This is a genomic window from Corallococcus sp. AS-1-6 (genome assembly GCF_020037015.1).
In the GTDB taxonomy this organism is placed as follows: domain Bacteria; phylum Myxococcota; class Myxococcia; order Myxococcales; family Myxococcaceae; genus Corallococcus.
Genome location: NZ_JAIQDE010000005.1, coordinates 169128 through 284470, shown reverse-complemented (window position 1 = coordinate 284470; position 115343 = coordinate 169128). Strand labels below are relative to the sequence as shown.

General features: G+C 71.0%; 90 protein-coding genes, 1 tRNA gene and 1 pseudogene (2 of these 92 cut by a window edge). 41 read left to right on the top strand and 51 right to left on the bottom strand.

From position 1 onward, the window contains the following. The 6 genes from K8612_RS09680 to K8612_RS09655 all read right to left on the bottom strand — a co-directional run. A protein-coding gene (locus K8612_RS09680; protein WP_223762073.1) for a matrixin family metalloprotease crosses the window boundary here: on the bottom strand, nt 1–649 show its 5' portion. It extends 821 nt beyond the left edge of the window; 649 of the gene's 1470 nt are visible here — the first part of the coding sequence; the start codon lies at nt 647–649; its stop codon lies off the left edge, out of view. 167 nt (nt 650–816) lie between these two features. Beyond that, a complete protein-coding gene (locus K8612_RS09675) occupies nt 817–1941 on the bottom strand; it encodes a phospholipid carrier-dependent glycosyltransferase (RefSeq protein WP_223762072.1) in 1125 nt (374 codons plus the stop codon). Nucleotides 1942–1952: 11 nt separating this feature from the next. Then, nucleotides 1953–3425: an O-antigen ligase gene (locus tag K8612_RS09670; protein WP_223762071.1), complete on the bottom strand. Its 1473-nt coding sequence runs from the start codon at nt 3423–3425 to the stop codon at nt 1953–1955. Between the two features lie 8 nt (nt 3426–3433). Next, nucleotides 3434–4423 carry a putative DNA modification/repair radical SAM protein gene (locus tag K8612_RS09665; protein ID WP_223762070.1) on the bottom strand — a complete coding sequence of 330 codons (990 nt, stop codon included), beginning with the start codon at nt 4421–4423 and terminating at the stop codon, nt 3434–3436. Nucleotides 4424–4520: 97 nt separating this feature from the next. Beyond that, entirely contained in the window at nt 4521–5480 is a 960-nt protein-coding gene (locus K8612_RS09660) for an NmrA/HSCARG family protein (RefSeq protein ID WP_223762069.1), read from the bottom strand. A gap of 35 nt (nt 5481–5515) precedes the next feature. Next, nucleotides 5516–6802 carry an SET domain-containing histone-lysine N-methyltransferase gene (locus K8612_RS09655; protein WP_223762068.1) on the bottom strand — a complete coding sequence of 429 codons (1287 nt, stop codon included), beginning with the start codon at nt 6800–6802 and terminating at the stop codon, nt 5516–5518. Nucleotides 6803–6967: 165 nt separating this feature from the next. Between K8612_RS09655 and K8612_RS09650 the strand changes: the two genes are divergently transcribed. Beyond that, nucleotides 6968–7498 (top strand): sigma-70 family RNA polymerase sigma factor, encoded by a 531-nt coding sequence (locus K8612_RS09650; RefSeq protein ID WP_223741990.1) that lies wholly within the window; start codon nt 6968–6970, stop codon nt 7496–7498. 16 nt (nt 7499–7514) lie between these two features. Here the strand turns inward: K8612_RS09650 and K8612_RS09645 are convergent, their stop codons facing one another. Beyond that, nucleotides 7515–9230, bottom strand: coding sequence for an alpha/beta hydrolase (locus tag K8612_RS09645; protein ID WP_223762067.1), 1716 nt, complete (start codon nt 9228–9230; stop codon nt 7515–7517). A gap of 12 nt (nt 9231–9242) precedes the next feature. Then, on the bottom strand, nt 9243–9968 hold the full coding sequence (gene phbB, locus K8612_RS09640) for an acetoacetyl-CoA reductase (protein WP_223741992.1): 726 nt from the start codon (nt 9966–9968) through the stop codon (nt 9243–9245). A 220-nt stretch (nt 9969–10188) separates the two neighbouring features. On the opposite strand from phbB, the gene K8612_RS09635 reads away from it, so the two are divergent. Both K8612_RS09635 and K8612_RS09630 read left to right on the top strand, forming a co-directional pair. Next, nucleotides 10189–11331, top strand: coding sequence for a patatin-like phospholipase family protein (locus K8612_RS09635; protein ID WP_223741993.1), 1143 nt, complete (start codon nt 10189–10191; stop codon nt 11329–11331). A 36-nt stretch (nt 11332–11367) separates the two neighbouring features. After that, a complete protein-coding gene (locus tag K8612_RS09630; protein ID WP_223762066.1) occupies nt 11368–11694 on the top strand; it encodes a hypothetical protein in 327 nt (108 codons plus the stop codon). Nucleotides 11695–11768: 74 nt separating this feature from the next. On the opposite strand, the gene K8612_RS09625 is transcribed toward K8612_RS09630, so the two are convergent. After that, nucleotides 11769–13220 (bottom strand): hypothetical protein, encoded by a 1452-nt coding sequence (locus K8612_RS09625; protein ID WP_223762065.1) that lies wholly within the window; start codon nt 13218–13220, stop codon nt 11769–11771. Nucleotides 13221–13401: 181 nt separating this feature from the next. Between K8612_RS09625 and K8612_RS09620 the strand changes: the two genes are divergently transcribed. Then, on the top strand, nt 13402–13707 hold the full coding sequence (locus K8612_RS09620) for a hypothetical protein (protein ID WP_223741996.1): 306 nt from the start codon (nt 13402–13404) through the stop codon (nt 13705–13707). Between the two features lie 122 nt (nt 13708–13829). After that, nucleotides 13830–14240 carry a hypothetical protein gene (locus tag K8612_RS09615; protein ID WP_223741997.1) on the top strand — a complete coding sequence of 137 codons (411 nt, stop codon included), beginning with the start codon at nt 13830–13832 and terminating at the stop codon, nt 14238–14240. Between the two features lie 70 nt (nt 14241–14310). Here the strand turns inward: K8612_RS09615 and K8612_RS09610 are convergent, their stop codons facing one another. The 4 genes from K8612_RS09610 to K8612_RS09595 all read right to left on the bottom strand — a co-directional run bounded on the left by K8612_RS09610 (nt 14311) and on the right by K8612_RS09595 (nt 23238). Next, nucleotides 14311–14937, bottom strand: a complete 627-nt coding sequence (locus K8612_RS09610; protein ID WP_223762064.1) for a glycoside hydrolase family 19 protein — start codon at nt 14935–14937, stop codon at nt 14311–14313. A 72-nt stretch (nt 14938–15009) separates the two neighbouring features. Beyond that, nucleotides 15010–19746, bottom strand: a complete 4737-nt coding sequence (locus tag K8612_RS09605; protein WP_223762063.1) for a CHAT domain-containing protein — start codon at nt 19744–19746, stop codon at nt 15010–15012. Continuing rightward, on the bottom strand, nt 19743–20930 hold the full coding sequence (locus tag K8612_RS09600; RefSeq protein WP_223762062.1) for an ABC transporter substrate-binding protein: 1188 nt from the start codon (nt 20928–20930) through the stop codon (nt 19743–19745). The genes K8612_RS09605 and K8612_RS09600 overlap by 4 nt, the downstream gene beginning before the upstream one ends. Then, nucleotides 20923–23238 (bottom strand): MFS transporter, encoded by a 2316-nt coding sequence (locus K8612_RS09595; RefSeq protein WP_223762061.1) that lies wholly within the window; start codon nt 23236–23238, stop codon nt 20923–20925. The genes K8612_RS09600 and K8612_RS09595 overlap by 8 nt, the downstream gene beginning before the upstream one ends. Nucleotides 23239–23342: 104 nt before the next feature. On the opposite strand from K8612_RS09595, the gene K8612_RS09590 reads away from it, so the two are divergent. Genes K8612_RS09590 through K8612_RS09570 form a run of 5 tightly spaced genes read left to right on the top strand, consistent with a single transcriptional unit; the run spans nt 23343 to nt 29460 of the window. Continuing rightward, entirely contained in the window at nt 23343–24602 is a 1260-nt protein-coding gene (locus K8612_RS09590; RefSeq protein ID WP_223762060.1) for an OprO/OprP family phosphate-selective porin, read from the top strand. A 16-nt stretch (nt 24603–24618) separates the two neighbouring features. Next, on the top strand, nt 24619–25377 hold the full coding sequence (locus K8612_RS09585; RefSeq protein ID WP_223742003.1) for a hypothetical protein: 759 nt from the start codon (nt 24619–24621) through the stop codon (nt 25375–25377). After that, nucleotides 25374–27434 carry an MFS transporter gene (locus K8612_RS09580; protein WP_223742004.1) on the top strand — a complete coding sequence of 687 codons (2061 nt, stop codon included), beginning with the start codon at nt 25374–25376 and terminating at the stop codon, nt 27432–27434. Before K8612_RS09585 ends, K8612_RS09580 begins: the two co-directional genes overlap by 4 nt. Beyond that, the gene (locus tag K8612_RS09575; RefSeq protein ID WP_223742005.1) at nt 27431–28483 is read left to right on the top strand and encodes a hypothetical protein; all 1053 of its coding nucleotides are present in this window, start codon (nt 27431–27433) and stop codon (nt 28481–28483) included. The genes K8612_RS09580 and K8612_RS09575 overlap by 4 nt, the downstream gene beginning before the upstream one ends. Next, entirely contained in the window at nt 28480–29460 is a 981-nt protein-coding gene (locus K8612_RS09570; protein ID WP_223762059.1) for an ABC transporter substrate-binding protein, read from the top strand. Before K8612_RS09575 ends, K8612_RS09570 begins: the two co-directional genes overlap by 4 nt. Here the strand turns inward: K8612_RS09570 and K8612_RS09565 are convergent. The 6 genes from K8612_RS09565 to hrpA all read right to left on the bottom strand — a co-directional run bounded on the left by K8612_RS09565 (nt 29432) and on the right by hrpA (nt 37966). Continuing rightward, nucleotides 29432–30244, bottom strand: coding sequence for a hypothetical protein (locus K8612_RS09565; protein ID WP_223762058.1), 813 nt, complete (start codon nt 30242–30244; stop codon nt 29432–29434). The genes K8612_RS09570 and K8612_RS09565 overlap by 29 nt on opposite strands. A 130-nt stretch (nt 30245–30374) precedes the next feature. Beyond that, nucleotides 30375–31622, bottom strand: a complete 1248-nt coding sequence (locus K8612_RS09560) for a hypothetical protein (RefSeq protein ID WP_223742008.1) — start codon at nt 31620–31622, stop codon at nt 30375–30377. A 177-nt stretch (nt 31623–31799) separates the two neighbouring features. Further along, the gene (locus K8612_RS09555; RefSeq protein WP_223762057.1) at nt 31800–32552 is read right to left on the bottom strand and encodes a DUF5953 family protein; all 753 of its coding nucleotides are present in this window, start codon (nt 32550–32552) and stop codon (nt 31800–31802) included. Nucleotide 32553: 1 nt separating this feature from the next. Next, nucleotides 32554–33195: a DUF6310 domain-containing protein gene (locus tag K8612_RS09550; RefSeq protein ID WP_373692093.1), complete on the bottom strand. Its 642-nt coding sequence runs from the start codon at nt 33193–33195 to the stop codon at nt 32554–32556. 457 nt (nt 33196–33652) lie between these two features. Next, entirely contained in the window at nt 33653–34204 is a 552-nt protein-coding gene (locus tag K8612_RS09545) for a DUF488 family protein (protein WP_223762055.1), read from the bottom strand. A 51-nt stretch (nt 34205–34255) separates the two neighbouring features. Beyond that, complete coding sequence (hrpA, locus tag K8612_RS09540; RefSeq protein WP_223762054.1) at nt 34256–37966, bottom strand: ATP-dependent RNA helicase HrpA; 3711 nt, start codon at nt 37964–37966, stop codon at nt 34256–34258. A gap of 230 nt (nt 37967–38196) precedes the next feature. On the opposite strand from hrpA, the gene K8612_RS09535 reads away from it, so the two are divergent. Next, entirely contained in the window at nt 38197–38526 is a 330-nt protein-coding gene (locus K8612_RS09535) for a hypothetical protein (protein WP_223762053.1), read from the top strand. 70 nt (nt 38527–38596) lie between these two features. Here the strand turns inward: K8612_RS09535 and K8612_RS09530 are convergent, their stop codons facing one another. Continuing rightward, nucleotides 38597–39382, bottom strand: coding sequence for a 1-acyl-sn-glycerol-3-phosphate acyltransferase (locus K8612_RS09530; protein ID WP_223762052.1), 786 nt, complete (start codon nt 39380–39382; stop codon nt 38597–38599). A 369-nt stretch (nt 39383–39751) separates the two neighbouring features. Between K8612_RS09530 and K8612_RS09525 the strand changes: the two genes are divergently transcribed. From K8612_RS09525 to cydC, 9 genes are all read left to right on the top strand, one after another. Beyond that, nucleotides 39752–40528 carry a hypothetical protein gene (locus tag K8612_RS09525; RefSeq protein ID WP_223762051.1) on the top strand — a complete coding sequence of 259 codons (777 nt, stop codon included), beginning with the start codon at nt 39752–39754 and terminating at the stop codon, nt 40526–40528. Between the two features lie 56 nt (nt 40529–40584). Further along, nucleotides 40585–41619 (top strand): MAC/perforin domain-containing protein, encoded by a 1035-nt coding sequence (locus K8612_RS09520; RefSeq protein ID WP_223762050.1) that lies wholly within the window; start codon nt 40585–40587, stop codon nt 41617–41619. 61 nt (nt 41620–41680) lie between these two features. Further along, nucleotides 41681–42673, top strand: a complete 993-nt coding sequence (locus K8612_RS09515; protein ID WP_223762049.1) for a JmjC domain-containing protein — start codon at nt 41681–41683, stop codon at nt 42671–42673. A gap of 1 nt (nt 42674) precedes the next feature. Beyond that, nucleotides 42675–43625: a hypothetical protein gene (locus tag K8612_RS09510; RefSeq protein WP_223762048.1), complete on the top strand. Its 951-nt coding sequence runs from the start codon at nt 42675–42677 to the stop codon at nt 43623–43625. A gap of 50 nt (nt 43626–43675) precedes the next feature. After that, a complete protein-coding gene (gene hemN / locus K8612_RS09505) occupies nt 43676–45046 on the top strand; it encodes an oxygen-independent coproporphyrinogen III oxidase (RefSeq protein WP_223762047.1) in 1371 nt (456 codons plus the stop codon). Between the two features lie 157 nt (nt 45047–45203). After that, a complete protein-coding gene (locus tag K8612_RS09500) occupies nt 45204–46655 on the top strand; it encodes a cytochrome ubiquinol oxidase subunit I (RefSeq protein ID WP_223762046.1) in 1452 nt (483 codons plus the stop codon). 36 nt (nt 46656–46691) lie between these two features. Then, on the top strand, nt 46692–47699 hold the full coding sequence (cydB, locus tag K8612_RS09495; protein ID WP_223762045.1) for a cytochrome d ubiquinol oxidase subunit II: 1008 nt from the start codon (nt 46692–46694) through the stop codon (nt 47697–47699). 7 nt (nt 47700–47706) lie between these two features. Beyond that, nucleotides 47707–49392, top strand: a complete 1686-nt coding sequence (gene cydD, locus K8612_RS09490; protein WP_223762044.1) for a thiol reductant ABC exporter subunit CydD — start codon at nt 47707–47709, stop codon at nt 49390–49392. Then, the gene (gene cydC / locus K8612_RS09485) at nt 49389–51035 is read left to right on the top strand and encodes a thiol reductant ABC exporter subunit CydC (RefSeq protein WP_223762043.1); all 1647 of its coding nucleotides are present in this window, start codon (nt 49389–49391) and stop codon (nt 51033–51035) included. The genes cydD and cydC overlap by 4 nt, the downstream gene beginning before the upstream one ends. A 31-nt stretch (nt 51036–51066) precedes the next feature. Here cydC and K8612_RS09480 read toward each other — a convergent pair whose 3' ends face one another. Then, complete coding sequence (locus tag K8612_RS09480) at nt 51067–52917, bottom strand: metallophosphoesterase (protein ID WP_223762042.1); 1851 nt, start codon at nt 52915–52917, stop codon at nt 51067–51069. A gap of 187 nt (nt 52918–53104) precedes the next feature. Continuing rightward, nucleotides 53105–59197, bottom strand: a complete 6093-nt coding sequence (locus tag K8612_RS09475) for an ATP-binding protein (RefSeq protein ID WP_223762041.1) — start codon at nt 59195–59197, stop codon at nt 53105–53107. A 177-nt stretch (nt 59198–59374) separates the two neighbouring features. On the opposite strand from K8612_RS09475, the gene K8612_RS09470 reads away from it, so the two are divergent. Both K8612_RS09470 and K8612_RS09465 read left to right on the top strand, forming a co-directional pair. Next, nucleotides 59375–59740 (top strand): helix-turn-helix transcriptional regulator, encoded by a 366-nt coding sequence (locus K8612_RS09470; protein WP_223742024.1) that lies wholly within the window; start codon nt 59375–59377, stop codon nt 59738–59740. 10 nt (nt 59741–59750) lie between these two features. Next, a complete protein-coding gene (locus K8612_RS09465; protein ID WP_223762040.1) occupies nt 59751–60224 on the top strand; it encodes an SRPBCC family protein in 474 nt (157 codons plus the stop codon). A 53-nt stretch (nt 60225–60277) separates the two neighbouring features. Here the strand turns inward: K8612_RS09465 and K8612_RS09460 are convergent, their stop codons facing one another. From K8612_RS09460 to K8612_RS09440, 5 genes are all read right to left on the bottom strand, one after another. Further along, on the bottom strand, nt 60278–61675 hold the full coding sequence (locus K8612_RS09460; RefSeq protein WP_223762039.1) for a DUF1552 domain-containing protein: 1398 nt from the start codon (nt 61673–61675) through the stop codon (nt 60278–60280). Between the two features lie 5 nt (nt 61676–61680). Then, the gene (locus K8612_RS09455) at nt 61681–64008 is read right to left on the bottom strand and encodes a DUF1588 domain-containing protein (RefSeq protein ID WP_223762038.1); all 2328 of its coding nucleotides are present in this window, start codon (nt 64006–64008) and stop codon (nt 61681–61683) included. 130 nt (nt 64009–64138) lie between these two features. Further along, complete coding sequence (locus K8612_RS09450; RefSeq protein ID WP_223742037.1) at nt 64139–64510, bottom strand: YccF domain-containing protein; 372 nt, start codon at nt 64508–64510, stop codon at nt 64139–64141. Nucleotides 64511–64571: 61 nt separating this feature from the next. After that, complete coding sequence (locus tag K8612_RS09445) at nt 64572–66602, bottom strand: serine/threonine-protein kinase (RefSeq protein ID WP_223762037.1); 2031 nt, start codon at nt 66600–66602, stop codon at nt 64572–64574. A 53-nt stretch (nt 66603–66655) separates the two neighbouring features. Continuing rightward, nucleotides 66656–67996, bottom strand: coding sequence for a trypsin-like peptidase domain-containing protein (locus K8612_RS09440; protein WP_223742039.1), 1341 nt, complete (start codon nt 67994–67996; stop codon nt 66656–66658). Between the two features lie 258 nt (nt 67997–68254). Between K8612_RS09440 and K8612_RS09435 the strand changes: the two genes are divergently transcribed. Next, a complete protein-coding gene (locus tag K8612_RS09435; RefSeq protein ID WP_223762036.1) occupies nt 68255–69262 on the top strand; it encodes a hybrid sensor histidine kinase/response regulator in 1008 nt (335 codons plus the stop codon). 4 nt (nt 69263–69266) lie between these two features. Here the strand turns inward: K8612_RS09435 and K8612_RS09430 are convergent, their stop codons facing one another. Further along, nucleotides 69267–70304, bottom strand: coding sequence for an agmatinase family protein (locus K8612_RS09430; protein ID WP_223742041.1), 1038 nt, complete (start codon nt 70302–70304; stop codon nt 69267–69269). 77 nt (nt 70305–70381) lie between these two features. On the opposite strand from K8612_RS09430, the gene K8612_RS09425 reads away from it, so the two are divergent. Continuing rightward, nucleotides 70382–70807 (top strand): MmcQ/YjbR family DNA-binding protein, encoded by a 426-nt coding sequence (locus K8612_RS09425; RefSeq protein ID WP_223762035.1) that lies wholly within the window; start codon nt 70382–70384, stop codon nt 70805–70807. 4 nt (nt 70808–70811) lie between these two features. Here K8612_RS09425 and K8612_RS09420 read toward each other — a convergent pair whose 3' ends face one another. Together K8612_RS09420 and K8612_RS09415 are read right to left on the bottom strand one after the other, a co-directional pair. Then, the gene (locus K8612_RS09420; protein ID WP_223762034.1) at nt 70812–71801 is read right to left on the bottom strand and encodes an NAD(P)H-quinone oxidoreductase; all 990 of its coding nucleotides are present in this window, start codon (nt 71799–71801) and stop codon (nt 70812–70814) included. Between the two features lie 33 nt (nt 71802–71834). Then, nucleotides 71835–72836 carry a magnesium transporter gene (locus tag K8612_RS09415; RefSeq protein WP_223762033.1) on the bottom strand — a complete coding sequence of 334 codons (1002 nt, stop codon included), beginning with the start codon at nt 72834–72836 and terminating at the stop codon, nt 71835–71837. Between the two features lie 52 nt (nt 72837–72888). Between K8612_RS09415 and K8612_RS09410 the strand changes: the two genes are divergently transcribed. Both K8612_RS09410 and K8612_RS09405 read left to right on the top strand, forming a co-directional pair. Further along, a complete protein-coding gene (locus tag K8612_RS09410) occupies nt 72889–73092 on the top strand; it encodes a DNA gyrase inhibitor YacG (RefSeq protein ID WP_120556957.1) in 204 nt (67 codons plus the stop codon). 155 nt (nt 73093–73247) lie between these two features. Beyond that, nucleotides 73248–74321 (top strand): lysylphosphatidylglycerol synthase transmembrane domain-containing protein, encoded by a 1074-nt coding sequence (locus K8612_RS09405; protein WP_223742045.1) that lies wholly within the window; start codon nt 73248–73250, stop codon nt 74319–74321. 12 nt (nt 74322–74333) lie between these two features. Here the strand turns inward: K8612_RS09405 and K8612_RS09400 are convergent, their stop codons facing one another. Together K8612_RS09400 and K8612_RS09395 are read right to left on the bottom strand one after the other, a co-directional pair. Continuing rightward, complete coding sequence (locus K8612_RS09400) at nt 74334–74801, bottom strand: hypothetical protein (RefSeq protein WP_223762032.1); 468 nt, start codon at nt 74799–74801, stop codon at nt 74334–74336. A 165-nt stretch (nt 74802–74966) separates the two neighbouring features. Continuing rightward, a complete protein-coding gene (locus K8612_RS09395; protein ID WP_014396286.1) occupies nt 74967–75221 on the bottom strand; it encodes a ribbon-helix-helix domain-containing protein in 255 nt (84 codons plus the stop codon). Nucleotides 75222–75591: 370 nt separating this feature from the next. On the opposite strand from K8612_RS09395, the gene K8612_RS09390 reads away from it, so the two are divergent. After that, nucleotides 75592–76158, top strand: coding sequence for a TMEM165/GDT1 family protein (locus K8612_RS09390; RefSeq protein ID WP_223742162.1), 567 nt, complete (start codon nt 75592–75594; stop codon nt 76156–76158). Between the two features lie 64 nt (nt 76159–76222). Here the strand turns inward: K8612_RS09390 and K8612_RS09385 are convergent, their stop codons facing one another. Then, on the bottom strand, nt 76223–77266 hold the full coding sequence (locus K8612_RS09385) for an NAD(P)-dependent alcohol dehydrogenase (RefSeq protein ID WP_223762031.1): 1044 nt from the start codon (nt 77264–77266) through the stop codon (nt 76223–76225). Nucleotides 77267–77385: 119 nt separating this feature from the next. On the opposite strand from K8612_RS09385, the gene K8612_RS09380 reads away from it, so the two are divergent. Continuing rightward, entirely contained in the window at nt 77386–77898 is a 513-nt protein-coding gene (locus K8612_RS09380) for a DUF1579 domain-containing protein (RefSeq protein ID WP_223762030.1), read from the top strand. On the opposite strand, the gene K8612_RS09375 is transcribed toward K8612_RS09380, so the two are convergent. The 10 genes and pseudogenes from K8612_RS09375 to K8612_RS09335 form a co-directional block, all read right to left on the bottom strand. Beyond that, on the bottom strand, nt 77865–78425 hold the full coding sequence (locus K8612_RS09375) for a bifunctional 2-polyprenyl-6-hydroxyphenol methylase/3-demethylubiquinol 3-O-methyltransferase UbiG (RefSeq protein ID WP_223762029.1): 561 nt from the start codon (nt 78423–78425) through the stop codon (nt 77865–77867). The genes K8612_RS09380 and K8612_RS09375 overlap by 34 nt on opposite strands. A 20-nt stretch (nt 78426–78445) precedes the next feature. Further along, nucleotides 78446–79261 carry an isocitrate lyase/phosphoenolpyruvate mutase family protein gene (locus tag K8612_RS09370; protein WP_223762028.1) on the bottom strand — a complete coding sequence of 272 codons (816 nt, stop codon included), beginning with the start codon at nt 79259–79261 and terminating at the stop codon, nt 78446–78448. 25 nt (nt 79262–79286) lie between these two features. Next, nucleotides 79287–79808 carry a methylated-DNA--[protein]-cysteine S-methyltransferase gene (gene ogt / locus K8612_RS09365; protein WP_223762027.1) on the bottom strand — a complete coding sequence of 174 codons (522 nt, stop codon included), beginning with the start codon at nt 79806–79808 and terminating at the stop codon, nt 79287–79289. Then, the gene (locus K8612_RS09360) at nt 79801–81342 is read right to left on the bottom strand and encodes an AlkA N-terminal domain-containing protein (protein ID WP_223762026.1); all 1542 of its coding nucleotides are present in this window, start codon (nt 81340–81342) and stop codon (nt 79801–79803) included. The genes ogt and K8612_RS09360 overlap by 8 nt, the downstream gene beginning before the upstream one ends. Nucleotides 81343–81432: 90 nt before the next feature. Continuing rightward, nucleotides 81433–81567, bottom strand: a complete 135-nt coding sequence (locus tag K8612_RS38835) for a hypothetical protein (protein ID WP_255652015.1) — start codon at nt 81565–81567, stop codon at nt 81433–81435. Nucleotides 81568–81690: 123 nt separating this feature from the next. Beyond that, a pseudogene (locus tag K8612_RS39510) lies at nt 81691–81804 on the bottom strand (YHYH domain-containing protein); the annotation flags it as partial. Between the two features lie 14 nt (nt 81805–81818). Next, the gene (locus K8612_RS09350) at nt 81819–84197 is read right to left on the bottom strand and encodes a zinc finger-like domain-containing protein (protein WP_223762025.1); all 2379 of its coding nucleotides are present in this window, start codon (nt 84195–84197) and stop codon (nt 81819–81821) included. Between the two features lie 162 nt (nt 84198–84359). Further along, nucleotides 84360–84433: transfer RNA gene (locus K8612_RS09345), tRNA-Ile, on the bottom strand. A 143-nt stretch (nt 84434–84576) separates the two neighbouring features. After that, a complete protein-coding gene (locus K8612_RS09340; protein WP_223762024.1) occupies nt 84577–85920 on the bottom strand; it encodes a hypothetical protein in 1344 nt (447 codons plus the stop codon). Between the two features lie 228 nt (nt 85921–86148). After that, the gene (locus tag K8612_RS09335) at nt 86149–87861 is read right to left on the bottom strand and encodes a serine/threonine-protein kinase (protein ID WP_223762023.1); all 1713 of its coding nucleotides are present in this window, start codon (nt 87859–87861) and stop codon (nt 86149–86151) included. Between the two features lie 125 nt (nt 87862–87986). Between K8612_RS09335 and K8612_RS39505 the strand changes: the two genes are divergently transcribed. Then, the gene (locus K8612_RS39505; RefSeq protein ID WP_373692092.1) at nt 87987–88397 is read left to right on the top strand and encodes a DUF1232 domain-containing protein; all 411 of its coding nucleotides are present in this window, start codon (nt 87987–87989) and stop codon (nt 88395–88397) included. Nucleotides 88398–88602: 205 nt separating this feature from the next. After that, entirely contained in the window at nt 88603–89112 is a 510-nt protein-coding gene (locus tag K8612_RS09325) for a hypothetical protein (protein ID WP_223762022.1), read from the top strand. A 28-nt stretch (nt 89113–89140) separates the two neighbouring features. On the opposite strand, the gene K8612_RS09320 is transcribed toward K8612_RS09325, so the two are convergent. Beyond that, the gene (locus K8612_RS09320; RefSeq protein WP_223762021.1) at nt 89141–89503 is read right to left on the bottom strand and encodes a hypothetical protein; all 363 of its coding nucleotides are present in this window, start codon (nt 89501–89503) and stop codon (nt 89141–89143) included. 445 nt (nt 89504–89948) lie between these two features. On the opposite strand from K8612_RS09320, the gene K8612_RS09315 reads away from it, so the two are divergent. Further along, complete coding sequence (locus K8612_RS09315; protein ID WP_306799633.1) at nt 89949–91157, top strand: copper oxidase; 1209 nt, start codon at nt 89949–89951, stop codon at nt 91155–91157. Nucleotides 91158–91264: 107 nt separating this feature from the next. Here the strand turns inward: K8612_RS09315 and K8612_RS09310 are convergent, their stop codons facing one another. Then, entirely contained in the window at nt 91265–91675 is a 411-nt protein-coding gene (locus K8612_RS09310) for a VOC family protein (protein ID WP_223742060.1), read from the bottom strand. Nucleotides 91676–91797: 122 nt separating this feature from the next. Next, nucleotides 91798–93174, bottom strand: a complete 1377-nt coding sequence (locus K8612_RS09305; RefSeq protein ID WP_223762020.1) for an FAD-binding oxidoreductase — start codon at nt 93172–93174, stop codon at nt 91798–91800. A 202-nt stretch (nt 93175–93376) separates the two neighbouring features. On the opposite strand from K8612_RS09305, the gene K8612_RS09300 reads away from it, so the two are divergent. Beyond that, on the top strand, nt 93377–94069 hold the full coding sequence (locus K8612_RS09300; RefSeq protein ID WP_223762019.1) for a response regulator transcription factor: 693 nt from the start codon (nt 93377–93379) through the stop codon (nt 94067–94069). Beyond that, nucleotides 94066–95469: a sensor histidine kinase KdpD gene (locus K8612_RS09295; protein ID WP_223762018.1), complete on the top strand. Its 1404-nt coding sequence runs from the start codon at nt 94066–94068 to the stop codon at nt 95467–95469. The genes K8612_RS09300 and K8612_RS09295 overlap by 4 nt, the downstream gene beginning before the upstream one ends. On the opposite strand, the gene K8612_RS09290 is transcribed toward K8612_RS09295, so the two are convergent. The 4 genes from K8612_RS09290 to K8612_RS09275 form a co-directional block, all read right to left on the bottom strand. Next, complete coding sequence (locus K8612_RS09290; RefSeq protein WP_223762017.1) at nt 95461–97059, bottom strand: ABC transporter substrate-binding protein; 1599 nt, start codon at nt 97057–97059, stop codon at nt 95461–95463. The two genes, K8612_RS09295 and K8612_RS09290, sit on opposite strands and share 9 nt — an antisense overlap. Before the next feature lie 11 nt (nt 97060–97070). After that, the gene (locus K8612_RS09285) at nt 97071–98195 is read right to left on the bottom strand and encodes an SCO family protein (RefSeq protein ID WP_223742065.1); all 1125 of its coding nucleotides are present in this window, start codon (nt 98193–98195) and stop codon (nt 97071–97073) included. After that, nucleotides 98192–100198 carry a YncE family protein gene (locus K8612_RS09280; protein WP_223762016.1) on the bottom strand — a complete coding sequence of 669 codons (2007 nt, stop codon included), beginning with the start codon at nt 100196–100198 and terminating at the stop codon, nt 98192–98194. The genes K8612_RS09285 and K8612_RS09280 overlap by 4 nt, the downstream gene beginning before the upstream one ends. A gap of 98 nt (nt 100199–100296) precedes the next feature. Beyond that, the gene (locus K8612_RS09275) at nt 100297–105528 is read right to left on the bottom strand and encodes a copper oxidase (protein WP_223762015.1); all 5232 of its coding nucleotides are present in this window, start codon (nt 105526–105528) and stop codon (nt 100297–100299) included. A 351-nt stretch (nt 105529–105879) separates the two neighbouring features. Between K8612_RS09275 and K8612_RS09270 the strand changes: the two genes are divergently transcribed. The 3 genes from K8612_RS09270 (at nt 105880) to K8612_RS09260 (ending at nt 108738) form a co-directional block, all read left to right on the top strand. Continuing rightward, complete coding sequence (locus K8612_RS09270) at nt 105880–107283, top strand: RluA family pseudouridine synthase (RefSeq protein WP_223762014.1); 1404 nt, start codon at nt 105880–105882, stop codon at nt 107281–107283. 112 nt (nt 107284–107395) lie between these two features. Continuing rightward, nucleotides 107396–107935 carry a hypothetical protein gene (locus tag K8612_RS09265; RefSeq protein WP_223762013.1) on the top strand — a complete coding sequence of 180 codons (540 nt, stop codon included), beginning with the start codon at nt 107396–107398 and terminating at the stop codon, nt 107933–107935. A gap of 185 nt (nt 107936–108120) precedes the next feature. Then, nucleotides 108121–108738 (top strand): DUF2716 domain-containing protein, encoded by a 618-nt coding sequence (locus K8612_RS09260; RefSeq protein WP_223762012.1) that lies wholly within the window; start codon nt 108121–108123, stop codon nt 108736–108738. Between the two features lie 15 nt (nt 108739–108753). Here K8612_RS09260 and K8612_RS09255 read toward each other — a convergent pair whose 3' ends face one another. Further along, nucleotides 108754–108948, bottom strand: a complete 195-nt coding sequence (locus K8612_RS09255; RefSeq protein WP_223742071.1) for a hypothetical protein — start codon at nt 108946–108948, stop codon at nt 108754–108756. Between the two features lie 110 nt (nt 108949–109058). Between K8612_RS09255 and K8612_RS09250 the strand changes: the two genes are divergently transcribed. The 5 genes from K8612_RS09250 to coaBC form a co-directional block, all read left to right on the top strand. After that, nucleotides 109059–109679: a hypothetical protein gene (locus K8612_RS09250; protein ID WP_223762011.1), complete on the top strand. Its 621-nt coding sequence runs from the start codon at nt 109059–109061 to the stop codon at nt 109677–109679. A 70-nt stretch (nt 109680–109749) separates the two neighbouring features. Continuing rightward, a complete protein-coding gene (locus tag K8612_RS09245) occupies nt 109750–110262 on the top strand; it encodes an FHA domain-containing protein (protein WP_223762119.1) in 513 nt (170 codons plus the stop codon). A gap of 57 nt (nt 110263–110319) precedes the next feature. Next, nucleotides 110320–111612: a Stp1/IreP family PP2C-type Ser/Thr phosphatase gene (locus tag K8612_RS09240; RefSeq protein ID WP_014396319.1), complete on the top strand. Its 1293-nt coding sequence runs from the start codon at nt 110320–110322 to the stop codon at nt 111610–111612. 111 nt (nt 111613–111723) lie between these two features. Next, nucleotides 111724–114699, top strand: a complete 2976-nt coding sequence (locus K8612_RS09235) for a carboxypeptidase regulatory-like domain-containing protein (protein ID WP_223762010.1) — start codon at nt 111724–111726, stop codon at nt 114697–114699. Between the two features lie 40 nt (nt 114700–114739). Then, nucleotides 114740–115343, top strand: the 5' portion of a protein-coding gene (coaBC, locus tag K8612_RS09230; protein WP_223762009.1) for a bifunctional phosphopantothenoylcysteine decarboxylase/phosphopantothenate--cysteine ligase CoaBC. It continues 614 nt past the right edge of the window; 604 of the gene's 1218 nt are visible here — the first part of the coding sequence; its start codon is at nt 114740–114742; its stop codon lies beyond the right edge, outside the window.

Sequence of the window (115343 nt, the reverse complement as noted above, 5' to 3'; positions counted from 1 at the left end):
CGCTGCCGGACGTCTTCGCCACCTGGGTCCAGGCGCCGCCGGTGCGATCCCGCACGCGGATGGGGTAGTCCGCGATGTACTGCGCGTTCTGCCCGCCCGTCTTGTCATCCACGCGCGGGAAGCGCTTGGGATAGGCCTCGAAGACGTACTGCCCCTGCTTCATGATGGCCTCCTCCGGGTTGGAGGGATGGCCCAGCCCGAGGCAGTGCCCGAACTCATGAGAGAGGATGGACTGGATGTCCCAGGTGCTGGTGCGGTCGTCCGAGTAGCTCTGGGGGCTGTTGGTGTTCTTGTAGATGTCGAGGGCGCAGTTGTCCGAGAGCGGGACGTTGGTCGCGCGCCCGAGGCACCCCGAGGTGCAGTCGCCATCGCAGCACGTCTTCGCCTCGATCTCGATGTCCGACGCGCTGGGCGTCGTGTTGTAGAACGCGAGGTTGGTGGCGAAGCCCACGCCCACGTTCACCCAGGCCTGGAGGCCCGAGCGCGCCATGTGCATGGTGCGCGTGGCGTCCAGCCCGAAGTGGGTCTGGAACGGGCCGGCGATGACGTCAATGACATAGGGATTGTCACTCCACCGGCCCCCCGAGTTGAACACATAGGCGCTCACCGTGGCGGCGGGCAGGAATCCCATCAGGAAGACTGCGGTCAAGCCAGGTCGTTTCATCATTCCCCCACTGCGGCGTTCAAGGCTCCCGTGCCCCGGAAATCGGGCGAGGACGGGATGAACGAGATACGCAAGGACGCACCCTTCCTGGTCGCGTGGGGTGCGCCTGACGGGGACCGGCGGTGCGACAAGCGAGGCCCTCTTCCCAGACCTCAGTGACCGGGACTGGCGCGGGCCGACCTTCTTGCCTGGAGGCGTCTGGCTCCGGCCTTGACGAGCGCCCGCGCACCTTCCGCCGCGCAAACGCAGAGGGCCGGGAGGAGGAGCAACTGATATTGCGGCCACTTCGTCGGCCACAGCAGCAGGAAGACGACGCCGACGCCGGCCCAGACCGCCCATACCGGACGCGCGCGTGCCGTCGCCCGGGCTCCGACGAGGGCCAGGGGGAGCAGCACCCAGGCATTGAGGCCGGTCGCGAAGACGCCGGCATGCCAGCGGGCGGGGCCGGGATGGATCAGATACATGAGCGGCTGGAACCAGGGCAGTTGCAGCTTCTGTACGTCTTCACCGTGGTTCGAGTAGGCCCAGTGGAACGTGACGGATTCCCACAGGGCTGACAGGGGCGCGGGCCAGAGCGCCGGGTCCGCCAGGAGGAACACCGCGACGGTGGGCACGGCGAGCGCGGCCCAGGCGCGCACCGGCGCCCGCGCATGCAGGAGGAAGGGCAGGAGCGTCAGCCCCACAACGAGGCCGTAGGGATATTTCCCCGCGGCGGCCAGACCCAGGAGGCTGCCCGTGGCGGCAAGCCATCCCTGACGCAGCGGTTCGCCGGCGGCGCGTGCCCGCTCGAAGGCCTGCACCGCGAGCAGCGCGAAGAAGCCGGGCACTGCCTCCAGGTACGCTTCCGCCGTGTAGGCCGCGTGGTAGGGGTCGAACGCCAACAGCAGCGCCCCCAGGGGCGATACCGCCGCCGTGAGCGCGACCTGGAGGATGCCCGCCGCCGCCGACAGCCAGCGCGTCACCCGGAAGGCGGGCCAGGCGGGCTCGGGGACGGGACCGCGCGCCTGGAGGCTGCTCCACTCCGGTTCGGGCGCGCCGCTCGCCCAGAGCGCGGACGCGAAGAGCAGCTTCACCAGCGGCGGGTGTTCGAAGTTGCCCCGGTAGGCGCTCACGTCGCGCCAGTGGCCCGCCTTCATCATCTCCGCGTAGTCGTAGGCCGCGGGCAGGTACACCAGCTCGTCGTGGTCCACGGGAAGGCGTTGCACCGCCTGGGCCCGCTGCCACGTCGCGCAGAGGGTGGCCAGGAGGATCAGCGCGAGCGCCCACCCTCGCTTCATTCGACCCTCTGTCATCGCGGCATCACCGGTTCGCAGGTGGGAGCCAGGGATGGTTCATGCCGCGGCTCACGCTCCCCAGGAGCGTCCAGCATCACGGCGAGCGCGCCCACGTACATCCAGAAGAACAGCGCGAGCGAGGAGATCCACAGCGTGTAGTCCGTCAGGGAATGCACCAGCGCGGCGAGGATGCCGACGACGAGCGCCTGGCCCAGGGGGCTCAGGTCTGGCGCGCGGGCCGCGCGTACGAGCAGCAGGCCCAGGGGGAGCGCGAACGCGACAAGCCCCAGCGGCCCCAGCTCCGCGAACACCTGGAGGAACATGTTGTGGGCCTGCTCGTGCGCGACCCGTCCGGAGATGCCATGCGGGTAGAAGCCCCCCAGGTCCTGGAAGAAGTTGCCCAGCCCCACGCCGAACAGGGGGCTGTGCTGGAGCATGTTGAGGGCGGCCCTGAAGAGGAAGTAGCGACCGTCGGAGGTGGTGTTGAGCTGCTCCGGGGACCAGGTCGCCAGCAGGAACCCGCCCAGGCACGCAACCCCTACCATCGCGGCCCCGATGAGCAGGCGTGACGTCCGCGCCCAGCGCGTCTTCGCGGGCCGGAAGAAGACCGCGTAGAGCAGGGGCGCGATGAGGGCGCCCAGCAAGGCCCCCTCCGAACGGGACAGGTAGAGCATCACCGCTCCACCCACCGCGCTCACGATGGCCACCCCCCGGGTCATCCGGCTCCGCGCCGTGAGGGCGACCCCCACCGCCAGGGGGAGGATCAGCAGCAGGTAGGTCCCGAACTGATTGGGTCCCGAGAAGACGGACATGGCCCGGTTCACGCCCTGGAAGTACCGGGAGTTGTCGGCCACCACGAAGAAGAGCGCGCCCAGGCCCATCACCACGACCGCGGACCCCAGCAGCGTGAGGGCGAGGGTCTCCACGTCGTCTCGCGTGAGGTTCGCCCGGACGAAGCCGAACAGGAGGAAGGCTTCCAGGAAGATGAAGAGCTGGCGGAGCGGGAACAGCAGGGCGAGCGGCGGGTTGCGGAACACGATGGCGTCCAGACGGAAGTCGGAAAGCGTCGCGCCCTCGGTCCAGACGCGCGCCGTGCTCGCCGCGAGCGCCGAGCTGGTGGCCACCGCGAGGAATAGCAGGACCGAGCCATCGACAAGCCCTGCGTCAGGCAGCGCCGCGCGGCCCTGGAGGGCCCACGCGAACCAGAGCAGGAAGAAGGCCAGCAGGCAGACCTCCAGCCCGGGGGTGATCATGTACATCTCCCGGGTGCTGCCGAACTGCAGGAAGGGGAGCGCGAAGGCCAGGGCGAAGAGCGGCTGTTTCATGTTCCGGCGCGACAACAGCGCCAGCACCCCGAACACCGCGAGCAGCCAGTAGCTCTTCGAGTGTTCAAGCTGGCCCACGATGATGGGCACGAACAGCGCGGCCAGTAACGCGATGGCGGCCCGGGCCATGGGCCCCGGAGGCCGCGTGGGACCCGACTTCATTGTCGCAATCATGTGGGAGGCCAATGCGTTGAAATTTGAATAATCTGCCATAACAGATATTCATGTTCAACCCGTTGAGCCGCCGTTCGCGCCTTCAGCCGAGCGCGCGCAGTGTGTCCGCCGCCCGGCGCAGGTCCTCCTCGAAGTGGATTCGCGCCTGGGCCCGCGCCCGCTCGTCTGGCATGCGCAGGAGCGCCGAGGGGTGGAAGGTGTCCCCCACATCTCCTCCAGCGCGTCGCCCTCGGGCGCTTGCGAGCGCGGTACGCCCGGCCCGTACTGAAGCGCGTGTAGAGGCGGCTCGCGGTGTCCAGGATGGCCGCGTCCGGCGACGGCGTGGCGCCGCTCTGGCCCGCGGGGGCGAACTTCGGCGCCTTGGGGATCTCCTGGCGCTCCGCCCGGGATTGCTCCACCGGGGCGGAGATCTCCTTCATCGTCCCGCCGGTGACGGCGAAGCTCTTCTCCGGCGCGAGCTTCTTCAAATCGCCGTCCGTCGGCACCTCGATGTTGGCGCTCAGCCGGTCCGCGTACCGCCCCGCCGCGTCGATGAGCTCCTGGGACGCGCCCGGCACCGCCTTGAGGTGGATGTAGCCCTGGAAGCCGTGCACCTCTCGCCGCGTGCGCGCCACCTCGATGAGCTGCTCCATCGTGTAGTCCGGGCTCTTGATGACACCGGAGCTCAGGAACAGCCCTTCGATGTAGTTGCGCTTGTAGAAGTCGAGCGTGAGCCGCACCACCTCCGCGGGCGTGAAGCGCGCCCGGGCGGTGTCGCTGGAGATGCGGTTGATACAGTACTGGCAGTCGTAGATGCAGAAGTGGGTCAGCAGGATCTTGAGCAACGACACACACCGGCCATCCGGCGTGTAGCTGTGACAGATGCCCATGCCCTCGACGCTGCCGAGCCCGTCCTTCCCCGCCTTGCGTTTACCGCCGCTGCTCGAGCACGAGGCGTCGTACTTCGCGGCATCCGCGAGGATCTCCAGCTTCTTGCGCACGTCCATGGAGCCAGAACCTGGCAACCGTCCCTGACGTGACGACGCAAAGGCATACAGCAGGCAGGGCGTTCGAGTGCTCGGCCGCTCCGCGAGCGCTGAAGCGTCACGCCGCGCGCACGAAGCGGGCCTTGTTGCGTTCAATCCACCGGGCCAGCGGCTGCACGTGGGGATTCAGCTCGCGAGTGACGCCGGGGTCCCTGGCGGCGCAGTACTCCGGAGCGAAGTCCCGCATGAACTGGAACATGTTCGCGAGCTCCGGCGCGCCGGGGAAGTTGAAGGTCCGGTAGACCTCCGGCTCGATGGAGTGGAAGACGACCTCCTGTCCCAGCACGTGCTTCAGCGTCCGGGCGATCTCCTGGCCCGTCAGGTGTTCGCTGGCCAGTCCCACCGTCCGCCCCGCCCAGGCCTCCGGCCCGCGCTGGAAGAGGCCGTGGACGCATCCGCCCACGTCCTCCGTGGCGATGCCGGGCAGCTTCCGCTCCTCCGTGGGCAGCACGAAGTCGAACGTGCCGTCGGCGTTGCGCTTTCCTCCCAGGCCGAATGACAGCAGGTTCTCCCAGGAGAACGACGTGCGCACGAACGTCACCGGCAGGTCCAGGCCGCTGAAGTACGCGTCGGCCGCGCCCTTCACGTCGAACTGCGGCACGCGGTAGTGCCCCTTGAGCAGCGGCATCCGCTTGTCTTCCGGAGAAATGAAGCGCCGGGTGTCCTCCTGGGTGGACCAGATGACGTGCGCCACCCCCGCCTCCTTCGCGGCGTGCGCCATCGTCCGTGCCTGGGCCAGCTCGCGCTCCGGGTCGGGCTTCTCCCAGTAGCTGGTGACGCAGAAGGCGCCGTGCGCTCCGGTGAACGCGGCCTTCAGGCTCTTCGCGTCGCTCACGTCCGCCGCGACGACCTCCGCGCCCAGCTTCGCCAGGCGGCGCGCCAGCTCCGAGCCCGGCTTGCGCGTGAGCGCGCGCACCCTGAAGCCGCCCTGCGTGTCCGCGAGGATGGCGCGCGCGAGGCTGCCTCCCTCTTCGCCCGTCGCTCCCACCACCGCGATGATCTTCTTGTCCATGGTCATGTCCTGTCGTCCTGAAGTCTGGGGATGAAGCCGGCTCAGCCGCCCACGGCGGGGACGGGCGGGGTGGGGCACAGCGCGGGGACGAAGGCGCGCGCGAGGCCCGCGTAGGCGTGCAGCAGCCGCTTCTCCCCGCGCCGCAAGAGCAGGCAGTTGCGCGCGTTGCGCGACAGGTCCGCCTCCTGGAGCAACCGCTCGTCCTCCTCCAGCGTCGTCTCGAAGCCCGCGAGCCGCGCCTCGCACGCGTCGTGGAGGGCGTGGAAGACGCGCTCCTCCGTCTCCGCGCTCAGCGGCGGCACCTCGCCCAGGCCCTGCTCCTCGCGGGCCTCCTCGGCGAGTTGGGCCAGCTCCCGCGCGTTCGCGCACGCCACGCGCAGGAAGGAGAACATCGCCACCGTGGAGGCGTGCCCGTACTGCAGCGGCACCTCGAAGCGGCGCCGCGACGGCGGAGTCGCCAGCGCGAGCAGCTCCCGCTTCCCCTCCGCCTCCTCGGCGTCCTCGGACACACCCAGGTAGAGCACCAGCGTGTCGTCCGGGTTGTCCTCCGGCACGAAGCCGTAGCTCAAGAGGAACCGGTAGCTGGGCTTGGTGCCATAGCTGATGTGCAGCTCCTCGCCCGCGGCCACCGGCTCCTGCGCCACCAGCACGAAGGCCTCACCGTCCTCCGAGTTGCCCCACACCAGGCGCGGCGAGGCCCGGTGGTTGAGCATGTCCGCCACCGGCACGAAGCACCGCGTGAGCTTGCCCGCCACCGTCAGGCCGAAGGTGCGGCTGATCAACACGTGCTGCGCCCAGAGGTACGCGTCCGGCGTGAAGCGCGCGAAGCCCGGCACCCGCTCCGCCAGCGTGGCGTAGCGCGCGAGCAACATCTCCTTCCACCGCGCCACCTCGCGCAGCGCGGACGAGCCCTGGAGCAGCGACAGCTCCTGCGCGTCGAAGAACAGCGGCAGGTGCGGGAACGCGCGGGGCAGCACGTCCAGGTAGGGCTTCCAGACCGAGTCCTCGCGCTCCTTCTCCTGGAGCAGGAACGCCGCCAGGTAGCACTCCTCGCGCGTGTCGGGCGCGTGCGCGTCGATGAGCCGGCCGATGTCCGACGCCCTGGCGACGTCCAGCGTCACCAGGCACGCGCGCGGCACCCGCAGCACCTCTTCTCCCGCCGCGATGGGCGCCTTGGCGAAGACGCCGCGCTCGTCGCCCTCCAGATGACCCACCCACAACTTCGGGAAGCTCGCGCCCGCCTGCCTGCTCCACTCGAGCGCGAGGTGTTCCTTCAGGGGGTTCTCTTCCTCGAGGGTGTCCTGCTCCGCTTCCTGTCGCGCGCTCATTGGCTCCGCCGTGCGTTCGGGGGGTGAACGCCGGGAAGACGCGGGTCGCTACGGCTTGTGATTTCCCGTGGATTTCCTGGGTGACCTTTTCAGGGAGGTTTCAAGGGGTATTCACAGACATCTCGCTGCGCCGTTTCCAGATGCACTTTTGGAGCCCTGGAAACCGTGAGAGAAAACAACAATCCCTCTTTCTGGCGTGTGTGGGAGCAGCACAAGGAGCCGTTGTTCCAGCAGGCGCTGCGGCTGATGGGAGGGAACGTGGTGGACGCGGAGGACGCGGTGGACACCGCGATGCTCCGGGCCCACCAGAACTACGTGTCGCCCGGGAAGATCCTCAACCCGAGGGCCTGGTTGGGACGCATCCTCCACAACGTCTGCATGGACATCCACCGCGAGCGGCAGCGCTGGGGCGACACCGAGGAGTGGATGGAAGACCTGGAGCCCGCGGAGCTCCAGACGCAGGAGTTGCCCGACGCGGGCCTGCTCCAGAGCGAGAGCGCCGCGGCGGTCCACGAATGCATCCAGGCGCTGCCCCCCAACCTGCGGGTGCCCCTGGTGATGCGCTACCTCCAGGACATGTCCTATGCCGACATCGCGGAACAGCTCCGGTTGACCAGTTGCAACGTGAGAAAGCGCATCCAGCTCGCGTACGGAATCCTCCGGACCACCCTTTCGCAAGAGCCGTGCCCCCGCTGAGCACGGCTCGCGCAGCTCATTCCGGGAGGAGGCGCGAGCGCACGTAGCGCCCTGGCGCCGCTTCGATGATGCGCGCGCCTCCCTGTCCGGGGACCCGGGCCGGGACGCGTCCTCCCGAGCGCTCGGACTGCCAGGCATCCCAGTCCGTCCACCACGAGCCCGGGCGCTCCACCGCGTCCTGAAGCCACGCATCCGCGTTCGCGTGTGACGCAATCCCATCCGCGTCCGATTCAATCCCATCCGCGTTGAGGGCGGACGCGGCTGCGTTCCCGGAAGACGCAGCCGGCCGGAGCTTCGGGACCCAATGGCGATACCGGTTCGCGGACGGCGGGTTGATGACGCCCGCGACATGGCCCGAGCCCGCGAGCACGAACCGCACCGGCCCCCGGAAGTGCCTTGCTCCCCGGTACACCGAGCGGAAGGGCGCGATGTGGTCCTCCCGGCAGGCTTGCACGTAGAGGGGGGTCTTCACGCGGCCCAGGTCCAGGGGGATGCCCGCGAGCGACAGCGCGCCCGGCTGGACCAGGCGGTTGTGCAGGTACAGCTCCCGCAGGTACGTCGCGTGCGCGCGCGCGGGCATGCGCGTGGGGTCGGTGCTCCACGCCAGGAAGTCGCTGGGGGCCGGCTCCCGGCCGAGCAGGTAGTTGTTCACCACGAAGGGCCAGACCAGGTCCTTCGCCCGGAGCAGGTTGAAGGTGGTCATCATCTCCAGCCCGTCCAGATAGCCGCGCCCGCGCATGCGGGCCTCCAGCCGCTCCAGTTGTGGCGCGTCGATGAAGGCCCCCAGGTCCCCGGGTTCGCTGAAGTCCACCTGCGTGGTGAGCAGCGTCGCGCTGGCGATGAGCGCGTCATCCCGGGCGGCGAGCCACGCGAGCCCCGACGCCAGCAGCGTCCCTCCGATGCAGTAGCCCAGCGCGGAGACCCGCTCCTCGTTGGTGACGCGGCAGACGGCCTCCAGCGCGGCGATCAACCCGTGCACGAGGTAGTCCTCCCAATCCACCTCCGCGTGCGTTTCGTCGGGGTTCACCCAGGAGATGAGGAACACCGTGTATCCGCGCTCCACCGCCCAGCGGACGAACGAGTTCTCCGGGCGCAGGTCCAGGATGTAGAACTTGTTGATCCACGGCGGCACCACCAGCAGCGGCTGGCGGTGGACGGTGGGCGTGGTGGGCCGGTACTGGATGAGCTGGAACAGGCGCTCCTCGTGGACCACGTCGCCCGGCGTGGTGGCCAGGGTCTCTCCCAGCCGGAACGTCCGCCGGTCCGTCATGCGCGTCGCGAGCTGGCCCTGGCCCCGCGCCAGGTCCTCGCACAGCGCCTGGAGCCCCTTGAGCAGGCTCAGGCCGTGGGACTCGCGCGCGGCGCGGAGCACCTCCGGGTTGAGCGCGGGGAAGTTGGACGGCGACAGCGCGTCGGTGAGCTGGCGCGCGTAGAAGCGAGCCTGGTGCGCGGTGTGCCGGTCCACGTCCGGTGCTTGCGCCACCAGGTCCTCCAGCCAGCCCGCGCCGGTGAGGTACGCGCGGCGCAGGCCGTCGAAGAGGGGCTGCTCCCGCCACGCCGGATCCCGGAAGCGGCGGTCCGGGGCGGGTGGGGCGGGCTCCGGTGGGGCGTCCCCGCGCAGGGAGCGTCCCCACAGGTCGAGTCCCGCCGCGAGCATCCGCTGGGGGTCCAGCGCCAGCCGGAGGAGGACTTCCAGGAAGGCGCGCCGCATGGGCTCCAGGGATGCGTGCATTCGCGGGCTCCTTCAGTACATGTGCTGCCCACCATTGATGGTGAGCGTGGCGCCGGTGATGAAGCCGGCCTTGTCGGAGGCGAGGAACGTCACGGCGCGGGCGATCTCGTCGGCGCGCCCCAGGCGGCCCACGGGGATGCGCGCGCGGATGCGCACCAGCTCATCCGGAGGCACGGAGCGCACCATGTCCGTGTCGATGTAGCCCGGCGCGATGAGGTTGGCGGTGACGCCGCGGGCGGCGCCCTCACGCGCCAGCGCCAGCGTGAAGCCGTGCATACCCGCCTTGGCCGCCGCGTAGGCCGTCTGGCCCAGTTGGCCCGTCTGCCCGTTGATGGAGCCGATGTTGATGATGCGGCCGAAGCCCCGCTCGCGCATCGGGCCCACCACCACGTTGCACAGGTTGAAGCACGAGGTGAGGTTCGTCTGGATGACCTCGTTCCACTGCTCGGGCGTCATCTTGTGCAGCATGGCGTCCCGGGTGATGCCGGCGTTGTTCACCAGCACCTCGATGGGGCCCAGCGTCTCGACGATCTTCTTCACGCCCGCGACACACTGGGCGGTGTTGGCGGCGTCGAAGCGGAACGCCGGGATGCCGGTGCGGCCCGTGAAGTTCTGCGCCGCCTGCTCATTCGCATAGTAGGTGACCACCACGCGGTACCCCTGCTGCCGCAGGGCGTCGGCGCTCGCGGCGCCAATGCCGCGCGTTCCTCCCGTCACCACTGCCACGCGTCCACTCATGTCTGTCTCCAGGGTTGAAAGCTGCGCCTGAAGGACGCGGACGCCCGCCGGGTGTGAATGTCGTCACTTCAGGGCCGGTGTGGATTCACAACCGGGCGCGCGCGGACGTCCCAGGAGCGCCGCCCTGGGGAGCGGGGGACTGGGAAGGGTGGATTGGGATCCATCAGCCCTCCGCTCCTCCGGGGCGGCACTCCACCGCAGCACCCGCGAGAGGACATCCATGACACAGCCGCAAGCACCCCAGGAGCGCCCGCAGGTCATCGTCGTCTTTCAAGGCGGTGGGGCCCTGGGCGCCTACCACGTGGGGGCCTATCAGGCCCTGGAGGAGGCCGGCCTGCGTCCGGACTGGGTCTCCGGCATCTCCATTGGCGCCTTCACCGCCGCGCTCGTCGCGGGCAACCGCCCGGAGCAGCGGCTCGAGCGGCTGGAGGCGTTCTGGCGCGAGGTGTCCTGGCCGGGCAGTGAGTGGGGCTCGCTCTTCAAGGGCCGCCTGCGCCAGCTCTTCAACCTGGGCAGCCACATGACCAGCCTGCTCTTCGGCCAGCCCGGCTTCTACGCGCCCCGCGCGGTGTCCCCGCTGCTGGCGGCGCCGGGCACGCCGGAGGCGCTGAGCTTCTACTCCACCCGGCCCATGCGCTCGACGCTGCGGCGGCTGGTGGACTTCGACTACCTCAACTCCCGCGCGACGCGGCTGAGCCTGGGGGCCACCCGCGTGAGCGACGGTCACCTGGTGTTCTTCGACAACACGCGCGGCGCCCTGGGGCCGGACCACGTGCTCGCCAGCGGCGCGCTGCCGCCCGCCTTCCCGCCCAGCCTCATCGACGGGGAGCTGTACTGGGACGGCGGCTGCGTCACCAACACACCGCTCAACGCCATCCTGGACGACCCGCCCCAGCGGCACTCGCTCGTCTTCATGATTGATTTGTTCGAGGCGCGCGCGCCGCTGCCCCAGAACCTGGACGAGGCGAGCTGGCGCATGAAGTCCATCCAGTTCGCGGGCCGCACGTCGCAGCAGGTGGACCAGTTCGCGACCGTGTGGAACCTGCGCCGGACCGCGACCCAGGTGACGCGGCACATGTCCGCGTCCTCGCCGCTCGCGTTCAGCGACGAGCCCCTGGCGAAGCCCGCGCCCCGGCTGGACATCATCCACCTGACGTACCAGCGCGGCGCGCACCAGATCTCCAGCAGCGACGCGGAGTTCTCTCGCGCCTCCATCGCGGAGCGCCGGGCGGACGGCTACCGGGACATGAAGCGCGCCCTGGAGACCTCTCCGTGGACGCAGTCCATGGCGAGCGGGCCCCAGGCGTTCGGTGACGAGGACCTGTCGCCGGCCGAAGCGGGCGCCGTCGTCCACCGCCTCTAGCGCAACCCCGCTGTCTTGACCCGAAGGAGCAATGCCATGACCGAAGCGAAGAGAGTCGAACCGTATGCCCACCTGATGGACCTGGGGCGGGGCGCCCTGCACCAGGCCATCGCCGCCCAGCGCTCCGCGCTCGAGTACTCCCGCCAGTTCGTGGAGGGGGACGCCGCCGCGAGGCCGCTGCGCGCGCAGCACGAGGAGTGGGTGCGCAAGGCGCTGGAGACCCTGGCGCCGCTCTACGCGCTGGAGCAGGTGGCGCGCGAGCAGTGGGTGAAGGCGCAGGCCAGCCTCTTCGAGCTGGCCGACGACACCCTGCGCAACCTCACGCTGCACGGGGTGGAGCGCGGCGGGCACCGCTCCGCCTGAGGTCCGCGGGCGTCGCGAAGCTCGAACCCCGGGGGGCCTTCGCGCGCCGCCCGGGGTTCTGTCTTTTCCAACCGTCAGCGCGGAGCCAATGGCAGACGCGCGGCCGGGTCGCCCAGGAGCACGTAGCCGCCCAGGTCCTGACGGAGCATCCACAGGTGCGAGCGCCGCAGCGGATCCACCGGGGAAGGCTTCCCGGCGCTCCGGGCCGCCTCCTCCTGGTCATACAGCGTGGTCAGCTCCAGGTTGGCCTGGTGGCCCCCGCGCAAGAGCCAGCTCAGCCCCAGGCCCACGCGCCGGCCCCGCGCCAGTTGCTGGAGCGGCTCCAGGAAGCGGGACACCTTGCCCTGGCGGTGGTCGCGGTCCTGGAAGCCATACGTCCACGCCAGGTCCACGTGGCCGATGACCGCCAGCGGGCCCTGGGGGTTGGCCAGCGCGGCCTGCGGCAGCGCGGCGACGAAGGGGCGCTCTCCGGGCCGGGGCAGCGCCGCGGTGAGCGACTCCAGCCTCCCGCTGAACTGGCCTCCCGCCTGCAACTGCTTCAGCCAGTGATGGAAGGCGCTGCGCGACGGCGTGCCCGCGCCGAAGCACGCGAAGAGGAACCAGATGCCGCCGGGCAGGAAGGGCCGTTGGGCCAGCGCCGCGCCCTCCAGGTGCTGGCCTTCCCCCAGGCTGAGCGCCCCCTGGAGCGCGAGCTTCGCGTCGGTGCTCCGCCAGCCCGCGCGGGGGCTGCCCAGGCCGTGGCTCATGGAGAAGAGGAGGGTGGGCTCCTGGTGCGCGGCCTCGGTCAGCAACGCGTCGGCGCCGGGCTCTCCCGGCACGCCCAGCTCCAGCACGTCCCGCGCGGGGAAGCGGCCCAGCTCCCGCGCCTGCCGGGCCGACGCGATGGCTGGGGCCACCAGCGACTGGTAGCCCGTCCGCGTCGCGGCGGTGCCGTCGTGGACGGTGAAGAAGAGCGAGCGGGGCTGGCGCTGCGCGGACGGCGCGCCCTCCCAGCGCAGCACCTTGTCCACGTAGGCCGCGTAGTCCTCGTCGCGCCGGAAGGCCAGCCGCCCCACGTAGGCGTCGTGGGCCGCGGCCTGCTGCAGTTCGAAGGGCACCTGGTGGAAGTCCCCCAGGAAGAGCAGGTAGCGGGGCCGGTCCTCCACGGGCACCGCTTCGTCGTCCAGCACGACGCGCACCCAGCGGGTGAAGTCCTCCAGGTTCCGCCCCTCCGCCGCCAGCTCCGCGCTCACCCGGTAGACGCGCACCGGGTGGCCGTCCTGCTGCTCCTGCCGGTGCCGGCGCAGGGGCTCCAGGAGCGCGAGCAGCCGGTCTCCCTCGGGTCCCTCCGGCGCGACCAGCCCCCAGCGCTGCGCGGGCAGGGAGTTGGGGTCTTCGCCGTCGTCCCACAAGTGGCTCTCCTCGCGCCCGGGCGCGTCGTCGTCGCGCGCGGCCCGGGACACGGCGTCGGCGGGCAGGCCGTCAGGGGCCACCGGCTCGTGTGAATCGGCGTGGGACAACAACAGCTCGACGTTCCGTGTGCTCATCTGCGGGGTGGCTCCTGGCGTGCGCGCCCGGGAAGTCGGGCGCGTGACGGCAGGACGCGCCGGATGGCGGCCGTGTGAGTCCGCGATGTCTGGCGTTGGCATTCACACACAAATGGCGTGCGGCGTCCTCTGGACGCAGTGCCCGGCTTATCGCCGTCAACCCAATCCCAGGAGCAAACCCATGCAGTCCGCCGCCCAGTTGTCCGCGTACATCATCGCCTTCGCGGGTGCCGCCCGCACCGCGCAGCGCCTCATGTCGTCGGGCATGGATCCGATGACGATCGCCGAGTACTACTTCGAGGTGAACCTCACGAGCGACTTCGAGATCAAGAGCGAGACGGACGTTGCCCTCAACGTCTGGCGCATGAGCATCAAGGAGAAGCTCACGCTCGACTACAAGGAGCACATGGGGCTCACGGTGAAGTGCACCATCAAGCCCGCGGCGGTGCTCGCGGCCCAGGGTGGCAGCACCGGCGGCGGCGCCTGACGCTGGCCTTCCGTCCCCACGGAACCCGCTGAAGCAAGACACACCCGCCGCCGCCGGTGCTTCGTCCTGAAGCACCGGCGGCCGCGGCTCGCCATCCACCCTTCCTTGTTCCATCCCATCCCATGGCAAAGCCCAATCCCACGCCTGACCACGCGCAAGTCCTCATCCACGACCTCATCCTGGCCGTCCAGTCCTCGCTGGACATCGCGGAGGAGACGGCCCGCAAGCACTACTCCTTCTCCGTGGCGGAGCTGGAGGTCTCCGCCAGCTTCGACTTCGAGATGACGGAGCAGGACAGCGACATCCCCGAGGACAAGCCGCAGCCCAAGCGCTGGTTCTCCCTCTTCGGCGGCGGGACCAAGAAGGAGCACACCCGCCTGCACGACCTCAACGAGAAGGACTCCAGCAAGCTCACGGTGCGCATGTTGTTCCGCCCCGGCGGCAAGCACCTGGCGGGCGGCACCGCCGAGTCCGACAGCGCTCCCGCGGAAGAGGAGGCGGCGCCCGAGCCCGCGCCCGCGAAGCGCAAGTAGGTGGCATGAAGACTCCGAGCCCGCGGCCTCCGACAGGTCGCGGGCTCTTCGTGTTTCAGGGGGGCGCTTCCTACTTCTTGTCCAGCACCCGCATCGCGCGCTGGTAGTAGGTGTCGCGCGAGGCCTTGCCGTTGTAGCCGCCGTTGATGCGCCGGGTGATGGCGTCGAACTCGCCCTTGTCGGCGTGCTTGTTGAGGTCGCGGCTGTTCCAGAACCAGGCGGCGGTGCGGAAGCCCACGTCCAGGTCGGCCGCGCGGGTGGGGTTCTCCTCCAGCTCCAGCTCCAGCTCCAGCGCCTTGCCCGCGGCGCGGTAGTTGGCGCGGCCGGTGATCTGGATGGGCCCGCGGCCCTTGTAGCGCGCGCCGTCGCCCGGCTTGACGTTGCCCAGGTCCTTGCGCCGCTCGTAGGCGCGGCCGGACGCCAGCTCCTCGAAGTAGCGGAACTCGGCGCTCTCGTGCGCCAACTGCGCCAGGAACGCGGCCTGCCGGCGCGGCGTGTTGATGCCCGCCTCGGACATGGCGTCGTTCAGGTGCGGCAGCACCTCTTGCGCGCGCGCCCTGGGCAGCCTGGGCAGGAACGAGCGCAGTTGCTCCAGCGTCAGCGCCTGGAAGGTCTCGCCTTTCGGCTCGGCGGATTCGTCGGACTGCGAGGACTTGGGGGACTTGGAGGACTTGGAACCAAAGCCAAAGAAGGCCATCGGTGTACTCCCGGGTTGTGGGTGTCTGGAAGACGCCGGGTGTCTGGGAGTTGTGAGGGCCGCTGAAGGGCTTCAGGGCTCGTCCGGGAGCGGTGCGCGCCCGTGCTGCTGCTCACACGCGGCGTTGGCCTCCAGCGCCTTCGCGGGCAGGTCTCCCAGCAGGCCGCGCCGCTCGCCGGGCGTCAGGCACGCGGAGCTGGTCGCCTGGAGCTTCTCCTGGAGCCGCTCGATGGGGAGCGGCTCGCGCGGACGCCACACCCGGGCGCTGCCGTCCGTGGAGCCGGTGACGAGCCGGGGCTCCTCCGCGCGGGGGCTGAACACGGCCGAGGTCACCTCGCCCTCGTGCGCGGAGAGGACGAGGTACGGCTTCCCGGGCGCGTCCGTGAGCCAGACGCGGGCGCGGCCGTCCGCGCACGCGGTGACGACGCGGCCCCCCTCCGGGCTCCACGCGGCCCAGGGCACCGGCGCGTCGTGGCGCAGGAGCGCGCGCACGCCGCGCACCCGGCCGTGCTCCACGGTCCAGAGTCGCGCCGTGCCGTCCTGCGAGGACGTGAGCACCTGGGTGGCGTCCTTCGGGTGGAAGGCGGCGGAGAGGACCCAGTCGTCGTGGCTGTAGAGCGTGGCGGTGAGGCGCCCCTCCGCGCTCCAGATTCGGGCGGTGCCATCTTGTGACGCGGTGATGAGGCGCTGGCCGTCCGGGCTGAAGGCCACGGAGCGGACCTGGTCGCCGTGGCCCTCCAGCGCGACGGGTGGCCGCGTCCCATCCACGCTCACGATGCGCGTGGCGCGTGGGCTGGACGCGAGCGCCACGCGCTGACCGTCCGGGCTGAAGGCGGCGCCGAAGAACGGCTCGCGCTGGGACGCCAGCACGCGCCGGCCCGCGGTGCTTCCATCCGCCGGCCACAGGCGCGCGGTGCCGTCCAGCGAGGCCGTCAGCAGCCACCGGCCATCCGGGCTGAAGACCACGGAGCGCACGTCCCGCGCATGGCCCTTGAGGACGTGCGTGGCCCGGCCGTCCTCCGACCAGAGGCGCACCGCCCCGTCCTGCGACGCCGTGGCCACCTGCGTGCCGTCCGGGCTGAAGGCCACGGACCAGAGGAAGCCCCCGGACGTCTGGAGCGGGAGCGAGTCCTGCGGCGCGTCCAGGCGCCACACGCGCGCGGTGGCGTCCACGGAGGCGGTGACGGCCTGCTTGCCGTCCGGACCGAAGCCGCCCCACAGCAGGGTGGACCGGTGGCCGAGCAGCAGCCGGGGCGGCATGTCCTCCCGGGTGGACCACAGCCGCGCCGTGGTGTCCGAGGAGACGGTGAGGATCCACTCGCCCAGCGGGCCCCCGAAGGTGGCCAGGCGCACGGCGCCCTGGTGTCCGCGCAGCACGCGGGGCTCGCCGCGCCCGTCGGCCCGGAAGACGCGCGCGGTGGTGTCCACCGAAGCGGTCACCACCTGCTGCCCGTCCGGGCTGAAGCGCGCGGTGGTCAACTCGCCCTGGTGGCCCCGCAGCGCCACGGGGGCGGTGGCGCCGTTGACGGGCCACACGCGCGCGACGCCGTCGCGGGCCACCGTCAGCACGTGCGTGCCCTCCGGGTCGAAGACGGCGGAGGTGACGGGGGCGGGGTGGGGCAGCTCGCGCGGGCCTTCCGTTCCGTCCAAGGGGACCAGGCGCGCGGTGCCGTCCAGCGAGGATGTCAGCAGCCATCGCCCATCCGGGCTGAAGGCCACGGTCTGCACGGCGCCCCGGTGCCGCACCTCTCGCGGCGCTCCGGTGCCGTCCACCCGCCACAGCCGCGCCAGCCCGTCCCGCGAGGCCGTGGCCACGAACTGGCCGTCCGGGCTGAAGGCGCCCCACTGCACGACGCCGCGGTGCCGGAACGTGTGCAGCAACGCGCCGTCCGCCGTGTTCCACAGCCGCGCCGTGCCGTCGTGCGAGGAGGTGAGCACGCGCTGCCCTCCCGCCGGGCTGAAGGTGGCGTGGTAGACGGGCCCCGAGTGGCCCGTGAGCACCACCGGCGCTCCCTCGCCGCTGGTCCGCCACAGGCGCGCGGTGCCGTCCTTCGACGCCGTCACCACGCGCTGCCCGTCCGAGCTGACCTCCACGTGGACCACGGCCTGGGTGTGGCCGCGCAGCACCGCGCGGCTCAGCGGCTCCTGGAGGACCCCGGACACGTCCTGCGCCCAGCCCTGGAGCCGGGCGGGCTCCTGGACCTCGCGAAGCATGAGCAGCGCCAGCGTGGGGTTGTCCCGCCGCAGCTTCCGGGCCACGTCCAGCAGCACCAGATCCCTCGCGCGCTGGGCGTGGTGCCGCGCCTCCTGCCGCTCCCGTTGCGCCCGCGCCTCCAACTGGCGCGCGTTCCACGCGAGCCCCGCCATGCCCACCGCCACCACCAGCGCGGCCACCAGCATCCGCACCAGACGCTGGCGCGCCGACGCGTCCTGGGCCTCGGCGGAGGCGATGCTGGCGTCCAGCAGTTGGAGCACGTCCTCGCCCGGCTCCTCGCTGTAGCGCCGCAGGATGTCCTGCGCGTAGCCCAGCCGGCTTCCGGACAGCAGGTAGGGCTCGCCGCCGTCGGGGGCGCTCCGGTGCGCGATCCAGTCCTGGGCCCAGGTCTCCAGCTCGCGGAAGTGCTGGATGCGCTCGCGGTCCGCGCGGGCCCACTCCTCCAACTGGGGCCAGGTGCGCAGCAGGGACTCGTGCGACAACTGCAACCACTCCACGCCCGCCGCGTCCTCCTCCCGGGTCAGCAGCCGCGCGGTGAGCAGCACCCGCAGCACCCGGTCGAAGTCCGCGCGGGGCTCCGGCAGGGTGGGGCGCAGTTGCTGCGAACGCACCCGCCTGCGCCTGCCATGCGAGGGCCCACCCTGGAAGTCCACCAGCTCCACCAGCAGCCGGCGCGCCTGGGCCCGGGCGCTCGGGGGCAGGGATTCATGGAGCCGGTTCGCCGCCCGCTTCAGCGCCCCCGCGACGCCGCCCAGGGCCGCGTAGGCGCGGTGGGTGAGCTGCTGTCCCTCGCGCTCCTCCCAGAGTTGATCCAACGCGTACTGGAGCAGCGGCAGCGACCCGGGCTCCTGCCCCACCTCCTGGAGCAGCCGGTCCACCAGCCCGGCCTCGAAGCGCAGCCCCACCTTGTGCGCGGGGCCCTCGATGGCCGCTCGCAGCGCGTCGCCCTGGAGCTCCGTGACGAAGAGGCGGTGGGCGTCCGAATACACGGCCGCGTCCAGGCGCGTGCCCTCCGCGTCCACCACCAGGTCGCCGCAGCGCCCCAGGTAGTCCACCTGGAGCGTGGCCAGCACCACCACCCGGCGCTCCGGGTCCTTCGCGAGGCCCCACAGCGCGGTGGCCAGGTCGCGGCGCGCCGGGGACTCCATCGCGGTGAAGAGGTCCTCGAAGGGGTCCACCAGCAAGAGTTGCCGGCGCTCCGGTGGGGCCTCGCGCACCTCGTGGAGCACCTCCGCCGCGCCGTGTCCGGGCTTGAGCAGCCGCACCTCCCAGTCCGCGGCCCGGAGCTCCTGGGGCAGGCCCGCCAGGGCGAGCGAGGACTTGCCGCTGCCGGAGACGCCGGCCAGCACCTGGAAGCGGGGACGCTGGCCCTCCACCGCCTCGTGGACGCGCTGGAGCAGCTCCTGCTGGAGCGACTCGCGGCCGAAGAAGAAGCGGCGGTCCTCCTGCTGGAAGGGCAGCAGGCCCCGGTAGGGCCTCAGCGCCACCGGGCGCGTGTCTCCGCCGTGCTCCGCGCGCGCGTAGAGCTGGAGCGAGACGTGGTCCAACGCGGTGGTGTCCAGCGCCAGTTGCCGCCGGGCGTCCCCCACCGCCTCCTCCAGCGACGCGGGCGCCACCAGCAGCGCGCGGTAGAGGGCGCGCGTGAGCACCACGGAGCCCGGCACGGAGAGCAGCAGGCGCGAGGCCACCACCGCGGGCAGCCCCGCGCGGTGGAGCGCCTGGGCCACGCTGCCCAGGTGGTTGTCCGTCGCGCCCGCGCCGCTCTGGCACGCGCACAGCACCACCAGCCGCAGCGTCGCCGCGTGGGGCATGAGCAACTGGCGCAGCGTCGCGCCGTCCACGAGCTCCGGCTCGCCTCCCTCCCAGGACGAGTCCCAGAGCAGCCCGTACGTCTGCCCGCGCCGGCCGCCGTGGCACAGCAGGTGGAGCACGGACACGGGCTCGCCGGGGCGCTGGAGCGCCTCCGACAGCGACGCCAGCGAGACGTGGGGCAGGACGTCCCGCTCCGGCTCGAACGGGTACGCGCCCTGCCGGCAGGCGGTGCTCAGCTCCTGCAGGTGCGCCCGGGCCGGCACCTGGCCTCCGGCGGCGGACCAGGCGAAGAGGACGCGGCCCTGCTGCGAGGTGCCCGGCGTGGGCACCTGTCCGGACGCGGGCCATTCGTAGCGGATGTGGACACCGGGCAGCTCCGCCACGGTGCGCCCGGAGGTGCCCAGCGTGAGCAGCTCCCAGGGCAGCGCGAAGAGCTCCGCCGCGGCGAAGCGGAAGGTGAGGTGCACCGGGCGCCCCACCTGGACGGCGGCGGCGATGTCGTTCGCCTGGGCGTCCCAGCCCACGCCCTCCAGGAACGCGCGCAGCCGCTCCCCCAGGCGCTGCACCCCGTTGCGGTCCGGCTGGGGCTTCTCCAGCTCCGCCAGGTCCGACAGGAGCGCCGGCTCCCAGTCGAGCGCCGCGCGCGCGTAGCTGCCCCCGGCGCGGCGCAGGAGGTACTCCTGCGGCTCCATCCGGAAGTGGAACGGGTCGCCCGCCTCGTGCGCGCGCACCAGCTCCAGCAGCAGCTCCAGGGGCGCGGGCCTCGCGACGCCAGCGCTCATGGCGGGGCCGCCGGGGCGGACACGGCGGGCTGTCCGTCCTGCCGCACCAGCCGGCCATCCAGGTCGTAGAGGGAGCTGGCCTGCTCCAGGAAGTGGAAGGGCAGCTTGATGTCCAACTGCCGCGCCCGCCGCAGGTGGATGGCCAGGTCCGGCGGGGAGATGACCCCCATGGGCAGCCGCGACGCCGGGATGCGCGAGCCCAGCACCTCCAGCATGTAGCGCGCGCCCAGTTGGCCGGCGCTCTTGAAGGGCACGCCAATGGACATGACCGCGCTGGCGTTCCCCTCGCGCACGGCCTCTCGCACGGAGCCCAGCACCGGGATGCCCTCGGAGTACCGGTCGATGCGCTCCAGCTCGTCGTACACCGCGGAGGAGGTGGTGACCCAGAAGAGGCTGTGCCGGCCGCCGGGGTCTATCTGCCGCATCGCGCGGGCCATGCGCGGAAGCTGTTCGGAGAGCGTCTCCTCCGCGCCGCGCTTGCCCTCCACCGCCAGCTCCAGCAGTTGGAAGCCGTCCCGCGCGGACAACCGCCGCATGGCCTCCGCCTCCACCTCCACGGTGCTCTGGTTGCGGCGGTCGTACACCACCGTCAGCGCCTTCAGCGGGCCCAGCAGCTCCTGCAGGTAGTGCAACTGCACGTCGGGCGAGAGCGACAGCGAGACGAAGGCCATGTTGTCCGGCTTGGCCTGCTGGGACGCGCCCTCCTCGAAGCCCAGCCACAGCTCCGGCGCCTTGCACAGCGCCACCACCGGCGTGGGCTGGTTGCCGAAGCGGTTGTAGAGAAAGCGCGTCGCGTCCGAGCCCATGGCGACGACCAGGTCGAACTGGCCGGAGTCCGCCAGCGCCAGCATCCGCTCCTGCTCCTCGCGGCCCGTGCCGAGCTTGTAGAGCGTGAGGCCCACCCGCACGCGCGAGGTGCGCAGCACGGGCAGCATGCCCTCCAGGATCCAGTTGAGGCTGCTCTGGGCCACGGTGAGCAGCACCAGCACCTCGCGCGCCTGGACCTGGGGCGTGGGGGGCTGCTCGGGGGTGATGAGGATCCGCTGCGCGCTCGCCTCCACCCGCCAGCCGCGAAGCGTCTCCGGCGGCAGCGCCACCCAGGCGGAGAGGTCGTCCGTCTGGGCCTGGCCCGGACAGGGCACGCACAGCAGCAGCAGCGACAGGCCCAGCAGCCAGTCACGCATGGCGCACCTCGCGACCGGACGGAGGCCGGGTCATCCAGGAGTGGGCGGCCCCCAGCAGCAGCACCGCGACGCCCAGCCCGCCGAGCACCGGCAGCGGAGCCTCCGGGGGCCTCCAGAAGGCGCTGACGAGCAGCGGCCCCACGCACTGCCCGAGCGCGCCGAGCAGCGGGGTGACGGAGGCCCAGGAGCGCCCGCGCGCGCCCTCCGCCGGCGCGCCTTCGACGGGGTGCTCGAGCGGGACGAGGACGAGCCCGAGCGACACGCCCAGCAGGCAGAGCGCCAGCGCGCGAACGGGCTCCAGCGCGCCGAACGCCGCGAGCGCGAGCAGTGACAGGCCGCAGCCCAGCACGCCCCCCTGAAGCAACCGCCGGCTCCCGTCGAGGCGCGGCGGCAGGGCATGGGGAAGCAACGCGCCCAGCGCGACGAGGGCGAGCAGTTGGCCGATGCGGTCCGTGTCCTTGCCCTCGCCCACGAGCCACAGCGGCACCACGAGGCCGGGCACGCCCCCGCGCAGCAGCCACGCCGGCAGCCCGACGAGGAGCAGCGCCCGGCGGCGCTCGCGCGGACTCCACGCCCCTGGAGGCGGGGGCGGAGGCGAGAGTGAGGCCCGGAAGGCACGAGGCCCGGCGGACCGCTCGCGCGCCTCCAGAGGGGGCAGCCAGAGCCGCGCATACGCGAGCGCGCCCAGGCCACAGAGTGCCGCGAACAGGAATACCGGGGACGGGCCCAGGTGGGCCGCCACGAGCGCGCCCAGCACCGTGCCGGCGAGCAGGCCGCCACCCCGCGCCAGGGTGAGCCGCGCGAGGCGCCGGGGCGGCGGTCCCGGGGGAAGCGCGGCCATCAGATACGCCCGCGTCCCGGCGGCCAGCGCCCCCAGGCCGAACCCGCAGAGCCCGCGCAGCACCAGCCACGCGCGCAGGTCCGAGGTGAACGCCATCAACGCGAAGGCCGCGGTGGACACCCCCAGGGCCACCCCGAGCCAGCGCCCGAGGTGCCCCCGCCGCGCGTAACGCTCGGACGGCACGAACGCGAGTGCGCAGGCCCCCTGGAAGACCACGGCGAGCAGCGCGGCGCCGCCGCCCGGGGAGAGGGCCTCCGCGGCGACGGGGAGGAAGGCGAAGGGGAGCCCCTCCAGGAAGCCCCCGAGGAAGGCGAGGGGCTGGAGCCGGCCCACCGTCCGCTGCTCGAAGGCGCGAGCGCCCGAGCCGCGCCGGGGCAGCGGCGCCAGGGCTCCGAGCACCAGCAGGCCCAACAGGCTGGAGGCGGCGAAGAGGGCGAGGAAGCCCGGGACGGTGCGCCAGAGCCGCGCCTGGAGCGCGCCCTTCGCGGCGTCCACCTCCAGGCGCACGGGGAGGTTCCACGGGCCCTCCGTGAGCTCCAGGTCGATGGTGTACTCGAAGCGCTCGTCCCCCGTGCGCCCCGCGCCCGCGTCCACCTGGACGAGCACCCGTTCATCCGCGATGAGCGCCAGCGAGCCCAGGTCCGCGTTGGTGCGCTGGTACTCCTCCAGCAGGGTGTCCAGGCCCCGCAGGTGGGAGAGCGTCAGGCCCAGCCGCGCCGCCTCGTTCAGCCGCCGCGCCAGCGAGTGCGCCAGGCTGCTGGTGCGCTGGTGCAGCCCGTCCGAGTAGAGCTCCGCCAGCGCGAGGGACGTGGCCAGCGTCAGGCCCAGGAAGCTCACGCAGAACGCCGCGCCCAGCCAGCGCCGGGGCCGCCGCATCCACAGCCGCTGCGCGCCCGCCACGAAGGCCCCGAGGAACAGCAGGCATCCCCCCAGCAGCGTGAAGAGGGGCTGGCAGCGCCGCAGCACCCGCTGGGACACCGCCTCCCGGGACATCACCAGCTCCAGGCGGCCCACCTCCCCGAAGCGGTCGGACAGCGGCAGCGACACGCGGAAGGCGCGCGCGTCCTCCGTCACCGCGAAGCGCTGGTGGGGCAGGGGAGGCACGCGCCGGGCCGCGGGGGCCGGGAGCTCCGGGCCGGGGGGCTCGGAGAAGAGCAGCCGGCCCTGGTCGTCCAGGACGCGGACCGCCTCCAGCGTGGGGTCCGCCTCGCGCAGCGTGCGCGCCAGTTGGGTGAAGCCGGTGAACTGCTCCAGCGCCATGCCCACGCGCAGGAACATCTCCACCGGTCCCTGGATGATCGCGCCCTGCGCCGCGAGCCGCTCGAACTGGAGGCGGGAATCCCCGCGCCACGCCTCGCCCAGCCCCAGGGCGACCACCCCTCCGAGCGAGGCGGTCAGCACCAGGAGGAGGGCGCCAAGCCGGGCCCGGCGCAACCCGCGCCCGTGCCGGAGGGAATGGACAGACATGGTTCACTCGCGAAAAAGCGGCTTCGTGCGCCGCGCCCTGTCTCCCTGGACGGCCCGCCCTTCGCGATGTGAACGGTTCACAAAGCCATCCAGGCCGCCGTCCCATGGGCATGCCCACACCCCACCTGCGTGTCCTTGTCTGGATGTCTGTCTTTGTTTCAATATTCCTGCTGCCCCTCCGGGCCCGCGCGGAGGCTTCGCCGCCCACGGGGGCCACCGTCCTCCAGAGCCGTGACGGCCGGTCCGCGCTGCGCGTGGGCATGGGCCTGCAGACGGACCTGCGGCTGACGCCCACCGACGATGGGCTCGCGAGCACCTTCCTCGTCCGCCGCGCGCGCATCAACCTGGCCGGCACGCTGGCGCCCTTCGCGGACGTGCGGCTCATCACCGACGTGGGCCTGCGCGACACGCCCCTCTACCAGGACGCATGGCTGGAGCTGCGCGCCGCGCCCTGGCTGCGGCTGCGCGCGGGCCGGCTCAAGGTCCCCTTCGGCTACGAGTGGCTGGAGACCTCCTCCACCTTCCTGGACTTCGTCGAGCAGTCCCTCCTCTTCTCCCTGGTGCTGCCCCGGTACGACCAGGGCCTGGCGCTCCACGGAGAGCTGGCCGGCAACCACGTGGAGTACTGGCTGGGCCTCTTCAACGAGGCGAGCAGCAAGGCGCGAGACGAGGACCGCGGGAAGATGCTGGCGGGCCGCCTCGCCGTGGTGCCGGCGGAGGGCGTCTCCTTCGCGGTGAGCGCCACCCACGCGCTGGGCGAGAACCTGCCGGAGGAGCCGCGCGGCAAGCTGGCCACGGGCCTCTCCTTCCTGACGGCGCCCCAGTACAAGGTGACGTACGCCACGGGCGCCACGGGCCTGTTCGTCGCACCCCCCGAGTGGCGCCTGGGCGCGGACCTCGTCTCCTTCCAGGGGCCCACGTCGCTGAAGGTGGAGTACGCCCGCTTCTTCTCGCCTTCGCGCGAGGGCTGGCTCACCGCCGCGGACCAGGGAAGGGAGGACCGGCGCGTGCACCTGACGGGGCTGCGCTCCCAGGCCTTCTACGCGTCCGGCACGTGGGTGCTGACCGGCGAGAAGAAGCAGGAGCGGGGCGTGGAGCCGGAGCGGCCCTTCGACCCGGGCGCGGACAGGTACGGCGCGGGCGCCTGGGAGCTGGGGCTGCGCTACGGCTTCGCGCGGCTGCGCTTCGAGGGACTGCCCGGCCACGACGGGCCCTCCGAGGAGCGCCTCCAGGAGCTGACCGCCGGCCTCAACTGGTACCTCAACGCCAACACCCGCTGGATGTTCAACGCCAGCCGGTACGTCTTCGCCGGAGGGCGGCCCCCCTACGACGAGCTCCTCATGCGCATCCAGTGGTTCTTCTAGAGGGGAGCGCGGGGCCATGAGTCTGTTCTTCAAGCTGGGGGCCGCGACCGCGGCCATCCTGTGCTTCTCCATCGCGCTGATCGTCCTGCTCAACTTCGCCAAGTTCGAGACGACGCTCGGGGAACTCCAGCGGTCCCGGCTGCGCGTGCTGGCGCTGGACGCGAAGGCCTCCACCGAGGCGGCCATCGACCTGGGGCTGGCCCTGCCCGCCGTCCGCGACGCGCAGCAGATCCTCACCCGCGTGTCCGGCATGGACCCGGACATCCGGGGCGTCGCCATCCTGGACCGCCGGGGCACGGTGCTGTTCCAGAGCGGGCTGCACGCCACCACGCACCTGCCCGGCTCCGCCCGGGAGCGGGCCGCCTGGTTCGAGGCCGCCGCCGCCGCGCACGGCGGCACCTGGAGCCACTCGGACCGAGAGGCCCTGCTGGTGGGCGCGCCCATCCTCAACCCCTTCAGCCAGCCCGTGGGCCTGGTGCTCATCGCCTATGACCGCAAGGCGCTGGATGCGCGCGCGAGCGCCTTCCTCCACACCTTCGCCCGCCAGGCGCTGTGGCCGCTGGCCATCGGCTTCGCGCTCGTCTGCGCCCTGATGTGGCTGTTGCTCCGGCCGCTGGGCCAGCGCTTCCAGGCGATGGAGCAGGCCTTCCGGAACATGGATGGCCCGGCGCACGTGCCCCCGGCCGACGAGGCGCTGCGCGCCTTCGACGCGCGCTACCAGGAGGCCTCCGGGGCCCTGGCCCGCGCGGAGCGCTCGCTGGAGGGCCCGGCATGAGCCCCACCCCCACGAACGACCAGAGCCTGTCCCGGGGCCGCGTCTGGAAGGTGAGCCTGCTGCCCATGCTGCTCATCGTGGCGACGCTGGTGGCGGCGTCGCTCCAGGCCTCGCGCCTGTTCGAGGAGTCGCTGCGGCCGGACCTGCGCGCCAAGGCGGAGACGCTGGCTCAGACCGTGGCGCTCCAGTTCCACCGCGCCGCGGACCTGGGCATCCCGGTGAACCGGCTGGGCGCGGCGGACGCCTACCTGGATGACGCGGCCCTGGGCCACGAGGAGATCCGCTACATCGGCTTCGCCTCGCCGGACGGCCGCCTGCTGTACGCGTCCAGGGACTTGAGGGCGAAGCCCGCGTCCTTCTTCGACAAGGTGCTCAGGGCCCACACGCTGGAAGAGGCGCGCGGCCTGGCGCGCCTGGACGGGGAGCTGGACCTGGTCCACCCCGTGGAGTCGCGGGGGCGCGTCATCGGCCACCTGCACCTGGGCATCGACGCGACGTACGTCGAGCAGCGGCTCCAGGAGATCCACACCGACATCCTCATCACCCTGTTCGTGACGGCGCTGGTCACCGTGGAGGTGCTCATGGCGCTGATGGGCCTGCTGGTCCTCCGGCCGCTGCGGCTGCTGCGGCGCCTGCTGGAGCTGGGCGGGGAGGGGGACTTCACGCGGCAGGCCCGGGTGCGGCTGCACGACGAGGCCACCCGGGCGCTGGCCGCCGCGGGCAGGCTGGTGCGCGGCCTCAACCGCCGGCACGCGGCGCTGGACGCGCGCGCGGCGCGCACGCTGGGCGAGCGCTTCCGCTTCGGGGACCCGAAGGCCCCCGCCCCGCTGGAGGAGCCCGGGACGAGCGACCTGCGGCTGCCGCTGTTCGTCTTCCTCTTCGGCTCGGAGCTGTCGCGCTCGTTCTGGCCGCTCTTCGTCAAGCGGCTGTACCAGCCCGGCCCCTACTTCTCCGAGAGCTTCATGGTGGCGCTGCCCATGTCGCTGTGGGTGACGGCGATGGTGGTGTGCACGCCGCTGGCGGGGCGCCTGCTCAACACCCGCAGCAGCCGCGTGGCGATGCTGGTGGGCATGGTGCCCGCGGGCCTGGGGCTGTTCATGACGGGCCTCGCCTCCAGCCTCACGGAGCTCTTCCTCTGGCGCGTCGTCACCGCGGGCGGCTACGGCGTCGTGACGACCACGGCGCTGCTGCACGTGGCGCGCACGTCGAAGCAGAGCCACGGTGCGCGGAGCATGGGCGTGTTCGTGGGCGCGTCCACGGCCGCCAGCGTCTGCGGCACCGCCATCGGCGGCATCCTCGCGGACCGCATCGGCTACGCGGCGACGTTCGGGGTGGCCGCGGCGCTGGTGTGCCTGGCCATGGCGCTGGTGCTGCTGCTGGCTCCGGACCTGGGCCCCGTCCGGGCGCGGGAGGAGGGCGCGGCCCGCCCGATGGCCGCCTACCTGGGCATCCTCAAGCGCGGGCGCGTGCTGCTCTTCATCCTGCTGGCGGCCATGCCGGCGCGCCTGGTGCTGACGGGCTTCCTCTTCTACCTGACGCCCCTGCGCCTGCATGAGATGGGCTTCACGGAGGCCGCCATCGGCCGGTTGATGATGGGCTACTTCATCGTCACGGTCTTCGCCACGCCGGTGGTGTCGCTGCTGGCGGATCGCCATGGCTGGCACCGCGGGATGATGCTCGTGGGCGGTGGGCTCTCCGGGCTGGGCGTGCTGCTGTTCGCGTCGGCCGGCGGCTCGTGGCCGCTGTTGGCCGCGGTGCTGCTGGTGGGCCTGGGACAGGCGCTGGCGGCCACGCCGCTGCTCGCCAGCATCCCGCCGCTCTTCGCCGAGGAGTGCGCCGGGTTCGGTCTGGACTCGCTCCTGTCCGTCTTCCGGATGATCGAGCGCGTGGGCAGCCTCGTCGGCCCGCTGCTCGCCGCCGCGCTGCTGGGCGCCAGCGGCTTCGTGCGCAGCACGCACGTCATCGGCGTCGGGATGCTCGCGCTCACCGCGGGCCTCGCCGCCTACCTCTTCCTGCGTTCCCTTCCACCCATCCCTCCCACACCGAAAGCCCCATGACCGCCATCACGCAGAACCTGTTGAAGCTGACGCCCACGCAGCGCGAGCGCCTGGACGTGTTGTTCCTCGCGCAGTACGCGCCGGACCCCGGAGCCCCCTGGCCCGAGCCGCACCCGGAGCACGGCGTGCTGCCGCGCTACAACCACGAGCTGTTCCACACGCTGCTGGGCCTGGGGCTGCGGTGCACGCCGTGCCGCTCGCTGGAGGACCTGGTCCACATCCGCAGCGAGCCCAACTACGTCTTCACGCTGCTCAACCGCGCGCCGGTGCGCAACTCGGAGGTCTTCACGTCGGCGTTCTGCGAGTGGTTGCAGGTGCCCTACCTGGGCGCGCCCCCCAACATCCGCGCGCTGGCGGAGGACAAGCACCTCACCAAGCTGATGGCGCGCTCGCTGGGCATCCCGACGGCGCCCTGGGTGACGAGCCCGGCGGAGGGGAAGCTGCCGCCCGCGCCGGACTTCCGGGGGCCGTGGATCATCAAGCCGCGCTTCGGCGCCGCGTCCGTGGGCATCTCCGAGGACAGCATCCAGGAGACGGAGGCCGGGCTGCACGCGCGCCTGCGCCTGTTCCAGGACCTGGGCCAGGCCTGCCTCGTGGAGCAACTGGTGCCCGGCGTGGACCTGACGGTGCCGGTGCTGGGCGGCGAGGAGCCCCTGCTGCTGGGCGTCGCGGAGGAGACCTCCTCGCTGCCCCACGGCATCGTCACCCACCGGCAGAAGCGGCTGCTGGAGGGCGGGCGCGAGCGCCGCATGGCGCCGGAGGGCCCGGTGGCGGAGCGCCTGCGCACGTACGCGCTCCGGCTGTGCGCCGCGGTGCGGGACTTCGACTACCTGCGCGTCGACTTCCGCCAGCACCGCGACACCGGCGAGCTGTTCCTCCTGGAGTTCAACATCGGCTGCAACCTGGGCAGCCACGCGGCGGTGATGTTCACCGCGCGCGACGCGGGGCTCCAGCAGGCGGACGTCATCGAGCACATCCTGCGGCACAGCCTGGACCGCCAGGGCCGGATGTGGCGGCACGCGTCCGCCCGCACGGAGGCGGGGCGATGACGGCCCGCGCCTTCCTCGCCGGGCTCCTCCTGCTGTCGGCGGCCTCCGCCTCCGCGGCGCCGTACCGCGTCTTCATGGTCATCCACCGCACCGGCGCGGAGGCGGACCAGGGCTTCCGGGACTACCTGCTCAGCGCGGGGCTGGAGGTGGAGTTCACCGTCCGCAACATCGAAGGCGACGCGAACCGGCTGCCGGCGGTCATCCAGGAGATCCGCGCGCGGCGCCCGGACCTCATCTACGCCCAGAGCACGCTGGTGACGGAGGGGCTCGTGGGCCGGGTGGGGGAGGTGGACCCCGCGCGGCACATCACGGACATCCCGGTGGTCTTCGCCATGGTGTCGGACCCCATCGCCTCCGGGCTGGTGACGCGGCTGGAGGGCTCCGGGCGCAACCTCACCGGCGCCGTGCACGTGGCCTCGCTGCCCGTGCAGCTCAAGGCCATGCAGTCCTTCATGCCGCTCCAGCGGCTGGGCGTGGCCTACAACCCCTCCGAGCCGTCCCAGCGCAACATGTTCGACAAGCTCAAGCAGCTCACCGCGCAGGCGGGCATCGAGCTGGTGGCGGTGCACCCGCTCGGCAAGGACGGGAAACCGGACGCGGCGCGCCTGCCCGCGATGATGCAGGCGCTGGCGGCCCGGAGGCCGGACCTGGTGTACCTGCCCCCGGTGAACTTCTTCGCGCCGCACAGCCAGTTGCTGATGGACGAGGCGATCCGCCTGGGCCTGCCCACCTTCTGCGCCATCGAGGTGCAGTTGGAGGCGGGCGGCATGATGGGGCTGGTGGCGCCCTTCTACAACGTCGGGGGCCTGGCGGGCTTCAAGGCCACGCAGGTCCTGCGTGAGCACCGCTCGCCGGCGGAGCTGCCCGTGGAGACGCTGTCCCGCTTCTCCTTCGAGGTGAACATGCCGGCCGCGCACGCGCTGGGGCTGTACCCGCCCATGCACATCCTCAGGTACGCGCGGATTCGCGAGCGGTAGCGCGGGCCGCCGCCACGGCGCCCAGGGGCAGCAGCTCCTGCAAGAGGTCGAGCAGGAGCTGCTGTCCCAGGTCGTGGCCCACCGCGTGCGAGAAGCAGGACGCCAGCCGCAGGGCGTCCCAGCGCTGCGCGAGGGTCGCGGGCGCGAGCGCGATGTCCGTCAACTGCCGGCACAGCGCGTCCAGCGGCGAGGCCACCTGGGAGCCGAAGGCGATGCGGCGCAGGAGCTGGCCGGTCAGCTCCTGGAGGAGGGGCGCATCCTCCCGTGACGCGTCCAGCGCCAGCGTCTCCGCCTCCGTGAGGTGGGCCTCCAGCCCCGCCGCCAGCAGCACCGCCTCCAGCACGCGGGCGCGCCGCGGGTGCGCGGGCTCCGCGGCCAGCGCGACGGGGGAGATGTCGTCCAGGAGGCCCAGGCGCATGTCGCGCGCCTGGGCCTGGGTCAGCCCCAGCTCGCGGCACAGCATGGCCAGCGGCAGGTGCACCGGGCCCTGGCGTCCGCCGTGCAGGGTCGCGGCCCGCAGCGCCAGGCCATAGGCCAGCAGGCGGTTGGGGGTGTCCGGCAGGCGCATGCGCAGCGACGCGAAGAGGGCGTTGCCCTCCAGCGGGGCGCCCGTCCGGCGCGCCAGGCGCTCCGCGAGCGACTCCCGCCGCGGATCGCGGACCTCGGGATCGCCCAGCACTTCGTGCCAGGCCTCCCGTTGTTTCGCCTGGGTGACGAAGAGCACGGCGTCCAACAGCGCCAGGTCCCTGGCTTCACAGGCCTCTGAGATGTGCGTTCGGATCATGCCGCCAGGACGGCGCCGGCGGCGGCGCTGTGATTCCCGGCGGAAATAAAAGAAGCCCCACGGGGCGGCTGCCCCGTGAGGCCTGTCGGAAGTCACCGGCGTCCAGCCGGGAACCGCCGCATGTGTGTGATTACTTGAGGGCCCGGTCGATGCGCCTCACCTCGCTGTCGTGGACCGTCACGGCGTCCAGGAGGAGGTTGGCGTAGGCCTGGGCCGCGGTGGCCGGCGTCTTGTTCACGCCGTTCGGACCGTTGAGGTAGAGGTCGAGCGCGCCCACGCTGGCCTTCCACTCGTCCTTCACCTGGGCCGGGGCCTTCTTCAGGCACTGGAGCCCCGCGTCGATGATGGTCTTGCAGTAGTCCTGCCACTGCGTGTTGCACGCCTGCCAGGCCTTGTGCTGCGTGGTGGTGGAGCCGGGGGGTGGGAACAGGGGGCTCCAGGACTCACCGCGGCCCAGGTGCGTGGAGGAGGCCGGGTGGCCGGTGGCCTCCATGAAGACGCTGCACGGGAAGCAGGAGGCGAGCTTCGTGGTCTTCTTGCCCACGGCGATCTCATACGGCGTGCCGGGGTTGTAGGGCGTCTTCTTGTTCGGGCTGGTGTCGTTGGCGAGCTTGTGGAAGTGCACGTCGTAGATGGCCTGGATCATCCCGTGCGTGTACGCGCAGATGTCATGGCCGCGCTGGGGCGTGGGGCCCTCGAAGTGCATTCCCTGCTGCTTGAGGCCCTGCTTCTCCGGGTCGCGGTCCTCGTGGTCCTGCATCGCCTCGGAGCCGATCATCCCCCAGGGCCGGTCCGCGGGCGCCTCGGGGGGGTGCCACCGCCGGCCGTAGGTGATGTCGAACGGCACGTTGTGCCGGAAGGTGCTCATCAGGCCGGTCTGCCCGTCGGTGCGGCCATCGATGAACCCCGTGTAGGCGCCGCGGCCCTGGTAGCCCAGCTTGTCCGCGGTGGCCGGGTTGGTGGCCATCAGGAACAGCTTGGCGGCATACCCATCCGGCAGCGGCGGGTTGTAGCGGTAGGCGTCGTTGGGGCTCTTGTCGCCGCTGCCGCCGGTGATTCGGCCACCGGTCGTCCAGATGGGCGTCGTGCCCAGCTCCACCTTCTGGTCGGGCTTGAGCCCCGACGCATGCAGGAGGTTGTTGAGCTTCTGGATGGCGGACAGGTGGGTGGGGTCCACCGGCTTCTCCCGCAGCTCCTGCTCGGTCAGCTTGTGGGCGTCCTCCACCTCGAAGTCGACCCGCGCGTGCCGCTTGTTCACGTCCGCGTTCGTCAGACGGCTCCACGCCCACCCGAGGACCGCCGCCGTCATGATGACGTCCGCGTCCTTGGCGTACTGCGTCCCCGGACTCAGGATGCCCTGCTGCTTCACCAGGCTCATCGAAGACCTCTCCCTCTGGAGCTTTGAGCGCCCGCTCCCATAGGCGTTGGAGCCAGGACGCGGAGCTGGAGCCCGTTGTGAAGGAGAAGGGGCCTCAGGGGACTGTGGGCCGGGGAGGGGGCACGCACGTGAGGTAGCCGAAGGTTCCAAGACGAACCTGGGGGTTACCTCTGGAGTTCACATCGCGCGCCCACCGATCTCCGGGAAGCGCTCATAGGCCCGAAGGAGCGCTTCCAGGTGGGCGGGGTTGTCCAGGTCGAGCGGCGCGTCGGTGAGCCGCACGATCCACCCGCCCGACTCCGTGCGACGTGCTCGCGAGAGAAGTTCGGCGTCGCGATTCGGGTCCGGGAATCCGATGGCCTTCGCAGCGTTGACTGACCAGTAGTTCAGCCATCCGAGGCGATGCGGAATCTCAGGCGAACGGAGCTTCTCTGGGAGCTTCAACACAGGCAGCCCTCGGGGGGGAGGCTGCGGATTCGCTGCCCAGTTCTTCGTTTGACGCGCAATATCCGCCCCCGCGCTCGACGGCGTCGCCTGCCCCCACGATGCGCGTGCGCTTTCCGCTACGGCCTCCAACACGTCTGTCACCACCGTGAGTCCTGCTGCATTCGAGGGCATTTGCACATGGACCTCGAATTGTGCCTGGCCTCCGGGCGAACTGGCTGCTGGTAGTTCCAACCCGTAAATCATCACAGGATGATTCTCGTCGCCATTGCACACGAGAGAGAACCCCCCGTGCTTGGTCTCTTCCACGAGCCACGCGTCACGCTGTGGCAATGCGACGGGGTGCCCGTCTGCGGTGATCCTCCAATTCAGACGCAGGGCGGGGAACACTCGCTCCATTCCGTGAACCACCGACACAGGTCGACTGTCATTGCTCGCGAGCGCAGGTGCATATACGATCAGGGTCATTTTTTGCTTGGCTGTCATCTCAGCACCAGTCCATGACGACGATTAGATCACTGAGATCCGGAGCTTGTTCTCCCAGCGCTTCCTTGTGCGCTTCGCTGCGTACTCCGATCCGGAAGTCAAATCCGCAGGCACGCGCGAGGTCTCGCTCGATCCGCATCTCCGCCACCTGAGCACTGAGCACCCGTCCCCGGAGAAAGTCACTGTATGTGTTGAAATTGTCAGTTTTGACCTCCCACAGCGTACGTGTTGTCAGTTGCAGGGCGTCGAAGTTCTTCCCATTCACGAACACATCCCAACCGGGAAAACTGTTGTTCGGGACTCTGTCGGCGCATTTGTTGTGTGGGTCATTGCCGCCACGGTGATTGACCCTTTGAGGTTTGCACTCCGGATGGTGTCCGCGATCTCGAGGGTTGGGAGGTGCCGGAGGAAACCAGTCCTGTCCCGCGGGATCGGGCTCCGTCATGGGCTTGCGTTGCGCTTCAACGTCCCGGGATAGCACCTTCGTTCCTCGTGAGGTCCCTGCCTCCTCGGGGTAGGCGTGGCGGAGTTCATATGCATCCAGCGCTTCCTTGATGGCGACGCCGACCACCACCACGCCAAGCACGATCACGGCTCCCACGGCAATCTCGGGAGCCGCCAGCACGCAGAACCCGATTCCCACGGCAACAGCGTCAGTAGAGGCAACCGCGCATCTTCCCGTGGTGTCGTGGAATTCGAGCCGGTCATGATCGAGGGTTCGATAACACCTCTCCACCAGAACCGGCCAGGGTCGGGATGCCTCGCGGACCACGCACTGCCCACCGTCAGTCCAGGGCAGCTTCGCCGCCCGCTGGAGGTTGGTGAGTCTCTGGCTCCGCGTTCCGTGTGTGCCGGGAGCCGGTGTCGACGTGGCGCACGCCGAAAGGAAGAGTAGGAGTGCGATGCAAGCGCGGAGTCGCATGGTCACGCCCTTTCAGTCGAGCCAGCGCTCCGCGGGTCAAGGCTGGCTGAATGTGGATCATGCCATGAGTCGTGAATAGCCAGGACGCCTTGGGTTCCGCAAAGGTGCGGCCGCATGGCCCGGAGCGCAGGAGCGGAGCGATGAAGCTCGGACGTGAAGTCACCTGCGCTTCCTTACGTCACGTCGCCGGGTACAGCACCTGTCGCCCCCGCACTTCCGCGAAGGCCGTCAGCCGGTGCGGCTCCACGCGGGTGGGGCTCGTGATGTGCGTCACCAAAACACCCCGCGCCCAGAGCGCGTCCGCCACCAGCGAGCGATGGCAGCGCCAGCGCAGCGCCTCCGCGCACATCAGGGCCACCGGCCCCCGCAGCACCACCTCCCGCAGCGCCTCCAGCCCCTGCGCGAAGTCCTCCGTCAGCATGTAATCCGCGTAGCCGCGAAAGCTCAGGTTGCGCCAGGCCGCGTTGGGCGAGTCCTTGCGCGGACGCCGCAGCCCTCCGAGCGCTGGCAGGTGCAGGTGCTCGACCCCTACCCGTGCCAGCGTCTTTCCCAGCACGTCCACGTTGAACTGCGGGTTCGTGCGGGAGCGCGGCACCGTGCGGATGTCCACCAGCGTCCGCACGCCGTTCGCCCACAGCATCTCCACCAGCTCCTCGATGGTGCGCGTGGAGTGGCCCAGCGCGAACACCTGGACGCCGCCCCATCCTCGCGCCCGCCTTGGCATCCTCATGGCCCGCTTCAATGTGGGGCGGAGGCCAGCGCCCGACAAGGCGCCCCGGTGCTACCGCAGCGCCGCGAGCGCCGTGCCCACCTTCGCCACCGTCACCGACACGGGCGTCGTCACCTCCGGCGCGAAGATGGCCACGCGGAGCTCCTCGAAGGCCCACCGCAGCTCCTGCGCCGCCGCCTGGTCCCGCACGGTGGCGCTCCTGGCGAGGAAGCTCTCCCACAGCGGGGTGAAGGGCGCCGCCTTCCCCGCGTCCTTGCCGGGGTTCGCCACCGCGCGCGCCAGCCGCGCCTGGGCCGCGCGGAGGTAGCGCGAGTAGTTCAGCAGGCGCGAGAGGGGAATCCACTCGATGAGCTTCGCGGGGAACAGTTGCGCGAGCTGCGAGCGGATGTCCCGCACGGCCGCCGCGCCGCTCGGCCCCTTGGACGCCGCCTTGAGCGCGGCGAGCGTCTCAGCCAGATCCGCGGAGGTGGCGACGACGACGTTCGCCCAGTCCCGGGCCGATGGCTCGATGCGCGGCGAGCCCTCGCGGACCAGCGCCTCGAAGGCCGCCTTCGTGCGGGGCAGCGGCGCACCCGGTGCGAGCTTGAACGCATCGTCGACGCCGCGTGCGAGGACCTGCGCCCGGAAGGCATCGGCCTGGCCCCTTGCGGGCGGCGCGCCGTCCAGGGACGGGAAGGGCGGCGGCATCCGCGCGGCGCTGACAGCCACGTGTCCGCGCGCGGCGAGCATCAGCAGCCGGCGCAGCCCCGTGCGAGTGGCCGCGTCCGCGGCGGCGGCGGTCTCGAGCAGCGTCAGGTCCACGGTGGCGCCCCGGTCGACGAGCGCGGGGTAGGTGCGGACTTCGAGTCCGCCGACCCGCCGGGTGACCACGGCGGGCAGCTCGCCAAACGTCCAGCCGGTCAGCCCCTTGCGCTCCCACTCCGAGGTCGGCGCCGCGCTGCGCAGCGCCGCCCGGGCATGTCCCCCGTGCTGCTCGAGCAGCGCGTCGGCGTCGCGGCTCCGCGCGATCTCCTTTCCCCGCTCGTCGAGCACCCGCAGCGTGACGCGCAGGTACGGCGCCACGGCATCCGCCCGGAAGGACTCCTCGGTCACGTCCACGCCGCACAGCCGGGACACCGCGCGCGCGAGCGCGGGAAGCAGCGGCCCGCGGAAGGGCACCAGCTCCTTCTCGAGCCGGTCGACCAGTTCCGGCACCGGCCCCAACTGCTTGCGCTGGGCGCGTGGGAGCTGCTCGAGCAGGGCGGTGAGCTTCTCCCGCTGCCACCCGGGGATGGTCCAGTCCAGCTCACCCGGGACCACCTGGGCGAGCAGCAGCAGCGGCACGCTCAGGGTGATGCCGTCGTCCTCGGCCGAGGGGTCGAAGGTGTACGTCACCGGCACGGAGGCGCCGTGCAGGGAGATGGCATCCGGGTAGTGCGCCGGAGACAGGCCCGGGTCGTGCGCGAGGGCATCCTCCATCGAGAGGACGAGCACGTCGGGGTCGGCCACCTCGGCCTTGCGGCGCCAGGCCTCGAAGCTCGCGCCGTCCGCCACGTCCTCCGGGACGCGCTGATCAAAGAACGTCAGCAGCGCCTCGCTGTCGAGCAGCTCGCTGCGCCGGGCCTTGTCCCGCAGGCGCGCCACGCGCTCGAGCACCTGGCGGTTCTTCTCCTGGAACGCGCCCCGGGTGCGGTACTCGCCGCGCACCAGGGCATGCTCCAGGAACATCAGCCGCGCCCGGGCCGGGTCCAGGTGCTCCAGGGCCACGGGGCGCTCCTTGAAGACCTGGAGCCCGAAGAGGGTCGCGTTCTCCTTCACGATGGCGCGCGCGGACTTCTCCGACCAGTGGGGGTCGGAATAGCTGCGCTTGAGCAGGTGGGGGGCCGCCGCCGCGAGCCACTCCGGGTCGAGCTTCGCCACGGTGCGCGCGAACAACTGGGACGTCTCCACGAGCTCGAACGCCATCACCCAGGCAGGCGGCTTCTTCGCGAGCGCCGACGAGGGGTGGACCATGAAGCGCGTCTGCTTCGCGCCCGTGAAGTGGCGCTGCTCCGGGTTCCACTGGCCGATGCGGGACAGGAGCCCCGTGAGGAGCGCCTGGTGCAGGACGTCCCCGCGCGCCGGGGCGCCCCGGCCCTTGCGAGGCAGGCGCAGCTCGCGGACGGTCTCCTCGAGCTGGCGCTGGACGTCGCGCCACTCGCGCACCCGCAGGAAGGACAGGAAGTTGTCGCGGCACACGCGCCGCAGATGGGACGTCCCCCGGCCCTCGGCCTCGCGCACGAACGCCCACAGCTTGAGCAGCCCCGTGAAGTCCGAGTGCTCGTCACGGAAGCGCGCGTGCGACGCGTCCGCCTTCTGCGCCAGCTCCCGGGGCCGCTCGCGCGGGTCCTGCAGGTTGAGCGCCGCGGCGACGATGAGCACCTCGTCCAGGCACCCATACTCGGCGCCGGCCAGGATCATCCGCGCGATGCGCGGGTCCACCGGGAAGCGCGCGAGCTGGTGCCCGAGCGGCGTCAACGTACGCTCCTTGCCCTCGATGGCCCCGAGCTCCTCGAGCACTCGCCAGCCCTCGGCGATGGCCTTCGGCTGGGGCGGGTCGAGGAAGGGGAAGTCCTCGACGTCACCGAGGCCCAGGGACTTCATCCGCAGGATGACCCCCGCGAGCCCGGTGCGCTTGATCTCCGGGTCGGTGAAGGCGGGCCGCGTGGTGAAGCTCAGCTCGTCGTAGAGGCGCACGCAGATGCCCTCGCGCACGCGGCCGCAGCGCCCCTTGCGCTGGTCTGCGCTGGCCTGGGAGACCGCCTCGATGTGCAGGCGCGTGGTGCCCGAGCGCGGCTCGTAGCGCGACAGGCGCGCCACCCCCGTGTCCACGACGTACACGATCCCCGGGATGGTGACCGACGTCTCCGCGACGTTGGTGGCGAGGATGACCCGGCGCTGGGGGATGGTGGCGAAGACGCGTGACTGCTCGCCGGCCGACAGGCGCGCATACAGCGGCTGCACCACCGTGCCGCGGAGCTCGCGCGCGTTCAGGGCATTCTCGGCCTCGCGGATCTCCCGCTCCCCGGGGAGGAACACGAGCACGTCCCCGTCCGGGTCGAGCGAGAGCACGTTCGCCACTGAATCGGCGACGGCGTCGGCGAGCTCGGAGTCCTCGGGGGGCGGCTCGTAGAGCACGTCCACCGGAAAGGTCCGGCCCTCGACCTGGATGACCGGAGCCCCGCCGAAGAACTGCGAGAAGCGCTCGGTCTCGATGGTGGCCGAGCTCACCACCACCTTGAGGTCGGGGCGCCGGGGGAGGATGCGTTTGATCCACCCGAGCAGGAAGTCGATGGTGAGGCTGCGCTCATGGGCCTCGTCGAGCACGATCGTGTCGTAGCGGCTCAGGAGCGGGTCGCCGTGGATCTGCGCGAGCAGGACGCCGTCGGTCATGAACTTCACGGCCGTCTGGCGGGAGGAGCGGTCCTCGAAGCGGATCTGGTAGCCGACGTCCGACCCCAGCTCCGTGCCGAGCTCGCGAGCCACGCGCGCCGCCACGCTCGTCGCGGCGATGCGCCGGGGCTGGGTGACGCCAATCTGGCGCGGGCGGCCACGCCCCATGGCGAGCAGGATCTTCGGCAACTGCGTCGTCTTCCCCGAGCCGGTGGCCCCCGCGACGATGACCACCTGATGGGCGGAGATGGCCGCGGTGATGTCCTCCACCCGGCTCGAGATGGGGAGCTCGGGGGGGAAGCGCAGGGTGGGCAAGCCGCCGGGGGCGGGGACAGGTGATTCGCCGGACATGGGGGGATGAACTAGCACTGAAGGGCACGCTTCGCCCCTGACGAATCGTGTGGATGCCTGCTCCCTGCGCGCCAGGACGCGCCGGCATGCGGGTGAGCAGGCTTTACCAGGCTCCCCCCGTCCCCTAGCGTCGCGCCCGCCCCGCGGTTCGCGTGAGCTCGGGACAGGCGGTAGTGCCCAGGACGCGGGAACCCACGGGGCATCCCAAGTCATCCACGGAGGATTCATCCATGAAAGCCGGACATGCCGTAGCCATTGCCGCCCTGCTGGGCGGACTCTGGAGTCAGCCCGCGTCAGCCCAGGCCCCGGTGCTCTCCTGCATGGGGAGCGACTATTGCGAGGCCGATCCCGGCAGCACCTCCTACGACACGACCACCTGGAGCTTCAACTCCGGGTCGGCCGACGTGACCCTGCCTGGGTACTGCGACGGTACGACCGCGTGTGCCTTCTACTGTCCCAACAGCCCCGGCATGGTCACCGTGACCGTGACGTTCTGGAGCGGGGGCCAGGCGGTGGCGACGGCGTCTTCGTCCGCCAGTTGCACGCCTGAGCCGATCTGACGGGCCAGAAGCTCTGAAGCACGCACGCCGCGCCCCTGCGTCTTGGGGGGCGCGGCGTGCGCGTTTTCGGTCACCCGCGTGCTGTGCGTTCGGCCTCCATGCGCGCCTTCTCGCGGACCATGAGGTCGCGCACGTGGTCGCGCAGGGCGTGCACATCCCCCGCGAAGTCCGCGGGGTCGATGGGCTCCAGCACGCGCACCCGGGCGTGGACGGTCTTCTGGAAGACGAGCGGGTGCTTCGGCAGGGTCAGCGCGGTGCCGCTGAGGACCATGGGGATGAGGGGGCAGCGCTGCTGGACGCAGAGCGTGAAGGCGCCGTCCTTGAAGGCCTTCATCTTGCCGTCCCGGGCGCGGGTGCCTTCGGGGAACATCAGGATGGGGACGCCCCGTGACAGCCAGCGCTCACACCCGGCCATCATCCGGAGGACGCTGGCGTGGTCTCCGCGGATGAGCGGCACGTAGCCATTGAGGCGCATGTTCCAGCCAATGAGCGGCAGCTTGAAGTTCTCCGCCTTGGAGACCCACTTGAACGGCCGGTAGAGACCAAAGAGGACCAGGATGTCCCCCAGCGACTCGTGGTTGGACACCAGCACCGCCGCGCCCCTCCAGGGCAGGTGCTCGCGGCCCTCCACCCGCAGGTGCCACCACGGGTTCAGGTAGAAATACACCTGTGCCCAGAAGCACGAGTACAGGTGCAGCGCCCGCCCGTCCGCGTCGAACGGGCGGGTGAGCGCCCACAGCAGGAGCGCTCCCAGGAACAGCACCGCGCTGGACAGCGCGAGGAAGGCCCAGAGCGCGCTGGAGAGGAGGACCCGCGCGGTCCCCGGTCGGTCATGGATGGATGGCTCCACACCCATCAGGTTCGCACTGCCACGGGATGAATGGCAGCCCCCATCCCCCGGGTCGTGGCCCGTGCGCGCGCTTCCTGACAGCCCGCTGACGCGTCAAGGACCGGTCTTGACGCGTCAGCGGGGCGCTCATGGCATCCGGGTATTGCTTGAATTGGTAGTGATTCCAGCGCCTTGCGGCGTCAGGTGGCTGGCATTGCCTTTGCGATAGGCCTGTCGTGCAGGAAGAGAGACCTGACTGGCATGCGCGAGGCCCGGGACCGCGCGCTTCGCCACGAAGTCTCTTGCTGACCCACAACAGCCCTTGGATGCAGTGCGGAGGCACGTATGTCGCTCGTGAGTTGCAATGCGCAGAACCAGCTCTTTCAACAAGGCATCATGACGGTCAAGGTCGCCTACAACATGGCCGACGCTGTCGCCAAGGCCGCGAATGAGCGCCAGATCGCCGCGTACTCGGGCATCTCCGGCCTGCCGGACCTCTCCTCCCCCCTGATGGTGGAGAACGTCACCAACCTCAAGAACGGCTCCCTGGTGGACAACGGCAAGGGCGTCATCGTCCCCCCGGATACCTACCTGGCCTTCCAGATTGGCTTTGGCTGCCAGGTGGGGTTCGGCTTTGGCATCGAGATCCTCCCGAGCTCCATTTCCATCGTGGACAACAACTCCCTGATCCTGCCCCGGTCGTCCGTGCCGGCCACCAACGAGTGGGCGGTCGCGGGCCAGTACGCGTTCTTCGCCAACAACAGCTACAACCAGGACATGATCTATGTCTATGACAACAACTTCGGCTCGCACTCGCTGGACCAGGCGATAGCGGCCAACTCCTATCAGATCCGGATCACCTGCACGCCGGTGCGCTCCTGGACCGACAGCGGCGGCAACACGTACTCCGTGGACCGGCCGAACCTGGATCCCCCCTCGAACCCGCCGCGGCTCCCAGGCGTCCTGGCGGAGGGGGACGGCATCAACGTCCACGGCGGCACGGTCACCGGGTCGGGGACCTCCGGCGAAAAGTATGGCGGTTGCCGGGGCTACACGATGGACAGCCAGTCTGTCTCCATGGTGTTCGACGTCTTCGTGGTCAATCAGAAGTATTACAACACGCAGACCTATCAGCTCTTCCAGTCGGGCGGCGGCGACGGGCTGAACGACTAGTGATGCCGGGTGGATGTCTTCACGCCGAATCGACACTCCTGCAAGGAACCAAGACAATGCCGAAGCTCAAGAACGCCGACCTGCCCAGCGATCCGCATGACTTCACCGCCCAGGACTGGCTCCACCTGTTCGAGGACCGTGGCCTCTTTCACGCCATGGTCATCACGCAGGAGCAGAACCCCACCAACGTCTTCAGCATCCACCAGGGTCTGCAGCTCACCGGAGACCTCGTCCTCCCGGACCCGCTCCATCCGGACAACCACGCGACGTTCCAGTGGCTCGTCCCGAACATCACCGCCCAGCTCCACACGGTGGAGACCTTCTTCCAGACGGTGCACACCTACCACTCGCAGGGCTACGACGTGGAGAAGGCGGACATCGGCATCCCCGGCATCTTCAGCGTCAACTTCCAGCACGAGCACCAGTACTCGAATGACCAGTCGTTCTCGGAGACGGACTACTACGTCACGAGCATGTACCGCGTCCCCAAGCTGCAGATTGGCTTCAGCGACGGCGCGATGACGCTGACGGCGGACTTCCTCCAGGCGCTGGCGCAGGCGGTGGAGCCTGGCGTCAACGACCCCCGCAGCTACGACAACCTCACGAAGGTGTTGAACGCGTGGGGCCACTACTACGTGAAGCAACTGGACCTGGGGGGCCTCCTGTACGGCACGGACACCCGGAAGATCACCAGCATGAGCCAGGGGAGCAGCTTCTCGGACAGCGTCTCCGCGGGCTTCCAGGCCAACCTGGAGCTGGAGGACGTGCCCATCTCCGGTGGCGGCAGCGGCGGCCACGGCCACGGCTCATCCTCGAACGACAGCTCCACGCAGGCGGACCAGAACGTCACCATCAATGTCATTGGCGGTGATGGCTCGTTGGTGGGCAAGTACCCGGCCTGGGCCGCGTCATTGAATGGCAACTACGTGAGCTGGCACATCATCGATACCATCGTGCTGGAGCCGGTCATCAACCTCATCCCCGACCAGGACCTGCGCTACAAGGTGGCGAACACCATCACCGCCAGATACGGCGTCACGCCGTACACGCAGGCCATCTCCAACGCGGAGCAAGGCGACCTGAACGACTGACGGCTCCCCGGGGGCGCACGCCTGTGCGCCCCCTCTGCCTCCTGCCCTGGTGACGACCGCCATGAAGTACGATACCGAGCACCTGCTGAAGCCTGTCTCCCCGGACGCGTTCCTGCGAACGTACTTCGAGCGGGAGCGCCTGCTGATCCGCCGGGGAGACGCGGGATACTACTCAGACCTCTTCACCCTCGAGGAGATGCTGTCGTTCCTGCAGAAGGAGAACAACGTCTATCCCAACGTGCGGATGGTGAAGGAGGGGCGCGAGACGGCGTATAGCGAGTTCTCGTCGTCCCTGTCCTACAAGGAGGCGCGGGTCAACTTCAACCATGTGATCAACCGGGAGCGCGTGTCCCGCCTGTTCCTGGAACAGGGTCACTCGGTGATTGTCTATCAAGCGCAGACGGCCTTGGAGCCCCTCCGGAGGTTCTGCGACACGCTGGAGCGGGAGTGGCGGGTGCGGGTGCAGGCGAACCTGTACATGACGCCCGCGGGCAGCCAGGGTTTCACGCTCCACTACGACACGCATGATGCCTTCATCCTCCAGCTCGAGGGAGAGAAGCGCTGGCGGTTGTATGACAAGCCCATCCACCTGCCCTATGACGGCGAGCCGATGCAGAACCCGGAGCAGCACAGGCCCTCGCTGACCTGTGTGTTCGACGAGGTGCTGCGCAAGGGCGACCTGCTGTACGTGCCCCGGGGGCATTTCCATGACGTGACGGCCACGGACGTGCACTCCCTGCACGTGACGGTGGGCCTCCTGACCAGCCCCTGGCAGGCGCTGTTCCGGCGGGTGGCGGAGGGGCTCGAGAAGGAGGACTTCATGCGCAACACCGTCCCGCTGGCGGTCTGGCAGCAGGGGGAACTGGCGGCGTTCAAGGACCAACTGAAGGCCGCGGTGATGGCGGGGATGGACGCGAAGCTGGAGGGGCTGCTGGACGAGTACCTGGGCCGGCACGCGAACGGGAATGCTTCCGCCGGCATCCACAGGTTGGCGCGCTCCTTCGCGGAGATGGAAAAGCCCAGGCTCCGGGCAGTCGCGTCCGGGGGAGGGTGACATGGAACGCGTCCCCGTCCCCACCCGCCTGTACGTCCAGGAGGGACAGGCCATGCTCCAGACCACGGAGCTGCCTGCCTCGGTCTACGCCGCGCCCTTCTTGTCGGACGGCCTGCGCCAGGCCTTGTCGGAAGGGGAGGGACGGCGCTCGTCCTCCTGTCCGGTGACGGACCTGCTGGAGGAGGGGCCCCTGCCGGTGGGCCTCCTCTTCCACGTCTCGCGGTGCGGGAGCTCGTTGGTGACCGGGATGTTGGGGACGCTCCCAGGGGTGCGGGGCGTGAGCGAACCGGAGGCGCTGTCGCTCTACCTGCTCCACTGCGCCCAGGGCGCCTGCGCCTTCGACGCGGAGGCGTTCCGCCGGTTGATCAAGGCCTTCGGGCGAGGGGTCGGGCCTGGCGGCCGGTATGTGATCAAGTTCTCCTCGTGGAACCTGCTGTTCCTGGACTGGATCCGCGCCGCGCTGCCGGACGTGCCCTGGGTGTTCCTGACGCGGGACGCGACGGAGGTGATGGCCTCCAATTTCAGGAGCCCTTCCGCGCCGTTGCGGTGGTACCGGAGCCGGGAGCCGTGGTTCAAGGCGTGTTTCCCGGATTGGCCCGGCGAGGCTCGGGACACGCCTGAAGCATTCTTCGCGGGGTGTCTGGCGCGCTACGCGCGGAAGGCGTGGGAGCACCAGGGGCCTCTGTGCCTGAGGGCGGACTACGCCCGCCTGCCCGGCCTGGTGCACGATCAAATCCTTCCGCACTTCGGGTTGGAGGCGGATGCGCCGCAGCGTGCGCGGATTGAGGAGAAGAGCCGTTATCGGTCGAAGGGAAACACGCAGGAGGTCTTCGTGCCGGACGGGGAGCAGAAGCGCGCGGAGGCGACCGAGGCCATCCGGGCGGCCGTGAAGGTCGCGGCTGCTTCCGACACCACCTCTCGGACGCAGCTCCTCGTGGTGCCTGCCCCGTAACTCTCCCCGGACGCGAGTTGGCACGGCGTTTGGAACAGGGCAGGGCCGTGATGGAACCCCGCCTCGACCTCCCCACGCCGTCCGAAGAGCTGCTGGCCCGCTACAACGTCGCCGGCCCTCGCTACACCAGCTATCCCACCGCCCCCGAGTGGCGCGGCGACTTTGGCCCCGACGCCCTCGCGGAGCGCCTCACGCTGGCCAGCGCGCGGGAGGCCACCCAGCCATTGTCCCTCTACGTCCATCTGCCCTTCTGCCGCAGCCTCTGCTGGTACTGCGGCTGCAACGTCGTCATCAGCCAGGACCCGGGCGCGGCGGACCGGTACATCGACCACCTCGTCATGGAGATGGACCTCGTCGCGCGGCGGCTGGGCGCGCGGCGGACGCTGTCGCAGATCCACTGGGGCGGCGGGACGCCCACCTTCCTCACCGAGGCGCAGTTGGAGCGGCTGTGGACGGAGCTCACCCGCCGCTTCACGCCGCTGCCGGACGCGGAGGTGGCCATCGAGGTCCACCCCGCGCTGACCACGCCGGGCCAGTTGTCGCTGCTGCGCCAAATGGGCTTCAACCGCGTGTCCATGGGGCTCCAGGACTTCGACCCCCAGGTGCAGCGGACGACGAACCGCCTCCAGACGCCGGAGCAGACGCGCGCGCTGCTGGAGCAGGCTCGCGGGCTGGGCTTCACCGGCGTGAACTTCGACCTCATCTACGGCCTGCCCCACCAGGACGCGGCGAGCTGGGCCCGCACGCTGGAGACGGTGCGGGAGATGCGGCCGGACCGGCTCGCCGTCTACTCCTTCGCCTTCATGCCGGACGTCCTGAAGCACCAGAAGCGCATGCCCGCGGAGGCCATTCCCGGGGCCCGCACCAAGCTGGAGCTGTTCCGCGCCGCCTGCGAGGCCTTCGTGACGGCGGGCTACCGGCCCATCGGCATGGACCACTTCGCGGTGCCCGAGGACGAGCTGGCGCGCGCGCAGGCCGAGCGCCGCCTGGGCCGCAACTTCCAGGGCTACACGGTGAAGGCCGCGTCGGACGTGGTGGCGCTGGGCAGCACCGGCATCAGCGACGTGGGCGGGGCATACGCCCAGAACGTGCGGCCGCTGTCGTCCTACTACGTACGGGTGGCCGAGGGGCGCCTGGCCACCGAGCGAGGCGTCGTCCTCACCGAGGATGATCAGCGCCGCCGCGCCGTCATCACCCAACTGATGTGCAACTTCTGGACGGACCTCGGCGCAGACGGCGGGACGTACTTCGCCCCGGAGCTGGAGCGGCTGCGCGCCTTCGAGGCCGACGGGCTCCTGGTCCGCGACGGGACGCAGTTGGAGCTCACGGCGCTCGGCCGCCTCTTCGTGCGCAACGTGGCGATGGTGTTCGACGCCTATCTCGCCAGGGCCGCGAAACCCCGCTTCTCCCGGACGGTCTGAAACTCGCGGCGCCGGGGGCCGGTTGGGCCTCAAACCGCCGCGCTGGAGCGCAGAAACTGCGCGGGCCACCCATGGCGCCGCGCAGGGGTTGCGCGGGCGCAAGGGAGCATCCGAGGCAGGGGGAACGGCTGGGGGATTGCAATGACGCCTGGGCGTCATGACCAGCCTAGAACTCGCGCGGTGGCAGTTCGGAATCACCACGGTCTATCACTTCATCTTCGTCCCCCTCACCATCGGGCTCGCACCGCTCGTCGCGCTGCTCCAGACGCTCTGGGTGGTGACCCGGAAGCCGGGGTGGCTCCGGCTGACGCGGCTGTTCGGCAAGCTCTTCCTGATCAACTTCGCGCTCGGCGTGGTGACGGGCATCGTCCAGGAGTTCCAGTTTGGAATGAACTGGAGCGAGTACGCGCGCTTCGTGGGGGACGTGTTCGGCGCTCCGCTCGCGATGGAGGCGCTGGCGGCCTTCTTCATCGAATCCACGTTCCTGGGGCTCTGGATCTTCGGCTGGAAGCAGCTCCCGCGCGCGCTGCACCTCGCCTCCATCTGGCTGGTGGCGTTCGCCGTGAACCTGTCGGCCTACTTCATCCTCGCGGCCAACTCCTTCATGCAGCACCCCGTCGGAGCGCGGTTCAATCCCGCCACCGGGCGCGCGGAGATGACGGACATCCTGGCGGTGTTGACCAACAACACGGTGCTGGTGGCCTTCCCCCACACGGTGACATCCGCCTTCCTGGTCGCGGGCACCTTCGTGGCGGGCGTCTGCGGCTGGCTGATGGTGCGCTCGAGCCAGTCGGGTGAAGCGGTGGCGGCCCAGACCTTCCGCGGCGGGCTCAGGCTCGGCCTGGTCACCGTCGTGGTGTCCGGCATCGGCGTGGCGGTGAGCGGGGATGCCCAGGCGAAGCTGATGTTCGAGCAGCAGCCCATGAAGATGGCCGCGGCCGAAGCGCTCTGCGACGGACGCGCCGGGGCGCCCTTCTCGCTGCTCGCGGTGGGAGACCTGACCAACGACTGCCGGGGCGTGCGCCACCTGCTGGAGATTCCCGGCCTCACGTCCTACCTCGCGCGCGCGGACTTCCAGGCGCCGCTCGAGGGCGTCAATGACGTCCAGAAGCGCTACGAGGACCTCTACGGGGCGGGGCCGGACTACGCGCCCAACCTCGCCGTCACCTACTGGTCCTTCCGCTTGATGATCGGCCTGGGCGTGGGGAGCGCTGCGCTGGCGCTGGTCGGGTTCTGGCTCACGCGCGGAGGCGCGGCGAGCAACTCGGAGCGGTTCGCGCGGCTCAGCCTCGCGGCGCTGCCCACTCCATTCCTCGCGTGTTCCTTCGGTTGGATCTTCACGGAGATGGGACGGCAGCCCTGGCTGGTGGCGCCCAACCCCACCGGGGTGGACGCGCTCCGCCTGCTGACGGCCAGCGGCGTGTCCACCGCCGTCTCCCCCGCCATGGTCTGGACGACGCTGATTGGCTTCACCTGCGTCTACGGCGCGCTGGCGGCGGTCTGGTTCTACCTGATGCGGCACTTCGTCCGTGCGAGCCTGAAACATCCGGCGACCCTCGCGAGCGAGGACAGCCACCCCGAGACCGCGCCGCTGTCGTTTGGCTATTGAGTTCCCGGCCCTCTTTCCTGGCATCGATAAATCATCATGGAACTGAATACACTATGGTTCTGTCTCATCGCGGTCCTCTGGACGGGCTACCTCGTGCTCGAAGGTTTCGATTTCGGCGTGGGGATGTGGCTCTCCGTCCTGGGCAAGACCCCGGCCGAGCGCCGCGCGGTGCTGCGCACGATTGGCCCCGTCTGGGATGGCAATGAGGTGTGGCTGCTCACCGCCGGGGGCGCGACGTTCGCGGCCTTCCCGGAGTGGTACGCGACGCTCTTCTCTGGCTTCTACCTGCCGCTCTTCCTGATCCTCGTCGCGTTGATCGTCCGCGGCGTCGGGCTCGAGTTCCGCTCCAAGCTGGACAGCCCCACGTGGCAGCGCCGCTGGGAGCAGGCGATCCAGGTGGGGTCGTGGATCCCCGCGCTGCTCTGGGGCGTCGCCTTCGCGAACATCGTGCGCGGGGTTCCGCTCGACGCGAAGCACCAGTTCACCGGGACCTTCCTCGGCCTCCTCTCCCCGTTCGCGCTGCTCGGCGGCCTGGCCACCACCTTGCTCTTCCTCAGCCACGGCGCGGTCTTCATCGCGCTGAAGACCCAGGGTGAGCTGCGGGCGCGGGCGCTCGGCTGGGCCCGGCGGATGGCGCTGCCCACGCTCGCGGTCAGCGGTGCCTTCGGGCTGTGGACGCAGGTGAGTTACTCGGTGGTCTGGACGTGGCCGGTGCTGGGGTTCGTGGCCCTGGCGCTGGCGGCGGCGGCGCTGAGCGTCTGGAAGGAGCGGGAGGGCTGGTCCTTCACCTTCAGTTGTCTGGCCATCGCGGGCGTGGTCGTGCTGCTCTTCGGCTCGCTCTTCCCGGACGTGATGCCAGCGCTCGAACCGGCGCACTCGCTCACGGTCCAGAACGCCTCGAGCACCCCCTACACGCTGCGGATCATGACGTACGTCGCCGTCGCGCTGGTGCCGTTCGTGCTGGCCTACCAGGGCTGGACCTACTGGGTCTTCCGCCAGCGCGTCACCGTCGACGAGCTCAACCCGGCGCTGGGGGAGGGCTGACCGTCCGATGAAGCCGCTCGACCCGAAGCTCCTGCGGCACGCGACCGCCGCGCGACGCTACGTGCTGCTCACCGCCGGCCTGGGGCTCGGGATGGTCGCGCTCACGGTCCTGCAAGCGCGGGGGCTGGCGCGGCTGCTGGGGCATGCGCGCGAGGTGGCCGGGGAGCATGGGCGGCTCCTGCTCTGGCTCTCCGGTGTGTGGCTGCTGCGCGCGGCCCTGGCGGGGCTCCAGGAGTGGGCGGGGAAGCGGAGCGCGCACCGGGTCATCGCGCAGTTGCGGGAAGGCCTGCTCACGCGGCTGGCGTCCGGATCGACGGGGGAGCGCGCCCCGGCGGGCGGGGTGGCGCAGGTGGAGCTCGCGACCCGCGGACTGGACGCGCTGCAGCCCTATCTCGAAGGGTACGTGCCGCAGTTGCTGCTCACGGCGCTGGCGACGCCGGCCCTGCTCGTCTGCGTGTGGCGCGAGGATCCGGTCTCCGCGGTCTTGATGGCGGGCTCGCTGCCGCTCATCCCGCTCTTCATGGTCCTGGTGGGCCGCTTCACGCGCGAGGCCACGGTGCGGCAGCTCGCGAGCATGCAGCAGTTGAGCGCGCGGGTGCTGGACCTCATCACCGGGCTCGCCACGCTCCGGGCGCTCGGCCGGCAGCGCGGCGTCGCGGACCAGGTCCTGCGGCTGAGCGAGGCGCACGCGCGCACCACGCTCCGGGCGCTGCGGCGGGCCTTCCTCTCCAGCTTCGTGCTGGAGCTGATCGCCACGCTCTCCATCGCCAGCGTGGCGGTGGGGATTGGCCTGCGGCTGCTCGAAGGGGCGATATCGCTGGAGACGGGCCTCTTCGTGCTGCTGATCGCGCCAGAGGTCTATGCGCCGCTGCGCCAGGTGGGCGCGCTCTTCCACGCGTCCGCGGAGGGCGCCGAGGCGGCGGCGCAGGCCATCGCGCGGCTCGAAGCCCCCCAGCCCGCGCGTGGCATGCTCGCCGCGCCACCGCTCACCTCCGGGGCGCTGGAGCTGCGGGACGTCTCGGTCGCCACGCGCGACGCCGGGTGCAGCGCACCGGAGGGGCTCTCGTTCGTGCTGCCGTTGGGGCAGGGGCGCATCCTCGGGTTGCGAGGGGAGAGCGGCGCTGGCAAGAGCACGGCGGTGGCGGTGGCGCTCGGGCTCCTGCCGCCCACGCGCGGTGGAGTCTTCCTGCGGCCTGAAGGCGCGGCGCCGCTCGCGCTCGGGTCGCTCGACCTGACGACGTACTGGTCCCAGCTCGCGTGGCTGCCCCAGCGGCTCCACCTGGAGCCAGGCACGGTGCGCGAGAGCGTCTGTCGAGGTCGCGTGATTCCGGCCTCCGCCCTGGCAGCCGCCGCGGAGGCCACCGGCTTCGATGCCGTCGTCGCGCGGCTGCCCGAAGGCTGGGACACGCGGTTGGGGCGGGACGGGCAGGGCCTCTCGCTGGGACAGCGGCAGCGGCTCGCGCTCACCCGGATCCTCGCGGGCGACGAGCGGCTGCTGCTCCTCGACGAGCCCACGGCGCATCTCGACGAAGTCTCCGAGCAGCGCGTGCTCGAAGCGCTGAAGGAGCGCGCACGGCAGGGGACAACGCTGCTCGTGGTCAGCCACCGCGCGCGGACGCTGGCCATCGCGGACGAAGTCGTCACGCTCCACTCGACCGGGGCCTCCCTGGACACCCTCGCGGAGGCCGCATGAGCCCCCATCCCTTGCGTCAGGTGCTGCCGGGGCTCGGGCTGCGTCCCCGCACGGTGGCCTTCGCGGTCGCGCTCGGGACGGGCGCGCTCTTCGCCTCGACGGCGCTGGGGGCGTTGTCCGCGTGGCTGATCGCGCGCGCGGCCGAGATGCCGCCCGTGCTCGACCTCACGCTCGCCATCGTCGGCGTGCGGGCCCTGGGGCTCTCTCGCGCGGGCCTCCGCTATGCCCACCGGCTCGTCGCGCACGAGCTGGCCCTGGGGGGCGTGGCGCGGCTGAGGGCCCGGCTCGTGGACGCGCTCGCGCGGGGGCCGCTCCCCCGGGTCCTCGGCCTCAAGCGCGGAGACCTTGTCGCGAGGCTCGGCGGTGACGTGGATGCGGTGGGCGAGGCGGTCATCCGCTCGCTCGTACCCATGGCCATCGCGGCCGGTGTCGGCGTGGGCAGCGTCGCGCTGCTCGCCTTCTTCCTGCCTGCGGCGGCAGGGGCCCTGGCCATGAGTCTGGCCGTCGCGGGGGGCGTGGCACCCTGGATGAATGCGCGCGCGCTGGCCCTCGCGGAGAAGGCGTCGTCGGCCACCCGGTCGCGGCAGTTGGCCACCGCCCTGGAGCTGCTCGAAGGCGCGGCGGAGTGGAGGGTGTCGGGACGAGCGCCGGTCCTGCTGGGAGCCTTGCGCGAGGACGACCTTCATCTGGAGCGCCTCTCCGCGCGAGCCGCTCGCTGGACCGCCGCCGCGACCTTCCTGCTGCATGGCGCGTGGAGCGCGAGCGTGGGGGCGGCGCTCGTCCTCGGCTTCGCGGCGCTCGGACGCGGAGCGCTCTCCCAGGTGGAGCTCTGTGTCGTCGTGCTCGTGCCGCTCAGTGCGTTCGAGGCCCTCCAGTCCATGCCCGCGGCGCTGACCCAGTTGCTGCGCTCGACCGAGGCGGCCCGGCGGCTGCTGCCCTTCCTCGAGGCGCCCGAGGCGGAGGCTCCGGCCGCCGCGCTCCCAGCTCCCGCGCCGGCCGGCCCCCTGCGCGCGGAGGGACTCGCGTGTGGCTGGCCCCATCGAAGCGCCGCGATCTCGGGCATCGACCTTACCGTGCGGCGGGGCAGGTCGCTCGCCCTCACCGGGCCCAGCGGGAGCGGGAAGACGACGCTGCTGCTCAGCCTGGCGGGGCACCTCCCTCCGAAGGAGGGGACGGTGAAGCTGGGCGAGGTCCCGCTCGAAGACGTGAGCGAGCAGCGTCGGGTGGAGCTGCTGCACTACTCCGCCGAGGATGCGCACCTCTTCGACACCACCCTGCGAGAGAACCTCCGGGTCGTGCGCGCGACGCTCACCGACGACGAGGCCATCGCGGCGCTGCGCAAGGCGGGCCTGGGGGACTGGTACGCGCGGCAGCCGCAGGGGCTCGACACGCCCCTGGGCCGCGGGGGCGAAGCCATCTCTGGAGGCGAGCGGCGGCGCGTCCTCCTCGCGCGCGCCTGGCTCTCGGAGGCCCCCTGGCTCCTGCTCGATGAGCCCACCGAGCATCTCGACCCGCGCACCGCGGCCCGCGTGATGCGAGACCTCGACGGGATGAAGGCGCACGGGCGCGGCCTGGTGGTCGTCACGCATGACGCGGACGTGGCGCGCGCGCTGGACAGCGTCCACGCGCTCGCGCCGGCCTGACGCCCGTGCTCCCTCACTCCGGTCGGCGTCCTCAGCGCTTGGGCGACGTCGCCGAGGCGGGCACCGGCACCGTCATCAGGTTCTTCGCATCGGCGGGGTCGAGGAACTCCGTCTTCCCGTCCTCGCTGTTGATGACGCCCACCGTGAGGTACGTGTCGGTGAACTGCACGAGCAGGAAGGTGTGCATGTCGGAGGAGCCGCTCAGGAACACGGGGATGTTCGTCCCTGGCACCTGGGTCCTGAAGCCATGCCGCTCATGGATGTGACCGGCGAAGACGGCCACCACGTTCTGGTTGGCGATGGCCTTCAGGAACGCCGGGTCGTCCTGCTTCATGTGATCCCCGTAGTCATGCAGGTTGAGGACGATCTTGCGGCCCGCGGCGGTGGCGGCGGCCAGGTCCTTCTTCAGCCAGTCGATGGACGGGGAGACGTCGATGGCCTTCGCCGAGTAGGTCGGGTAGTTGTGGAGCTGCACGAAGTGATAGCTCCCCTGGTTCCACGAGTACGCGAGGCTCTGCTTGTCGAAGCTCTGGATGAGGGAGGCCGGGAAGTTGGGCACCTTGTCGCAGTGGATCATCGTCTTGATGAAGTCCCGTGCGTTGGCCGCCGCGCCGTTTTCCCCGAGCGTCAGGTAGTAGAGCGGCTCGCGCCACCAGCCATCCCCCAGGTTGTTGGCGTAGTCGTGATTGCCCAGGCCGACGAAGAGCGGCCAGCGCAGGGTGCCCGGCAGCGTGTAGTAGCGCTCGAAGAGTTCCACCTGCCAGTCTTGCCAGAACGCCGTCAGGTCCCCGTTGATGATGACGCCCCGGGGCTTCTGGATGGGCACGCCGCCCCCCTGGATGTCCGGCCTGGAGGGCCACGCTCCGGGGGCGCCCGGCTGGAGCGGATTGGACGCGCGTTGGATGTCATTCATCGCCCGGACCTGGTCGCGGTTGGCGCGTTTGGAGTTGCGCTTCGTGCAATCCTTGTCGCCGTCACAGGGCGGCGAGTCCTCCCACCAGGGGAGCTGGGGGTCGGAGGCGATGATCATCGTGAAGGCGTTGAGGTCCGACACTGGCGGCACCGTCTTGGTGAAGCTCGGCGTCGCGCAGGTCGGGGGGACCGTCCCCGCGCCCCGGCCATAGGAGTCCTTCGGGATGATGTGCGGGTCCTTGCTGCACAGCGCGCCGTCGTCCTTGTAGCCGTCTGGGCACTTCTGCCAGCACACCGGGCCCACGCCGTGGTAGCTGGCCTTGCACTTCGGATAGCAGAGCGCGCCGTCCTTCTCCTCGCCGTCGCCGCAGGTGTGAATCGGACTGCCCGCGCCCCGGCCATGGGAGCTCTTGGCGAAGATGTGGACGTCCCGCCGGCAGGTGCAGCCATCGTTCTTGTAGCCCGAGGGGCAGCGAGAGCAGCCCTTGTCGAAGGTCAGGCCGCACTTGTCGAGCGCGGAGCAGCGCGAGGTATCGGCGCTCTTGATCTTCGCATCGCGCCGGCACAGGGCACCGTCGTCCTTGTAGCCGTCCGGGCACTTCTGCCAGCACACCGGGCCCACGCCGTTGTAACCCGACTTGCACTTCGGGTAGCACAGCCCTCCATCCTGCTCCTGGTTGTCGCCGCATCCGAACACGGTGCCGGCTCCACGGCCATAGGAGTCCTTCGGGATGATGATCGCGGCCTTGCGGCACAGCGCGCCGTCGTCCTTGTAGCCGTCGGGGCAGTCGGCCCAGCAGACCGGTCCGACTCCCGTGAAGTCTTCCTTGCACCGCTCGTAACAGAGCCCGGCCTGGTAGAGCTTCCCGCGGTTGCAGGTCGTCTCCACGTTGCGAGGCTCTTCTTCCGCGCCGGAGCGGACCGGCACCCCCACGCACAGCATCGCGAGCAGCAGCCACTCGATCTTCATGTTGCGTCCCCCTCAAGGGGCCCCGTGCACCGGGACCCGGATGGGACGCCGGCAAAGCAAGGCGGGCGCCAACCCGCGGCTCAGGGCGGTCCAGGGTGTTTCATCGGGCCGGTGCCGCGCGCCGCGCTCCCGCTGCGTACGCCCTGAACGCGACACGCGTCGCATCCGCACGCAGTCGCGCTGGCGGTCAGCCAGCCGGGGGCAGGTCCAGCGGCAGCACCGTGGTGAAGGTGGCGCCTCCGCCCTCCGTGGGCTCCAGGTGGATGCTTCCCCCGTGGGCCTCCGCGATGTGGCGGGCCATCCACAGGCCCAGCCCGAAGCCGCCGTGGTGGTTCGCGGGGACCGCGCGCTCGAAGCGCCCGAAGACGCGCTCCTGGTCCTCCAGGCCGACCCCTTCGCCATGGTCCCGGACCGCGAGGCTCACCCTGCCTGCTGCGCTCGCCACGCGGACCTCCACGGGCCTGCCCGTCCCGAACTTGAGCGCGTTGTCCACGAGGCTATCGAGCAACTGATCCAACCGCGCGCGGTCGTAGTGCCCCACCACCGGCAGGGGCGCCTCCAGCGTCAGGACGCAGTCCGCGCGAAGGGCCTTCTCCCGCGACCGCTCCACCACGGCGGCCGCGAGTTGCGCCAGGTCGACCTCCTCGCGTGACAGGTCCAGCGGTCCGGTGACGAACTCCGACACGTCCACCAACTGCTCCACCAGGCGCGCCAGGCGCTGGAGGTGCTTCTCCGTCGTGCGCGCCTTGAGCCGCGTGGTCTCCGGCGTCACGTTCGCGGCCGGGACGTCCAGGCTGCGCACCAGGGACTGGATGTTGAGCGACAGGGCGCTCACGGGCGTGCGCAGCTCATGGCTGACCAGCCGCAGGAACTCGTCCCGCGTCCGCACGGACTCGCGCAGCGCGTCCCGCTCCACCTCGTTGCGGACCACCTCCCGGCGCACGCGGGCCATCTCCAACTGGGTGCGCACCCGCCCCAGCAGCTCGCGCGCGGAGAAGGGCTTCACCAGGTAGTCATCCGCGCCGCTCTCCAGGCCCTCCACCGTGGCCTCGTCGCCCGCTCGCGCGGACAGCAGGATGATGGGGATGGCGCGCGTGCGCTCGTCGGCGCGCAGCGCGCGCACCAGCCCGAAGCCATCCAGCACCGGCATCATCACGTCGGAGAGGATGAGGTCCGGCGGCCGGACGCGCGCCTGCTCCAGCGCGTCCTGTCCGTGGCGGGCGGTCTCCACGTGGGGGAAGCCGTGCTTGAGCAGCCCCGTGACGTAGGTGCGCAGGTCGGCGTTGTCGTCCACGAGGAGGATGCGGGAGCGCGCGAGCTCCGGGGGAACCTCCGGCGCCAGCGCCCCGGACTCGGGCGCGGCCACGGCGTCCGTGGCGATGACGTCCGTGGACCAGCGGCGCGCCTCCTCGACGAAGGGCGTGGCGCCCGAGTGCACCGGAGGGGGCCGGGACGTGTGCTCCACGCGCTCCAGCGGCAGGTGGGCCGTTCCCCGGGGCAGCCGTACGGTGAAGGTGGTGCCCGCTCCCAGTTGGCTCGCCACCGCGACGCCGCCCCCGTGCAGCTTCACCAGCTCCTGCACCAGCGCCAGGCCGATGCCCGTCCCCTCGTGGCTGCGGCCCTGGGTGACGCGCACGCGGTAGAAGCGCTCGAAGACTCGCGGGAGCTCCTCCTCGGGAATGCCCACGCCCGTGTCCTCGACGCGCAACACGGCCTGAGCGTCCTCCCACCGCAGGCTCACGCGGATCTCCCCGCGGTAGGTGTACTTCACCGCGTTGGAGAGCAGGTTGAGGACGACCTTCTCCCACAGCTCCGGGTCCACGTAGACGGGCTCGGGCAGGGGCGGGCAGTCCACCTCCAGCCGCAGGCCCGCGCTCTCCACCGCGGACTGGAAGGCGCTCGCGAGGCTCGTGGTGAAGGCGGACAGGTCCACGGGCACGTAGCGGGCCTGGGCCCGGCCCGCCTCCATCCGGGAGAAGTCGAGCAGCGTGTTGACCATCTTGTAGAGCCGCAAGGCATTGCGGCGCACGAGCTCGAGCGGCTCCCCCTCCAGCGCCTTCGCCGGCCTCGCCAGCGCGTCCTCCACGGGGCCGAGGATGAGCGTGAGCGGCGTGCGGAACTCGTGGCTCACGTTGCTGAAGAACGCCGTCTTCGCCGCGTCCAGCCGGGCCAGCTCCTCGGCCCGCTGCTTCTCCTGCTCGTAGGCGCGGGCGCTGGAGATGCTGGCGGCCAACTGCCGCGCCAGGAGCTGGAGGAAGCCCCGGTACTCGTCGTCCAGCACGCGCAGCGGGCTCAGGCCCGCCACGAGCACGGCCATGCTGTCGGTCTCCGCGCCCATGGGCACCGGGAGGAGCAGGGCGCGCGTCGTGGGCTCGGGCCAGGGGCCGCCGGGGAGGGGACCGAAGCGCTGGGCCAGGTCCTCCAGCAACAGCTCCTGCCGGGCCCCCGTGACGCTCGTGAGCGGCCAGGCGGACGCGGCGCCCGCCGCCAGCGTCACGGGCGCGGCGGCCGTCCCGCGCTCCAGGCCCGCGCAGCCGACCAGGCGCGCCTGATCCGCCTTCACCAGGTAGAGCAGCGCGAAGGGCACGTCGTGCGCCGCCTGCGCGAGGACGTCCTCCAGCGAGCGGAAGATGCCCTCCACCGTCTTGTCCAGCGCCGTGCGGATGGACAGCTCGCGGAGGATGGCCAGCCGGCGGTCTCCCACCACCTGCCGCGTCGTCTCGCTCGCGATGGCGAACATGCCGGCGATCTCTCCCGACTCGCCGATGGTCGGGTTGTAGGACCAGGTGAAGTAGGACTCCTCCCGGAGGCCGCCAGGGCGGCGCGCGAAGTTGACGTTCCCGTCCTCGATGTAGATGGGCTCGCCCGTGTCCTGGGCGCGCTGGATCAACGGGCCCAACTGCCCCCACTCCTCGACGAGCGCCTCGCTGCCGCGCGCGCCCAGCGTCCGCGGATGCTTCGCCCCCAGGATGGGCCGGAACGGGTCGTTGTAGAGCATCCGCAGCTCGGGGCCCCAGAAGAGGATGATGGGGTAGGGCGAGCGCAGCATCGTGCTGACGGAGGTCCGCAGGGACTGGGGCCACTGCTGCAACGGGCCCAGCGAGTTCGTGGACCAGTCATGCGCCCGCATCATGGCGCCCATGTCGCCGCCCTGCTGGATGAAGGGCTCCTCCTCGGCCGGGAGCGCCGACGGCGTGGACCGCTGCGGTTCAACGCTCGGGGCCGGCGCGGCGAGGGCCCCGGACCCCGGTTCGCGCGGAAGGGTGAAGTGGAAGGTGGTGCCCTGGCCGGGCTCGCTCTCCACCCAGATGTGCCCGCCGTGGCTCTCCACGATGCCCTTCGTGATGGAGAGGCCCAGGCCATGTCCGTCGCGCCGCCGCTGCGACGCGTGCCAGTAGCGGTCGAAGAGGTGCGGCCGCACGCTGGCGGGGATGCCCGGGCCGGTGTCCGCCACGCTGAAGCGCAGCGCGTCCGTGCCGGGCTCGCTCCCCACCCGCAGGTGGAGGCTGCCGCCAGCGGGGGTGAACGTCAGCGCGTTGGACAGGAGGTTCCCGAGCGCTTGAAGCAGACGCTCCCTGTCGCACCACAGGGTGAGCCCGGGCTCCTGCTCCACGACGAACCGCAGGCCCTTCTCCGCCGCCTGGGGCTCGAAGAGCTCCCGGGCGTCGCGGAGCAGCTCCGCCACCGACTGCGGGCGGACTTCGATGGCGAGCGTCCCCGTGTCGATGCTCGCCAGGTCGAGCAGGTCCTCGATGAGCCGGTTCATCCGGTCCACGGAGCGGCGGATGGCGTCAGCCTGCTTGCGCGCGCGGGCGGTCGCCTCGGATTCGGGCGGCAGCCGCTGGAGCAGCTCTGTCGCGGCGCGGATGGCGGTCAGGGGCGAGCGCAGATCGTGACTGACGACGGCGAGCGTCTCCTCGCGCATGCGCGTGGCGCGGCGGGAGGCCTCGAGCAGCCGCTGGGTCTCCGCCGCGTGCGCGCGCTCCGCGGCCAGGGCCTCCTGCCTCAGCCGCGCGACCGCGAGCTGGGCGTTGATGCGCGCGATGAGCTCGTTCGCGGAGAAGGGCTTGACGAGGTAGTCGTCCGCGCCGCTGTCGAGCCCCGCGATGGTGGCCTCCTCCCCCGCGCGCGCGGACAGCAGGATGATGGGGATGGCGCGGGTGCGCTCGTCCGTGCGCAGGGCCTGGACCAGTTGCAGGCCATTCACCCCCGGCATCATCACGTCGGAGAGGATGAGGTCGGGAGCCTGCGCGCGCGCGGCGGCGAGCGCCGCGCTGCCTTCGTTCACCGCCTCCACGCTCCATCGGGGTTCCAGGAGCCGCGTGAGGTAGGCGCGCATGTCCGCGTTGTCGTCCACCACCAGGATGCGGGCGTCCGCGCGGTCGGTGCGCCGCGGCGCCGCGGTCGCGGGTCCGCTCCACTGGGAGATCTCCGCGAGGAACGCGCCGGGGCCGATGCCGGTGGCCGGGAGCGCCGGCGCCAACGTGTCAGGCTTCCGGGGCAGGTGCGCGGAGCCGGTGGGCAGCAGCACGCGGAACGTGCTCCCCTGGCCTGGCGCGCTGGTCACCGTCACTCGTCCGCCGTGCAGGTGCACCAGCTCCCGCACCAGCGACAGGCCAATGCCGGTGCCCTCGTGGCTGCGCCCCCGCGCGCCCTCCACGCGGTGGAAGCGCTCGAAGACGCGGGGCTGCTCGTCCTCCGGGATGCCAATGCCCGTGTCCTGGACGGTGAGCTCCACCTGCTCGCCAAGCCACTTCAGCGCGAGGCGGATCTCCCCCTCGAAGGTGAACTTGAACGCGTTGGAGAGCAGGTTGAGGACGACCTTCTCCCACAGCGAAGGGTCCACGTAGACGGGCTCGGGCAGCGCCGGGCAGTCCACGCGCAGCGCGAGCCCGGCGGCGGTGGCCGCGGCGGTGAAGTTGCTGGCGAGGTCCGCGGTGAGCGCGGAGAGGTCCGTGGGGACGAAGGACACCTGGGCGCGCCCCGCCTCCAGGCGGGCGAAGTCGAGCAGCGTGTTGACCAGCTTCTGCAGGCGCAGGCCGTTGCGGCGCACCACCTCCTGGCGCTCCCGCTGCGCCGGAGGCAGGGGCTGCCGGTCATCCGCGAGGCCGTCCTCGATGGGGCCCAGCATCAGGGTCAGCGGCGTGCGGAACTCGTGGCTCACGTTGCTGAAGAAGGCCGTCTTCGCGCGGTCGAGCTCCGCCAGGGCCTCCGCCCGCTGCTTCTCCTCTTCGTAGGCGCGGGCGTTGCCGAGCGCCGTCGCGAGGTGATCCGCCACCAGCCCCAGGAACCCGCGGTAGTCATCGTCCGGGGCGCGCCTCGCGCTCACCCCCGCCACGAGGAAGCCATAGGGGCGCTCGGCGCCGGCCCGCGTGATGGGGAAGAGCCACGCCGTGCGGGGGGACTCCGGCCACTTCCCGCCGGGCAGGGGCCCGAAGCGCGCCTGCACGTCCGGGACGAACCTGGGCCCCTGGGCGTCGTTCGCCTCCGCGAAGGGCCACGCCGCGCCGGCCGTGTCCGCGCCGAAGAGCGCGGCGGGCGTGGCGGTGTCCTGCCCCCAGCCCGTCGTCGCCACCAGCTCCAGGCCCTGGTCCGCGTCCCCCTGTCGGTACAGCAGGGCGAAGGGGATGTCGAAGCCGTTGCTCTCCAGCGCGAGCGCCGCTTCGCGCCAGGCGTCCTGCTCCCGCTTCACCGTCCCCGTCCGCGCCGCCAGGTCCCGCAGCGTCCGCAGCCGCCGCTCGCCCAGCACCCGGCCGGTGGTCTCGGTGAGGGTGACGAGCACGCCCCCGACGCCGCCGGTCTCATCCCGGATGGGGCTGTAGGAATAGGTGAAGTAGCACTCCTCGAGGTAGCCATTGCGGTCCAGCGGCAGCATCCAGTCCTCGGAGCCGACCGCCGTGCCCTGCCGGACGCCCTCGAACATCGGGCCGATGATGTGCCAGCTCTCCGCGAACGTGCTCTGCGCGCCGTGGCCCATGGCGGCCGGGTGCTTCGTCGCGCCCAGCACCGGCCGGTAGCCGTCGTTGTAGAACTGGACCAACTGGGGGCCCCACGCGATGTACATGGGGAAGCGCGACTCGAGCAGGATGCTCACCGCCGTGCGCAAGGACTGGGGCCATGTCCCGGGCGCTCCCACGGGAGTCCGGGTCCAGTCGATGGAGCGCATGAGCGCGCCCATCTCGCCTCCGCCTTCGAGCACCGCTGCCGCCTCGCGGCGGTGAACGTCCGTCGTCGTGGGTTCGCTGGGGGCCGTCGTGCCCGTGCGGGTCGAGGAGCTCATCAAGAGCCTTCGCTAACACACGTGAAGCAGGGCCGGGCGGAGCCTGGGATGCGAAGGTTGGCCCCTCGACGTGGGCCCGGGATGGCGACCGTCTGGAACCCCTCATCGGAGCGGCCGCTCGCGTGCCCGTGCCCTGACCTTGCGTGCCATCCACTCGCGTGCTAGTCACTGAACCATATGGTTCAGTATTCAAGTGCGGGCCTCGATGCTTCGTTCGCCGCGCTCTCCGACGCCACCCGACGCGGTGTTCTGGAGCAGCTCGGGCGTGCGGAGGCCTCCATCACGGACCTCGCCGAGAAGTTCAACATGACCCTCACGGGCATGAAGAAGCACGTCGGAGTCCTGGAGCGGGCCGGGCTCGTGATCACGGAGAAGGTCGGGCGCGTGCGGACCTGCAAGATCGGCCCGCGCCGACTGGAGGAAGAGATGGCCTGGCTCGAGAGCTACCGCCAGCTCTGGGACGCACGCTTCGACGCGTTGGACAAGGTCGTCGAGGAATTGAAACGCAAGGAGCAGGTCGATGGACGCAAGAAGAGAGAGTGAGCCCGCACCCATGAAGAACCGCACGACCGTGGAACGGAAGTCCGAGCGTGAGACCGTCGTCACGCGAACCTTCGATGCTCCGGCACGCATCGTGTTCGAGGCGTGGACAATGCCCGAGCTGTTCAAGAAGTGGTGGGTGCCGAAGTCGATGGGAATGACCCTGGTCTCCTGCGAGATGGATGTTCGTACCGGGGGCACGTACCGTCTGGTGTTCGGGCAGGGGATGGCGTTCTTCGGTACGTACACCGAAGTGACACCGCACTCGCGCCTCGTCTGGACCAATGAGGAAGGCGGTGACAATGGGTCCGTCACCACGGTGACCTTCGAGGAGAAGGAGGGCCGGACGCTGCTGGTCGTGAGCGAGCTCTACGCCTCGAAGGAAGCGCTCGACGCCGCGGGCGGGGCGGCGGAGGCGCTGGTCGAGACGTTCCAGCAACTGGACGAGCTGCTCGTCACCCTGGGTGCGAGCGCAGGACGGGCATGAAGGCCTCGCGAACCCCGGGCTGATGGACAGGTTCCGCGGACCGCTGTCGCGGCTCAGCCATACAGCTCGCTCAGCGGTCCCGGCGCGATGCGCGTGCTGCCCTCCTGCCCGAAGGTGTTGAAGTCCGCGTCTCCGAACGCGTGGCCGAGCGTGTTGAAGAGGTTGGAGACCTGCCGGTTTCGGGGCGCGTCGTACTTCGGGTACACGACCGTGCGCCCGTCGGTCTTCAGGCCCAGCGCGTTGCCGCCCACCACGAGCTTCGGCCACTCCCGCGAGGTGGAGTGGTGCTGCTCGCCGTTGTCGGACATGAAGACGATCGCCGTGTGATCCAGCATCGAGCCGCTCGCGCCGACCTCGGGCGTGGCGGCCAGCGTCCTCGCCAGGTTCGCCACCAACTGCACGTGGCGGCGGGTGACCTCGGCGACCTTCTCCCAGTTCTGCCCGGCATCCAGGCCGTGCTGCAAGCTGTGCCGCGGGACGTCGCTCACGTCCGGGCCGTAGGCCACGTCGAAGCCCGAGGTGCCCGTCGCCAGCACGACCGTGTTCGTCAGCCCGCCCAGCAGGGCCGCCGTGGCGATCTGGAACTGCGCCTCGAACCACTTCAGCGAGTCGGGCGGTGAGCCCGCGCCGGTGAGGAGCGGGTTGTCCTTCGGCGCCACCGGCAGGTAGGGCCGCACGCGGTCCGCCATGCCCGCGAGCTGATCCTCCCGCGTGCGCAGCGACTCGAGCGAGGAGACGTAGCGCTCCAGCTTCAGCCGCTCGTTGGAGTTGCCCCTGAACTCCGCCAGCGCCTTGCGCGAGTCGGCCAGCGCGAAGTCGAAGAGCATCTTGCGGTCGCGCCCGTTCGTCGAACCGCCGAGCAGCGAGCCGAAGGTGCTGTCGAACGCGAGCGACGGGTTGACGATGATGCCCGCGGGCTTGCGGGGGCCGAGCGCGCAGGTCTCGTACACGATCGACACGCGCGCGGAGCTGGTGCCCAGGCGCAGCACGTCGAACGGCGCACCCCGGCGCAGGCGAGGCGCGATCACCGCGTCGAAGGTCGCGCCCGCGCCGTTCACCGCGCAGCTCAGCCCGCCCGTCCCGCTGGAGTGCCCGCCGCCAGCGATGAGGTTCGAGAGCCCGAGCAGCACGGCGGAGCGGTTCACCAGGTCGAGGTTGCCGGAAGACGCCGCCAGCGGCCCGAGGCTGATCGCGCTGGCGAGGTTGTCGCCCTCACGCACCAGCGGCGTGTCCTTGTACGCGTCCCAGAAGAGGCGGTCGGAGGTGTTGGCGCGTCCCCCCAGCGCCGCGCGGGTGCCCGTGCTCAGGAGCGCGCGGGGGTAGACGCCATTGCACTCGAGGACCAGCACCAGGCGCGCCGGCAACGCCGACGACTGGGCATAGACGTCGCGGAAGTAGGGCGCGAAGAGGCCGGCGGCCATGCCCTTCAGGACGGTTCGTCGCGAGAACATGGCGGTCACTCTCCAGCCTGCGGCACACGCCGCGTCTTCCAGGTGTCGCTGGTCATCAGCGTGGTCAGCATCTTGGAGAACGAGCCGTTGTTCTGATCATAGGCCTGCTCCATCTGCGTCAGCGTGCAGGCGTCGCTCAGGTTCTCCGGGCGTCCCATGAAGTAGCGGAAGGCCTGTCGCACGAAGCAGCGCTTCACGTGCCGCGAGGTCGCCAGGCGCTCGCTCAACTCCACCGCGTCGCGCACCGGACCGTCCAGCGCGGGGTCCGGCATCGACGTGAGCGTCGAGCTTCCGTCCGGCGTGGTCCAGCCTCCGCTGGGCGAGTGGTCCCGCGCGCGCAGGAAGCCCGCGTGGTTGTAGATCTCGAAGGGCAGCCCGAGCGGCTCCATCAGCCGGTGACAGCCCTGACACTGCGAGCCGGCGGTCGCCTCCTGCAGGCGGCGGCGCGCGTTCTTGTCGGCGGCGTGAGCGCCGACCTGGGCCGCCACCTGCACGCTGCTGAGCGGCGGGACGAAGCCGCACAGGAGGTTCTCGCGCACCCACTTGCCGCGGTGGACGATGGACGGATCGTCCTCGAAGTTGCCGCCGTGCGAGGCCAGCCACACCGGGTGGGTCAGCACCCCCGCGCGCTCCGTGGCAGGCAGCGTCTTCCAGCGGCCCTCGACAGTCGCCGGGAGGATCTCGCTGACGTTGTAGGGGTGCGACAGGCCCTTGTGCGAGTCGTAGGCCGCGTTCTGCATGGAGGGCACGTAGAAGGTGCGGGTGGTGAGCAGGTTCGCCAGCACGTCCCGGTCCTCGACCACCACCCGTGCGATCAGATCGTCGAACTGCTGGATGAAGGTCGGCTCCAGCGGATGGAAGTTGGTGAGCAGGTTGTCGTAGGAGACCGAGCTGATGTAGCCGAGCCCTTCGAGTTCGAAGCGCGAGGTCGCCGCCGGGGACTCCTTGAACACCGCGGACACGTGCCCGTAGCCGAGCCACTCGCGGAAGAAGCCCGCGACGCCGTCACCCAGCCAGTACTGCCCGCGCTTGGAGCGCTGCTCCTCGTTGTAGTCCTGCACCAGATCGAAGCGGGGTGTCCCGTTCTGGTTGGCGTCGACGCCGCCCAGGTGCTTCTGGATCAGGGCGGTGGTCGTCGCATCCTGCGTGAGCGAGCCATCCTTCGCGGCAACGGCCACGTCCGCCAGATGCCCCTCGAGGGGCGCGGAGTAGTACGGCCACACGAAGCTCGGCGTGGCCGAGGGCGCGCGCCCTGCCAGCGCGTAGGCGAGCTGCGAGCCCAGCTCGAGGCTGGTCAGCTCCACGCGACCGTCGGCCGGATCGCCGCCCATCTCCCGGCGGAACATGGCGCCGGTCATCATCCACGCGGCGTTGGAGATCCGCGTGATGGAGTCCGCGCGGGTCTCCTGGGAGTAGCTCGGTTCCTGCGCGATGACCGCGGTCGCGAAGGCGGTGAGGCGGGTGAGCTCATCCTCGGTGGGCGGGCGGAAGAAGACGCCGAACTCGAGCATCTGGCCCAGGTGGAAGCGCTTGCAGGCGTCGCTCGGGTTCGCGTCGTTGAACATGCACCTGAAGCGGCTGTCGGTGAAGACACGCTCCATCCGGTTGCCGTCCGGGTAGTTCATCGTCCACGGCGAGGCGGCCGCGCCGACCACCGGCAGGAAGAGCTCCACCGTGGCCTCGTCCAGCGTCTCGTCCGTGGCCCAGGAGCTGTACTGCTCGATGGCGCTGGGATCGAGCGGGTTGTCGTAGAAGCTGAACCCGGTCCAACTGCGCTCGACGGAGCCGCCGACGTTGCGGGTGAACTCGCGCCGGTTCATGCGGCGGATGCGCGTCGGCGCATCCGAGCGCACGCCTTCGGTGCAGGTGAAGAGCGCGGACTGATCGAGCAGGTTGGGCTCGGCCACGACGGTCACGGGCGGCCCGTCCGTGCCACTGCAGAGGGGCATCCCCTCCTTGATCCAGGTCTCGAGCGCGGTGCGCTCGGCCGCGCTCGCGCGCTCATGCGGGGCTGGCGGCATCGGAGACGCGTCGTCGCGCATGCGGATGAGCGCGCGCTGGGCGTTGCTGAGCTTCCCATCCATCGCCGAGCTCACCCGCATGTCGTGCAGGGTGCGCAGCGGCATCGTCGCCCCCTGGGTCGGCATCGCGCCGTGACAACTGGCGCAGCGATTGGCGAGCACCGACTGCACCACGCACGCGGCGCCCACGTTCCCCGCGGGATCCCCGGGATCCCCGGGGTCTTTGGTGCCGCCGTTGTTCGTGTTTGGCCCGATGTTGCCCTTGCACGCAACGAGGCTCAACAGTCCGGCCAGCAGGAGGACGCGGTTCATCCGGCCAGTCTGGCACGGACGAAGGGTGGAGCAGCAAGGGGGGCCGCCAAACGGGCTCAGCCGGGAATGGATCCCAGCCTGATCAAGCGGCTGCCTGAATCATCCAGCAGCCCCTCGTGCCCGGGGCCATTCAGCCGCGAATGCGCTTGCCGAAGGGAGCAAACGCGACCATTCCGAGCTTGAGGTGCTGCAGCGCGAACGGAATGCCGATGATCGTCAGCGCCAGGCTGACGCCGATGACGACGTTGGTGAGGAAGATCCAGATTCCAGCGAAGAGTGCCCAGACGACGTTGAGCCCGAAGCTCATCGCGCCCGCGCTGGGAAGATCCTCGATGTCCTTGCCGAAGGGCATCAGCGCGAGGCCGGCCATCTTGAAGCACTGCACGCCGAACGGGATGCCGACGAGGGTCAGGCAGAGCAGCAGCCCACCGAGCAGGTACTCGAGGCAGAGCACCAGCCCTCCGCCGAAGATGATCCACAACAGGTTCAGAAGCAGGTTCATGATCGGCTTATACGTTGGAGTCGTCAGTTGATGACATGAACCCGTCTGATGAACGAAGCGGCTACTCCTCCACGGCCTCCTGCGGCTCCTGGAAGTCCACGTCGAAGTTGACGCGCTGGCCGGGCTCGATGGTGAAGGTCTTCTGCCAGTGTGAGGGGCCCACGTTGACGTTGAGGCGGTGGTAGCCCTCGTAGACGTCCAGCTCCTCCACGGGGACCGTGCCCACGGGCTTACCGTCCACGGACACGTTGGCGCCGGCGGGGCCGCGCACGTTGATGAAGGCCTTGTTGAGGAAGAACTGGTAGGCGGAGCGGCCCGTGGGGGCCACCGTCACCGTGCGCGACACGGAGATGCCGAGCGCGCCGTTGGTGAAGGTCAGCAGGTGCTTGCCCGGCGGCAGCGACGCGGACAGCGGCGTGCGGCCCAGCAGCGCGTTGTTGAGCGTGACCTCCACGCGCGGCTCCACGGTGAGGTCCAGGATGCCCATCGTGGGCCCCGCATCCACACCGGCGTCCACGCCCGCGTCCTCGACGCCCGCGTCGAAGGGCTCGGCCACGACGATGGGCAGGCCCGCGTCGAAGGTCTCCACCGTCATCGTGCCCTGGAGCTGGCGCTGGACGATCACCGCGCCCGCGCCGAGCGTCAGCACGAGACCGCCCACGACGTAAGGCACCCAGGAGCGTGAAGGCTTCTGCGCGGCCACCGTCTGCGCCGTGGGGCTCGCCGCGCCGCCGAAGATGGGACCCGAGGAACGCGCCTCCGGGGATGCGGCCGGAGCAGGGGAGGGCGTCACCGTCTGCGCCGTGGCGCCAGCAGGCACCGAGGCCTGCGCTGACGCCGCGACCGGAGCGGTAGACGTGTCCTTAGCGGGCGTCGCTGCCTGCGCGCTCTGCGTGACAGCGGCCGTCGACGCCTGCGCGGCCTGCACGGGAGCGGAGGTCTGTGCCACCGGCGTCTGCGCGGGAGCGGAGGTCTGCGCCACCGGAGCCTGCGCGGGAGCGGAGGTCTGCGCCACCGGAGCCTGCGCGGGCGCGGCGGCCACGGGCGCCGGCTTGCTCCCCTCCGCCGAGGAGAACTCCGGCACCTTGCTCTTCACGGCCTCCGGCAGCCCGACGCCGTTCGCGATGAGCTCCGCGATCTGCGGCGCCGGCATGCCCGCCTTCGCCAGCGCCTCCGCGATGCCCTTCTCAATCGTCGCCCGCCGCGCCGCGCGAGCCTCGGCCTCCGGCGGGAACAGCTTCGCCAGGTGCTCCGCGAACTCCTCGTGCGTGGGCAACTTCCCAATCGCATCCACCAGCGCCTCGCGGAACGCGAGCGCCGACGAGTAGCGCTCCAGCGCCCGCTTCGTCGTCGCGCGGCGCACCACCGCGTCCAGCTTCAGCGGCACGTCCGCGGGCATCGGGGGCAGGGCGCGGTTGAGCACCGCCTTGTCCGGATCCGCCGACTCCTTGAACGGCATCTTCCCCGTGAGGCACTCGTGCAGCGTGAGCCCCAGCAGGAACACGTCCGACTGCACGTTCACGGCTTCACGCCCGCCCAGGAGCTGCTCCGGGGACGTGTAGGCGCGGCGGTTCTTCACGCGCTTGCCACCGCGCTCGCGCGGCGCCACGGACAGCGCGCCGTAGCCCGTCACCTTCGTGTAGCCGCTGAAGGACACCATCAGCGTCTCGGGCCGGATGTCTCCGTGCACCAGCGGTGAGCCGTCGTCGTTGCCCGCCACGTGCGCGTAGTGCAGCCCCATGGCCGCGTCCGCCACCACCAGCGCCGCGAAGCCCGGCGTCATGCGCGGGTTGGCTTCCAGCACGCGCCGCAGCGGCTCACCGTCCGCGAACTCGGTGACGCGCGCCAGGCCCCCGTCCAGCTTCTCCAGGCCGTGCACGCGCAGGATGTTCGGATGGTCGAAGACGATGGCGCGGTTCGTCTCGCGCTCCAGGCGCGCCACCAGCTCCGGGTTCTGCGCGATCTCAGGCGGTGCCCAGATGAGCACCACGGGGCGGGGCGTGGCGCCTTCCTCCAGCGCCAGTCCGAGGAAGGCACGCGAGCCCTCTCCGGCAAGGAGGGGGCCGAGTGACTGATAGCGAGGCGAACTCATGGGAACGGCATGCTAGTGCCCTTCCCGTCGATCCTGGAATCCCCGGGTCGCGCCTAGAGTCGCTGGCCTTCGAAAGGCAGCGTCAGGTGGTAGCCATAGCGCCCGCGCCGCACGAGCAACAGCACGCTACGTCCCCGTCGCGCCGTCAGCAGCGCTTCACGGAAGGTGTCACCTGTGGGGACGGGCTGATTGTTCATCCGCAACAGCACGTCCCCCGGCTCCAGCCCAATCTCCGAGGCGGCCGAGCCCGGACGCACGGACGCAATCGCCATCCCGCCCTTGCTCTCCTTCACGCGCAGTCCCAGCTTCTCCCACGCCAGGTTCTCAAGCAGGCGAGCCGGAAATTCGACCGGCGTCACCTGCACCGTGCGGTTGCCGCCTGCTCGGAAGAGGACCAGGGGGAAGACCGAGCGGGCCGGATAACCGCGCACGCGCGAGTCGAAGTCCTCCGCGTCCTGGATGCGGGAGCCGCCCAGCTCCGCGACCACGTCACCGCGCTGCACGCCGGCCTGCGCGGCGGGGCTGTCCGGATCCACGTTGGTCACGATGACGCCGTACGTGCGGTCCCACCCGAGCCGCGCGGCCACCTGCGCCGGCAGGTCCGCCGTGTCCATGCCCACCCACGCGGGGCGCACCTTCCCGAAGCGCGTGAGCTCCTCCACGATGCGCCGCACCTTGTCCGCGGGGATGGCGAAGCCGATGCCCTGCCCGTTGGCGTAGATGGCCGTGTTGATGCCGATGATCTCCCCGTCCACGTTGAGCAGCGGCCCGCCGGAGTTGCCCGGGTTGATGGCCGCGTCCGTCTGGAGGAAGTCGTTGTAGACGCGGTCGTCCGCGCGGAAGGTGCGGCCCGTGGCGGACACCACGCCCGCCGTGACGGTCTTGCTCAGGCCGAACGGACTGCCGATGGCGACCACCGTCTCGCCAATCATCAGGTCGGAGCTGGTGCCCAGCTTCGCGGTGGGCAGGGGCTCCTTCGCGTTGACCTTGAGGACCGCCAGGTCGTTGTTCGCGTCACTGCCCACCACCTCCGCGTCGAAGGTGCGCCCGTCCGCCAGCACCACGTGGATGGCGGAGGCCCCCCGGATGACGTGGTCGTTGGTGACGATGATGCCGGACGGGTCGATGATGGCGCCGCTGCCCAGGCCGGTGATGCGCTGGCGCGTCTCCGGCTGGGCCATCCCCTGGCCGAAGAACTCCTCCAGCGGCGAGCGGGGCCGGCCCCGGAAGCGCGACTCCACCTCCTGCTCGGTGCCGATGTAGACGACCGCCGGGGAGACCTTCTGCACCACCTCCACCACGTCGCTGCGGCGCCGGGCCAGGTCCGCCCGGGCCGGGAGCGCCAGCACGAGCCCCCACAGCAAGAGCCCCCACCGGATGTGTGCTGCCCTCATGCCCTTCCTCCGTACGCCGCCGGGAATTGTCTCCCGGAAGACAGTCTGAATGTCGGGAAGGCCTCAGCCATTCCCTGGGTGTCTGGAAGCGGCGTCCCGCTCTTCATAGACCAGAAGGCGCGGCCGTGATCGAACGCACTTTCAGGCAGAACGTCCTGGCCCTGGCCCGATTGCGGCGTTGGGGGCGCCAGGGCCGTCCTGGGGGTCCCGGCGCGGCGTGTCGCTGGCTGCCCGCGGGGGCCTTGGGAGTGGTGGCGCATGAGTCTCGTCCTGGTCGCGGATGACGAACCCGCGGTGCTGGAAGTCCTGAGCCAGGTGATTGAGGACCTGGGGCACGACGTGGTGCGCGCGCGGGATGGCGAGGAGGCTCTGGCGCTCGCCCGGGCGCACCGTCCGCGGCTGGTGGTGACGGACCACATGATGCCGCGCATGAGCGGCATGGAGCTGTGCAGCCGGCTGAAGCAGGAGCCAGGCCTGCGCGAGGTGCCCATCATCCTCCTGAGCGCGGTGCTCCAGCAGGGATCGCCGGATGCGTCCGCGTTCCTCAACAAGCCCTTTGAGATCACCGACTTCGAGACGCTGATCCACGACGTGCTGGAGAGGGCCCCCGCCGCGCCCCCGGAGCCCGCCACGCCCGTGGAGGCGCTGAGCCGCTGGGTGGCGCAGTCGCTCCAGGGCCCGCTGGAGGCCGCGAGGAATGAGCTGCGCACGCTTCGGGACCTGCCGCCGCCGGGCAAGGGCGCGGTGGAGGCGCTGGGCGCGCAGCTCCAGTCGCTGGAGCGGATGGGCCGCTACCTCCAGGACGCCGCCCGGCTGAGCGCGGGCAGCGTGACGCTGCGGCCGGTGGAGGGAGACCTGCGCCAGCCGCTGGAGGCCTCCGTCGCGCGGTGCCGCACGTTGGGGCCGGGCGTGCCGGTGGAGGTGAAGGTGCCCCCGGAGGCGGTGGGCCTTCGCTTCGACCCGGAGCGCCTGGAGCAGGTGTTCGACGTGCTCCTGTCGAACGCGGCCCGGCAGGGCGGGGTGCGCGTGGAGCTGGAGGCCTCCGCGGAGCAGGTGCTGGTGCGGGTGAGCGACCCGGGGCCGGGCATCCCCGAAGCGGAGCTGCCCCGGCTGTTCCAGCCCTTCCCGGAGGGCCCCGCGCGGGGAGAGGCGCTGGGGCTCTACGTGGCCTCGGAGCTGGCGAAGCTGCACGGCGGCGTGCTCTCCGCCGAGTCGCGCCCCGGGCAGGGCGCGACGTTCAGCGTGTCGCTGCCGCGCGTGGCCTGACGCCTCAGGCCTTCTGCGACTTCAGCATCCAGCCGATCATCTTGTAGAGCAGGCGGGCGCCCACGTTGGCGTCCCACTCGCTGCCCTCCGGGTCGGGGGCCACTTCGGTCAGGTCGAAGCCGACGATGGTGCGGCCCGAGCGCACGACGCCCGCGACGAGCGCGGTGGCCTCCGGGAAGGACAGGCCGCCGGGCACGGGCGTGCCGGTGTTCGGGCACAGCACGGGGTCCAGGCCGTCGATGTCGAAGGACAGGTAGACCTGCTGCGGCAGCTTGTCGACGATCTGCTTCACCTGCTGGTTCCAGGGCAGGCCGTCGAAGCGGTTCTGCTGGAGGACGGCATCGTAGAAGGCGTGGATGCGGCCGCCGGAGTCCTCGATGTAGCGGTGCTCGTTCTCGCTCATGTCGCGCAGGCCCACCTGGACCAGCGTCTTCACGCCCGGGATGCGCTCGCACACGTTGTAGAAGATGGACGCGTGCGACCAGGTGAAGCCCTCGTACGCGACGCGCAGGTCCGCGTGCGCGTCCAGGTGCAGCACGCCCATGCCGGGGTACTTCTCCGCGTGGGCCTGGATGATGCCGAAGGAGATGGCGTGGTCTCCGCCCACCGCGGCCACGAGCTTGCCCTGCTCCAGCCACTGCTTCGCGGTGCGGTAGACGTGGTCGTTGAGCTTCTCGCTGAAGCCGTTCACGTCCTTCGCGGCGGCGAGCAGCTCCGCCTCGCCGGACTCGATGCCACCCGCTTCGATGACGAGCTGGGCGCGCTCCTTGGCGCGTTCGTTCCACTCGTGCATTTCGGCGGGGGCCTCCAGCATGGCGATGCCGCGCTCGTAGGGGCGGCCGGTCTCCACGTCGAACAGGTCCACCTGCTTGCTGGCCTCCAGCAGTGCGGCGGGGCCGTTGGACGTGCCGCCGCCGTAGCTGGTGGTGGCCTCGAAGGGCACGGGGATGACGACGACGTGGGCCTCGTCGGGAGAGTGGGGGAGGCCGAAGATGCCGGAGCCCGGCTGCGCGGCGGCGGCGGGGTCGAAGTGGGTAGCCATGGCGGCGCAGGATACGGTTCCGCACCCCGGGCGCAATGGCTTCGGTGACGCCTGGCGGCAGGGCAGGGAGGAAACGGATGGCGACGCGGAAGAAGACGGTGGCGAAGCGCGGGGGCGGGCTCACGGTGGACGACGTGCGCGAAATGGCGCTGGCCCTGCCGTCGACGGAGGAGCGCCCCTCCTATGGAACGCCCGGGTTCCGGGTGAGCGACAAGCTCTTCGCGCGGGTGCTGGACGACGACTCCATCGTCATCAAGTTGGACTTCGACCACCGCGAGGCCCTGCTGGATTCCAAGCCCGACATGTTCGAGGTGACGCCGCACTACCAGGACTGGCCCATGGTCATCGTGCGTCTGAAGACCGTGGACCGGCGCCTGCTGGAGGCCCTGCTCAAGGAAGCCTGGCGCCGCAGCGCCTCCGCCAGGGTGCTCAAGGCGCTGGAGCCCGCCGCGCCTGCTCCCAAGCCGGCGAAGAAGGCTCCCGCCCGCAAGCGGCGCGTGTAGCGGCTCAATCCCAGCGGACGACGATCTTCCCCACGGTGCCGTTGCCCGCCATCCGCTCCAGCCCGGAGCGGAGCTCCGTCATGGGCAGGACCGCATCCACCACGGCCTTCAGCGCGCCGGAGTCGAACAGGGGCAACAACTGCCGCTCCGCCACCTGCGTGAGTAGCATCTTCTCCTCCGCGGGACGGCTGCGCAGCACCGTGCCCTTGAGCGTGAGCCGCTTGCGCATCACCGGCCCCAGGTCCAGCTCCGCTCGCGCGCCCGCCACCGAGCCCACCTGCATCAGCCGACCCAGCCGCGCCATGGCCTTCACCGACTCCGGCAGGTACGCGCCGCCCACCAGGTCCAGGCACACGTCCGCGCCCCGGCCCCCGGTCGCCGCGAGCACCGCGTCCGCGAACACCGGCGGGTTGCTCTCACACAGCACCGTCTGGCCCACGCCCCACTCGGAGGCCCGCGCCAGCTTGTCCCTGCTGCGCCCCGTGCCCACCACCCGCACGCCCATGGCCCGGCAGAGGAGCGCCGCGGCGGAGCCCACGCCGCTCGCCACCGCGTGCACCAGCACCGTCTCCCCGGGCCGCAGGTCCGCCTGGGGCACCAGCGCGTCGTAGGCCGTGAGGTACGCCTCCGGCAGCGCCGCCGCGTCCGCGAAGTCCAGGCCCTTCGGCATGCGCAGCACCTCGCGCTCGTGCGTGGTGAGCACCTCGCTCCACGCGCCGCCCCCGACCAGCCCCATCACCCGGTCTCCGGGCTGGAACTTCCGCGCGCGGGGACCCACCGCCACCACCTCGCCCGCGTACTCCAGGCCCGGCACGTCCTGCGGTACGTCGGGCGGCGGTGGATAGGCCCCGCGCACCTGGAGCAGGTCCGCCCGGTTCAGCGCGCTCGCCCGCACGCGCACCTGCACGTCGTGGGGGCCCGGCACCGGCTCCGGCCGCTCGTCGAACGCGAGGACCTCCGGACCGCCCGGCTTCGTGATGCGCACGACCTTCATGACCTGCCCCCTTCCGCGAGGAAAAACACGCCGTTACAACAACAACCGCGTCACCAATCCGAAGTACGCCAGCAGCGTCACGTTGTCGGACACCGCCAGCACCAGCGGCGCCGACGCCAGGTGCGGATCCACCTTCAGCCGCTTGAAGAGGAACGGCAGCACGCCGCCCAGGCACGACGCCAGCGTCGCGGACACCGTCACCGCCACGAACAGCGCCAGGGGAAAGCCGAACCCCGGCGAGTAGACGCGCCCCAGCAGCGCCACCACCCCCGCCGCCATCAACCCGGCCAGGCTCGCGGCCAGCACCTCGCGCGCCACCCACTTCTTGTCCACCTCGCCGTGCGTGACCATCGACACGGAGACCGCCGTCGTCTGCACGCCCAGGCTCTCCGACAACACCAGCACCATGGGGATGAAGGCGCTCACCACCACCAGCTCCGCCACCGTGCGCTCGAACAGCCGCGTCGTCGTGGCCGCCAGGAACCCGCCGGCGATGTTCACGAGCAGCCACGGGAAGCGCTTGAGCGCCATGCGCCCCGGCCGCGTCTCGCGCGCCTCGCCCTGGGGCAGGCCCACGAAGCGGTAGACCTCGTCGCGCACGCGGCCCTCCACCTCGTCGAAGAGCGTGTCGGAGAAGGCGTCCACGAACTGGTTCATCTCCACCACGCCCACGATGCGCCCCTCCGCGTCCACCACCGGGAACGCCAGGAAGCGGTAGGTGACGAAGAAGTCCTCCACCACCGCGTCGGACGCGTCCACCGGCAGCTTCACCACCCGCGTGAACATCAGCGACGCGATGCGCTCGTCGGGGGCCGCGCGGATCAGCTTGCGGATGGGCACCACGCCCACCAGCCGGCCGGCCGGGTCGCACGCGTAGCAGTAGAAGATCTCCCCCGTGCCGGGGTGGGCGCGCAGCTTCTCCAGCGCCTGGGCGACCGTGTCCTCCACGCCCACGGCGGTGAAGTCCCGGGACAGCCGGTCGCCCTGCAGCAGCGTGTGAGCGGTCTCCGGGGGCGTCTGCACGAAGCGGGGCACGAAACGTCCTGGCCCGCCGGAGCGTCAAGGCTTATCTAGGACTCCATCCGCCATGCCACTCGCGCCGTGTCCCATCTGTCAGAAGCCCGTGCCTCCGCGTCCGGAGAACACCTCCCAACCCTTCTGCTCCCGCCGCTGCCGCGCCGTCGACCTGGGCCGCTGGCTGGGTGAGGAGTACCGCGTGCCCGACCGTCAGGCCGAGCAGCAGGAGGACGAGCTCCCCTCCGACGGCGAGCCGCGCCGCCACGACGCCTAGCCGTTGCCGGCGTCTGGCGTTGGAAGTTTCCCGGGCCGCTTGAACGACGGGGCAGGGGAGCGTGCCAGCGGAAGGTCCACGCCCGTGCGCCCTGGAGGGCAGGGGGCGGGCGTGCCGCTGGAGTCGCGGGGAGAGTGACGCTATACCCGCCTTCCGTGAAACGCGCCGTCAACCTCATCGCCAGCCTGCTCGTCACCGTTGCCTTCATGTGGTGGGCCTTCCGGGACACGGACCTGTCCACGCAGGTCGCCAGCCTCAAGGCGGCCAACTACGCGTGGATCCTGCCCTACTGCGTGTGCCTCGCCTTCGTGCACATCTTCCGCACGTTGCGCTGGGGGTCGTTGCTGTCGGGCCTGGAGCACGTCCCGTTCCGCAAGCTGAATGAAGCCTCCGGCATCGGCTTCATGATGCTGCTGGTGCTGCCGTTCCGGCTGGGGGAGTTCGCGCGGCCCTTCCTCATCGCCCAGCGCAGCTCCATCCGCCGCAGCGCGGCCATGACGTCCGTGGTGCTGGAGCGCATCGTGGACGGCCTCTTCGTCGCGGCGATGTTCCGCGTGCTGCTCTTCTTCATCCCCACGGAGACCCCCGAGGTCCGGTACGTGAAGCTGGGCGCGTGGCTGATGTTCGCCGTGTTCGGCGGCGGCCTGGTGTTCCTGCTGCTGGGCCTGTGGCAGCAGGAGCGCACGGTGCGGCTGGTGCGCGCCACCGTGGGCCGCTTCTCGCCGGGCATCGCGGACAAGGTGGCGGACGTCGTGGACACCTTCGTGGGGGCCATGCGCCAGCTCCCCGACCGCAAGCACATCGCCCTCTTCTTCCTCTACACGGTCGTCTACTGGGGCGTGAACGGCCTGGGCATGGCGCTGCTCGCGCGCGCCTTCGACTGCTCGGGCGCGGCGCCGGGCACGGCCTGCGAGCCCATGAACCTGACGCTGTTCCAGTCCTACATCGTGATGTGCGTGCTGGTGGTGGGCGTGATGATCCCCGCCGCGCCCGGGATGATGGGCACCTTCCAGGCCGCCACCAAGGTGGGCCTGGGGTTGTTCATGCCCGCCGCGATGGTGAACGCGCACGGGCTCGCCTACGCGAACGTGCTTTGGCTGTGCCAGACGCTCCAGCAGATCGTCTTCGGACTCATCCTGCTGTCCATCAGCCACATGTCCTTCCGGGAGCTGGCGGGGAAGATGAAGAAGGACGACGACGCCGCGGTCACCCGCTCGTCGGTGGCCTGAGGCCCGCCGCCGCTACGGGGCGGGCGGGGTCCCTGCGTCGGGAGCGGGCGGGGACGCGGGGGGCACCTGCTGGGCGCGCACGCTGTTGTTCACCTCGTCGGTGACGGCGGCGGGGTCCACGTTGCCCTTGAACGTGCCGAAGGGCGTCTTGAGGTACTGCTCGTGCCGGCCGTCCGTGCCCGGCGGACCGCACCAGGCCTTGGTGGCGTCCTTCAGCGAGCCCACGGGCGTGTGCACCTGGGTGCGCGTCTGCGTGGTGGACTTGGCCACGAGCATGTGGCCGCGCATCAGCACGCAGTGGTCCTCGTCGAAGTACCAGGCCGTCGAGCCGTCCGCGAACTCCTGCGCCCGCTCCGGTCCCCTGCCCATGGTGTCCGCCACCTGGGCGGCCGTCATGCCGGGGTAGAGCTTCTCGAAGGCGGGGGTGGCGCAGCCGGTGGCGGCCAGCGCGATCAGGGCGGACAGCAGGGAGGGACGCATCCGGGCGCGACTCCTGGAAGGAGAGGCGCAGGACGCTAGCGTGTTCCTCCCGGAGCGCTCCAGGTGGGGCCTGGAGGGGATGACGGGAGGATTACAGCTCCTGCTCCAGCCACCGCCACAGCCGTTCACTCAACGACCGGACGCGGCGGCGGAGCAGGGGGCCGCTCACGACTCGCCCTCCGTCTTGGCGGGCATGCGGCCGTACTTGGACAGCAGGTCCTCCACGGCCTCGCGCAGGTACTCGCTCTGGTGGATGCGGGTGCGCCGCGCCAGTTCGCGCAGCTTGTGCACCTGCTCCTCGGGAACGAGGACGTGGGTGGAGACGATGTCGGCCTCGGGGCTGCGGACCTCGCCGGGTTCCACCGCGGACGGGGACGACGGAGCGTCGGGGCTCAGCGGGCTGGCGCTTCCATCCTGCATCGGGCTTCCTCCAGGAATGCTGCTACAGGCCGCTACCGACCTGGCGTGGGCATTAGGGGGCCGGCCTCTCGTGCCGTCAAAAAAAGGGACACGCGGCGCGCCGGGTTGACTTGGAACCCGGAGCGCTGTTACTCGCGCTTTCACGTAAGGGGAGTAGTTCCCGCCCGGCAGCGAGGGGCGGAGGGGCGCTCGACACACTGGCTGGTGACAGCCCGGGCCCCCATCCCGCGCAAGCGCGCGAGACGAACGAGACCTTCGGACAGGGATTCAACGCTCCCTGGCCGAGGTCCGTCGTGCGCGCTCCTCCCTGAAGCGCTCCACCCCACGACAGCCTCCGCGCCAGGAACTGGGATGGAGTGTCATCGTGTCTTTGGAAGCCATTGTCGGATCATTCGTCCTCGTCGCCGCCAGCGAGATGGGGGACAAGACGCAGCTCCTGGCGTTCTCGCTGGCGTCCCGGTTCCGCAAGCCGTGGGTGGTGCTGGGCGGCATCTTCGTGGCCACGGTGGCCAACCACGCGCTGGCGTCCTCGGTGGGCACGTGGGTGTCCGTGCACGTCCCCGCGCGGGTGATGGCGCTGATCCTGGGAGTGCTGTTCCTGGGCTTCGGCCTGTGGACGCTCAAGCCCGACACGCTGGAGGAGGACGGCGGCAAGCCCCCGCGCTTCGGCGCCTTCCTCACCACGGTGGCGCTCTTCTTCATGGCGGAGATGGGGGACAAGACGCAGTTGGCCACCATGGCGGTGGCCGCGCGCTACCAGGCCCCGGTGCTGGTGACGCTGGGGACGACGGCGGGGATGCTGGTGTCGGACGGGCTCGCGGTGTTCCTGGGCGACCGGCTGTCCGGGAGGGTGAACATGAAGTACGTGCGGTGGGTGACCGCCGCGCTCTTCTTCCTCTTCGGCCTCGTGTCGCTCTGGACGGCCTGGCGCGGCTGAGGCGGTGCGAAGGGCCCCGGCGTGCAGGGACGCCGGGGCTTCACCGCCGAAGTTCCGGGGTCGGCTACTTCAGGCTCGCGGTGTCGATGACGAAGCGGTAGCGCACGTCGTTCTTGAGCATGCGCTCGTAGGCGTCGTTGATCTTCTGGATGGGGATGACCTCCACGTCGGCGGCCACCTGGTGCCGCGCGCAGAAGTCGAGCATCTCCTGCGTCTCACGGATGCCGCCAATCATCGAGCCGCCCAGCTTGAGCCGGCGGGGGATGAGCGAGAAGGCCGCCAGCGGCGTGGGGTTCTCCGGCGCGCCGACGAGGATCATCGTCCCGTCCGTCTTCAGCAGGCTCAGGTAGGCGTTGTAGTCGTGCTGCGCGGAGACGGTGTCCAGGATGAAGTCGAAGGACCGCCGCAGCTTCTTGAACGTCGCCTTGTCGGACGTGGCCTCGAAGTGCGCGGCGCCCAGGGCGAGCGCGTCGTCGCGCTTGGACGGTGACGTGCTCAGCACCGTCACCTCCGCGCCCATCGCCCTGGCCAGCTTCACGGCCATGTGGCCCAGGCCGCCCAGGCCCACCACGGCCAGCGTGCTGCCGGCCTTCACGCCGTAATAGCGCAGCGGCGAGTACGTGGTGATGCCCGCGCACAGGAGCGGTGCGGCGCGGTCCAGGGGGATGCCCTCCGGGATGCGCACCACGTACTTCGCGTCCACGGTGATGCGCGTGGAGTAGCCGCCGTAGGTGGGCTGGCCGTCGTACTCGCGGCCGTTGTAGGTGTTCACCGCGCCGCGGTCGCAGTACTGCTCTTCGCCCTTGAGGCACTGCGGGCACTCGCGGCACGAGTCCACGAAGCAGCCCACGCCCACGGTGTCCCCCACCTTGAACGTGGTGACGGCGCTGCCCACCTTGGACACCTTGCCCACGATTTCGTGGCCCGGGACCATGGGGAAGAGGGCGCCGCCCCACTCGTCGCGGGCCTGGTGGATGTCGGAGTGGCACACGCCGCAGTACTGGATGTCGATGAGCACGTCCTGGGGACGCGGCTCGCGGCGCTCCACGGTGAAGGGGCCGAGCGCGGCCTTCGCGCTGGGGGCGGCATAGGCAGGGGTCGTAGGCAAGTAAGGCTCCTGAGGGGAAGCGAAGCAGGGGGCAATGTAGCGACGCCGGGGCCTTCGTGCCCGGGGAGACCCCCGGAGCAGTGGACCTGCCTGGGGGGCATCCGGAAGACTCCGCGCCCATGAGCCAGGAACGTCTGCAGCAATCCCTGTCCGCGGGTCCGCATCACCTCCTCTCCCGCCTGGTCGGCGCGTGGGAGGGCGTCGCGCGCACGTGGTTCCAGCCCGACAAGGTGGAGGATGAGTCGCCCAGCTCCGGCACCTTCCGGAGCGTGCTCGACGGACGGTTCGTGGTGTACGAGTACACGTCCGCTTTCGGGGGCAAGCCGCTGTCCGGCATGGCGACGCTGGGCCACCACCTGGACGGGCAGCGGTTCACCATGTCGTGGGTGGACACCTTCCACGTCGGCACGGACCTCATGACGCTGCAGGGAGAGGCCGGGGTGAGCGACCGCATCTCCGTCACCGGCAGCTACTTCACCGGTGAGCAGTCGCCCCGCTGGGGCTGGCGCGTGGACTTCGAGTGGACCGGCCCGGATGCGCTGGTCATCACGCACTTCAACATCGAGCCCGGAGCGGCGCCGCAGAAGGCCATCGAGCTTCAGTACCGGCGCGCCAGCACGCGCGCCTCGTGACGCCCGGCGTCCGTCCAGTCCTCGGTGAGTGAGAGGGATTGGAGCCCCTGGAGCAGGGTGGGCAGCTCCCCCTCCTCCAGGAGGAAGCGCGCGGACGGGTGCGGATGGCGTTGCAGGTTGCGCAGGGTGGGCTGGGCGAAGACGAACAGTCCGCCCGGTGCGAGCAACCCGGGCACGGCGGCGAAGAGCGGCCGCCAGAGGTAGTTCAGGCACACCACCAGGTCGAACGGGCCGGGTGGCAGCGCGTCGGACTCCAGGTCCAGGCGCAGGCGCGTGAGGGACACGCCCGCGTCGCGCGCGAGTGCTTCCGCCTGAGCCAGCGCCACGTCGGAGATGTCCACCAGGGTGACGTCCAGCCCGCGCTTCGCGAGCCAGCACGCGTCGTGTCCCGCTCCGCCGGCCAGGTCCAGCGCCCGGCCCGTGCGAGGCAGCCGGTCCTCGAGCGAGCGGAGGAAGGCGGACGGCTCCCGGGGCCCGGTGGCCTGCTGGTACTTGTCATTCCAGCGCTGGCGATCCTCCTGGGACATGGCTCGGCTCCTCCGGGGGGCTACTTCGGGTTCATCAGCGCGTTGAGGGACGGGTAGCTGGCGGCGGCTTCGAACAGGCTCGCGGAGTGTCCCTCGCGGAGGAAGGCGGAGGCGAGCGCACCGGCCCGGCCCCAGAGGGCCTCCGGGATGGCGGAGCCGGCGCTGAGCCGCCGCACCCCCAGCCGTCGCAGCTCCGCCGGAGCGGGGAGGTCCTGCCGCGCGAGGACGTTCACGGGCAGTGGGGTGCCCCGGGTGATGGCCTGGATCTCGGCCGCGTCCGTGACGCCCGCGGCGAAGAGGCCATCCGCGCCGGCCTGCTGGTAGCGGGCGGCGCGGGCGAGGGTCTCCTCGACGCGGCGCTCGGGCGGCACGAGCTTGCGCAGGTAGACGTCCGTGCGCGCGTTGACGAAGACGTCCACGCCCAGTCGCGCGCCGGCCTGCTTCACGCGCTCAATCTTCGCGGCGAGCAGCTCCGGAGGACCGTTGCCGTCCTCCAGGTTGCAGCCCACGGCGCCCTCGGACAGGAGGCGGGCCACGTTCTCCGCGGCGGTGGCCGGGTCGTCCGAGTAGCCCGCTTCGGCGTCCACGGTGAGGGGGACGCGGATGGCGCGGGCGATGGCGCGGACCGTGTGGACGAGCGCGTCCACGGGCAGCGCGTTGCCGTCCGCGTAGCCCAGGGCCCAGGCGACGCCCGCGCTGGTGGTGGCGATGGCCCTGGCGCCGAGGCTCTCGAAGAGGCGGGCGCTGCCGGCGTCCCAGGCATTCGGGAGCATGAGCAGTTCAGTTCCCTGGTGCAGCGCGCGGAAGGTGGGGGCGGTGTCGGGACGGGCGGTCATGCGTGGGCGCTCCGGTGAGAGGGATTCAGGCGTGCGTCTGCTCATGATTGAGCAGCCAGCGTTTGCGTTCCAGGCCTCCTGCATAACCGGTGAGTGAGGCATTGGCACCGACGACGCGGTGGCACGGGACGACGATGCTGATGGGATTGGCGCCATTGGCCAGGCCCACGGCGCGGATGGCCTTGGGCCGTCCGATGCGTTCAGCGAGCCGGCCGTAGGTAGTCGTCGTCCCCGCGGGAATCTCCCGGAGGGCGCGCCAGACCTCGCGCTGGAAGGGCGTGCCGCCGGTCTCCACGGGGAGGGAGGCGATGGCGCTCAGGTCTCCGCGCAGATAGGCATGGAGCGCGGAGGTGCGGCCCGAGGGGTCGCGAGCGGGTTCGAGGACCCAGCCGTCCTCGCCGTAGTGCAGGCGCAGGAGCCGGTGCATGCGGGCCTCGTAGCCCTCCCAGTCCAGCGCGCGCAGGCGGCCTTGCTCATCACAGACGAGGAGCGCCACCCCGGCGGGGGTGGGTGTGGAATCGATGAAGAAGCGCTGGCGGTCAGGCATGGGTTTTCCGGCGGGAAGGGGAGGCGGCGGCGCGTGTGCTGGTGCGAGACGGCAGGTCGCGCTGGAGCGCGACCGAGGTCCAGAGGTGCTGGGCGGCGTAGGCGCGCCAGGGGCTCCAGGCTTCGGCGCGTTGGAGGAGCGCTTCAGGCGTGGGCCGTGGGCCTCCGGCCTCCGTCGCGGCGCGAAGCAGGGCGACGTCGGAGGCGGGAAAGGCATCTGTCTCCCGGACGGCGCGCAGGGCGATGTACTGGGCGGTCCACTCGCCGATGCCGGGCAGCCGTGTGAAGCGGGCCACGGTGTCCGCGAGCGACGGGCCGGGCTGGAACAGCGTGGGATCCGCCACGACCGCCGCCGCGAGCTGGGTGATTGCCCGGGCCCGAGCCGCCGGCATGCCCATGCCGGTGAGCTCCGCCGTGGCGAGGGCTTCGGGACGGGGGAAGGCGCGCAGGAGGCGGGCATCGCCGGTGAGCGCCGGGTCCAGGCGTTCCCCATGGGAGTCCAGGAGCCGTTGCCCCAACTGCCGCGCGGCGGTGGTCGTCACCTGCTGACCCAGGATGGCGCGGACCGCCAGCTCGAAGCCGTCCCATCCGCCCGGGGCGCGAAGGCCGGGACGCGCGGCGAGCAGGGGCGCGAGCAGGGCATCCGTCGACAGGTGCGCGCGGATGGCCTCCACGTCCGCGCCCACGTCGAAGACGCGCCGGACCTGGGCGACGACGGAGGGCAGCATCCGCACGTCGCTGACGCGCAGGGTGGCGCGCAGGGCGTCGAGCCCCGGAGCGGGCGACACCTCCATGGCGCCCTGGCCCCAGGCGTTCGTGAAGGTGCGCAGATAGCGGCCGGGCTCGACGTGCTCCATGCCGGTGAGCGCGCGGGCTGACAGCCAGGCCACCATCGCGTCCCAGTCGTAGGGAGGCCGGTAGGGGATGAGGAGCGTCACCTCGGGGCCGGCGGACGGCAGAGGGGCGGCCCGGGCCCGGCGGAGGGCGCTCGGAGGCCGGCCGTAGAGCGACTGGAAGACGGCGTTGAAGCGCCGCACGCTCCCGAAGCCGGACGCGAGGGCGACCTCGGACATGGAGAGGGCGGTCTCGTGGATGAGCTGGCGGGCGAAGAGCACGCGGCGCGTCTGGGCCACGGCGACCGGAGAGGCGCCCAGGTGCTGCTGGAACAGCCGCCGCAACTGCCGGTCCCCGACGCCGAGCCGGCCCGCCAGGACGTCCACGCTGGCGTCCTCGGCGTCGAGCAGGCCCTCCGCGATGAGGGCCAGGGCGCGCGAGACGGTGACGGAAGTGCCGCGCCAGGGAGCCAGGGAAGGTGACGTCTCCGGCCGGCAGCGAAGGCACGGCCGGAAGCCGGCCTCCTGGGCCGCTGCGGCGGAGGGGTAGAACGTGCAGTTCTCGAAGCGGGGTGCGCGAGCCGGGCAGATGGGGCGGCAGTAGATGCGCGTCGTCTTCACGGCGGTGAAGAACCGCCCGTCGAAGCGGGAGTCCCGCGTCGTCAGCGCGCGGTAGCAGGCGGCGGGGTCCAGGCCGTTCATGGGGGAAACCTCCCACGGCGGGTCCTCGAAGTCTGGCCGTTTTCGGACGTGGACGTTCCTCACCTGGAGACGGGCCTTGTCGGCGCTCGCCTACCACCTCACCGTCAGTGCGGTCGTCCCTCCCGGTTCAATCGTCTCCGTCGTCTCGTAGCGGCCCAACGCCGCATGCTCCAACAACACCTTGACCTTCGTGCCCTCCACCCGGATCGCGGGCGTTGGGGACATGCCCACGAAGGCGCCGTTGACCCATACGCGAGCACGCGGGATGGCGATGACCTTGAGGCGCGTGGGGGTTTCCGCGAGCTCACTCCAGCCTCCACGGCCGCCGCCTCCTCCTCCGTGACAGTGATAACCCCCCGTGGCCCGTTCGTTGTGACAGCCCGAGCTGTTGGTCCGTCCCGGATGTGCCCACGCAAGATGCGAACACACGAGTCCTGCGATGAGCCCCAATCCCAGCACCATCTTCCCGCCACGTCTCATGGCTCCACCCGTCCAATCTGTGCCTCGACCAGCGTGTCGTTGTGCCATCCCAGCAGGGCCGCATGCCGCCCCAGGCGCGCTGGGACATGGGCCACACCCTTGCCGGAACGCACGAGGTCCTTCGCGGAGAACTCCTGGCCCGTGAAGCGCTTCACGGCCTCCTGGAGCGCGGTGGGAGCCAGCCCCGTCTGCCCATGCTCCGGCGTGGTGACGTAGAGCCCACGGGTCATGCCCTGGCCGACGAACAGGTACGTGAGCGTGCCAGCGGGCGCGTCCACGACGCGCAACACATCGGAACGCTGCATCTCCAGGCCGGAGGGCCCCAGCAACGTCTGGGCGACCTCCACGGGTTCATTGAGCGGAAAACGGTCCCGCAGCAGCGCTTCCTTGCGACCCAGGAGCGCGGCCCGCGCCGCGGTCACCTCGGCATCACTGCCGAGCACCGAGAGGAGCACGCTCGCATCCTCGTCTGCGCTCCGAAGCTCGCGCAGCGAAGCACCGAGGCCTCCCGTATGGCTGCCGGCGGCCCGGGCCAGCCGGGAGAGCTCCGTGCCTCGGAAGGATGTGAGAGCCGTCCGGGCTGTTTCGCCGTGGTCGACCGCGACCGCGTCGTGGAGGGCCGTGGCGCGACAGCGCACATCGCGAGCAGGGCACGCGTGTGCCTGGAGCAGGTAGGCCTGGGTGAGCAGTGGTTCGGGGCGCTCCGAGACGAGCGTCCGGGCCTGGATGCGCGACAGAATCTGGATTGCCTTGGCCAGGTCTCCCTTTTCCAGCGCCGCCTTTCCTTGGGTGATGCGGAAGTCCTCCAGCCTGGTGCGGAGCCCGTCCAGGACGGACGCCGGGGCCCGTTCGATGGACAGGGCTTCCAGTTCCGCCTCCACCGGCCCTTCCTCGCCTCGCGCCAGCGCGTCGTGGGCCCAGGCCTCGCGCAGCTTCCAGAGTTCGGCCTCCAGCGGAGCGGTGCCGTTCCGGGAGCCCATGTAGTGGTGGATGAGCGCGATCGCCGCGCGGTTGTCCATGCCCGGGAGCCGCGCCAGCACGAACGCATTTCGTGCCTCGACGTAGGCGGGACTGGATTCGCCACGTGACTCCAGCAGGTCCGCATGAAGCCCGGCCTCGCGGAGCCGTCCCGCGGTCGTGAGGCGGGCCAGCTCGGAGACCGATGGTTGGATGAACAGGAAGCATCCCGCGAGCACGAGCGCGGAGGCTCCCGTCAGACCCATGCCGATCCGGTCATGCCACCGCGCGGGGGATTCCGCTCCGCCGGTCCTGCGACGCCGCAGCCATGTCGCCGCCCACCACCAGGTCCCGGGCCAGAGTCCAAGGATCGCGAGCATGGCGAGTCCGCTCTGGGAGGGCTCATCGTAGAAGGCGTGACGTCCCGAGAACGCGGCTGCCAGGAAGGGCACACCGAAGAAGCCCGCGACCGCCGTGCCCAGCAGGGCCCAGAAGCGCTTGTGGAAGGACGACGTGTCACGGGCCCGGGTGGGTTTGAGGTCGCGCCCGAGCAGGTGGACGAAGCCCGTCCGGCCCGCGAACTCGAAACAGACGGTGGCGGAGGGCGCTTCAAAGACATCCAAGGTCTGGGAGAGGATCCGTCCGCGCAGCGGTTCCAGCTCCGGCTCCAGGGAGGACCGTGCGGAGGCAAACCCCGCGGACCGGGCCGCTTCCCCCACCTTCATGTCCGGCAGCGGGCCGGCGTGTTCAACGGAGGCCAGGGCCTGGGCGCCCTGCCATTGGCGGGCGCGCGGGGAATCCTCCAGGAGGCCCTTGTGCGCGGAGAGGGCCTTCTCATCCGGCCAGGCGCGAACAAGCGTGCGCTGGACGGTGGTCACCTCCAACCACCGGCGCAGGGTCCCCGAACCCCGGCAGGGACCGCAGCTCACGAGCCCCTTCGAGCAGCGAAGACACTTCTTCGTGCCCTTGCCTCGGCAATCCGAGCAGGTGACCATGCTGTAGTTCTTGCGGGCCCTGCTCATCCGCCTGCCGGAGCCGCCACAGCCGGAGCAATCCGCGCGCAAGGAGCCATCGCAGGTGGGGCAGGTGACCTGTCCCGCGCCCTGACAGGGGTCGCAGGACACGAGGTGCGACGACTGCTCAGCGAGGGCCTCGGGAGAACCGCTCCACAGATCCAGCGTTTCGAGCCGGACGGGGGCGGACGACCGGGAGTGCCGGCTCGTGTTCACGCCTCCCGCGTAGGCCTCCTCCGCCCAGGTGCCGGTGCGGACGGCGTACCGGGTGACGAGCCGCCCGTAACGGAGCACGGAGGTGTCTACCCGGGTGATGAGGTCCGCGAAGCCAAGGGGGCCCAGCCGCCAGCGCGCCCAGCGGATGGCCGCAGCCCGGGCCTTCGAGTCGATTCCCTCGTCCAGCATCGTGCGAACTCCCCCCGGAGCGTGGGTGCTGCGCATCGGGACGGAGCGAATCGGACCGCGCCAGGAAGGGACTTCCAATCCCCCGAATGGGGGAGGACGCGGGCGTGGTGGAAAAGAAAAAGCCCCGGAATCACTTGGGAAAGTGACTCCGGGGCTGCTTGATGGCCAGGGTCAGACTTGAACTGACTACCTGCGGATTATGAGACCGCCGCTCTAACCAGGTGAGCTACCTGGCCGTGAAGCCCCGCCCGTATACCGGGCCGAGGCCGTCACCGCAAGAACTTCGGACGGGGTGCCGGGGGCCCTTCCTGACGGGGCCACGGGAGGGGGCGCCTGCCGGCGTTCGACCCTGGACAGGCTGCCTGCCTGGGCGCCAGGGCTACTGGTAGCGCGCCACCCACAGGCTGTCGCCGTCCGCGGAAGTCTCGATCCACACGGCCGTGGCGTGCCCGTTCAGGTCCATGGCCCCCGTGATGGCGCCCACGACGGCTCCCGGGGCGGACCGCAGGGGTTCCGGGGCCCGGAAGTTGCCAGGGGCGTATTGGTAGCTCGCCCAGGCCGTGTGGTCGGACTGGGCCCAGAAGGCGACCTGGTCACCGGCCGGGTCGGAGGCGAGCACGGGATAGCCGCCCAGCACGGTGCCTCCGAGCCGCGGGTTGTTCGGATCGACGCTGCGGTCGAAGCGCGGACGGATGTCCCAGTCGTCCTTCGCCGCGAGGTACACGCGCCCCTCGGCGGCTCCGGTCAGGGGCGGAGGGTGGGGGAGGTACAGCCAGCCGGCCAATGCATCGCCCGTGTTCGTCGCGATGACGATGGATGGGTTGAACATGCCTCCGTAATCGGAGATGTGCGAATCGATGCGCTCGGAGGGCTGCCATGTGTTGCTCGCACGGTCGTAGCGGCGTGAGTCGATTCCCTGCATCAGTTTGCCGTCCAGCGTCGAAAGCTGCTGTGGCCAGACGGCGATCGCGTTGCCCGCCGCGTCCATGGCGATGGCGGGCGTCGAGGCCGCGCCGTAGTTCGTCCGGCTCAGGATCGAGTCGCCACACCACTGGAGCTTGTCGGCGTTGAACGCACTGCCATGAATGGCCTGGGTCCCGCGGGCATCCGCCTGCTGCCACAACACGAGCGCATTGCCGTTCACATCGAGGGCGGCGGCGGGCCAGAGCGACGGGGTGTCACGCGCCGAGTTGAGGGGCACCGGCGGCTGGATCCACCGGTCGCTGGCCGCCGCGTAGCGCATGGCCATCACCCGGTGCTCGGCGGGCTTGCACAGCGTCTTGCAGAGCGTGGTCCAGACGAAGACCGCGTCGCCCGTGGGGGACATGGCCAGCCGCAGGGTGGGGGTGTCGTCCAGGGGGAACGTGAGCTGTAGCGCGGGGCTCCATTGGCCCGTCGCCGCCGCAAAGCGGCTCGCGAAGAGGGTGTCGCCGGCCGGGGTCTGCTGGAGCCAGACAGCGATGGCATTGCCCTGCTCATCCGCGGCCAGACTGCTCCGGAGAACGTGGCCGGGTTGGGATTGGAGCGGCTGCTCGGGCGTCCATGTGTCGGACGTGGCGGCATAGCGGCTGGCGTAGAGCGCCGTGTAGTCGTAGGGCGCGTTCTGCGTCGTGACATGCGCGAAGACGGCGATCGCGCTCCCGGAGGGGCCCGCCACCACGCGCGTGTGCTCCCAGGACAGCGACGGTCCGGTGGAGAGCCGCTGGGGCTTGCTCCAGTGCATGATGCTCGAAGCCCCCGCGATTGGATTGCGCGGGGAGGGGGGCGTCCCCAGGGGGCAGGTCGCGCACCCGAGCTCACACAGCATCAATCCCATCACAAACAGCACGACGCAACGGGAATGGACTCTCATGGGGACAGCGCCTGGATACTCCCTGCCCCCCTGACGGGGTCAGTGTCCGCGAGTCCCCTCCGCGTGATCAGAAGGCAACGGCTGGCGCCCGAGCCGTCTTCACTCCCGTCGCTCCGTCCCACGCTGGCGGAGCAGCGCCGCGGCCCGGGTCCGGACGCTGGCCATGGGGTGCTCGCGGGCGGCCTCCTCCAGCGAGGGCACCGCGGCCTCGCCCAGGTCCTTGCGGAGGAAGTCCTCGCAGGTGCCGTGGAACCGGTCGCTGACGAGGCAGCGGATGGCGTCCTGGATGACGACCGGCGCGTTTCGGTACGCGGCGTCATTGCGCAGCGCCGCCCGGTAGGCCGCCACGCCATCCACCCAGCGGAGGTTGTCGAAGTCGACGTTCCCCTCCAGGTAGCGGACGTAGGCGCTCGTCGGGTACTTCGCCGCCAGCTTCTTCAACGCCGCCAGGGCCGCGTCCCGCCGCTGCGCCTTGATCAACCGATGGACGTCGTCGATGCCCGGGAGCTGCTCCACGACGGGCTGCCAGGCCGTGGCGCCCGCTGGAGCCTCCACCCGTGCTTCTTCTTCCACCGGGGCCTTGGGTGACGGGCGCTCCGGGGACACCGGCGCCGGGCCCGCGGACCTGGACATCAACGCCCACCCGCCAAGACCCACCGCGACCACGGAGAGCACCACCGCGCCTCCCACCACCCGGCGAGAGCGGCTCCGGGCGGGCGGGGGCGTACCGGGGCCAGAGCGGACCGTGGCCTCGGACTCCTCCTTCCTGGCCACGGCCTCCGTCGGAGCCACCGGCGCGGGTTCCGGAGCGCGGGCTTCGGCCTGAACACCCACCGGCGTCGCGCGGGGCTGCGCCCGGGCGTTCCGGGTCGCGAGCACCTCCTCTTTGGGACGTGACGGCGTGGGCGAGGAGGCACGCACCGCCCCCGGTGCATCGCTGGCCACGGGCGCCACGGAGCGCACCTCCGGACCTGTCCCGGCCCCTTCCAGCGCGGCCAGGAACTCCGTGGCGGACTGGAAGCGATCCCCCGGGGCCTTCTCCATCGCCTTCGCCAGCGTCGCTTCGAGCTCCGCGTTGAAGCCCGCGTCAGGGGCGGCGTCGCGCAACCGGGGCGGCGTCACCTCGCGCTGCATGCGCAGCAGCTCCGCGTTGCTGGTGGCGTTGAAGGGCTTCTTCCCGGTGAGCAGCTCGTAGAGCAGCACGCCGGTGGCGTACAGGTCCGTGGGCGGACCCACCGGCTCGCCGTGGATCTGCTCCGGGGCCATGTAGGACGGAGTCCCGAGCATCATCCCCGACGTGAGGCCCGTCACCTCGTCGCGCAGCTTGGCGAGCCCGAAGTCGAGGATGCGCACCTGCTCCCCGAGCCCCACGGCGTGGGTGACGATGATGTTCTCGGGCTTGATGTCGCGGTGGATGATGCCCTGGTCGTGCGCATGGGCCAGCCCCGCGAGCACCTGCCGCACGGCGCTCAGGGCCCGGGCCGGCGGCAGCGGGCCGTCGCGCAGCAGCGCCCGCAGCGTCTCGCCGGTGACGAAGTCCATGACCATGTACGGCGATTCCTGATCCACGCCGAAGTCGATGACCGACACGCAGCACGGATGGGTGAGGCGGCTCATCGCGCGCGCCTCCACCTGGAAGCGCTTGCGGAAGTCGTCATCCCGCGCCGCCCACGCGTGCAGGAACTTGATGGCGACGGGCTTGCCCACCTCCAGCCGCTCGCCCCGGTACACCATGCCCATGCCACCGGCGGCGAGCCGCTCGATGATGCGGTAGCGCTCCTGCAAAACCGAGCCGATGCGAGGATCCGTCACGGCCGTGGGCTCATTCATGGGCGCGCACGATAACAAGTGCAGGCGCGAAACCGATGCTCACCTGTCGTCGGTTCGTCCACACACGCGCGGTGGAACGTCCGGCCTCGGCTTGGACTCCCGCGAGGATGAAGCGCCTGGAACGGTGGAGACAGAAGGTCCGGCAGCTCAAGACGGAGGTGGCGGCGCTCTTCATCGCGGCCCGGCACCCCGGAGTCCCCTGGTACGCGAAGCTCCTCGCGGCCGCTGTGGTCGCCTACGCCCTGAGCCCCGTGGACCTCATCCCAGACTTCATCCCGGTCCTCGGCCTGCTCGATGACCTGCTCCTCGTCCCACTCGGCATCCTTCTCGTCCGCCGGCTCATCCCTCCCGCCGTGCTCGCCGAATGCCGGGAGAGGGCCCGCCAGGAGGCGAACACGCGCAAGACGAGCTGGGCCGCGGGGGCGGTCATCATCACCCTCTGGGTGCTGCTCGCGCTGCTGTTCGCACGGTGGCTGCGGCCCCTCGGGGCGGCTGCTGGATGCGGCGACGCGCGGTGACCGCGTGGCTCGGGCCGGGTGACCCAGGTAGAGTCGGGGCGGTGGCTCCGCGGCCCTCGGCTGGCCTGAGACTCCTTTCCGAACCTTTGGAGATGAAGTGACGCTCGCACCGCTTCTTGTCGTCGTCCTCGCATCGACCGCGCCCTCGGCTGACGTGCCGCGCTCGGGTTATTTCGGTGCGGGAGTCAATCTGGAGCCCCTGGCAGTGGGGCCCGTGCAGGCGTTCTCGGGAGGCCGAGCGGCGGTAGGCATCAGCCTCCAGGCCGCGCTCCAGGTGGATCTCGGTACCCGGTGGGCGTTCCGCCTGCCGCTGGAGCTGGCGGCAGGCGGCTCCGGGGACTCCACCTTCTCCGAGCTGGGCCTCACGCCGGGGCTGCTCTACCGCTGGCGCTCCGATGCGGACCAGCGATGGGTTCCGTATCTCGGCGGCGGGCTGAAGCTCGGCGCCGCTGGAGCGGGCAGGGCGTTTCTGGGGCTCCCGCTCGTCACCACCGTGCAATCGCTCGACCTCGACTTCGATGACGACGACGGCGATTCCGATGATCCCAACTTCGAGTCGCGCCTGGGCGCCTTCCCGGAGGTCTGGGCCGGGGTGGAGTGGCACCCCAACCGGTGGTTCGCGCTCAACCTGGGCGTTGCCTATACCTACGTGCGGCTGCTCGGCACGAGCGTTCATCTGCTGCATGAACGGGTGGGCGTGAGGTTCTCCCTCTAGCGAGGCCGCCACGTGGAGGGCGCGCTCGTCAGCGCTGCTGCTGACCGGGCGAGGATGGCTGCCCCTGTTGTGGGGTGCCGCTTCCGCTCATGCAGCGCTGCATCCTCTCCGCCATGCGCTGGACGTCGTCGACCTGACCGGGGTCCTTCGCGGTGAGCCGCAGGACGGCCCCTGTCGGCGTCTGCTCCACCTTCACGTCCGCCTTGCCGCGCATGGGGCAGCTCATTCCCGCTCCGCCCATGCCATGGCCCATCATCCCGCAGGGGCAGCCGGTCTGCTGCTGCGCGGGCGCGTTCGTCTGGCGCCCGGGGCTCGGAGTGCCTTGGGCTCCGGCGAGCGGTCCGAAGAGCAGCCCCGTGGTGACGAGCAGTCCGTATCCAAGCTTCCTCATGGCAATGCCTCCCAGGTTCGAGCTTCCCCAGGGAAAAGCTGCTGCCGGCGCTGGAGGATGGCCTGCCCGAGCCCGCGGAGGACGGCGGTGTAGGCGGTGGATTGCCGTCTGAATCCCTGGCGGAGCCGTGAGGTGGTGAACCCCATGGACCGCGGGACATCGACAGGGGTCCTCATCCTGGCTGCCATCGCGGCATGGCCACGAGGTCCCCATGAGCACCCGCACCCTTGAGACCGAGCACGCTGGAGGCCCTCCCGAGGCGGGAGGACCGGGAACCCTGACCCGGCGGAGCATGCTGGCGACAGCGGGCGCCACGCTCACAGGGGGCGCCATGCTGCTAGGCGGCTCGGCGGCCCATGCCCGGTCGGAAGTCCCGGGGCCTCACGAGGGCTCCGCCGCAAGCACGAGCCCACGACAGGCGCGGCAAGACTGGCTGCGCCCCGGGATGCCCGGCCGGGACTACCGGCCCGTGGTGGTGCCCAATGGCTCCAAGCTGCCGTGGAAGGTGGTGGATGGCGCGAAGGTCTTCCACCTGGTCGCCGAGGAGGTGGAGCACGAGTTCGCGCCCGGTCTGAAGGCCTCCTGCTGGGGGTACAACGGCCGGGTCCACGGGCCCACCCTCGAGGCGGTGGAGGGAGACCGGGTGCGCATCTACGTCACCAACCGGCTGCCCGCGCCCACCACCGTGCACTGGCACGGCATCCTGTTGCCCAACGGCATGGACGGCGTGGGCGGCCTCAACCAGAAGGCCATCCCCCCTGGTGAGACGTTCCAGTACGAGTTCACCCTGCGTCAGTCAGGGACGAACATGTACCACTCGCACCATGACGAGATGACGCAGATCGGCCTCGGCATGACGGGCATGTTCGTCATCCACCCGCGTCGGCCCACGGGGCCCCGCGTCGACCGGGACTTCGTCATCCTGCTGCATGAGTGGCGCATCGACGCAGGCACCAGCCGGCCCAATCCGAACGAGATGACGGACTTCAACGTGCTCACCATGAACGCGAAGGCGTTCCCGGGCACCGAGCCGCTCGTCGTCCGCCAGGGGGAGCGGGTGCGCATCCGGCTCGGCAACCTGAGCCCGCAGAACCACCACCCCATCCACCTGCATGGCTTTCACTTCCGCATCACCGAGACTGACGCCGGGCGTGTCCCCGAGTCCGCGCAGCAGCCGGAGACGACGGTGCTCGTCCCCGTGGGCAGCGCACGCGCCATCGAGTTCGTGGCGGACGCGCCCGGCGACTGGGCCCTGCATTGCCATATGACCCATCACATGATGAACCAGATGGGCCATGGCTCCCCCAACATGATTGGCGTGAAGCCGGGGGCGCTGGACGCGAAGGTGCGCGCGCTGCTGCCCGGCTACATGACGATGGGCCAGTCGGGCATGGCGCGGATGGGGGAGATGGGGATGCCTGTCCCGTCCAACTCCATCCCCATGATGGGACGCCAGGGCAAGCACGACTACATCACCATGGGCGGCATGTTCACCGTGCTCAAGGTCCGCGAGCGCCTGGACGGAGACAAGGACCCGGGCTGGTATGACAACCCGCCCGGCACCTTGGCCCAGGCGGCGAGCACGGACGCGCTGCGCCGGGATGGCATCGACGTGGAGGCCCCGGCTCCGGTGGAGCCCGGCTCACCGGCTTGAGGCTGGAACGGGCTTCCGGGCAGGCTGGAGGGCCATGGCCCCCACCACCTTCCGCGTCGCCCGTGCCGCCGACCTCCGCCACGAGGGCATGAAGCGCCCCCTGTGAATCACGGCTGCGGCTGCACGGCGGCGGGGTCCATCCAGAACGGCTCCCACTGGTGGCCATCCAGGTCGCAGAAGCTGCGCTGGTACATCATGCCCATGTCCGTCTTCTCCTTGGTCTCCTTCGCGCCCGCCGCCAGCGCCTTCTCCATCAGCGCGTCCACGGCGGCGCGGTTCTCCTGGGACAGGGCGATGAGCACCTCCGTCGTCTTCGTGGCGTCCGCGACCTCCTTCGGGGTGAACGTCTTGAAGAAGGGCTTCACCAGCAGCATCACGTAGATGTCCTCGCTGATGACCATGCACGTGGCGTTGGCGTCGGTGAACTGGGGGTTGAACGTGTAGCCCAGCTTCGTGAAGAAACCGACCGCGCGGTCCAGCGACTCGACGGGGAGGTTGACGAAGATCTTGGTGCCCATGGTGCGTCTCCTGGCGGAAGAAAGGGATGAGGTGAACGTCGCCTTCATCCACGCGACGAACGCGCCCCGGTGGGATCGACACCGGATTTATTTTCCCCCGCGCCGCCGCCAACCCGCCGGAATCACAGCACCTTGCCGGGGTTGAGCAGGCCCAGCGGGTCGAGCGCGCCCTTGATTGCCCGGTGAAGACGCAGCGTCTCCGGGCCCAACTGCGCGGCCAGGAAGCCGCGCTTGAGGGAACCCACGCCGTGCTCGCCCGTGATGGTGCCGCCCAGGGCCAGCGCCGCGTGCAGGATGGCGTCGAACGCTTCCTTCGCCCGTGCCAGCGCCGCCGGATCCTTCCGGTCGAAGACGACGGTGGGGTGCATGTTCCCGTCGCCCGCGTGCCCGAACGTCCCGATGAGCACCCCGTGCTCCTGCGCGATGCGCTCCACCGCCGCGAGCAGCTCCGGGATGCGCACCACGGGCACGCCCACGTCATCCAGCAGCGTGGCGCCGCGCTGCTCCAGCGCCGGGAAGGCGAAGCGCCGGGCGCCCATGAGCAGCTCGCCCTCGCCCTCGGTCTCGTCGGCGGTGCTCATCACGGTGGTCGCGCCGGCCCGCTCACTGGCCGCGACCATCAACGCCAGCTCCTCTTCTCCCTGCACTCCGCCCGCGTCGGAGCGCGCGATGAGCAGGGCCTCCGCGGTGACGTCCAGGCCCATGGGCTTCCAGTCCTCGACGGCGCGCACGGTGGTGCGGTCCATCAGCTCCAGCACGGACGGGCGCGAGCGCTCCATGATGTCGCAGACGGCCGTGCCCGCGCTGATCAGCGTGGGGAACGCGGCCACCAGCGTCGTCGCCTTCGGCGGCCGGGGCCGCAGCCGCAGCGTCGCCTCCGTGAGGACGCCCAGCGTGCCCTCCGAACCGATGAAGAGGCGCGTCAGGTCATAGCCCGCCACGTTCTTCACCGTCCGCCCGCCGGTGCGCACCACGGTGCCGTCCGCGAGCACCGCCTCCAGCCCCAGCACCGCGTCGCCCGTCACGCCGTACTTCACGCAGCACAGGCCCCCCGCGTTGGTGGCCAGGTTGCCGCCGATGGAGGAGAACTCCCAGCTCGCGGGATCCGGCGCGTACCAGAGGCCTTGCTCCGCGGCGGCGGCCTTCACCGCGCCGTTGAGCGCGCCGGGCTGGACGACGGCCAGCAGGCCGCGCCGGTCCACCTCCAGGATGCGGTTCATCCGCATGAGCGACAGGACGATGCAGCCGTCGCTGGCGTTCGCGCCCCCCGACAGGCCCGAGCCCGCGCCCCGGGGCACCACCGGCACGCGCAGCGCCGTGGCCACGCGCAGCACGGCCTGCACTTCGGACGTGGACGCGGGCCGCACCAGCACCCTCGGCATGCCCGAGGGCGCCCACTCCGCCTGGTCGCGCCGGTGCGCCGCGAGCACGTCGGGATCCGTGACGACCGCCTCCGCCGGCAACACCTCCGCCAGCGCTCGCTCCACGTCGACCGTCATGAGGGCCTCCCAGGCTCTGGACCGTGAGCATGCCCCGGAGCCGGGGCCGCTTCATCGCGCTGTGTGACATTCAGGTGACGGACAGGGGGGCCTCGCGCGTTCCACCTGCCTTCGAGGGAGGCTGGTCCCCAAGTAGGCGGCCATGAAACAATCCGTAACACCGCGGGTCCGAATGGCACGGTTCGAGGAGGCGGCACAGCGCATGAAACTTCTGCTCGTCGAGGACGAGGCGAAGATGGTGCTCCTGCTTCGCAAGGGCCTGGGGGAGGAGGGGCACGCCCTGGATGTCTGTTCCCGGGGCTGCGAGGCGCTCGCGTTGGGCAGCCCGGAGGACTACGACGTCATCGTCCTCGACTGGTCGCTGCCGGACACGGATGGCATGACGCTGCTCAAGGGTTGGCGCGAGGCCGGCGTGCGCACGCCGGTGCTGATGCTGACCGCGCGGGGCACCACCGCCGACAAGGTGAAGGGCCTTCGCTCAGGCGCGGACGACTACCTGGTCAAGCCCTTCGACTTCGAGGAGCTGCTCGCGCGGCTGGAGGTGCTGGGGCGCCGCGGCGAAACAAAGGACGGCGTGGTGCGCCTGGGCGAGCTGGTGCTGGAGCCCGGCCGGCGCATCCTGCGCATCGGTTCGCGGGAGGAGTCACTCACCGCGCGCGAGTTCGCCCTCTTCAGCGCCCTGGCTCGGCACCCCGGTGAGCCTCAGGTGCGGGCGCGGCTGATGGAGCAGACCTGGGGGCCGGACTTCGACGGCAGCGCCAACGTGCTCGACGTGTACGTGGGCTATTTGCGTACGAAGCTGGAGCGGCTGGGGGCCGCGCACGTGTCCATCCGCTCCGTGCGGGGCGTGGGCTACAAGCTCGTGGTCGCGCCGTCCGGCGGCCACCCCGCATGAGGCTGGCGCGGCGCTTGTGGTTGCACGGGGCCCTGCTGCCCGCGCTGGCCACGTTGGGCGCGCTGGCGGTGGCGGGGCAGTTGTTCCGCGCGGACCTGGAGCGCTCGTTGGATCGCGCGCTGCTGGCGCAGGCCGCGGTGGAGAGCGTGAGCCTCTTCGACGGTCCCGGGCAGAAGGTCCACCTCCACATGGCCGTCTCTCCGCTGGTGGAGCAGGTGCGCCCCTTCGCCCCGCAGGGCTACCTCTATCAATCGGATGGACGGCTGGTGATGCGCTATCCGCCGGTCTCCGAGGGCGCGCCCGAGCCGCCGCGCCGCGTGCCGGGCACCCGGGAGGGGGAGCCCACGCTGACCACCGAGGTGTCCCCGGACGGAAGCCGGTGGCGCGAGGTCATGGTGAACGTGCGGTCGCCGCAAGGGGAGTGGTACGGGCTGCGGCTGCTGGCCTCGCTGGGACAGGTGGACCGCTCGGTTGATTCGTTCTTCCGGATGGCGTTCTCCCTGACGGCGGTGATGGGCGGGGCGCTGCTCATCGTGCAGACCCTGCTGGCACGCCGGCTGTCACGGCGGCTGGCGGCCATCGCCCGGAACCTGGAGCGGCTGCGCGAAGGAGACTTCACGCTGTCCCCGGCGGAGGGCCCGGGCACCGACGAGATAGGCCAGGTGGGCGCGGCGCTCCGCGAGGCCACGGCCCGCGTGCGCGGCGCGCGCGAGGCGCAGGAGCGGCTCATCGCGAACGCGGCGCATGAGCTGCGCACGCCGTTGGCGCTGATGCGCACCAGCCTGGATCTGGCGCTGCGGCGCGAGCGGAGCGCGGAGGTGCTGCGCGTCGCGCTCCAGGACGCGCGCACGGAGGTGGACCGGCTGGCGGTGCTGGCCGACTCGCTGCTGGACATGGCCACGGCGGGGCGCGGTGCGTGGGATTGGAAGAAGGGCGACCTGGCCCTGCTCCTGACGCAGGCGGTGGAGGGGGCCCGCGCGGCGGCCGAGCAGCGGGGGCTGCTCATCCACCTGGACGCGCCCGCCGGGGTGGAGGCCCCGTTCGACGCGGGCAGCCTGCGGCAGGCCGTGGACAACCTCCTGGGCAACGCCCTCAAGTTCGCCCCGAAGGGTGGGGACATCCACGTCCGGCTTTCGGAGGAGTCGGGACGCCTCCGCGTGAGCGTGCGGGACACCGGCCCGGGCATTCCCCTGGCGGAGCACGACGCGGTGTTCGAACCCTTCCACCGCGTCGCGGGCGCGGAGCCCAGCCCCGGAGCGGGGCTGGGCCTGGCCATCGTGCGCGAGGTCGCGCGGCGGCATGGGGGACGGGCCTATGTCGCGCCCGGGACGGCTCCCGGAGCGGAGCTCGTGCTGGAGCTGCCGGTGGTGGCTCCCGGGGACGAGCGGGCCTCAGGGTGAGAGGGGAATCCAATCCGACGCGGCCCGCAGGCGCCCCGTCGCTGCCTCCAGCGTCGCGAGCTGCGCGCCCTGGACGCCGACCCGCCGGTTCACGCCGAAGCTGACCGGCGGAGAGACCCCGGTGTCGAAGTCGCGCAGGGACTCCAGTTGTTGCTGCAGGCTCGCGCGCGTGAGGTCCGCGCCCGCGCGGGTGACGGCCTCCACCAACACCCTCGCGGCGGCGTAGGCCCCCAACTGGAAGGCGGTGTGGCCGGGCTTCATGCCGTGCCGGTCCATGAACGCGGTCAGCGCCTCCAGGTCGGGCGCGTGCTCGCCCAGCCCCACGGGAGACAGGAACGTGACCTGGCCCCCCGTGTGCTCCGGCCGGCGCGGATCCGCGAGCGCCGCCGGGGCGAACACCGGCACCGCCAGCGCGCGGGCGGCCAGCGTCCTCAAGAGCGAGGCCAGCCCGTCGGACGTGCCGGTGTACAGCACCGCGAAGGGGGCGGGCCCCGGCTCCGCTTCATCCAGCGCGAGGCCCCAGTCCAGCGGCGTGGCCAGCTCCCGTCGCCCGGCCTCCGCGCGCACGGCCTCCCACCACGCGCGGCCGGCCGCGTCGTCCGGGTGCACCACCGCGAGCGGCTGCCGGCGCAGCCGGGGCTCCCCCGTGCTGGCCAGGTGCTGCACCGCGAGCCGGGCGAGCGCGGAGGGCTCCGGGTAGAGGAGGAACACCGGCCCCTCGTCCGGCGGCGGCCCCGGCTCCAGCGGGAGGGGCAGCACCAGCGGCACGCCTTCGCGCTCCAGCCTCGCGTCGGACGCGAGCCGCGCGGGGCGGAGGCTGGCCACCAGCGCGAAGACGTCCCGCTCCAGCAGCCGCGCTGTGGCGTCCGCGCCCGCGGGGGAGGCGGCCGTCGCGTACAGCGCCGCGTCGTCCTCCACCACCAGCTCCAGCCTGCGCCGGAAGATGCCACCGCGCGCGTTCACGTCCGCGAACACCGCGCGCACCACCGCCTGGATCTCCTGCCCCAGCGGCGCCAGCGGCCCCGTCAACGGCAGCGCCGCGCCCACCGTGAGCGTCGTCGCGGAGAGGCCGGGATCCGGCGCCGCGTCCAGCGTCTGGAGGTAGCCGAGCAGGGCGTCCGCGTCCGCCTTCGCGAGCGCGTAGCGCGGCATGGCCACGCCCAGGGGGCGGCCGCTGGCGGAGACGCCCTCCATGATGGCGCGCAGCAGCGTGGCGCGCGTGTACGCGGGGCGGGAGCGGTCCTCGATGTCCTCCAGTCCCACCGCGCGCGCGTGCTGGAGCGAGCCGGGCGTGATGTCCGGCACCTCCACGCCACCCTCGCGGCTGCCCCGCCCGGAGGGCCCGTGGCAGCGGGCGCACGCGGCGACGGCGCCCTCCAGCTCCACCCGCTCCGGCCCCAGGAAGCCGGTGAGCGGCGAGCCCTGGGGGGACTGGCCCCGCTGGAAGAAGGCGCGCCCGCGCTTCACCTCTTCGGGTGTCGCGGCCCGCGGAGGTGCCTCGCGCCTGCAACCGGTCCCCAGCAGTCCGGCCACGAGCACCAGCACCACGCTCCATCCCGCCCCCGTTCCGCCACCGCGCCCTTGCCGCATGCCGTGCTCCCTCACCGGGGATCGTTCAGGTGTTCCACCGCGGCGACGATGTTGTCCGCCATCGCCATGGCCGGGGACTTGACCCACATGCCCGTGGAGGCGTCGCCGATGAGCAGCGTCGTGTTGTGCTCGTCCGGCTTCTCCGCGTAGCCGCCGAGCTTCTTCAGCACGAGCGTGATGTTCTCCCGCGAGCCGGTGAGGAAGTACCACCCCGGCTGCGCGCCGAACTTCTTCGCGAACTTCGCCAGGCTCCGGGGCGTGTCGTTGGTGGGGTCCACGGAGAGCGTGAGCATGTGCACGTCCTTGCCCATGCGCGCCGAGAGCTTCTTCTGCACCTCCGCCAGGTGCTGCGTGATGGGGGAGCACGCACCCTTGCACGACGTGAACGCGAAGTTGATGAGCACCGTCCGGCCCCGCACCAGGTCCTCGTAGAAGCGGTGCGTCTTGCCGTGCTGATCCACCAGCTCCGTGTTGGTGAAGTACTTCGCCGCGGCGGCGTCCTGGGCGGCCGTGCCGTCCACGGCCGCCAGCTCCGGCGGCGCGGCGGAGGACGCCTGCGCCTCCTTCACCGCCTCCACGATGCGCGAGGGGCTGCCCAGCCCGTCCACGCGCGTCCACCGGCTGGTGAGCGCGTTGCCCACGAGCACGAGCGGCCGGTGCGACTCCTTGTCCGGGACATACCCGCCCAGCGCCACCAGCGCCTCCTTCACCTTCGCGGGCTCTCCGGTGAGGAAGGACCAGTCCGGGCCCGGATGGAAGGGCTCCGCGAACTTCGCCAGCCGCTCCGGCGTGTCGTTGTTCACGTCCAGCGTGATGGAGATGAAGCGCACGTTGGCGCCGCGCCCCAGTTGCTGGCGCGCCCGGTCGAGCGTCGCCGTCACCGGCGTGCAGATGGTCTTGCAGCGCGTGAAGATGAAGTTGATGGCCACGGTCTGCCCGCGCACCAGGTCCGACCACAGCTTCACCTGCCGGCCGTGCTGATCCACCAGCGTCACGTCCGGCACCGTCACGTCCAGCGACGCGGGGGCCGCGGGCGGGGAGGGGAGGGGCACGCGCGCGTCCTCCTGCGCGTGCGCGAGCGGCGCGCACGCCAGCGCCAGGGCGAATACCGCCTGCTTCAGGGTCGGAATCATCATGGGGTGGACTCGGAGGTGACGGCGGCCGCGAGCGGGGACGACACGCCGAGGGTGGAGGTGGGCAGGCGGCCGAGGTCCAGCCCCCGGCCCTCCACGCCCACCACGAACTTGTACTGGCCCGGCGACGGCGGCCGGAAGTCGACCTCGAACACGCCGTCCGCGACGCGCCGGGGTTCGGTGCGCACCTGCCAGGTGCCGGGCGTGCGGAACAGCAGCACGCGGATCTCCTCCGGCGCCACCGCGGGCGCGCCCGTGCCGGCGGTGGGCTCCAGGCGGAAGCGCAGCGGCACCGTCTCTTCCGGCGCGTACGTCCGCTTCGCGTCGAACTCCGGCGTGAGCTTCAAGGGCAGCGTCTTCGCGAGCGACGCGTCCAGCGGGACCTGGCCCACCTTCCACTCCAGGCACGCCACGACCCGGGGGTTGTCCAGCAGCAACTGGACGTCATAGGTGCCGTTCTCGCGCACGCTGCCCCGGGCGGTGAAGACGCCGGGCTCCGCCTCGCGCAGTGAGCGGTCCAACACCTTCACCGCGCGGGGCTCGCGGCCGTAGTTCAGGTGCGTGCCGCGTGGGGCCATCATGCCCTCCTGGTAGAGGAACAGCGCGCGGTCCGCGTTGCCCGCGATGATGACGCCATTGCCCTCCGGCAGCGGCGCGATGGGGTCCGAGCGGCCCAGCTCCCGTGCGTCGGCGGCGGGGCGCTGCCCCGCGGTGATGTGCACCTGGGCGGGCGTGCCGGTGCCCTCCAGCGTCTTCAGCTCCACCAGCGTCACGCGGCTGTCGGTGGTGTTGCGCACGTAGGCGAAGGCGTCCGTGAACACGACGGAGTCCGGCGCGGAGAAGCCGGTGAGCGTGTGGGCCACCTGGCCGGAGGCCGCGTCCAGGATGTCCACCGTGTGGGTGTCCCGGTGCACCAGGAAGGCCCAGCGGCCGGTGTTGTCGAAGCGCAGCGCGTCCAGGCCGCCCTTCACCGGGATGCGGCGCGACACCTCGCGCCGCGCGGCGTCCACCACCACCACCTCCCGCGCCCCGGGCCTTGAAGCGAAGAGTGCCCGGGCCACGTCGCTCCAGGCCAGCGCTGTGACGCCCGCGCCCACCTCCACCTGGCCCAGCACCTCGCCGGAGGCCACGTCCAGCGCCGTCAGCGCCGTGGCGTCGCGGGCGGAGACCCAGGCCGTGCGTCCGCTGTCGGAGAAGCCGAAGGCATGCGGGCCCGGCCCCACGTCCACCGGGTCGCGCACGGCGTGCGCGGGCGTGTCGATGACGCTCACCGTGCCGTCGCCGTCGTTGCTCACCCACGCGGTGAGGCCGTCCGGGGACAGCGCGATGCGCCCCGGCTGGCTCCCCACGCGCAGCGGGCGCGTCACCACGAAGCGCTGGGTGTCCACCACGGACACGGTGTCCTGCGCCGGCACCGTCACGTACAGCGCGGAGCGGTCCGGCAGCAGCGCCCAGTCCGCCGCGCCGCCGCCCACGGACACCAGGTGCTGGAGCTTCGTGCGGTCGAAGGCGATCTGCGGGTTGATGACGGACACCGTCTGGTCGTGATTGAGCGTGAGGAACCAGTACGCGTTGAAATCCACGTCCGCCTGCGCGGACAGCAGCCCGCCCAGATACGAGCGCACCCGCGCCTTGCACGCGGCGTCGTCCGGAGCAGGCTCGCCCGGGGGGCGCAGGCGCATCCATGCCAGGGGGCGGCGCCCCGCCAGCGGCTCTCCCGTGCGGGCATCCGTGACGGCGACGCGGGCGAGCGCCTGGAGCGGCGAGCCCTGCTCGGCCTCCATCCGCCGGGGCATCAACGTCAGGTCGAACGCGAGCGACACCCCGTCGCGCGTCACCTTCGCGGCGGGCGCGGTGAGGGGCGCTGGTCGCGAGCCCCAAGGCTCGGAGGACTCGGAGGGCTCGGAGGGTTGGGCGGGGGCCCGCGTGAGAAAGGCATGTCCCCCCACGGCGAGGAGGCCCGTGGACAGCAGACCGGCGGTGGCGAAAACGAAGGGCTTGCGCATGGGCGGTTTGAAGCGGTGAGGCCAGGAAGGAAGGAGGGGCGGCGCGAGGGGAAGAAGAGGCCTTCCACCGCTCGCGCCGCCCGGGGCGCGCTCCGGGGCTACTCCACCCGGTACACGCCCCACAGACCGCCGCTGCTCCAGAGGAAGCTGGGCATGTCGCGGTACAGGTAGTCCCCCGTGACGCCGTAGGCACCGCCCGCGCCGTACTCCGGGACGATGTTCCAGTGGTGCATCACCGAAGAGCCTCCTTGCGTGGAGATGACCGGCGACGTGGCGTTGGGGCCCATCACCCGCGACTGCGCGCCCTCGGCCCACGGGTTGCGGCGCCACTCCGCGCCATGGATGGCGAAGGCGTGCTGCCGCGAGTGGCCGGAAGGCTGTCCCACGCGCCAGCGCACCGGCTCACCGACCTTCGCGGTGAACACCGGCGTGGCCGGGTCACCATGGGTGGCGGAGCTGAGGATGGCGGTGAGGTCGTAGTTGTTCGTGTCCTCCGGCGGCGTCTGCGGAGGCACCCCCAGGCGGGCCCATAGGGGCTCGGTGCGGTAGTTGAAGCCCTTCTGGCCGGTGTCCTGCGAGTCGTCGATGCCGCTGGTGTTGCGCAGCGCGGTGCCGCTGTTCAGGCCGCTGGTGCCGGAGTCCTGGAAGCGGGGGTTGTCGGTGTGCAGGCCCAGGTCGTCCTGGTAGAGCAGGACGAACTCGCGGAACGTCTGCTTGCCGCCGTCCGGGCGCGTGTAGCGCACGCGCGCCTGCGCGTCCGTGCCGGGGTCGGTGCTCCAGTCCGCGTCCTTCGGCTCGATGACCAGCGCGCCGATGCCGCCGTGCATGCCGTGGTTCACCACGTCCGCCATGTTGCGCAGGTTGACGATGCCGAACTCCATGGGCGTCACCTGGCCCACCGGGTACGGCGACGTCCAGGGGGAGCTCTTGAACTCGCCCGCGAACCAGCGGTACGTGCGCGTCGCGCCCGGCGGCACCGTCTGCTGGGCGTTGAGGCCCACGTTCGCGCCGTCGTCCGTGTTCACGTCCACGTTGACCAACTGCGGGTGCAGCGAGACGTGGTTGGACATCCGCGTCTGGTTGACGTTGAAGCTGGACGTGATGGCCGAGTGGTGCGCCCACACGTCCTTCTTCGTGGGCACCGTCGCGGGCAGCCGGTTCGTCAGCACCACCTGCACGCACTCGCCGGCCCGCGCGCGGAGGATGAGCGGCTCCGGCGCGCGCTTGCCCAGCTTCAGGTCGGACAGGTACTCGTCGCGGGCGAAGATGACCGCGTCCGGATCATAGAAGCCGTACTTGCTGTTGTAGACGAGCCTGCCGCCGGGCAGCCAGTTGCGCGAGTCGATGGCGGACACCGTGTACAGCCGCACCGGCGCGCTGCGGGGGCACGAGTCCACCTTCACCGGCTTGATGCCCAGCTTCCCGCTGCTCTCGTACTGGAGCACCAGCTCGCGGTCGATCTTCAGCATCGCCTCGCGCTCCTCCAGCGCGAACGCCACGGTGCGCTGCTTCACCTCCTCGCCCTTCTCGTTGATTTCATAGGAGGCCTGGATGGTCTCGTCGTCCTCGCTCAGCCGGGGCAGGCCCGCGCGCTCCGGCATCTCCAGCAGCGACACGGGCGGGTAGGCCTGGAGCGGCTCCTTGCCTCCCGCTGACACCGCCAGATCCAGCCGCGGGTTCAGGTCCACCGCGAGCATCGCCACGTCCCCCAGCGAGCGCAGCCCCTTCTGCTTGTTGCGGTACGTGCGCAACAGGCCCCACATGCCGTTCCACAGGTCTCCGTTGGACGCGCTCATGTAGAGGTAGTCCGCCGTCTCGTAGGTGCCGCCGATGGCGGGCAGGCCCCCGGTCAGCTCGAACTCGAAGTGCTCGGAGATGCCAATGGCCTGGGCGTTCTGGAAGCCGCTGTTCGGGTCGCCTCCCTCGCGCAGCCACTTGTGCCCGTGCAGGCTGAAGCTGTGCTGCTCCTCCTGCGAGCCCTGGACCAGGCGGATCTTGATGCGGTCGCCCTCGTAGCCCGCCATCAGCGGGGTGTACGGGTCGCCGTGGATGTCCGAGCGGAAGACGTTGGACATCTCCCCCGCCTTGGTGGCGAGCAGCTTGCGGGTGCCGCAGCGCGTGGAGCGCGAGGAGATTCGCACCGGGATGGGTTCGTTGCGGTAGTTGATCATCATGCCGCCCGGGTCCGCGGCGCTGATGGCCTCCGGCATGGCGACGGACTCGAAGCCGACCGCCCAGGGCAGCGCGTCCTCCTTGTAGTTGGGAGGGTTCACCGGCTGGCCGCACTCGTCGTAGAGCGGGTTGTAGTCCATGAAGCCCAGGGTGAACTCGCGGAAGCTCTGGCTGGGGTCCGCGGTGATGACGTCCGCGCGCCAACTGGTGGGGCCACCATCCGCCACGCGCGAGCCGTAGTAGACGCCCGTGCGCGGGTCGCGCCACTTGGAGCCCTTGGGCTCCACGATGAGCGCGCCGAAGAAGCCGTGCTGCTGGTGCGACGACGGGCCGAAGTGATCATGCGTGAAGACCGTCTCCAGCGTGCGCTGCGGGGTCGGGTCATCCGCCCACCAGCGCTGCACCGTGGTCTGCGCCGTGCCCGGCGCGCGGCTGATGCGCGGGTGCGACGCCGGGGCGCTGAGCGTCACCCGGGTGCCCGTCTCACCGGTGGCGCCGTCCGCCGCGAAGGCGCCGCCGGCCGCGTTGGCCAGGTGGATGCGCTCCGCCACGGTGTCGGAGGACAGCGTGCCGTCCTCGTAGTTCCAGCCGTTGCCCGCGCCGTCCGCCGACGTGACGTCGAACTTCACCAGGTGGATGTGCTGCCCGATGACGTCCGTGGGCGTGTAGATCTGGAACGCGTCCGGCTCCAGGTGCTTGGGGATGAGGTTGGTCGCGTAGAAGTTGATGCACTCGCCGGACTGGGCCCGGAAGAAGAAGGGCTCCGGCGGGCGCAGGCCGTCCTGGGTCGCGGGCACGTCCTCGTTGAGGACCATCAGCCGGGCCTGCGGGTCATGCCACCCGGCGCGGTTGATGCGCTGCAGGTCGATCTGGAGATAGGCCGCGCGGTAGTTGCGCACGCCCACGTTCTCCGGGCAGGGGTCCGCGAAGGGCGCGCCCGCCACCGGCTTGCGCCCGTTGACGGTGAACGTCCCGCTGCCGCCCAGCGGCGTGTAGGACGGGTAGCCGGCCGCCAGGTCGCCGTAGAGCGTGGTGACGCTGGAGGCGTTGGGGAAGCTCCCCGAGTGGAACGCCATGGCGTTGCGCTCCAGGGGGGTGCCGTTCTGCGGCAGCAGCTTGATGTTGAGCGCGGAGGGATCCACGTCGAAGCGGCCGGAGGCGCCGTACGTCACGGGGCCCACGGCGCGCGTGACGATGTGGCGGGGCAGGCCTCCGTCGAACTCCAGGTCCAGCGGCGCCTGCGGCGCGCGGCGGCCGGCCAGGCCCGCGATGTAGAAGGGGTAGCCGGGGAACGCCGGGCGCGTCACCGGCCGGCCGTTGGCGTCCGTGACGGTGGTGCTGGCGTAGGTGGGCATGGGCGGCATCGCCCGGTCGGGCAGCGGGACGACGGCGGGGTTGGGCGTGCCGTTCTTGATCTCCGCGTCCGGGAGGAGGCGGTCGCTCGTGCCTGCCTCGAAGACGTCGTGCACGCGCCACAGCGCCCACATGCCCTGCGCGAAGTGCGGGTACAGGTGGCAGTGGTGGATGGAGTCGCCCGCGGTGAAGTTGCGGTTGCCGGAGCCGCCGAAGTTGATGTCGTAGGTGAAGGCGGAGCCCGGCCCGACGGTCTGCGAGTCCAGGTAGTTGGACGCCTCCACGCTGGGGGAGAACTTCCACTGGTGGGCGTGGAGGTGGAAGACGTGCGTCTCCGCGGGGCCCGCGTGGATGTTGCGGATGCGCACCGGGTCCCCCAGGTAGCTGTGGTGCACGTTGGTGGGGTCATCCGGGTAGAGCGCCTGGGTGGCGCGGCCGGAGGCGTCCTTCTCCACGTTCATCGCGGGGTCGCCGTTGGCCCACGACTCCAGGAAGAACTCCTCGTATTCGCAGGTGACGCAGTCCTTGGTGGGGCCGATCTTCGCGCGGTTGGCGAGCAGCTCCGCGCCCAGGCCCGCCACGCCGTAGTTGATGCCGAAGCCGTCACGCACGCTGTGGAACGTGGGGTTCCACTCCAGCTCGTCGAAGGCCTGAACCGCCTTCACCTCGTCGTGGTAGATGGCGGTGAGCTCGCGGAAGCTGCCGGTGTCGCGCGACGTGGACGTCCCCATCACCGTGCTGCTGTAGCCGGTGATGAGCGCCTCCAGGTCGCCGTGGCGGATGCGATTGTCCTCGTCCAGGATGGCCAGCAGCGGCCGGCCCGAGCCGTCCTTCGCCTCGTAGTCGATGACGGGCGTGCCGTCCGGGTTGCGGGACGTGGTGACGGCCTCCATCACCTTGCCGGTGACCTTGGAGCGGTACCACCGCGCGCCCGGCGGCTCCACGTTGAGGGCGCCGAAGAGGCCGTGCGCCGTGGAGCCGCCGTCGCCCTGGCCGCCGAACGACGCGCCCATGCTGTAGAAGAAGAAGACCCCCTCGTGGTCCGCGTACCAGGTGTACGTGGTGCTGCCGCCCGGGCTCACCAGGCTGCTGGCGTTCTTGCCCACCCAGGCCCCGTCCGAGCCCATGGTGAGGTACTGCAAGCCCTGCACGTGGATGGACGCGGTGCGCGTGGCCGGAGAGTCCTCGCGGTGCGCGTCGTCGAACTTGCCCTCGTCACCCAGCGCGACCCAGAAGCCGCCCGCGGGCTCGTTCTGGAGCAGCGACTTGACCCGGTCATACGTGGGCGTCAGCACCCAGGCGGGGAGCACCTTGCGCAGGAACGTCCAGCCATTGCTGGAGCCCGACGCCCGGCTCACGCCCGGCTGCGACTGGGACGGGCTGGGGATGGCCGAGCGCGTGGGCGCCAGCATGTTGTGGAACACGACCGTGAGGCAGTCCCCCACGTTGGCGCGCAGCGTGAGCGGACGCGGGCGCTTGTCCGGCTTCAGGCGGACGTTGCCGGGGATCAGCCCGGGCTTGCCGTCGATGGCCTCCACGTCGTCGCGGAGCGCGTAGATCATCCCCGTCGGGTTGTAGGAACCCAGGCGGTTGTAGGTGTAGGCCTGATCCAGGGCCACCACCTCCGCGCTGACGGTCCGGGCGCACGCGGGGGAGGGCGGAGCAACGGGCTGGGGGACGATCTTGTCCCGGTACGGCAGGTTGACGATCTGGATGCCCTGGGCGGTGGCGCCCGTGGCTTCGGGCGCGTCCCCGGGCGCGCGCGGCCCGCAGGCCATCACGCCGCAGAGCGCGGCGAAGAGCACGGTCCTCCCGTGTCTTGACGCAATGCTTCTCTTCTGGTGTGGAAACACAACGCCCCCTCGGCATTGCCCGATGTGGTGGATGAGAGCCTTTGATGAGGAAATTCTCAGGCTTCCCCCGCCGCTCGCAGGCGGGGAATCGGATGAAACACAGACGGACTTCGAGTGACCTCATTTCACTAGGGGAGGTGCTGATCGAAAGTAAACAGGCCGTCCAAGGCTCCGGATTTGTTGACGTGGCGATGCGGGAGGTCGTCCTCTCTAAGAGGATTCAAAGGAAGTGGAGGGCCGGGTGCGCGAAGCTCTCCGGAGGTGCCCGCGGGTGAAGTCATGGAATCGACCCTGATGCTTTGGATGGATACGACCGGGGAGCGCCCACCGGAGCGGCTGGCGAGCCCCTTCCGCGGAGGCCCGCCTGGCGCCTGGGGGCGCAAGGCGGCGGAGGCGCTCCAGCAGGCGCTGCGCCGCGACGCCGCGTGCTCGGAGGCGTTGTGGCGGCCGGGGGGCGGGAAGATGTTCGGCGTGCTGGGCGTCGCGGGGCCCGGGGGGCGGCTCGGGTTCCTGCGGGCGTTCTCCGGGATGCTGAACGGCGCGTGGAACGTGGAGGGCTTCGTGCCGCCCCTGTTCGACCCGGTGGCCCGCGACGCGTTCTGGCCGGCGGGGGAGGCGGAGCTGGCCGCGCTGGAACAACAGCATGCGGCGCTGTGCCGGGACGCCGAGGCGTTGCGAACGCAGGGACGCGCTGATTCGCTGCGCGACGTGGAAGCGCGCCTGGCGGACGTGGAGCACGTGCGCGCCGAGCGCTCGCGCTCCCTGTGGCGGCAGGTGACGCAAGGATATGTCATTCCCAATGCACGCGGTGAAACACAGACATTGGCCTCGCTGTTCGCGCCCAGGCCTCCTCCCGGTGGCGCCGGTGATTGCGCGGCGCCCAAGCTGCTGGCGTATGCCTTTCGCAACGGATTGACGCCCCTGGAGCTCGCGGAGTTCTGGTGGGGAGCACCGCCGCTCGATGGCCGCCGGGAATCCGGTGCGTACTATCCCGCGTGTGACAACAAATGCGGCACGGTGCTGCCGTACATGTTGCAAGGGCTGGACGTGGAGCTGCCGCCTCCCGCCGCGCCAGCCGTCGCCGGACCGCGCGTCGTCCATGAGGACCCGTGGCTCCTGGTGGTCGACAAGCCCGAGGGCCTGCCCACGCTCCCCGGACGCCATGCGCCCACGCGCGACTCGGTGCTCGTCCGGCTCCAGCCCCGGTTCCCGGACCTGTCCCCCGCCAGCTTCCTCCACGAACTGGACCCCGAGTCCTCGGGCCTCCTCGTCATCGCCCGGGACGCGGTGACGCGGGCCTCGCTCCAGCGCCAGTTCTCCCAGGGCGAGGCGGAGCACCGCCACGTCGCCTGGGTGGACGGCCGCGTGGACGGGGGCTCAGGCCTCATCGACCTGCCGCTGCGCCCGGCGGCCCACGCGTCATTGGAGGACTGCGTGGACGCCCGCCACGGCAAGCGGACCCGGAGCGCGTGGAAGGTCCTCCATCGCGACGCGGCCCGGACCCGGGTGGAGTTCGTTCCCGCGACCCAGCTTCCCCTCGCGTTGCGTATCCATGCCGCGCATCACCTGGGGCTGGGACTGCCCATCGCCGGGGACGCGCGCTTTGGACGAGAGGACGTGCGGCTGATGCTCCATGCCGACGCGCTGGCCTTCGTGCATCCACGCACGGGCGAGCGTCTGGCATTCGCCTCGCTCGCGCCATTCTGAAGCCTGATGCCGTGGATTGTTTGATCAATCCAAGGGGCCGCGGAGTCCAAGGGACAGGGAAGGGCGGGAAGGCCCTTCATGGACAGACACCCCCACCTTGGAGAGGAAACCCATGACCCACGCACGCAAGAACTCCGGCTCGAAGTCCTTCATCGCCGGCCTGATGCTGGCCGCCACGGCGCTCACCGGCTGCGGACAGGACGACATCAACCGCAAGTACCAGGGCACGTACGAACTGGAGCTCCAGCTCGACACCGGCGGGAAGGTGTCCGAGGGAGACCTGGACGTGGGCTTCAACGTCTACAACGACGATGAAGCCATCATCTCGATGAACAAGCTGCTGTGCACCCTCTCCGCCAGCTACAGGGCGAAGGTCGCGCTGCCCGGTGCGGACGGCAAAGAGGTGGAGGTCGAGCTGCTGAGCGACGTGCGCCCGGATCAGATCCTCGTGTGCCCCGTGCCCGCGGAGCTGGGGGAGAACCTCTGGCTGCACTTCCGCCTGGGCCTGGGTCGCGTCGAGAAACAGCAGCTCATCATCGACTACGACGGCACCGTGGTGCGCGGCACGCTCGATGAGGTCTCGAACGGACAGGGCATCCGCGTGGGGACCTTCGACTACACGTTCCAGGGCAACGAAGTGGCGGTGCCCTGATTCACCCGGCGCAATCCCAGCGTCCGCCCCGTGACACCGGGTGTGAGTGGCCCCAGCGGCTTTCCACATCCGGCCCTCGTCGCGGTGGACGTCGGGTGCCATGCACAGACCCCTCCCGGCAGGTGCTTGCGTGATTCCTGCGTTGCGCGCATACCCGGGCTTTCGCGACAAGGGGGGCAGGGGTCGTGATTGAACTCAAACCGGAAGCCGAAGCCTGGATGCCTCTGTCGGGCGATGCGGAGCGCCACGCGCTGGACCATCCGTGGCCTTCGCCGGAGCAGGGCAGCGTGCGCTTCGTCGTGGGCGAGGACTTCTTCCGCCTGGAGCACGACGTCCGGCTGGAGCTCTACCGCGACCTGGCGGAGCGGATGCTCGCCGTGTTCCGGGAGCTCACCCCGCCCGGGGGCTGGCTCTACGCGTTGGATCCGCAGCACCCCTGCTACCGCCTCTCCCCGCACGTCCGCTTCGAGGCCGGCGCGACGCTGGAGGAGATGACCGGGCTCTACACGCGTGAACACATGGAGCGCGTGGAGCGCGGCATCCACCCGCCGTCGTTCGAGCCGCGCTGGGCCATGGACGTCCACCCGGCGGGAGACCCGGAGCACCTCTTCGCGCCGCCGGACTTCCACTTCGTCTTCGCCGCGCGCTACCGCGTGGGCAACTTCGACGGGCTGGAGGCCCCGGGCAAGGGCCCCATCGAGACGGAGACCTACGAGCTGCTGGGACACCGCCTCATCGCCGCCGTGGACAGGAACCCGCCGGCGCTCTTCCAGCGCGCGCGCAGGTTGGGGCCCGACGACTGAGGGGGACCCGGAACGTCAGTCCGGCCGGGACACGGCGCGCGGGCGGGGCGCGGACTCGTAGTAGAGGTTGGCGCGCCCCTCGCCGTAGACGACCAGCACCCGGTCGTTCTCCTCCAGGAGCCCCGACGTCTTCTGCGCGACCTTGCGGACAAGCGTGTCGAGCTGTGCCGGACCCTGCTTGCTGCTGGCCCGGACCGTGACGACTGGCATTCGGTGTTCCGCTCCTGGTGACCTCCCGCGACGGCAGGAAGGGCGCTGCGTGTCATAGCCAACGGAACACTTCGTTGACAAGTGCGCGCTGCCACGGTGGATAGGGACCCATGCTCCACCTCGCTCGCGCATTGCTGGTTGTCTCGCTTGCCCTGGTCTCCACCACCGCCGCCGCGCAGTCGCGTGAGGCGCAGGACCTGCGGGGCCACGTGTCGCCCACGCCCTTCTGGCTGCCCCGTGGCGTGTTCCTGGGCACGCAGATCAACAACGGCGCGGTCATCCCCAACGTGCGCATCCAGTGGGAGTTCACCATCTTCCAGGACCGCAAGGACGCGTGGATCGCCGTCCTGGAGGGTGGGGTGGGGTGGGCGGCGTCATTGCCCGACAGCGCGCTGGAGAGCCGGAACCTCTACCTGCCGGTGTCCTCCTACTATGAGCACAACGCGCAGGTGGGCTTCGGCTACCGCAACCACCTGCCGGGCAAGGTCCACTGGGGCTTCCAGGTGACGGGCGGCCCCACCTTCTACGGCGCCCACTTCACCACCCAGCCGCCGGACCGCCGCGTCGCGGGCTCCGTCCAGGGCCGCATCCAGATTGGCTACCAGCTCCCGCAGGACGTGGGCGTGGGCCTCGCGCTGGGGTACTCGGAGCCCTTCGGCCTCAAGAACCGCAGCTTCGCGCGTGACTTCGTGGGTGGCGTGAACATCGGATTTTTCGCGGATTGGCGGTAGCGGCGCTGTACACTCCCTGAGCGAGCGCGGCCCCGCCTGCCGGTGCGGGTAGGGCGCCGCTTCCATGCCCATGGCCGAGCTGCTCAGTGCCCACGTCGCGCGCTACCTGCGCAACCGCGAGGAGTTCGAACGGGGGCTCCCTGCGGGCCTCCTCCTCTTCACGCCTCCCCTGGGCGGGGTCGCCCCCTCCGACCTGGAGGAGTACCCGGTGCGCACGGTGACCAACGCGGGCCCTCCGACGCTCGGTCAGGACGAACCCGTCGTCTTCCCGCTGCTCAAGTGCCGGGGCAACGCCTTCGGCCGCGGCATCACCGTGGGGCGCACCGGCAACAACGACGTCGTCCTGGATGACGGCAGCGTGTCCCGGTTTCACGCGTGGTTTTCGCGGGACGCGGGGGATACCGGTTTTCTGCTGACAGACGCGGGTTCGAAGAACGGCTCGTACGTCACCGGGAGCCGGCTGTTGGCTCGCAAACCCATGGCGGTGGAGGACGGGATGCGGCTGCGCTTCGGACAGGTGGAGGTCAGCTTCTACACGGCTGGAGGCTTCGCGCGCCTGCTGGCGGTGCGCCTGCAACCCTGAAGCCTTGCCACGTCTTCGGCGGCCTGCGTAACGTGCGGAGTCACCCTCTAGGCACGGATGGGAGCGTTCGCGGTGGCCTTGACCACAGAAGCCTTCGGGCTGACCGATGTCGGCCGGAAACGGCAACACAACGAAGACGCGATGATGGTGGACGCGTCGCTCGGCCTGTTCATGGTCGCCGATGGCATGGGCGGACACGCCGCGGGTGAGGTCGCCAGCGCGCGGGCCACGGAGGTCGTCAAGCAGCACATCGCGGCCAACCGGCACCTGCTCAAGGACCTGGCGCAGAACCCCACGGCGGACAGCCGCTCCGCCGCCGCCGCGCTGGTGGAGGTGGCGGTGCAGCGCGCGTGCGCGGACATCTACCGCACGGCGATGACGGACGCCTCCAAGCGCGGCATGGGCACCACGTTCGTGTGCCTGGCCGTGGGCGGCAACAAGGGCGTCATCGGCCACGTGGGTGACAGCCGTGTGTACCTGGTGCGGCACGGACAGTGCCACCGGCTCACCGAGGACCACACGCTCGTCGCCGCCCAGCTCAAGGCCGGCACCATCACCAAGGAGCAGGCCGCCACCTCGCAGTACCGCAACGTGATTACGCGCGCGGTGGGCATCCAGGAGTCCGTCCAGGTCGACACGCTCATCGTGGACCTGATGCCCGGCGACGTGTTCCTCCTCTGTTCGGACGGCCTGCACGGCTACATCGAGGACGAGGAGATATTGCCCCTGGTCGCGGGGCTCCAGCCCGGGGACCTGCCGCGCAAGCTCGTGGAGATGGCCAACGAGCGCGGCGGCAAGGACAACATCACCGCCGTGGTGGTGAAGGTGGCCGGGGACAGCGCGGCGCTCGCCAGCGAGGAGACGAGCGAGGCGCAGTCGCGCATGGAGGCGCTGCGGAAGATCCCCCTCTTCCGCCACCTCACGTACAAGGAGCAGACGGCGGTGCTGTCCATCGCCACCACGCGCACCTACCCGGCGGGTCGGGAGATCGTCGTGGAGGGGCAGCCGGGCGAGGAGCTCTTCGTCGTCATCCGGGGCCGGGTGGCCATCGAGAAGAACGGCGTGGAGATCGCGGAGCTGCGCTCGGGCGGCCACTTCGGCGAGATGGGGCTCATCGACAACGCGCCCCGCTCCGCCACGGTGCGCGCCACGGAGCCCACGCGGACCATGGTCATCGCCCGCTCGGACCTGATGGGGCTGATGAAGCGCGAGGCGATCCTCGCGGTGAAGATGCTCTGGAGCTTCGTGCAGGTGCTGAGCGACCGGCTGCGCGCCACCAACTCGGAGCTGAGCGAGGCCCGGCAGGAGCTGGCGGTGGCGCAGGCCATCCAACCGTTCGCGGAGGACTGAAGCGGGAACTCCAGCGGCCCCCGGGGCGTCCTCAAGAGGACGCTCTGGAATTTTCCGGGGGAAACCGTCGTTGGGGGGCCGGTCTGGGAGTAAGGTCCCGGCCGCGTACACATGCGCAAATGGGTCTTCATCGCGGTGGCCGCCGTGCTGGCGCTCGCCGCCATCGTGCTGGGGCCCCGGTGGGGCGCTCCGGCCGCGCGCCCCGTCTCCCCTGTCTCCGCCAGCTCCATCCGCCAGGGCATGCCCGCCTTCAACGCGGTGGCGGTGTCCTCCGGCGCGCAGGAGGGGCTGACGCTCACCGGGCGCGTGCTGGACGGCAACGGCCGGCCGGTGGCGGACGCGGAGGTGTCGCTCGCGGCCTCCGCGGAGCGGACGCTTTCGGACGTGAGGTGCGACGAGTGCGGCCTGGCGCTGCTCGCCTGCACCGCGCATGAGACGGCGCTGCACACGCGGGCCTTCTTCGAACAGCGGCAGGGCTTCCTCACGGCGCGCGCCACGGTGCGCACGGACGCGCAAGGGAAGTTCCGCTTCGAGCACCTGGCGGGCGTGTCCTTCACGGTGTGGGCGCGCTCGGCGGGGCTGGGCGTGGCGCTCAAGGACCGGGCCGCGCCGGGGGAGCCGGTGGAGCTGTACCTGCCGCCCTTGCGGAGCATCACCGGCACGGTGGTGGATGACTCCGGCCAGGCGAGGCCGGGGGCGCGCGTGCGCGCGGTGTCGCGCAAGGTGCCGCTGCCCTTCGAGGCCGTGGCGGGCGCGGGCGGGGCCTTCACGCTGTCGGGCCTGGGCGAGGGCCCGTTCTACGTGCTCGCGGACGCGGAGGGCTTCCAGCCCGCGGTGGCGCAGCAGGTGGAGGCGGACTCGCAGCCGCTGCGCCTGAAGCTGACGCCGTCCCGCACGCTGGAGGTGCGCGTGACGCGCGACGGGGCGCCCGCGGCGGCGACGGTGCGTTTGCGCGGCGACCACCTGACGCGCGAGGAGCACGCGAAGGCGGAGGGCGGGCCGGTGCGCTTCAACGGTCTCTACCCGGACGAGGTGGTGGTGACGGCGGAGGCGCCGGGCTTCGGCTCCGCGCCCCAGACGCTCACGCTGTCGCAGCGGGTGACGCAGGTGACGCTGGTGCTGGAGGCCGCGGGCCGGCTGCTCGTCACGATCGTCGACGAGGACGGCCAGCCGGTGCCCAACCCGCAGTTGCTGCTGCGCACGGTGGCGGGCGACCTCATCCGCCGCGACGCGGTGCCCACCGGGGCCCTGGCGGAGCTGGGGCCGCTGGCGCCGGGCGAGTACGTGCTGGAGGGGCAGGCGGAGGGCTTCACCGCGGCGCAGTTGCCCGCGCGCGTGGCGCCGGGGGAGACGCCGCTGGAGCTGGAGCTGGCGAAGGCCACGGTCATCAGCGGGCAGGTCATCGACGAGTACGGGCGCCCCGCGGCGGGCGTGTCCGTGCTGGTGCAGCCCACGGGCGGCGTGGTGAACGCGGGCGAGGACGGCCGCTTCACGGCGCAGGTGCCCATGGCGGGGCTCTACACGCTGCACGCGCACCACTCCGAGTGGGGCGGCGGCAGCGTGCAGGCGACCGCGCCCGCGACGGACGTGACGCTGTCGCTGGAGGCGAAGGCGGGCGCGGACGTGACGGTGACGAGCGGCGGCCGGCGGGTCGAGGGCGCGGACGTGACGATGTGGGCGGATCCGGAGAACATCTTCCGCAGCGACCGCCCCTCCGGGCCGGACGGCGTGGTGCCCATGCGCGGCCTGCCGCCGGGCACGTACCAACTGGTGGCGTCGCATCCGGAGTACCTGCCGTCGAGTCCCCGGCCGGTGACGGTGCAGGACGGGGCGAAGCAGCAGGTGACGGTGGAGCTGGAGCCCGGCGCGCAGCTCACGGGCGACGTGGTGGACGAGGACGGCCAGCCGGTGGTGGGCGCGGCGATGAGCGTGGCGCCGCGCATGGCGGAGCCGACGCAGTCGGACTCGAGCGGCCACTTCGAGTTCCGCGCGCTGCGGCCGGACCGCACGTACTTCGTGGAGGCACGCCACGCGAGCTACGAGCCGATGGAGCGGCCGCAGGGCAAGCCGGGCGGGCCGCCGGTGCAGGTGAAGATGCGCCGGCGCACGACGTTCCGGGGCCGCGTGATGGATGACGCGGGCCAGCCGGTGCGTCGCTTCCGGGTGGACGAGCACGACGTGAACAGCCCGGACGGGCGCTTCGAGGTGCCGCTGTCCACGGCGGGCGACCGGCTCATCGTCGCGGTGGACGCGGCGGGGTACGAGCCGCAGGTGGTGGACCGCCCCTCGACGGCGCAGGACATGGGCGACATCGTGCTGGTGAAGGCGCCGTCGGTGTCCGGGCGGGTGCGGGACGCGTCGGGCGGCGCGGTGCCGGACGCGGTGGTGACGTGCGACGTGTGCGACGGGTCGGTGCTGTCCGGGCCGGACGGTCAGTTCACGCTGGCGAGCCCGCCCTTCGTGCCGCGCTTCACGGTGTCCGCGCGCAAGGGCAAGGTGAGCGGCACGCAGGAGGTGCCGCGAGGCAGCACGGCGCCGGTGGAGCTGACCCTCAAGCCCGCGACGCACCTGACGGGCCGGGTGTACCTGGCGGACGGGCAGCCCGCGGCGGGCGCGCAGGTGGAGGGGCTCAACGCGGACCGCAGCGAGACGGTGTCGCTCATCACCGGCGTGGATGGCCGCTACAGCGCGGACCTGTCGCCGGGCAACTACCGCTTCGTGGTGGGCGGGCGGGGCGCGGGCCAGCCGGCGGTGGTGGTGCAGGTGGCGGGCACGGAGATGACGCTGGACCTGGGGCCGGTGCCGGGGACGGGGTCGGTGACGGTGCTGGTCCAACCGGAGCGGGGCAAGGCGCTGTGGGTGGTGCCGGGAGACGTGGGCGCGGTGGGCAATCCGCCCACGGAGCTGCTGCGCTCGCGCTATGCGCAGTTGGTGTACCAGCCCATGTCGGAGCGGGTGGTGGTGCAGGGGCTGCGGCCGGGCCGGTACACGCTGGTGTGGGGCTACTTCCACGCGGAGATGCCGGGGTCGGGCCCGGTGGTGCGCTCGGTGGACGTTCCGACCCAGGGTGAGGTGTCCCTGCGGTAGTCGTGTTGCGACCGGGCGGACTGGCGCGTAATGAAGCCGCATGGACGCATCCGCATTGAAGGGTCGCCGGATCATCGTCGGCGTGGGTGGCGGCATCGCGGCGTACAAGGCCTGCGAGCTGGTGCGTGAGCTGGGTCGCGCGGGCGCGGACGTGCGGGTGGCCATGACGGAGGCCGCGCGCCAGTTCGTCACCCCGCTGACCTTCCAGGCGCTCGTGGGGCACCCGCCGCTCACGGACTACTTCGACCCGGCGCAGGAGGGGAACTTCGGCCACCTGGACCTGGCGCGCTGGGGCGAGCTGTACGTGGTGGCGCCCGCGACGGCGGACCTGATCGCGAAGATCCGCGCGGGCTTCGGCGGGGACGCGGTGACGACGTCGCTCCTGGCGTTCAAGGGGCCGGTGGTGTTGGCGCCCGCGATGAACGTGGCGATGTGGGAGAACGCCCGGACGCAGGAGAACGTGGAGTCGCTGCTGAAGGAGGCGCGCTTCAGCACGGTGGGGCCGGGCGCGGGGATGCTGGCGTGCGGAGACGTGGGCGCGGGGCGGCTGGCGGACGTGGGCGCCATCGTGTCCGCGGTGGCGGCGAGGCTGGGAGGTGGTCCGCTCGCGGGCAAGACGGTGCTGGTGACGGCGGGCCCCACGC

Bases quoted from the DNA above. Each gene is read 5' to 3' on its own strand.
- K8612_RS09285 (WP_223742065.1), bottom strand. From the start codon at position 98,195: ATGATGATTCCGACCCTGAAGCAGGCGGTATTCGCCCTGGCGCTGGCG.
- K8612_RS09530 (WP_223762052.1), bottom strand. From the start codon at position 39,382: ATGGGTGTGGAGCCATCCATCCATGACCGACCGGGGACCGCGCGGGTC.
- K8612_RS09605 (WP_223762063.1), bottom strand. From the start codon at position 19,746: ATGAGCGCTGGCGTCGCGAGGCCCGCGCCCCTGGAGCTGCTGCTGGAG.
- K8612_RS09590 (WP_223762060.1), top strand. From the start codon at position 23,343: ATGGGCATGCCCACACCCCACCTGCGTGTCCTTGTCTGGATGTCTGTC.
- K8612_RS09500 (WP_223762046.1), top strand. From the start codon at position 45,204: ATGACCAGCCTAGAACTCGCGCGGTGGCAGTTCGGAATCACCACGGTC.
- K8612_RS09435 (WP_223762036.1), top strand. From the start codon at position 68,255: ATGAGTCTCGTCCTGGTCGCGGATGACGAACCCGCGGTGCTGGAAGTC.
- K8612_RS09395 (WP_014396286.1), bottom strand. From the start codon at position 75,221: ATGCAGGATGGAAGCGCCAGCCCGCTGAGCCCCGACGCTCCGTCGTCC.
- K8612_RS09665 (WP_223762070.1), bottom strand. From the start codon at position 4,423: ATGGACGTGCGCAAGAAGCTGGAGATCCTCGCGGATGCCGCGAAGTAC.
- K8612_RS09560 (WP_223742008.1), bottom strand. From the start codon at position 31,622: ATGAGCCTGGTGAAGCAGCAGGGCATCCTGAGTCCGGGGACGCAGTAC.
- K8612_RS09585 (WP_223742003.1), top strand. From the start codon at position 24,619: ATGAGTCTGTTCTTCAAGCTGGGGGCCGCGACCGCGGCCATCCTGTGC.
- K8612_RS09620 (WP_223741996.1), top strand. From the start codon at position 13,402: ATGCAGTCCGCCGCCCAGTTGTCCGCGTACATCATCGCCTTCGCGGGT.
- K8612_RS09340 (WP_223762024.1), bottom strand. From the start codon at position 85,920: ATGCACTGGAGCAAGCCCCAGCGGCTCTCCACCGGACCGTCGCTGTCC.
- K8612_RS09600 (WP_223762062.1), bottom strand. From the start codon at position 20,930: ATGCGTGACTGGCTGCTGGGCCTGTCGCTGCTGCTGCTGTGCGTGCCC.
- K8612_RS09425 (WP_223762035.1), top strand. From the start codon at position 70,382: ATGGCGACGCGGAAGAAGACGGTGGCGAAGCGCGGGGGCGGGCTCACG.
- K8612_RS09595 (WP_223762061.1), bottom strand. From the start codon at position 23,238: ATGTCTGTCCATTCCCTCCGGCACGGGCGCGGGTTGCGCCGGGCCCGG.
- K8612_RS09520 (WP_223762050.1), top strand. From the start codon at position 40,585: ATGCCGAAGCTCAAGAACGCCGACCTGCCCAGCGATCCGCATGACTTC.
- K8612_RS09460 (WP_223762039.1), bottom strand. From the start codon at position 61,675: ATGTTCTCGCGACGAACCGTCCTGAAGGGCATGGCCGCCGGCCTCTTC.
- K8612_RS09300 (WP_223762019.1), top strand. From the start codon at position 93,377: ATGAAACTTCTGCTCGTCGAGGACGAGGCGAAGATGGTGCTCCTGCTT.
- K8612_RS09480 (WP_223762042.1), bottom strand. From the start codon at position 52,917: ATGAAGATCGAGTGGCTGCTGCTCGCGATGCTGTGCGTGGGGGTGCCG.
- K8612_RS09660 (WP_223762069.1), bottom strand. From the start codon at position 5,480: ATGACCATGGACAAGAAGATCATCGCGGTGGTGGGAGCGACGGGCGAA.
- K8612_RS09380 (WP_223762030.1), top strand. From the start codon at position 77,386: ATGAGCCAGGAACGTCTGCAGCAATCCCTGTCCGCGGGTCCGCATCAC.
- cydD (WP_223762044.1), top strand. From the start codon at position 47,707: ATGAAGCCGCTCGACCCGAAGCTCCTGCGGCACGCGACCGCCGCGCGA.
- K8612_RS09580 (WP_223742004.1), top strand. From the start codon at position 25,374: ATGAGCCCCACCCCCACGAACGACCAGAGCCTGTCCCGGGGCCGCGTC.
- K8612_RS09420 (WP_223762034.1), bottom strand. From the start codon at position 71,801: ATGAAGGTCGTGCGCATCACGAAGCCGGGCGGTCCGGAGGTCCTCGCG.
- cydC (WP_223762043.1), top strand. From the start codon at position 49,389: ATGAGCCCCCATCCCTTGCGTCAGGTGCTGCCGGGGCTCGGGCTGCGT.
- K8612_RS09450 (WP_223742037.1), bottom strand. From the start codon at position 64,510: ATGAACCTGCTTCTGAACCTGTTGTGGATCATCTTCGGCGGAGGGCTG.
- K8612_RS39505 (WP_373692092.1), top strand. From the start codon at position 87,987: ATGAAGCGCCTGGAACGGTGGAGACAGAAGGTCCGGCAGCTCAAGACG.
- phbB (WP_223741992.1), bottom strand. From the start codon at position 9,968: ATGAGTGGACGCGTGGCAGTGGTGACGGGAGGAACGCGCGGCATTGGC.
- K8612_RS09675 (WP_223762072.1), bottom strand. From the start codon at position 1,941: ATGAAGCGAGGGTGGGCGCTCGCGCTGATCCTCCTGGCCACCCTCTGC.
- K8612_RS09400 (WP_223762032.1), bottom strand. From the start codon at position 74,801: ATGCGTCCCTCCCTGCTGTCCGCCCTGATCGCGCTGGCCGCCACCGGC.
- K8612_RS09250 (WP_223762011.1), top strand. From the start codon at position 109,059: ATGCTCCACCTCGCTCGCGCATTGCTGGTTGTCTCGCTTGCCCTGGTC.
- K8612_RS09510 (WP_223762048.1), top strand. From the start codon at position 42,675: ATGGAACGCGTCCCCGTCCCCACCCGCCTGTACGTCCAGGAGGGACAG.
- K8612_RS09360 (WP_223762026.1), bottom strand. From the start codon at position 81,342: ATGAACGGCCTGGACCCCGCCGCCTGCTACCGCGCGCTGACGACGCGG.
- ogt (WP_223762027.1), bottom strand. From the start codon at position 79,808: ATGCCTGACCGCCAGCGCTTCTTCATCGATTCCACACCCACCCCCGCC.
- K8612_RS09310 (WP_223742060.1), bottom strand. From the start codon at position 91,675: ATGGGCACCAAGATCTTCGTCAACCTCCCCGTCGAGTCGCTGGACCGC.
- K8612_RS09270 (WP_223762014.1), top strand. From the start codon at position 105,880: ATGGATACGACCGGGGAGCGCCCACCGGAGCGGCTGGCGAGCCCCTTC.
- K8612_RS09440 (WP_223742039.1), bottom strand. From the start codon at position 67,996: ATGAGGGCAGCACACATCCGGTGGGGGCTCTTGCTGTGGGGGCTCGTG.
- K8612_RS09455 (WP_223762038.1), bottom strand. From the start codon at position 64,008: ATGAACCGCGTCCTCCTGCTGGCCGGACTGTTGAGCCTCGTTGCGTGC.
- K8612_RS09290 (WP_223762017.1), bottom strand. From the start codon at position 97,059: ATGCGGCAAGGGCGCGGTGGCGGAACGGGGGCGGGATGGAGCGTGGTG.
- K8612_RS09525 (WP_223762051.1), top strand. From the start codon at position 39,752: ATGACGGTCAAGGTCGCCTACAACATGGCCGACGCTGTCGCCAAGGCC.
- K8612_RS09235 (WP_223762010.1), top strand. From the start codon at position 111,724: ATGCGCAAATGGGTCTTCATCGCGGTGGCCGCCGTGCTGGCGCTCGCC.
- K8612_RS09565 (WP_223762058.1), bottom strand. From the start codon at position 30,244: ATGATCCGAACGCACATCTCAGAGGCCTGTGAAGCCAGGGACCTGGCG.
- K8612_RS09575 (WP_223742005.1), top strand. From the start codon at position 27,431: ATGACCGCCATCACGCAGAACCTGTTGAAGCTGACGCCCACGCAGCGC.
- K8612_RS09265 (WP_223762013.1), top strand. From the start codon at position 107,396: ATGACCCACGCACGCAAGAACTCCGGCTCGAAGTCCTTCATCGCCGGC.
- K8612_RS09630 (WP_223762066.1), top strand. From the start codon at position 11,368: ATGACCGAAGCGAAGAGAGTCGAACCGTATGCCCACCTGATGGACCTG.
- K8612_RS09255 (WP_223742071.1), bottom strand. From the start codon at position 108,948: ATGCCAGTCGTCACGGTCCGGGCCAGCAGCAAGCAGGGTCCGGCACAG.
- hemN (WP_223762047.1), top strand. From the start codon at position 43,676: ATGGAACCCCGCCTCGACCTCCCCACGCCGTCCGAAGAGCTGCTGGCC.
- K8612_RS09655 (WP_223762068.1), bottom strand. From the start codon at position 6,802: ATGAGCGCGCGACAGGAAGCGGAGCAGGACACCCTCGAGGAAGAGAAC.
- K8612_RS09635 (WP_223741993.1), top strand. From the start codon at position 10,189: ATGACACAGCCGCAAGCACCCCAGGAGCGCCCGCAGGTCATCGTCGTC.
- K8612_RS09465 (WP_223762040.1), top strand. From the start codon at position 59,751: ATGAAGAACCGCACGACCGTGGAACGGAAGTCCGAGCGTGAGACCGTC.
- K8612_RS09350 (WP_223762025.1), bottom strand. From the start codon at position 84,197: ATGCTGGACGAGGGAATCGACTCGAAGGCCCGGGCTGCGGCCATCCGC.
- K8612_RS09610 (WP_223762064.1), bottom strand. From the start codon at position 14,937: ATGGCCTTCTTTGGCTTTGGTTCCAAGTCCTCCAAGTCCCCCAAGTCC.
- K8612_RS09515 (WP_223762049.1), top strand. From the start codon at position 41,681: ATGAAGTACGATACCGAGCACCTGCTGAAGCCTGTCTCCCCGGACGCG.
- K8612_RS38835 (WP_255652015.1), bottom strand. From the start codon at position 81,567: ATGTCCCCAACGCCCGCGATCCGGGTGGAGGGCACGAAGGTCAAGGTG.
- K8612_RS09295 (WP_223762018.1), top strand. From the start codon at position 94,066: ATGAGGCTGGCGCGGCGCTTGTGGTTGCACGGGGCCCTGCTGCCCGCG.
- K8612_RS09410 (WP_120556957.1), top strand. From the start codon at position 72,889: ATGCCACTCGCGCCGTGTCCCATCTGTCAGAAGCCCGTGCCTCCGCGT.
- K8612_RS09445 (WP_223762037.1), bottom strand. From the start codon at position 66,602: ATGAGTTCGCCTCGCTATCAGTCACTCGGCCCCCTCCTTGCCGGAGAG.
- K8612_RS09305 (WP_223762020.1), bottom strand. From the start codon at position 93,174: ATGACGGTCGACGTGGAGCGAGCGCTGGCGGAGGTGTTGCCGGCGGAG.
- K8612_RS09240 (WP_014396319.1), top strand. From the start codon at position 110,320: ATGGGAGCGTTCGCGGTGGCCTTGACCACAGAAGCCTTCGGGCTGACC.
- K8612_RS09670 (WP_223762071.1), bottom strand. From the start codon at position 3,425: ATGAAGTCGGGTCCCACGCGGCCTCCGGGGCCCATGGCCCGGGCCGCC.
- K8612_RS09555 (WP_223762057.1), bottom strand. From the start codon at position 32,552: ATGACAGCCAAGCAAAAAATGACCCTGATCGTATATGCACCTGCGCTC.
- K8612_RS09375 (WP_223762029.1), bottom strand. From the start codon at position 78,425: ATGTCCCAGGAGGATCGCCAGCGCTGGAATGACAAGTACCAGCAGGCC.
- hrpA (WP_223762054.1), bottom strand. From the start codon at position 37,966: ATGTCCGGCGAATCACCTGTCCCCGCCCCCGGCGGCTTGCCCACCCTG.
- K8612_RS09370 (WP_223762028.1), bottom strand. From the start codon at position 79,261: ATGACCGCCCGTCCCGACACCGCCCCCACCTTCCGCGCGCTGCACCAG.
- K8612_RS09615 (WP_223741997.1), top strand. From the start codon at position 13,830: ATGGCAAAGCCCAATCCCACGCCTGACCACGCGCAAGTCCTCATCCAC.
- K8612_RS09470 (WP_223742024.1), top strand. From the start codon at position 59,375: ATGGTTCAGTATTCAAGTGCGGGCCTCGATGCTTCGTTCGCCGCGCTC.
- K8612_RS09645 (WP_223762067.1), bottom strand. From the start codon at position 9,230: ATGCACGCATCCCTGGAGCCCATGCGGCGCGCCTTCCTGGAAGTCCTC.
- K8612_RS09625 (WP_223762065.1), bottom strand. From the start codon at position 13,220: ATGAGCACACGGAACGTCGAGCTGTTGTTGTCCCACGCCGATTCACAC.
- cydB (WP_223762045.1), top strand. From the start codon at position 46,692: ATGGAACTGAATACACTATGGTTCTGTCTCATCGCGGTCCTCTGGACG.
- K8612_RS09570 (WP_223762059.1), top strand. From the start codon at position 28,480: ATGACGGCCCGCGCCTTCCTCGCCGGGCTCCTCCTGCTGTCGGCGGCC.
- K8612_RS09430 (WP_223742041.1), bottom strand. From the start codon at position 70,304: ATGGCTACCCACTTCGACCCCGCCGCCGCCGCGCAGCCGGGCTCCGGC.
- K8612_RS09320 (WP_223762021.1), bottom strand. From the start codon at position 89,503: ATGAGGAAGCTTGGATACGGACTGCTCGTCACCACGGGGCTGCTCTTC.
- K8612_RS09280 (WP_223762016.1), bottom strand. From the start codon at position 100,198: ATGCGCAAGCCCTTCGTTTTCGCCACCGCCGGTCTGCTGTCCACGGGC.
- K8612_RS09475 (WP_223762041.1), bottom strand. From the start codon at position 59,197: ATGAGCTCCTCGACCCGCACGGGCACGACGGCCCCCAGCGAACCCACG.
- K8612_RS09545 (WP_223762055.1), bottom strand. From the start codon at position 34,204: ATGAGGATGCCAAGGCGGGCGCGAGGATGGGGCGGCGTCCAGGTGTTC.
- K8612_RS09535 (WP_223762053.1), top strand. From the start codon at position 38,197: ATGAAAGCCGGACATGCCGTAGCCATTGCCGCCCTGCTGGGCGGACTC.
- K8612_RS09245 (WP_223762119.1), top strand. From the start codon at position 109,750: ATGGCCGAGCTGCTCAGTGCCCACGTCGCGCGCTACCTGCGCAACCGC.
- K8612_RS09315 (WP_306799633.1), top strand. From the start codon at position 89,949: ATGCCCGGCCGGGACTACCGGCCCGTGGTGGTGCCCAATGGCTCCAAG.